Consider the following 108,682-nt stretch of genomic DNA (forward strand, 5'->3'; position numbering starts at 1 on the left):
CCTCAATCGCCTTGTCCTCGGGGATCGAGATCTCATACCCGTCCTCGCCGGTATAGCCCAGACGCGAGATGCGGCATTCGACACCGTTGATATCCGCCACGGTGGTTTCCATGAACTTGAGATCGCGCGCCGCGGGGCAGAGTTCCCCCACCACGTCTTCGGCTTTGGGGCCCTGTACGGCCACCAGCGCGCGGTCGAAGATCTCGGTCACTTCGACGCCGTCCAGGTGCTCACGCATATGCGGAATATCCTGATGGCGCAGCGCCGCGTTCACCACCACAAAGTAGTGATCCCCCGCATTCGACACGATCAGGTCGTCCATGATCCCGCCTTCGGCATTGGTGAAGAACCCGTACCGCGCCTTGCCTTCCTTCAGCGTCGCATAGGCCTGCGGGCACAGCGCCTCGAGCTTCGCGCCCACATTCTCACCTCGCAGGATCACCTGGCCCATATGGCTCACATCAAACAACGCCGCCTTCTCACGACACTGTTTATGCTCCCCCATAATCCCCATAGGATACTGAACAGGCATCTCCCAACCAGCAAAATCAACCAGCTTACCTCCCAACTCAACATGCAACGAATGCAAAGGTGTGCGCTTAATGTCGGTCATTTTCTCAACCTTTCAATCAGCGGGACTGGTCACGAACGACCATGACGGTGCAATGCGCGTTGCGCACGACACGGGCCAGGTTCGGGCCAATCTCGTAATTCGGAAAATCCCCTTTGGTCGATGCCATGACGATCAGATCAAAGCCGTCCTTGTAGGCCAGCTTCAGGATTTCGCGGTAGACGCTGCCTTCTTCGACATGCACAGGCACATCTGAGGCATTGCCGTGATCCAGAATGGCCTGAACCGCGTCGCGGACGTGCTCTTTGGCACCGGCACCATAATTGGCGGGCAGGTTCGGCAGCTGGATGATCTCGGGGATGACGGCAACCGCATGCAACTCGGCACCGTAGAATTGTGCCTGTTCCAGCGCGAGCGGCAGGGCGTTTTTCCACGAGCGGTCGTCAGTGTGATCAATGGGCAGCAGGATTTTCGTGGCCATCTCATCTCTCCTCGAGATATGGAATTCTGTTTCAAAGGCGGGGGGCCGGGTTGGCCCCCCGTTTTTTCAAAGGGCCGGATTATTCGGCTGGTGAGCCGCCCGGTTCCTCGGACTGACCTCCGCTGGCGAAGAACTCTTTCGTCAGTTTGAAGACGATCGGGCTCAGCAGGGCCAGGGCGATCAGGTTCGGAATGGCCATCATGGCGTTCAGCGTATCTGCCAGCAGCCAGATAAAGCCCAGATCCGCGGTTGCGCCGAAGTAGATCGCGATGATCCACAGCACGCGGTACGGCATCAGGGATTTGACGCCCAGCAGGAACTCGACGCATTTCTCGCCGTAGAACGACCAGCCAAGGATGGTGGTGAAGGCAAAGATCGACAGCGCGATTGCGATCAGGTGACCGCCGCCAGGAATGGAGTTCGCAAAGGCCAGAGAGGTCAATGCCGCCCCGGATTCACCCGAGGTCCATGCGCCGGACGAGATGATTGCCAGACCGGTGATCGAGCAGACGATGATGGTGTCGATGAACGTACCCAGCATCGCGATCAGGCCCTGGTTGACCGGACCTTTGGTCTCGGCCGCCGCGTGTGCGATTGGAGCTGAACCCAGACCGGCTTCGTTCGAGAACACACCACGTGCCACACCAAAGCGGATGGCGGCCCAGACGGCTGCACCAGCAAATCCACCTTCGGCGGCGGAGGGGGTGAAGGCGTAGGTGAAGACCAGCGACAGTGCGTGACCGATGTTGCCGATGTTGATCAGCAGAACCAACAGGCCCGCGATGATGTAGGCAATCGCCATGAACGGAACCAGCTTACCGGCAACCGCACCGATGCGGGTGATGCCACCCAGAATAACGGCTGCAGTCAGAACCATCAGGACGACGCCGGTGACCGAGGTGTTCACGCCGAAGTTCGATTCCAGAACCTGAGCAACACCGTTGGCCTGTACGCCGTTGCCGATGCCGAAGGCTGCGATTGCGCCGAACAGGGCAAATGCAACACCCAGCCAGGCCCATTTCGCGCCGAGGCCGTTCTTGATGTAATACATCGGGCCGCCGACATAGTTGCCCAGCTCGTCCTTTTCACGGTATTTCACCGCGCAGACAGCCTCGGCATATTTGGTGGCCATGCCCACCAGGGCGGTCATCCACATCCAGAACAAAGCACCCGGACCGCCCAGGAAGACAGCAGTGGCCACACCGGCGATGTTCCCCGTACCGATGGTCGCCGACAGCGAGGTCATCAGCGCGTTGAACGGGCTGATTTGCCCTTCGCCCTGACCCTCACGGCCTTTGAACAGCAGGCTGAAACCTGTGCCAATGCGCAGGATCGGCATGAATTTCAGCCCGACCTGCAGGAAGAAGCCGACGCCAAGAATGAGAACCAGCATCAGCGGCCCCCATACGACGCCATTTATGGCCCCTACGATTGAATTTAACGCTTCCATGGTTTCCCTCCCATTTGCGTTAGGTTTATGCCCCGTTGGAGATGGCCCGCTGGCGGGCCTGTTTGAGGGCAGCGAAATCTTCGTCCGCGTGGAACGACGAACGGGTCAGCGGCGTTGCCGACACGTGCAAGAACCCTTTGGACCGGGCGACCTGTTCCAGTTGGGCAAACTCTTCGGGTGACCAAAACCGGTCAATCGGGTGGTGCTTTGGTGTGGGCTGCAAATATTGGCCCACGGTAAGGAAATCGACATTCGCCGCACGCAGATCGTCCATGACCTGCCGCACGTCATTCAAACTTTCCCCCAAACCTACCATAAGTCCTGATTTCGTAAAGATATTTTGGTTTGCGCGCTTGGCATCATCCAACAGCCGCAGCGAGGCGTAATAGCGCGCTCCGGGGCGGACGGTCGGATACAGATGGGGCACAGTTTCCAGATTGTGATTGAACACGTCCGGGGCGGCATCGAACACCACATCCGCAGCATTACCCTTGCCCAGAAAATCTGGGGTCAGAACCTCGACCGTAGTGCCGGGGTTCTGATGGCGCACGGCGCGGATCGTCTGGGCGACATGTTCCGCCCCACCATCGGCCAGATCATCTCGGTCGACCGAGGTGATGACCACATGGCGCAGGCCCAATTTCTTCACCGCTGCCGCGACGCGACCCGGTTCGAACACGTCCAGCGCATCCGGTCGGCCGGTGGCCACGTTGCAGAAAGAACAGCCGCGGGTGCAGACCTCGCCCATGATCATCATGGTGGCGTGGCGCTTGGACCAGCATTCACCGATATTGGGGCAGGCGGCCTCTTCGCAGACCGTTGCCAGATTATGCTCGCGCATCAGGCGGCGGGTTGCGTAATACTCAGGCCCCTCGATTTTCTTCCGTCGAATCCATTTGGGTTTGCGCGGAATGACGCTGTCGGCTTTTTGGGCCTTTTCCGGGTGGCGGGGGCGAAGCTGGATGGTCATCTGGCTGCCCTTCCTTACGCGTGGATCGCGCGACCCATGGCGTCAAGGCAGGCTTCTTTGACCGCCTCGCCCATGGCCGGGTGTGCATGACAGGTGGAGGCGACCTCGGACACGGTTGCGCCTTTGGTCATGGCCAGAACCAGCTCGGCGATCAGGTCGCCGCCATGGGCGCCGCAGATATGAGCACCAAGGATCTTGCCGTCGGAATCCGCCAGCACCTTGACCGCACCATCGGTGTCACCAGTCGAGCGCGCGCGCGAGTTGGCCATGAAGGCAAACTTGCCGACAGCGTATTCGATACCGGCTTCTTTCAGGGCCTCTTCCGTCAAACCGACCGAGGCCACCTCGGGGTCCGTGTAGACCACGCCCGGCACGGTGCTGTAATCGACGTGACCAGCTTCACCGGCCAGCATCTCGACACAGGCAACGCCGTCTTCTTCGGCCTTATGGGCCAGCATCGGGCCCGGAACACAGTCACCGATGGCATAGATGCCGGGCACAGAAGTTTGGAATGTGCCATCGACTTCGATGAAACCACGCGGGTTCACGGCCACGCCCAGGTCTTCCAGCCCAAGCCCACGCGTTACCGGGCGGCGGCCTACGGCGATCAGAACCTTGTCGGCTTCGATTACTTCTTCCTTGTCCTTGCCGACACGGTCCACGGTCAGAGACAGGCCACCTTCGGTTTTCTCAACCGATTTGAGGGCGCGACCCAGCTGGAACTTCAATCCGCGTTTGGACAGCGCGCGCTGCGCGAGCTTGGCGATCTCGCCATCGATGCCGGGCAAAACGCGATCCAGATATTCGACCACAGTGACCTTGGCACCCAATCGTGCCCAGACCTGACCCAGCTCCAGTCCGATGACACCCGCACCGATCACAACCAGATGATCCGGCACGCGTTCCAACGCAATGGCACCGGTCGAGCTCAGGACATCCTGCTCGTCGATTTCGATCCCCGGCAGAGAGGTCGGCTCTGACCCGGTCGCGATCAGGATGTTCTTTGCCTCGTATACGTCATCACCGACCTTGACCTGACCGGCGGCGGGGATACTGGCCCAGCCTTCGATCAGATCAACGCCGTTCTTCTTGAACAGGAACCCAATGCCCTTTGTCAGATCTCCGACGATCTTGTCCTTGCGCTCCATCATCGCGCCAACGTCGATGCTGGCCCCCTCGACGGCAATGCCGTGGGAGGAGAGATGCGCAAGCTCGGCATATTTGGCCGAGGAGGTCAGCAACGCTTTGGAGGGGATGCACCCTACGTTCAGACAGGTGCCGCCAAGTGCGCCGCGCCCTTCGACGCAGGCCACTTTCATACCCAGCTGAGCCGCGCGGATCGCAGCGACATAGCCGCCCGGTCCGCCCCCGATAACGATGAGATCGTAGGTATTCATTTCGCGTACTTTCAGTAAATCGGGTGGCTTGCGCAGAGCGCGCGAACCTTTTCGCGGGTTTCCTGTTCGACGGCGGCGTCACCTTCCGGCGACTGTGCGAGCGCATCCAGAACATCGCCGATCAGATGACCGATCCGCTTGAACTCTTCCGGGCCAAAGCCACGGCTGCATCCGGCGGCGGTGCCCAGACGGATGCCGCTGGTGATTGTGGGCTTTTCCGGATCACCGGGAACGCTGTTCTTGTTGCAGGTGAAACCGGCACGCTCCAGCGCCGCTTCGGCATCCTTGCCGGTCACGCCGACGGGGCGTAGATCGACCAGCATCAGGTGGTTCTCGGTGCCGCCGGAAACGATGTCACATCCGCGCGCCATCATGACGTTCGCCAAAGCCGAAGCGCTGTCGACGACACGCTGCATGTATTCCTTGAACTCGGGTTTCAACGCCTCGCCAAAAGCAACCGCCTTGCCTGCGATCACGTGCATCAGCGGGCCACCCTGAAGGCCGGGGAAGACGGCCGAGTTGATCTTTTTCGCCAGCGCCTCGTCATTGGTCAGAATGATGCCACCGCGGGGACCGCGCAGGGTTTTGTGCGTGGTTGAGGTCACGATATGCGCATGCCCCATGGGCGAGGGGTGCAGGCCGGTCGCCACCAGCCCGGCGATGTGGGCCATGTCGGCCAGCAACCACGCGCCGACCTCATCCGCGATTTCGCGGAACTTGGCAAAGTCGATTTTCTGGGAATAGGCTGACGCCCCGGCGATGATCAGCTTGGGCTTTTCCGCCCGGGCCAATTCCGCGACCTGATCATAGTCGATCAGACCCGCATCGGTCAGGCCATACTGTACAGGCCGAAACCACTTGCCGGATTGGGCAGGCTTCGCGCCATGGGTCAGGTGGCCGCCCGCATCCAGCGACATACCGAGAATGGTGTCGCCCGGGCTCAGCAACGCCAGCTTGACCGCGCCATTGGCCTGGGCACCGGAATGAGGCTGAACGTTCGCAAAATTACAGCCGAACAGTTTCTTGAGCCGTTCGATGGCCTCAACTTCGACCTCATCGACGTATTCACACCCACCGTAGTAACGGCGCCCCGGATAACCTTCGGCATACTTATTGGTCAGCACCGAACCCTGAGCTTCGATCACTGCTTTCGAGACAATGTTTTCGGAAGCGATCAATTCGATCTGTTCCGCCTGACGCGTTCCCTCGCGTGAGATCGACGCAGCGATTACCGGATCTGCTTCAACTAGCGACGTTTTGAACATTGTCTCCTCCTCTCGTTCCGAATCCCAAGTACGAAACTTTGTTTCCAATAGTGGAAAATGGGAACAAAAAGCAACAAAAATCTCTCATTCAGGAAGTTGCGACTGTGTGAAGAAACCTGTACCCTTTGATAAAACAAGGAGAATTCGATGGGCGAGGAAGGCCGAAGTGATGTTTCCGGACAGGAACCTTTGGACGAAGGCGAGGCGCTGGGGCGTTCCATCCGCGACGCGCGGCGTGCAAAAGGATGGACTTTGGAGGAAGCGGGCCGTGCTGCGGGAATCGGTCGGTCCACGCTGTCGAAGATCGAAAACAACCAGACACGGCCAAGTTTTGACATTGTACGGCGCCTGACTCAGGCGCTGGATATGAGCACACCGCAGCTGTTTCTGCAGTCGGGTCAGTCAGGCCCGTCGGGAATTTCCGGACGACGTGATTTCACTCCGAAAGGCGAGGGGGAAATCAAATCCACGCCCACATACATGCACGAACTGCTGTGTCCGGAACTGACCAGCAAACGCATGTTGCCTTACATTGCAACAATCAAAGCCCGCGATCTTTCAGAGTTCGAGACCTGGATTCGACATTCTGGCGAAGAATTCATGTATGTGCTCAGCGGTGAACTGATCTTCGTATCCGAACACTACCGCCCCTTGCCGATGAAGGCTGGCGACTCGCTTTATTACGACAGCGGCATGGGCCATGGCTGCATCTCGACCAGCGAGGAGGACGCCAAAGTATTGTGGGTTTCTCTGGAATGACCTGCACGGCATGACTGAAGAAGCGCGCTGTCGCTGTCTGCACCGTCAATGCTCGGAAAAGGTCCCGTTCCGGAACGCCGTCGGTGTCTGACCGAATTCGGCCTTGAACGCGCGCGTCATCGCGCTGGCGTTTTCATATCCACAACGCCCGGCAATCTCGGTGATGGATTGCTCGGTGTCTTCTGCCAGATTGCGCGCCAGATTCAGGCGCAGGCGGCGATACAGCGCCTGCGGCGTGGTTTTGAGTTCCGCCTGAACACGCGTTTCGATCCGTTTCTGCGAGCACCCGATTTTCCGGGCCACCTCCCGGATGGACAGCGGTGTCTCAATATTCGCTTGCATGACGACCAATGCCCGGTTGACCAGAGTGTCTTCGGATTTCAGGGGCAGGGCATAATTGTCCCGCCCATTCCGGCCCATCAGCAGATGTCCAACCTCCATGGACAACAGCGGGCCGTGATCTCTGCGAATAAGGGCCGAGGCCAGATCGTACGCAGCCATGGCACCGGTACAGGTCAGGCGGTTGCGGTCGATCACAAAGCGTTCCTGAACCACATCGACGGCCGGAAATCTCTCTTCGAACCGCGACAACTCATCCCAGTGAATGGTCGCCCGGTGTTCATCCAGCAATCCGGCACGGGCCAGCAGCCAGCTTCCGGTATCCAGACCTGCGACCTGCCGATGTTTCCGTGCCGCCGCCAGCACGGCACGCGTGGTCGAACGCGAATCCAGCTTTAGATAGCCATATGAAGGCATAACAACCAGAACGTCGCCGTGCTGATCGGAGATTGCACCATTCGGAGTGACAACAAGACCGCTGGAGCTTTGCACCGGCGCGCCGTCGACGGAGCAGAATTTCCACGCATACAAAACCTGCCTGGACAGGTTATTCGCCGCCCTGAGCGGTTCAACCATGTTTGCAAGGCAGTGGTTCGAGAACCCGTTGAAGAGCAGGATATTGTATTGTTGCGTTAAAATTTTCGAATTTGGCATGATATGGTATCAATTCTGCATATCGTGACCATGATTGATGACGTTTGTTGGGTCAACCACCGATTCAGGGAACACGCGCCATGCAGTTTGGTCTGACAGAAGAACAGGACATGATCGTCTCGACGGTCCGCAGCTTTGTTGAAAACGAAATCTACCCGCATGAAGACGCGGTCGAACGCAGCGGTACCGTCCCGAAAGAATTGGGCAATGAGATCAAGCAGAAATGTATCGATCTGGGCTTTTACGCCTGTAATTTCCCCGAGGAAGTCGGCGGTGCCGGCCTCTCGCATCTGGATTTTACTCTGGTCGAACGGGAACTTGGCCGTGGTTCGATGGCGCTGACGCATTTCTTTGGCCGTCCGCAGAACATCCTGATGGCTTGCAATGACGAGCAGCGCGAACGCTATCTGCTGCCCGCCGTGCGGGGCGACAGGATGGATGCCCTCGCGATGACCGAACCGGATGCCGGGTCGGACGTGCGCGGCATGAAATGCCAGGCGGTGCGTGATGGTGGCGACTGGGTTGTCAACGGGTCGAAACACTTCATCTCAGGCGCGGAACACGCGGATTTCTTCATTGTCTTCATCGCAACGGGCGTGGACGAAACCCCGAAAGGCCCTAAAAAGCGCATCACTACCTTTCTGGTGGATCGCGGTACTCCGGGGTTCGAAGTGCGCGAGGGCTATAACTCGGTCAGCCACAAGGGCTACAAGAACTACATCCTGTATTTCGACAATTGCCGTCTGCCCGACGCGCAGGTTCTGGGCGAGGTCGATGGCGGCTTTGCCGTGATGAACGAATGGCTTTATGCAACCCGCCTGACGGTGGCGGCGTTCTCGGTCGGTCGCGCGCGCCGCTGCTTTGACTATGCGCTGAACTACGCTGCCGAGCGCAAGCAATTCGGCCAGCCCATCGGCAAGTTTCAGGGCATCGGCTTTCAGATCGCAGATATGATCACCGAGATCGACGCCGCCGACTGGCTGACCCTTGCTGCCGCGTGGCGTCTGGATCAAAACCTGCCGTCAAATCGCGAGATTGCCTCGGCCAAGCTCTATGCTTCGGAAACGCTGGCGCGGGTGACGGATGCAACTCTGCAAGTCTATGGTGGTATGGGTTTGATGGATGACTTCCCGATCGAACGGTTCTGGCGCGATGCACGGGTCGAGCGCATCTGGGACGGCACCAGTGAAATTCAGCGCCACATCATCAGCCGTGATCTTCTGCGTCCGCTGGGCGCCTGACCATGAACAAAGATCTTACCCGGCTATTGCGTCCGAAAACCATCGCGGTCATTGGCGGCGGTGCCTGGTGCCAGCAGGTTATTCTGCAATCCGAACGCATGGGCTATGCCGGTCAAATCTGGCCGGTACACCCCAAAGCCTCGGAGATTGCTGGCCATAAGGTCTTCGGCCACATCGAAGACTTGCCCGAAGCCCCGGACGCTGTGTTCATCGGCATCAACCGCCACGCCACGATTGAGGCGGTTCACATCCTGTCCAGCATGGGCGCGGGCGGGGCGGTGTGCTTCGCCTCGGGCTTTTCCGAGGCCGTCGCCGAAGATGACACCGGCGGAGACCTGCAAGACCAGCTAATCGCTGCAGCCGGTGACATGCCCATTCTTGGCCCGAACTGTTATGGCTATATCAACGCGCTGGACGGGGCCCTGCTGTGGCCGGATCAGCACGGGGCGACGCCTGTGGACAAGGGCGTGGCGATCCTGACGCAAAGTTCGAACATCTCGATCAACCTGACCATGCAGAAACGCGGGTTGCCGATTGCCTACATGTTGGCCTGCGGAAACATGGCCCAGACCAGTCAGGCCGAGATCGCCTCGGGTCTGATCGACGATCCGCGCGTAACAGCCGTGGGCCTGCATATCGAAGGTTTCAAGGACATCCGGGAATGGGAGGCGCTGGCCGCCAAGGCCCATGCAAAGGGCATCCCGCTGGTCGCCCTCAAAGTCGGCGCGTCGGAACAGGCACAGGCCGCAACCGTCTCTCATACCGCGTCTCTGGCGGGCAGCGACGCAGGCGCACAGGCGCTGCTGGACCGGTTGGGCATCCCGCGTCTTTCGACGTTGCCGGATTTCCTAGAAACGCTGAAACTGCTGCACTGCTACGGGCCGCTCCCCGGCGGTAACATCGCGTCGATCAGCTGTTCGGGGGGTGAGGCGAGCCTGATCGCAGACATGGCCGTCGGCACCGGCCTGACCTTCCCGCAGCTGAGCGATGATAAAAAAGCCTGCCTGCGCGACGCGCTTGGTCCGATGGTGGCGCTGAACAACCCGCTGGATTACCACACCTATATCTGGCGTGACGAACAGGCGATGGCGCAGGCATGGTCCGGCATGACGGGCGAGGATATCGACCTGACGTTCTCAATCGTCGACTACCCGACCACTGACCCAACCGACTGGAGCTGTGCAACCCGCGCAGCGTTAAAAGTGCGCAAGGACACCGGCGCTCGGTTTGCAATCGTTGCGACACTGCCTGAACTGCTGCCGGAGGACGTCGCCCAAGACCTGATGGCGGGTGGCGTTGTACCATTCATGGGACTGCGCGAAGCGTTGGCTGCCACGCGCGCAGCAGGAAAGGTCTCGACCCCATCCGGTCATCCTGTCTGGTTGCCGGGCACGGTTGAGGCGACCCAAACCTTGACCGAAGGTCAATCGAAACAGGAACTGGCCGAATGCGGCCTGCGCATCCCCCAAAACCGCACGGTTCGCGGGCCAGAGGAAGCCCATGCGGCAGCGCAGGACATGCAGGCCCCATTTGCCGTCAAAGGCGTTGGGTTGGCCCACAAGTCCGAACACGCCGCTGTTCGGCTGGGTATCATGTCCGAGGATGTGGCCTGTGTTGCAGCCGATATTGGCACCAATGAAATCCTGATCGAAGAGATGATCATCGGAACCGTCGCTGAACTGCTGGTCGGTGTTGTTCGTGACCCCGCGCATGGGTTTGTCCTGACATTGGGGGCAGGGGGCGTGCTGACCGAAGTCCTGCGCGACACAGTGTCGACGCTGGTACCCAGCCCGCCCGAGGACATCCGCACCGCGCTTGGCCAATTGAAAATCGCCCCCTTGCTGGCGGGCTATCGCGGCCAACCGGCGGCTGATATGGAAGCGATTGTTGCCGCGGTCGAGGCTGTTCAGGCCTATGTGATGCAAAATGCCGACACGCTTGGCGAGGTCGAGATTAACCCCCTCCTGTGCACGCCGGACAAGGCGGTTGCCGTGGATGCCCTGATAAGAAAGGCCTGAGATATGGACCCGATTAAAACCCGCCGCGACGGAACAATCCTTGAGGTGACATTGGACCGCCCCAAGGCCAATGCCATCGATCTGGCCACCAGCCGCAGAATGGGCGAGGTCTTTACCGAATTTCGCGACGACCCTGAGTTGCGCGTGGCCATCCTGACCGGTGCGGGTGAGAAGTTCTTTTGCCCCGGCTGGGACCTGAAAGCCGCAGCCGAAGGTGATGCGGTAGACGGGGATTACGGTGTCGGCGGGTTCGGAGGTCTGCAAGAGTTGCGCGACCTGAACAAACCGGTGATCGCAGCCGTCAACGGCATCGCCTGTGGTGGCGGGCTGGAACTGGCCTTGTCGGCGGACATGATCCTTGCCGCCGATCACGCCACATTCGCCTTGCCGGAAATCCGCTCAGGAACAGTCGCGGATGCGGCCAGCGTCAAACTGCCCAAGCGTATTCCCTATCACATCGCGATGGAGCTGCTGCTTACGGGCCGGTGGTTCGACGCCGAAGAGGCCAATCGATGGGGTCTGGTGAACGAGATCGTCGCCGCCGATCAATTGCTGGATCGCGCATGGGAACTGGCCCGCCTTCTGGCCTCGGGGCCGCCGCTGGTATATGCCGCGATCAAGGAAATCGTACGCGATGCCGAAGACGCCAAGTTTCAGGATGCCATGAACCGCATCACTAAGCGCCAGTTGCGCACTGTGGATGTCCTTTATGCCAGCGAAGACCAATTGGAAGGCGCGCGCGCATTTGCCGAGAAACGAGATCCGGTCTGGAAAGGGAAATAGCCGAAACGGCGTTTTCTTTGGCTGTGGCAGGTAGATTTGCCATTTACTGATCCGCGCTGCACGTGCACAGTTAAGCATGCCTTATTTCGAGCGAAAACCATACGTTAGTGCGCCTCGTGCGGTCAGCCCCATTGCGCCGCAGCTGGACGCGCAACCGATTTCCGATGTCGCGCGCCGCGTGCTGGATGCAGAGCGTGGCGCGCACAAACGTCTTGAAGGCCCGTTCAGGTGCCGCAAGACCTGCCACCCCGGCAGCACCGCCACCATTTTGCTGTCCTTTGCAGCTCCGGAAGGCACGGAACCGGTTGAGATGCAGTTCGAACCGGGCGATCTGACCAATCCCAACGGCGAGATTCTGCCCGCAAACCGGGTCAATGTGATCCCACCTCAAATCCGGCTTAATCCGGGCGAGGCTACGGATGTCGCCGTCGCTGTTACCGTGCCTGATCTTACAGAGCCCGGTGAATATCACGGCCGGATCGCCTGCACCGGAACGGATCAGACCTCGCTTGTCGTGGTGTTTGATATTGCGGGCGCTCAGACCTGACGGGTCACGAGATAATCCATGAATTGCCCCAGAAACGCACGCGGCGCTTCTTCCGCGTTGGCAAACACCTGAGCAAATTCGCGACGCGCCGATGACAACAGGTCATTCGCCGCGTCCTGCGCATAGCGGATACATCCGTAGTGGTTCATGCGATCCAGAACCCAGCCGACGTCCTGTGTTGAACGGCTGTCGCGCGGGTTTGACAGCATATCCGCCAGCCGCGCCTGTTCCGCTTCCTCAGCCTGCAAACTAAGCTGGCCCAGCATCAGTGTGCGCTTACCTTCGTAAATGTCGCCGCCGATCTCTTTCCCGTATTTGTCTTGCGAGCCGACAAGGTTCAGCACGTCGTCCTGAATCTGAAAGGCTGCGCCCAGAAAGAACCCGAAGGCATTGAAATCATCCAGGTTAAGCGCGCCGGACGCGACATCCTGTGGCCGGGCAATCAGCGCCCCGATACGCATGGGGTGAATGAAACTGTACCAGCATGTCTTTTTCAGACACATCCTCAGATAGTCTGACGCATCGACGTTCAGTCTGTTGTCACGAATCCAGCCAAGCTCCAGCGCCTGACCTTCGATGGATTGCTGTAACAGATGGTCGAACTCATCAACCACACGCATCCCAGTTTCCAAACCCAACGGCCCAAGGTTCTGACGCAGCAGGCGCAGGGCAAGCGATTGCATCCCGTCGCCGGTGTTGATCGCCAAAGGAACCCCAAGCCGTTTGTGCATACATTCACGCCCACGCCTGAAATCGCTTTGATCTTCGATGTCATCGTGGATCAGAAAGGCATTGTGCAGCAACTCAAGAACAGCGGCCGACACCCTCGCATTCTCGCTGTTGCCGCCGAAGGCTTCGCATGTGGCCAGCAACAGCGCGGGCCGCAACCCCTTGCCCGAGGTTTCGATGTAATCCCGCATCGGACCATACAAATAGGCCTGAGGCTCTCCGGTCGGCAAAAGACCCAAAAGCGTGTCGCGCGCCCGATCCCCGTAAGAGGTCAGCGTTTTCAGAAAGTCCTGCTGTGCCGCAGGATCCAAATGCGCGGTTCCGGATTTCACAGGCTCAGCCCTTTTGGGTGATGATCACGCGGCTTCTGTTTTCCCGCCCGCCGGACGGGCCAGCGTCGTTGCCGAGAGAGGAAAACGGAGTATCTGTCATCGGTAAAGCTCTGGACAAGACATCCGACTGACCACTGTCCCGACCCAGATCGTATGCGACATCTTCGGCCAACTCGTCCCCGGGGATCGGCAGATCAGCAGTGGGTTCGTAGTTGGCAATGAGATCGAACAGCTCTTTGGGCGGGCAGATCATGCGCAGCGCTTCTGCAATCGCAGGGTCTTCGGTAATGCCGCCGGGTTTTGAGTATTCCGCCGCCGGTTCACCGATCACGGCAAGAGGGCCATCTCCGCCACGATCTATTCCTGCCGTGTCTTGACCCATTTTCAGCGCCGCTTCCACCGCCATCGCGAAGCGGTTGTCCCACGGCAAGCCGGCCTGGTAGCGGGCATAATCGTAGGCACGCAGCGGTTTCAGGATGTCCGGCTCATGCAGATCCCAGATTTGGCAGGGCTCCGCATCCGATCCGCTGCGCTGTAGGATTGCGTTGACAGCCCGGCGCGCCGCTTCGTTCGCGCCCTCCATGGTGGCAAGATCGGTAAACGTGCGCACGTAATCCGATGCCAGAAAGAAATTCGGGATCAAGGTGGCTGCGTCCGGGCGCAATCGCCAGCTGTTGATGCGATTAACTAGCAGAGGTTCGACATTGCTTTGACGCTTCGGATCGTTCGGGTCCTGAACAATGTCGGGATCGAGGAACCAGTAATGCATATCCTCATCGCGCAGAACGGTTTCCCCATCCACGTTGATGCTGCGCTTGAGCTGCTCCCAGACCTCGCTGGCAATCTCTTCCCGGCTGCAATCGCGCGCTGTCTTGCCGTTCAGACCCGGCTTGTCCCATTCGGAAATGTCGATCGACAACAGGCCCTTGGTCTTGCCTTCCGCCCAGTTTTCGAAATTGATGCCCGGCCAGAACTGTTTTTGCGACACGGCCGTCAAAGCCCATGGGCTGTCGATGAAGATAACGTGGCCATGGGTCAGTTCGACCTCCTTGGTCAGATAGAACTGAATGCCGTTCATCCATTGCACGTCATCGGCCAGCAATGGCAATTTCGCCAGCGCCGGATCAACCGCCATCATTTCCGGGGTCACAAGCGGAGCGATGCGCTCAATCGGCATCGCACTGATGAACCAATCCCCGGTGACCTGCTTTTCTTCTCCATCCTGTTCGACCGTCGCGCCAACGATCCGGCCATTCCGGCACTCGATACCGGTGACTTTCGAGTCGAAATTGTAAACGACCCCATTGCTTGTCAGGTAATCCAGCCAGGGCTGTATCCAGACAAGATTGGTGGGCCCGTTCAGCAACCTGTTGCAATGCGGCTCGGGCGTCGCGATACCCAACTGAAGCTGAACCGCAATGTCCCCGACGGTCTTGGTGCTGGCGGTTGTCGCCTTGGCAGCCACCAATGACCGGGTCAGGCCGATGGCAAGAAATTTCTGATAGGCTTCCGAGCGATCTTCGGCGCCGATGAAATCCCACCAGCCAATGCGTTCATATTCGTCGAACCGACGCTCCTTGCAGGAGGTCGCGATCCGCCACATACAGGCGACAAAATGTTCGACATCCTCATAGGCGATCTGGTCGCGCGGAGAGAGCGCGAAGGCAATGGTCTTGAATGTATCCGCCACATCCTTGAGCGTACGAGGAAACCGTTCCGGGACAATGATACCCGGTTTGTCGAACTGGCTGACCAGAACCTGAGTGGTCGGGACCAGATTGTCGAAACAGGTGCCTTTGTCATAATAGGGCGTGCGGGCCATCGTGTCCGTGATATGTCGATAAAAGTTCGGGAAAAACCGGAACCCATGCTCACCGGGCAGCCAAGGACGTTTCACGCCGGGCGGATATTTGGCGCCGTCCATCTCGGCCCATTTTTCCAGCGCCTTGATGTGTTTCGCCTTCGAGCCGTGATCCCCTTCGCCCTTCATAACGGGGATGCTGCGGGCTTTGCCGCCGGGGATCAGTTGGCGCTCGTGGATCTCTACCTCGAAACCGCGTTCAATCAGTTCATGCGCGGCGCTCATGCCGGCCACGCCACCGCCTAGAATGACAACCTTTTCAGGCATCGGAAGTTCCTTTCGCGGAATAGACGTCAAAGCGCAGGGTGATGTCCGACAGGCTGGCTTCGCCAATGCCAAATCCCTGCAACCTGTTCATCCAGGCGTAATGCGGGTTCGAAGTCACATAGCGCGGGGCAAGCCGCACCGGGGCCGAATCGGGCAGGTTGCCCTTGGACAACGCCGCATAGCCATTGGGGCCGAAATCACACACGCCTGTATCTTCAAACAGGATCGGCGCGCCCCCGCCAGAAGGCTTGATGAGCGCCTTGGCATGAAGAAGACCCACACCGTCCGACCGCACGCGCATCCAGTCGCCGCCAACCGGTTCGATCGTCCCACTTACATTCGCGCCTTCGACGGTGCCGCCCTGTTTTATCCGGAAATGCAACCAAATCCCGTCCGGTGTCTCGCCCGAAGGGTGAAAATTGCCGTCGAATGGCACGATGAACTTGGCGACATGTTCCAGAACCGGCGATTGCGCAGCAGGTTTTTTGGGATCTTGCTGGGCGGCTTCAGGTGCTTTTTCCGGCCCCGGGTCATACTCGCGCCCACCCGAAGTCAGCACTGGTCGCCAGGACAAAGATTTTTCCTGCGCCACCGAGGGCAGGAGGGCAGCAAATTGCTGAAACCCGGTTTGCGGATCACGCGACACAGGCCACCCACGAACGGCGCGTTCGGGACCACCGTTTTCCGAACAGATCAGGCGGACCGTGTCATGGGATGACACGGCGGGGCCTGCTTCGATCAGAACCCGATTGAGGCCGTTTGCGTTGATCGCCTCGGACCAACGCAGGGTTACGCCCCGGTCTGTGAACTCGCGCACGACCCGATCTCCGGTCAGCACGTGATGGTGCAGATGGCCCGAGCTTCCTTGATCCTGAGGTGGAATTTCTGCTGCACGCGAAAGACATGCTCACCCTCGGCAGAGGTTTGCAGATACTTCACGGCGATGTCCGAGGGCACGACGATTTCAACCGGAGCCCCCTGCAGGGACACCAGCGCCGCCTTGTTTGCGGGCAGGGTGCCCGAACGCAGCAATGGCCCGTCCAGGAACGGAAGAATGCTGTCGCGCGGCAGCACCATCGAATTGGGCAACGGGGTCGTAACGGCCTGGAACAGACCATTGCCCATTACACAGGCGTAGGGGCCCAGATAACCGTGCGATTCCAGCTTGTTGATGCCTGCAACGACGGCTTCAAAAACCTCGGGGCCGGTATAGGATTTTTTCTTTGCAGAGGTGGAAGAGTCCTCGCCAGCCTCAAGCAATCCCGGATACTTACCGCCGCCGCTGACTGTATAGATCGGCGGCAACGCGGCGGGCGCACCACCTGCGTGTTTGGGGGCCTCTCCGACACCGGGCTGACCGTTGAAAATGATGTCATCTTCTACTCGCGCTACCACGGCGGCGGCGCGGCGGAACATGATCAAAGCCGCAGCCAGTTCAGGATCAGCCACCTGGGCGCCCTTCAGATACACGTTCACCGAAACGGTTGTAAGACGCAGGGTATCATAGTCGTTCACGTCCAGGCGCTTGGATGCACCGGATGAGCTGTCGACCAGATCCAGCTTGTTCAGAGGAACAGATTGCGTGTCCGCAGGCAGCGGCCCGTACAGAGGCAGAAAGCTTGCGGCCACCCGCGCACGAAGCGCCTCATCATGGACGGCCTTGTTTACGGCACTCCACTGTTCTTCTGTCCAACTCAACGCTTCGGTCATTTCAAATCCCTCTCGGTGTTGCTGCCCACTTCGGCGGGGCAGTCAATCTCGTTCATTTTGTTTCGTTCAATCTGCCCAGCAGATCGTTTGCCCGCTGCTCCAGAACAACACCACCACATCGGAGGGCGAGCTCAAGAGCCTGTTTCGCTTCGGAAATAGCAGCGTCCAAATCCCCCTTTGCCGCAAACGCCTTGGCCCGTACACGGTGATATTCTGGCTTGTTCAGCGTCTCTCCTCGTTCCCAGCCGGGCGTACAAACGGTTTCGAGCCGGTCCAAAGCCTGATCAATGTCACCCTGATCTATCATTAGCTCAGACAAAACAATCTGATTCTGCGGAAAAGTAAAGTTTCCGCCAGACTTGGAAATCAGATTCATGCAGGCTTCGATGCGCTCTGGAACATCTGCGATGTCGCCTTTTCCCGCCCGTGCAAGACCCATATAGATGTCCTGCATGGCGTGAAGGTATAGAAACCCTTCCTCGTCCGCGATTTTCCGGGCTTCCTTCATTGTCACGTCCAGCCGGTCCCATTCGCCCGCATAGGGCAGGAACATGCAGCAGGCCCCCATGATATAGACAAGGTTAGGTGCATGGTTCAGCGCCTTGCTGACTTCAATGGATTCCAGACGCGCGGCTTCGGCTTTTTCGAATTTCCCTTGCTGCCATAGCAGGCATCCCTGAATGGCCAGCAAGGATGCGGTCGTTGAAGACTGGGTCATAGGCATCATGGCCATGTCCAGTTCCGGCGAAATCAGGGCAAATGCGCGCTCTAGCTGCTGCTCGCATTCCGCAAACTCTCCGCGGAAGTAATGGGTAAAGCTCAGGGCACGCGCCGCAAGGACATTGGGCACTGGGTCAGGGGACATGCCCGCCATCATTTCCAGGGCTTGCCCCATTTCCATCGCCCGGTTCATCTGACCGCCAACAAAGAAGTTGGTCCAGCGGCAGAAGGTTGCGGCAAACAGGGTCTCTCCGTCGCCCAAGGATTGGGCCAGTTCCATCGCCCGTGCAGCCGTTTCGCCGACCTGATCCGCCGACCATCCGTAAATCGCCATGTAGGCAGGCAGGATGTTCATCTGAACCCGAAGCTCGAAACCGTCCCGTTCCGCATTGTCCTCCATGGTTCCGATGTTGCGAAGCGCGGCCCGGAAGGCTGAAATCGCGGGCAGGTTTGCCAGTCGGGACAAGGCCAGCTCACCTGCTGTGACCCAATTGGCCACCGCCTCATCCTTCAAGCCGCCAAGATCGCAGTGATGCGCGACCGTATCAGGGGCCGGACTGCTAAACGCGTTGTGACCGGTCAGCAAAGCTTGGGCGATTTTCAGATGCACCTTCTGTCGGTCTTCCCGCAGCAACGAGTTGTAGGCCGTGTCCTGAACCAGCGCGTGGTTGAACGTATAGGTTGCCAATCCTGAATCGTTGGTAATCAGCACAACACCCGCAGCCATAAGCTGCATCAGGGCGCTGTCCACGTCCATGTCGTCCTGCGCCACCGCATGGATCATCTGAGACGTGAAACTCCGCCCGATCACGGACCCGAGCTGGGCAATTGGTTTGGCGTTTTCCATCCGGTCAAGACGCGACATCAGCGAGTCCTGAAGGGTCGCCGGCACGCTCAGCGTATCCAGCACCTTGGCATTGATCGGTGCGTCCTGGGGCAGCTGGTCCAAAACCGCCTTTGTCATTTCCTCGATGAAAAGCGGCACACCATCCGCCTTTTCGACAATCTGCCTGATCAGGAAGACGGGCAAGCTGTAGGGCTCGGCCACGCGCCGGACCAGTTCGGACGCTTCTGCACTGCCAAGCGGAGTCAGTTCGATACGCGCCGCTTGGCTCTCGTAATGGTCTGGCGGTTCATATTCGGGTCGATGCGACAGAACGACGAGTATCGGAAAATCACTCAGAGCCGAGGCCAAGGCATCCAAGACGTCCAACGTGGTTGCATCTGCCCAATGAACGTCTTCCACCACCAACAACAATGTGCCACGCCGGTCGCATATGCTTCTGAGGCTGCGCAACAACACGTCCAGCGAATTGCGAGCTTTCTTCAACGGGTCCGACTCTGCCGGAGTTCCAGCCTCAACACCGGCGAGATCAAGAAGAACCGGCAAATCCGCTTCACTCAGGCGCGAAGCCGTTTGCACAAAGCCGGAGATGGCAGCCCTGATGCTGTCGTCCGATTTATCCCCTGAAACGCGCCTCAACTCTCCAACAACCGGGTGCAGAGGCAGGCTGCTCAGGTGCGGGATACACTGCAAAGTAAAAGGTTTGACGTCAATCGCTTCGGACAGGGATTTGATCAGTCTCGACTTGCCGATACCCGCAGCGCCACTGACCAGTGCCAGCCTGCCTGAACCCTTTTGCACGTCTTCCCAAAGCCGGGTCAGGGTCGAAAGATTATCGTGTCGCGAGACAAGATCGACCGCGGAACGGCCCACCCGCGCATCAAACCGGCTGGTGGATATGATTTCCGACACCACTCGGTACACTGTGCGCTGATTGTCAAAACCTTTCAGGTCACGGCTACCGCGGGGTTCAAATTTGAACGCACCTTTAGTCAGTTGCCAGGTCTCGGATGAAATGATCACCTCACCCGGTTCGGCCAGCCCCTGAAGACGAGACGCAAGGTTGGCGGTTTCACCAACCAGAAATTCCTCGGACCCGAGGCTTTGTGAAGAAACAACGCCAACAACAACCATGCCAGTTGCGATTCCCGCCCGCAGGTCAAGCTTTTCCCCGAACTCGTTCTCAAGATTCTGGACCGCTTCAATGGTTTCCAGAACCGCCCGCACGGCGCGTTCGGCATCATCTTCCATCGCCTTCGGGTAGCCGAAATACATCATGAGGCCGTCGCCCTGACGATAGGCCAGATGGCATCCGTGCTGTTTCAGGGTGCCGATCGCCGTATCCAGATACAGGTTCATGATCTGCATCAGATCTTCCGGATCGTACCGCTGCGCCAGCTGTGTCGATCCGACAAGATCGCAGAAAACCAGGGTAAGCTGCCGACGCTCGGCCTTCGAGCGGACTTCGTACCGAGGCGAAGCCTCTTGTGATTTCAGTTTGGCCTGCGCTTTGCGAAATTTTTTTCTCTCGCCGACCGTCAATCCCAGATCGCGCAGTTCCGGGTCCGTCAACTCGTCCAGAATATCGTCGTCCACACCCTCTTGCTGAAACAAGGTGGCATGGTCTTCCAGTTCGGCCAGTTGAAGGACTTTTGATACGCGTGATGAAGTTTCCAGGACTCGCGTCATTGTTCTGCGACTCCGCCCATATCTGTCCCCCAGTTTTTCCCCTTAGTACATACTGTATATGTTTAATCCAAATGTTGAGAGGATTTTATGTCGAATCCGCACAACGATTGTTCGGTATAGTTAACTTGTTACATATATTGACGGAAATACGTCAGAATTGTCGCGCCGACACGTTTTTTCCCAGCCAGATCATTGGCTTCCGAATTCGATTTGTTTTCCCGCGCAAAGCGGATTCGGGTTCGAAATCTCGATACGAGCGTTGTAATCCTGACGCAACGTCAGGTTGAAGAGGGTCCTGCAAATACTGAATCAGACAAAACTCCCCTTGGAGATCTGCCAAACCAAGGGGAGCATTCATGTCGTCGCGTTCCCACGACAAAACCGTAATGACCTGCACGCCGAACGTGACAGATGGCAAAGCGTTTGCGTCCGTCTGGCAATGCGCCCCGCGCCAACCACCCCGCGTTTCCGCGTGAAGATATGGTCAACCGGACGATGCGCTCAAAACGGCTGTGAAACGGATTGCGGAAGGATAAACGGAACCTGAGAACCCGGAAGCGTATTGATCGGCAACCGGATGCCATAGACCTGTTGCATCGTGTCGTCGTTCAGGATCGCAGAGGGCGGCCCTGCGCCCCAAACACGCCCCTGCGACAGGACATAGACCTGATCGGCGAACATCGCAGTCAGGTTCAGATCATGCATCACGACGATGACGCCCCCACCTCGTGCGGCGAAATCGCGGGCGATTCCCAGAACCGTGAACTGATGTGCTATGTCCAGGCTCGCCACCGGTTCATCCAGCAACAACCATTTCGGCTGATCGCTGTTCGTGGCCTCCCACACCTGAGTCAGAACACGGGCCAGTTGCACCCTTTGCTGCTCGCCCCCTGACAGATTCTGATAGGGCCGGTTCTCAAACCCCGCCAGATCAACATATTCAAGGGCCTGTGTCGGCAAGCGATCATCCGCAGCGGCCAGCCCTCCAGAAAGACCCAGCCGAACGATCTCGAGCACACGGAAGGGGAATGCGACAGTCGAAGACTGGGGCAAAACCCCGCGCATCGCAGCCAGTTCCCAGGGTCGCAAATCCGCGATATTCTGGCCATTGAGCGACACCGTTCCTGTTGTCCCGAATTCGCCAGCCATCGCTTTCAACAGGGTCGATTTGCCCGACCCGTTGGGGCCGATGATTGCCGTGACCTGCCCGGGTTCGGCCTGAAAATCAATACCGTGCAGGATCTGTTTGCCGCCCAGGCTAACGCAAATATTCTGACCATTCATAACTTACATTCCCATAGTTCCGTGGCGGCGCAGCAGAATCCACAAAAAGACCGGTGCACCCAGAATTGCGGTGACGATGCCGATGGGCAACTCGGCAGGCGCCACGACGACGCGGGCAATCATGTCCGCACACAAAAGCAGAATGCCCCCAAGCAAAGCGGCATTGATCAGCAACCGGTGATGATCCGGCCCGGTGGCCAATCGCAACAGATGCGGCACCACGATGCCGATGAAACCGATTCCTCCAGATACCGCCACGGCGGCCCCCGTTGCTCCGGCGACAGCCAGAATGGCAATGTTCTTGCTGCGTTGCACGGGTATCCCCATGTGATGCGCCACGGCTTCGCCCATCGCCAGACCATTCAGCGACCGGGCCAGAAACAGCGCGGCGGTCAGGGCGATCAGGATGACAGGCGCTGCACTGGAAACCTTGATCCAGGTTGCACCCGCCAAAGATCCCATGCCCCAAAAGGTCAGATCCCGCAATTGCTGGTCATCTGCCATGTAGACCAGCACACCTGATACAGCGCCGGACAAAGCCCCCAGCGCAATCCCGGCCAGCAACATCGTGGCGACCGATGTCTGCCCTTGTCGGGTCGACACGCGGTACAGGATCAGGACCGACGCCCAGCCACCCAGAAATGCCGCAATCGCAACCAGCCCGCTTCCGGTCCAAACCAGAAGAGAGGCGGGCAGGTAACTGCCCAGCACGATGGCGACAATGGCACCAAGCCCTGCGCCCGCGCTGACGCCCACTATGCCCGGATCGGCCAGTGGATTGCGAAACAGCCCCTGCATGACCACTCCCGAAACCGCCAGCGCCGCGCCGACAAGAACACCCATCGCCAGCCGGGGCAGGCGAATGTCCCACAGAACGATGCGATTCAGCCCGGACATTTCCTGCCCGGTGAACAGATCATACAGCGCCACGGTCAGCGAGGCCTGCGACGCTCCGATGGATACACTGACCACACTGGTCACGCCGAGCAGAACAAGCAGAGCCATTGTGACACGTCGGGCCGCAGCCCGGCGCTCCCGAGGGCCATGTTTCAGGCCGTCATACTCCAGGGTAAGTGTCACGAGCCATCGGCCTGTAGCGCAAGGGAAAGATCAGAAATGGCGCTGGCCGTGCGTGGCCCAAACCCCAGCAGATAGGAACCTGACATCCGGATCAGCCGCTTGTTCCGGCCCGCAGGCGTCAACCTGATCGATGGCAACGCAAACAAATCCTCATCGGTGATGACGTGATCACCCCGCCTGTCCATCATCAGAATCACATCCGGTGCGGTTGTGACCAAGGCTTCGGGCGTTATCGGTTTGAACCCCGCAACATCCTCTGCGGCGTTCACAGCGCCGGCCAGACGAATGATACTGTCTGCTTGCGTTTCGGCCCCTCCGACAATGATCTGACCGTCTTGCACCGAAAGTACGAACAAGACCCGTGCCGGGTCCGCCCCGGCGGCGTCAATCGCGGCTTCCCGAGCTTGCTCCAGTTGAAGCTTTGTCTGTTCCGCAAGGTCTTCTGCCTTTTCCGGAACGCCCAGTGCTTCTCCGACAGCCCGGATTTTCTCAAGTATCCCGCCCTCCGAGAACTCATCCGGGACAGCAATGTACGCCACACCCGCTTGCTTCAGAACGGCAATGGCGTCCGGCGGGCCGGACCCTTCCAACGCCAGAATCAGGTCCGGTTCAACAGACAGGACACCTTCGGGCGACAGGGCGCGGCGATACCCGATATCGGGCAACGCCGCCGCCTCTGACGGATAGGTGGAGGTCCTGTCACGACCGACCAGCCGGTCCTGTTGTCCCAGAGCATAGACAATCTCGGTCAGCGAACTGCCGATCGAGATGACGCGCTGCGGGTCTGCCATCGCAGCCGTTCCCAGAAACAGCGCACTGCAAGCAATCAGAAGCGATCTCATCACACCACCTCGGCGTGCGAGAGGCTTGCCAGACCGGCCACCAGCTTGTCCCAGGCCGGGCGGTGGTCCGTTTCACCCACGCGTCGACCAAAGATCTGGAAGATCAGCGCGCCCTCGACGTCGAAGGCCTCGACTGAAACTGCGGGACCACGTTGCGTAGGTTTGTTCACCGCCCAGACTTCGGCGATATGATCGGTCCGCAGGTGCAGGTTGAAACGCGGGTCCAGCACATTGAACCACGGCCCCATTTGCTTGAGCACACGCACCGACCCCCCGTGGATTTCGATGCACCCCCGGTTACCGACAAAGACCATAACCTCCAGCCCTTGATCGCGCACCTGCTCGAACATCCCCGGCACCACGTCCGGCCGCAAAGCACGAACTAGGGGTTCACCCGCGATGCGATAGGCCCCAAGCCGGTTCATCTTGAGCTTTGAGGTGAGGCGCAAAAACTGATGCGTATCCGTCATCTTGGCCCACTCGGCGCGAAGGATATCGGCCTTTTCGGGGTTGGCCTTGGGGGTTTCTACCGGTTTGCGCGGCTCGACTTCCAGAACTTGCGACTGATCTTCCGACGCCAGTTCCCGCACCAGTTCACGCCAATACGACAGGTCAGAGTTCTCGCGCAGAAAAATCTTGTGTACCGCATCCCCGGCCGCATCGAATACTTGAAGGGATCGCCGTGTTCCCGTGTCTGTCTCACGCTCAACGGCAAAGATATGCGTCCAGTGGCTTGGGAACATGCGAAGATCGATGTCCTCGGTCAGCACCATCGCGGCGTGCGCGCCGGAATGATAATTGTCATACTGACCGACCTTTTCAATTACGCAGGACGGGTTGCGCGTCAGGGCCATGACCTCGCCCAGCCCGGCAAGCCGCGTAAACAGCTGATCCATATCAGTTGCCAGCCGCGTCACGTTCATGCCCGAAAAGGCCGCAACAAGCTGACCTTCCGTCAGGCCCAGCGATTCTGCGAGATCGCGATCTCGCTTGCCCGGGTTCTGGGCATAAGATGCACGAATGTCTGCGGGGGCCGTAAGCACCTGTTCCATCATCGGTTTTTCCGTCTTCGAGTGGTTTTCTGGAGGCGCTGGCCCGGTCTCTGACACAGTCGTCAACCTGCTGGCTGTGATCGTTTTGACGATCGTTAAAATATGTTGACTGTTTTAGTAAGCTTTATTAACGAGCACAAGTCGCTGAAATCGGCGATTCCAAAAAACAACAAACAAAGACAGACCACCGCCAGCAGCGCGCAAGCATTTCCGGTCCTCAAAACCGTATCAAAGGGACAGAAATGCGGACGCGAATTCAAAAGATTGCGCTGTTGGGCACGGCTTCATGCCTGAGCCTGATCGCCTCGGGTGCTTCGGCGCAGGAACAGCAAGACGGCTTTCTCGGCACACTTGAACTGGGTGAAAGCAAGCGAGAGATCCAAACCGGAACCGCCGTTCCAATCACCAATATCGATCAGGAAGAGATTAACGACAGGCAGGCCAATACTGTGGCCGAGCTGATCGACACGGTGCCCGGCGTGACACTGGTCAACGGTTCGACACCGCAAGGGTCGGGCATCAACATCCGGGGTTTCGGGGCCAATGGTACCTACGGAACCGACCAGAAGGTCCTGATCCTGATTGACGGCGCCACAACCGGCGCGGAAGAACTGTATCGTATCGGCAACCAGCTTTTCACCGACCCCCAGCTTTACAAAAGCGTCTCGGTCCTTCGTGGCACGGTCGGATCGTTCGAATACGGCTCGGGTGTTGTCGGCGGCGTGGTCCGGCTGGAAACCAAGGACGCGTCGGACTTCACCGGCGGCGAGCCGGGCTTCCGGTTCCGCCAGACGCTGGAAGGTTATTCCAACGGAAACGGGTTTGCCTCATCCTCGATCCTGGCGTGGCAGCCGAACGAGCAAACCGAGTTTCTGTTCAACTACACCTATCGCGATCAGGACGATCAGAAAGACGGTGCCGGCGCGACCATCGGCAACAGCGCCTTTACCCTGCCTTCGCTTTTGGCCAAGGGAAAATACAGCTTCGGTCAAAATCTGGAACATTCGATCACCGCGTCGTGGAACCAGTCCACTTCAGAAGAACGCGATGTGCCCTATGACTCCTTCGGTACCACTGCAAATTCCTTCGGCAATGTCGACCGCGACGTCGACACACGGATTGCCGTCCTGCGATACCAATACCGTCCAGCCGGCAACGATCTGGTCGATCTGGATGTCAACCTGAGCTATTCGGAACAATCCATCAAAAGCAGTTACGTCCCCGGCTCGTCGCGCCTTGAAGGTTCGCGTTTCTTCCCCCGTATCAGGGCGCTGGCGGACGCCACGCACAATTATGAAACAACCAAACTGACGATAAAGAACACGTCTTACTTCCAGACCGGCGTTGCCTCGCACGATCTTCGAACCGGGATCGAGTTTATCAATCGCGACCGGCTGGACGCCCCGTCTGCCCCGGGTGGTACGGATAAGCGGATCGCCTTGTTCGCGGTCGACGACATTCAGATCGGCGACGGTCTGACACTGACGCCAGCGATCCGGTTTGAAACACAGGATCTCAAAGGCGACAGCAATGCACCGGCTCCGCGCAACGCAAGTTATGACAACAACGCGCTGATGGGCGGTCTGTCTGCCCGCTATGAATTCTCCAACGGATTTGCTGTGTTTGGCAGCGGCGCGTACACCGAGAACCTTCCGATCATTGACGATCTGGGTACGCCGGCCTTCCAGACCCAACCCGAGAAAGCGCGCACATGGGAAGCGGGCTTCTCGTATAACCGGGGTGACGTGTTTGCCAACGGCGATGTCATTCGGGCCAAGGTCAACTTGTACAATACCGACCTGTGGGACGTCACCTCCTACGGTTCGGGTCGCCCGTCCCGACCCTTGGCAAAAGTGGAAACACGCGGTGTCGAGCTTGAAGCGTCTTATGCAAGCGCCTCGGGTTTCTACGTCGACTTCAACGCCAACGCCGTCAGCGCCACCGAAACCAATTCCAGAGGTGTAGAATCGCCTTGGCGTAACGAACCGACGGACTCGGCCCGTGTGACGGTTGGTAAGCGCTTTGGCCAGACACTGGATGTCAGTTGGGAACTGTTCGGTGCCAGATCCGGCACAGACTCGCGCGGCAATCATGTTGGTGGCTACGGCGTGAACAACCTGCGCGCGACCTATCTGCCGCAAGAGGGCGCCTTCCAGGGCTTCGAGGTCCGCGCAGGTATCGAGAACATCTTTGACAAAGCCTATCTGCCGAACCTTTCGACCCGAAACTCTCCGGGCCGGAACTTCAAGCTGACACTGGCCAAAACCTTCTGATCCAAGGAAAGGACCCGCTATGCAAAAACAAACAAAAACGGTCGGCGCGGTCCTGCTGTCCCTGCTCTCAATTCCGGGAGCAGGGGCGGCCCAGGCGCAAGACGGTGCCGTATCCATCGAACTGAGTGCTGCGCAATCGGACGGCCAAAGTTGCTTGCTGAGTTTCGTGATCGAAAATGCGCATCCAAACGACATCAGCGCCGCCGTTTATGAAACAGTTTTGTTCGATGCAGACGGCGGCGTTGCCCTGCTGACCTTACTGGACTTTCAAGACCTGCCATCAGGCCGTCCACGGGTGCGGCAGTTTCAGTTCGCTGACATGGCCTGCGACCAGATCAGCGGCGTTCTGATCAATGGGGCGCAAACCTGCTCGATTCAGGAAGGTCCGGCCGATGCCTGCACTTCGGGCCTTCGTCTGAAATCCCGATTGAAAATCGAATTGATTGGATAAAGCGATGGACCAGATACAACAGAAACTGATGGCGCTTGTAGAGCTTGGCGGCCCGGTTGTCGCCATTCTGATCCTGACCTCTGTCGCGACCCTCTCGCTGGTTCTCTACAAGCTCTGGCAATACAAGGCCGCGGGCGTTGGCCGTCATGTCGAGCTTTCCAACGCCGTCGAAGCCTGGGACCGACGAGACATCCCGGCAACCCAGGCCTACTTGGGTAAAAGTCGCAGCTATCTGGCTCCGGTCATTGCCATGGCGATGGCAGGGCAGGACGGCACATTATCCGACCGCACTGACGCCGAGGCCGAAGCCCGTTTTGCGCAACTGGAACGGGGATTGAATGTCCTCGACATTGTGTCTCAGATCGCACCGTTGCTGGGCTTGTTCGGGACGGTTCTGGGCATGATCGACGCCTTTCAGACACTTCAGAACGCCGAAGGATCTGTTGATCCGTCTTTGCTGGCCGGAGGTATCTGGGTGGCGCTGATGACAACGGCAGCGGGGCTGGCCGTGGCCATGCCGACCTCGCTGATCCTGACGTGGTTCGAGGCCCGAATGACGCGCGAGCGGATCTTTACCAACCGGGCTCTACGTACAATGTTCGCACCGGGCCATGCGGCAGACACCGCGTCTGGTACTTTGCCCGCCGCTGCCTGAGATCATGCCAGTTGAAACCCGCAACAAGCGACGCCGCCGACTGTCGATGACCTCTCTGATCGACGTGATCTTTCTGCTGTTACTGTTTTTCATGCTCACCTCGACCTTCTCAAAATTCGGCGAGATCGAACTCGCCACAGCGGCCGCTGGCGGAAGTTCAAACTCGGATCAGACGATCCGGTTTGTGAAACTCGAACGGGATCGTCTGCTGATCGACGGGGCACCCGTTTCCTTGGACGACGTAGCGCCCTTGTTCGAAGGAAAGTCGGAAGAAACCGCATTGATCAGCCTTGGCCCGAATGCCTCGTCACAGCAACTCATCGACCTGCTCATCATCCTGCATGCGGTTGAGCGGCTAAACACGCAGGTCATCGGATGATTTCACTGCGCCCAAAATCCAGAACCACCCGCGAGCCGACGATCGCGCTGATCAACGTTGTGTTTCTGATGCTGGTTTTCTTCATGATCGCCGGAACCCTGGCCCCACCGCTCAGCGACGCCGTGAAACTGGTCGAAACTCGGGATCTTGACGGGCGCGAACCCCCGGACGCGCTAGTCATCCTTGCAGACGGCACATTGGAATATCGCGGCGTCGAGTTGACCAGCGCCGAAGCCTATGTGGAACGCGCCTCAATCGACCTGCCGATCGATACGGTGCGGATCGTTCCCGACCGATCAACCCCCGCGCTCCGGCTGAAACAGGTCAGCGACGCGTTGCGCGAGCTGGGTGCAAAAAGCGTCTTTGTCGTCACCGAAAGGGGTCTGCAATGATCCCCCGATCCCCTTTGGCCGCCGCAATGGCCATTCTGTTGGCGGCCTCGGCGCACGGGCTGGCGCTTTACGAGACCCCGACCGCAAACACGATCAGCATTGAAGGGGGCGGAGAAGCAAAGACAGCCGCGCTTGGGTCGTCGTTCAAGGATTATGTGGCCGGAAGCAAAGCAGCTGTTGCGGCATCCGAACGACAACGGGCCGTGCCGCCAACCCCGGTCAGCGCCAGCACGGCTCCAAATCCGCAGACGCAATCTGCGGTCCGACCTGCGCAAACCCAGAACCAGTCCAAAGCTCTACCCTCGGCGCAGACCAGTCCATCGCACGAGGTCCAGAAACCGAACACCCAACCGTCTTCCGCGTTGCGCCCGGAAGACACCGCCAAAACCGACACCAAAGACGGGCGGCAAAAGAATAACCAAGCGCCTTCAAAGGCCGGTAACGCGCAGAAAACGGTGAAGAAAGGCTCGACGGACGGCACGAAGTCCGACGGAGCAACTGGAGCCAAGAAATCCACACGATCCACCAAAGGGCAGGGAAGCGCCGCTGCCAGCAACTATGCCGGGCTGGTCAAACGAAAGATCGCCCGTGCGCGCCGCAAGAGCGTCAACATTCGCGGAAAATCTCTAATTTCCCTGCGTATCGGGGATCAGGGAGAACTGGTAGCGCTCCGCGTAGCACGCAGTTCCGGGTCAAAGCGGTTGGATCAGGTGGCCTTGGCCCAAGTCAGAACAGCCGCCCCCTTTCCCCCGCCTCCCGCAGCGGCACGGAGGGATTACACAATCGAAATCGTTGGCAAATAGCGCTGGCCTCTGCGGCGCGGGTGCCTAAGATAAAACGTTAAAAGCGTACATCGCCATAGCAGTAGACAGGGCATGGCATCAGCAAAGGCCAGCAACGCCACGTCTCTCAAATGTACCGCGAAAAAAGGGCCCGTATCCGGGCCCCTTATCGTTCTTACCCATTGATGACTAAGCTTGAAAGCCGCCAGCCGGTTTTCAGGCTGTTGCACCCTTAAGGCGGATGGCCGTGCCCAGACTGCCCGCACAAACGCCGACCACAATGGCGATCATCAGCTCAAGCGGTTCCACATGCGCGAACCGGAAGCCAGCAAAAACCAGCGTCTCAAAAACCCCGACAGCACCGCCCAGAGCCGCGCCCAGCCACAGTTTGCGGGTCATCATGCCAAGGGCCAGCCCAAGTATGCCGGGCAGGCTCAGGATGTTGCCGCCAATGGTTCCGAGTATCTCTAGCATTTCCGTCCCCTCATCAATTCGAGCTGTTGTTCAGGAAGTCACGGATATCATCCCCCGCAGCGGACGCGTGTTCCTGCAGAACCTCACCTTCCAGTCCCGCAGTCACCTTCTCGTATTCTTCCAGATAGTTCGGCGGCAGGCTGTGCGCGATGCCCTGATGGCAGTCGATGCAGGTCATACCGGTGTCGATGGCGCGCTGGTGTTCCGACGCGGCGCGGGTTTCCTGAATGGTGAAGTCCATGTAGTCGAAGTTGTGACAGTTGCGGCATTCGCGGCTGTCAGACGCTTTCATCTTTTTCCACACGGCAGAGGCCATCGCCAGACGGTGGTCCTCGTATTTCTCGGGCGTGCTGATGGTGCCCGCCAGCTCGTGGTACACATCCTTGACGGCCATGATCTTGGCTTTGATCTTGTGGTTCCACTCATCCGGGACGTGACAGTCAGAACAGATTGCGCGGACACCGGAGTGGTTGTTGTAGTGGATCGTCTCACGATACTCGCCCAGATTGGTTTCCATCGTGTGGCACGAGACGCAAAACTCTTCGGTGTTGGTCAGTTCCAGGGTCCAGTGAAATCCACCCCAGAACAGGATACCGGCCAGAAAGCCGGCAAGGATCAGAAAACCCGAACTGAACATCACCGCCGGTGTCCAGATCGCGTTCCACAGGCGACCCAGAAAGCCGCGTTTTTCGGGGGAGTCTGCCATGTCGCTGCTCCTTTCAGTCTTGTGTTGGATCAGTTGCCGGTGGAGGGCTGGAACACGTTGTCGACCAGCGGCGGTGCATCCGCCTGCGGAACGTGGCATTGGTTGCAGAAATACCGGGTCCCGGCAATGCGATCCAATTCACGGCCTTCGCGATCCAGATAGTGGGTCATCGACAGGGTCGGCGCGTTCCGCTCACCAGCCTTGGACCAGTCATGGCAGGACAGGCACTGATTGGTGCGCACATCGATCTGGTATTGCTCGATCGAATGCGGGATCAGCGGCGGCTGTTGGCGATAATTGCGCTGCATTCGTCCTTCGACATTCTTGTGTATCTGATCCAGCGGGATCAACTCGTCTACGTCAGCGCCCCGCAGGGTTTCGACCTGAGCAGACTGGGCAAGGGCCCATCCGCTCAGCAACACTACGGGTAGAAGGGCAATTCCGCCTGTAACGATTGTTTTTTTCATCTTGGCACTCCCCTAGATAGGTCTGGCAGCGCGCGGCTCAGGCGCGGCAACTGGATCGGAAGGTTGGACGACATGGTCGTCAAACCGGTGAGTAAAGTTAAAGACGTCGACCGCGCAGACATCGATGCAGCGCCCGCAATTCGTGCAGTCGGGTGACAGGATCAGTGGTGTGTTTCCCGGCTTGCCTTTCAGCGCCGGTGAGATCACCTGATTTTCCGGGCAGACCGCATAGCAATCCATGCAGTCGTCACAGGCGGCGCGATTGGTGGCGCTGACCCGCAGCAGGCTTTTAGACCCGATCAGGCCATAGAACGCTCCGACCGGGCACAGATGGCCACACCACCCGTGGCGCGAGACGAAAACGTCAAAGACGAAGATTGCCGCGATCATGGTCCAGACAAAGCCCATACCGAAGATCAGCCCGCGATGCAGCATGGTGATCGGATTGATCAGCTCCCACGCGATTACACCGCTCAGGCCCGAGACCAGCAGGACAGTTGCCAGAATCCACAGGCGCGTGCTGCGCTTGGGTTGCCATCCTTTTGGCAAGTCCAGCTTGCGGTGCAGCCAGTTGGCCGCATCCGTCACCGGGTTGATTGGACAAACCCACGAGCAATAGACCCGCCCGCCGATCAGCGCATAGACCACCAAAACGATCACCCCACCAATAAGCGCTGTCATTTCGGGCCAATGGCCTGCGACAAAGCTCTGAAACAGGATAAACGGGTCAGTCAAAGGCAATACGCCCAGCGTTAGCGACCCCGCCAGAGTGCCCTCGACAATCCAGATGCCGAACCAAGGGCCCAGCAGAAACAGCACCAGAAAGAACACCTGACTGGACCGGCGCAACAGCAGATAGCGATGGGCGCCAAACCAGCCCTTGTTATCAACGGCTTCCTGACCCACAGGCATATGAGTACGGGCGCTCATTGACCGACCCCCGGCAGATCATATCCAGGCGCAAACCCGCCCGGAGCGACCAGATTGTCGGTGCCGGGTCCGGGCAGGCGGTCAGGCAGATCAATGATCCCCTCGACCACAGGCGCGCCCTTGGCAGCCTTTTCTTCCCAGCCTTTTCGGTAATGTTCCGCAGAACTGCCGCGCGCCAGCCGGGTCGGCAGGACCTTGATGGCCGCCTCGGGCAGAACACAGCTTTTCTCGCACACGCCGCAACCGGTGCAGCGATCGGCGTGGACGGTCGGAAGGAACAACGCGTGATGGCCCGACCGGGTGTTATGCGCGGTCTCCAGCGTGATCGCCTCGTCAATGACGGGGCAGACGCGGTAACAGACATCGCAGCGCAGGCCGAGGAAGTTCAGGCAGTTCTCCTGATCCACCAAGACCGCGACACCCATCTCGGCATCGTCGATATTGTCCAGCCCCGGGTCCAATGCCCCGGTCGGACATGCAGCGACACAAGGAATGTCGTCGCACATTTCACAAGGAACATCCCGCGCGGTGAAATAGGGCGTTCCCGTTGCCACCGCGTCCGAGCCAAGCTCGGCCAGTTTCAAGGTATCGTAGGGGCAGTCCCGCACGCATAAACCACAGCGGATGCAGGCCGACAGAAACTCCTTTTCCGGCAATGCGCCGGGCGGGCGCAAAGCCTCGGCGGGCAGGGCGCGGGCGTCGCGGGCCAACCAGGCCAGAAACGATCCGGCGACCACGCAACCGCCCGCCGCCCGCGCCGAGTCCTGCAGGAACCGGCGCCGCTGCGGCGAAAGGGGTTTGTCGACAAGGGACAACATGGGGACTACCTTTGCGATCCTTGCCGGTTACGCGCGCTCGACCTTGCAGGCGCATTTCTTGTAATCGGTCTCTTTCGACAGCGGACAGGTTGCATCCAGCGTCAGCTTGTTGGTCAGCTGATGCTCGTCGAACCAGGGCATGAAGACCAGACCGCGCGGCACCTTGTTCCGCCCGCGGGTTTCGACACGGCTGGTGACTTCGCCGCGACGGGTGGACAGCACGATCTCCTGCCCGCGCCGCAAACCGCGATCTTTGGCATCTTGCGGGTGCATGTAAACGACGGCCGACGGGAACGCACGATGCAGTTCCGGCACCCGGCGGGTCATCGAACCCGAATGCCAGTGCTCCAGCACGCGACCGGTCGACAGCCACAGATCGTATTCTTCATCCGGCTCTTCTGCGGCGGGTTCATAAGGCGCAAAGATGATCTTGGCCTTGCCGTCCTTGTGACCGTAGAACTTCACATCCGCGCCTTCGGGCACATAGGGATCATAGCCTTCGCGGAAACGATAGAGCGTTTCCTTGCCATCCACGACCGGCCAACGCATGCCGCGCGCCTGATGGTACATGTCGAACGGTGCAAGGTCATGCGCGTGGCCGCGCCCGAACTCGGCATATTCCTCGAACAGACCTTTCTGCACGTAGTAACCGAAATGCTCGGCATCGTCGTTGTGGAACCCTTCGGCGGTTTCGGACAGCGGAAACTGGTCTACCTTGCCGTTGGCGTAAAGCACATCATACATGGTCTTGCCGCGATGCTCGGGCATCTTGGCCAGCAGCTCTTCTCCCCAGACCTCTTCGACTGTGAAGCGTTTCGAGAATTCCATCAGTTGCCACAGGTCGGATTTCGCCTCGCCCGGTGCCTGAACCTGCTGACGCCAGAATTGGGTGCGGCGTTCGGCGTTACCATAGGCGCCTTCCTTTTCGACCCACATTGCGGTGGGCAGGATCAGGTCGGCAGACACGGCAGTTACCGTCGGATAGGGATCGGACACCGTGATAAAGTTTTCCGGATTGCGATAGCCGGGATAGCCTTCCTCGTTGATGTTGGGCGCGGCCTGCATGTTGTTGTTGCACTGCACCCAATAGGCGTTCAGTTCGCCATCCTTAAGCTTGCGGTGCTGCAGCACGGCGTGGAAACCGGGCTTGGGCGGGATGGTCCCTTCCGGGATGTTCCACGCGGTCTCGCAAATCTTCCGGTGCTCGTCATTCGCGACGACCATGTCGGCAGGCAGGCGGTGGGCAAAGGTGCCAACCTCACGCGCGGTGCCACAGGCCGACGGCTGACCGGTCAGCGAGAAGGGCGAGTTACCGGGTTCCGAGATCTTACCCACCAGCAGGTGCACGTTGTACATCAGTGAGTTCACCCAGGATCCGCGGGTGTGCTGGTTGAAGCCCATGGTCCACAGGCTCATGACCTTGCGTGTCGGGTCTGCATATTGCTGCGCCAGTTTCTCCAGCTTGTCGGCGGGAACACCGGACAGCTCGGAAGTGTACTCCAGCGTGTAGGGCGCGACCGCCTCTGCGTATTCCTCGAAACTGATGGATTCCAGCTTACCCGAGTTGGGGTTTGCGGCTTCCTGCTGCAACGCGTTGGTTTCGCGCAGGCCATAACCGATATCCGTTGCGGTTTTGGTGATATTGACGTGGTTTCGCACGAAGTATTCGTTCACCGCGCCGTTCTGGATGATGTAATTGGCGATATAGTTCAGGATCGCCAGATCGGTTTGCGGCGCGAACACGATACCGTTGTCCGCCAGTTCGAATGATCGATGTTCGAAAGTGGACAGCACATGAACCTCGCAGCCCGGTTTGGTCAGGCGCGTATCCGTCAGGCGCGACCACAGGATCGGGTGCATCTCGGCCATGTTCGAACCCCACAGCACGAAGGTATCCGCGTGCTCCAGATCGTCATAGCAGCCCATCGGTTCATCGATGCCGAAGGTGCGCATGAAACCCACAACGGCCGAGGCCATGCAGTGCCGCGCGTTGGGGTCGATATTGTTCGACCGGAAACCCGCCTTCATCAGCTTTGACGCCGCATAGCCTTCCCAGACGGTCCATTGGCCCGAACCGAACATGCCCACGCTGGTCGGGCCTTTCTTGGCCAGGGCCTCTTTCCACTTGGCCGCCATGACGTCGAAGGCTTCGTCCCAGCTGACCGGCTCGAACTCACCGTTCTTGTCGTATTCGCCATTGGTCTTACGCAGCAGGGGTGTGGTTAGACGGTCCTTGCCATACATGATCTTGGACAGGAAATAGCCCTTGATGCAGTTCAGGCCCCGGTTCACCGGCGCGTCCGGGTCGCCCTGTGTGGCCACGACGCGGCCATCTTTGGTGCCGACCAGAACGGAACAGCCTGTACCGCAGAACCGGCAGGCGGCCTTATCCCAGCGGATATCGGGCGCATCGGTCTGCGCATTGGCCTGACCTGCGGCCATGGGAATGCCCGCAGCCGAGGCAGTGGCTGCCGCTGCGGACGCTTTCAGGAATGTACGACGGGATTCAGAGATGGTCATTGCATGGGCCTCCTGCTGGACGGTTGGCTTGGAGCATCAGGACGCGGAGAAGCCTCCGCGGGATCTTCGAAATGGTGATAAGTCAGTGACAGTGAGATCACGCCGGGGATCTGGTGCAGATCCATGATGGTTTCCGAGGCCAGCCGGTCGGCGGTATCCTCGACAACCACCACAAACCGGCCATCCTCGGCTTCGGCATGAAGCTCGACGCCTTGGGTGCCGGCCATCGCCGCACGCGCGGCGTCGGTGTGATCGGGGGCGATGTGGACGAGACAGCCACAGATATTCATTGGGTCACCTCCGGGTGTTGTGGGGTGGGGCGGTGCATCGCGATGGCCCCGGCGGGGCAGGCAGCAGAACAACTGCCGCATCCGATGCAGGTTTCAGTTTCAAGCGCAGGTTCTGCCCGCCCGCCCAGTTGCAGGCGGAAACGGATGGCATCCTGCTCGCAATTGTCCTGACACAGGCGGCAGCTCACCCCGTTCATCGACAGGCAGCTTGCAGCATCGATGCGGGCGCGCCACGGCCAATCCTCTACGCGCTCGGGCAGCAACGCCGGAGTTGGACAGGCTTCCGCACAGTCGCCACACATTGTGCAACCGCCTGCGGAAAGGTCCAAAACGGGAAAACCGCTGTCGTCGAATGTGACGATTTCTTCGGGGCAGGCGCTGGCGCAATCCTCGCACCGGGTGCACAGATCTGCAAAGCCCGACACGGCTGCGCCAGGCGGTCGGATCGCATCACGATCTTCCCGCAGGATACGCGCGCTCAGAAAAGCGCGTCTGCTCGTCATCTGGCTCATTGCTGGCGACTCGGATTTAGATTGATAGGTTCGCGTCCTTCCTTCCTAGCGGTCCGGAACAGTGCACAATTTGACCTATATCATGTTTTTGAGAATTTTTGTTGATCAGCTCTGGAATTGTGATCCTGCGCTAGACGCTCACCTCGATCCGAGCCTCAGGAAAATGTCGCGCGATGTCATCGGATGTATCGGCGGGTGCAGCGCAAAGCGCTGTAGACAACCCATCGGCCACTGCCGCTTCCGGGGCAGAAACAGAAACCGTTCTGGCCTGGCTTGCAGGCCCGTCCGGGGTCATGATGTGCCCAAAGCCATGGCCCACCTGAGTACCAAACGAAGACGAAGTCGCAACGGCCCGGTCGCTTAGCGCGACGCGCTTCAGAACACTCTGATCCGGCAACGCTAACCCAACCTTCCAAGGCGTGCCATCGCCCCGCGCACCCAAAGCGGCGATCTCTCCCATATCGACCAGAACATCCCGCAGTCCAAAGCCGCGCAGCAACGCGGCGATCCGATCGGTGATCGCACCCTGCGCAATACCGTTCAACGTCAGCGCCGACCGGCCGGGCAGCGGCAGACACACAGTAGAAGTGTCAAAAGACACGTGTTGCCAGCCTATTACCTGCCGAACTTCAACCAATTCTTCAGGACGTGCCCCTGTCGCCAGCGCGGACCACAAGGGTTGAATGCTCGGATCAAACGCACCGTCCGAGGCCTGGTGCAGAGCCGAACACAGGCTCAAGACGGACAACAATTCCGGGGCCGGAGCTGCCAGAACACCGTCGCGATTCAATCGGCTGAGCTGCGACTGAGGGCGGTACAGGCTGAAAATGTCCTCCAGCCGCGTAACCTCTGCCTCAACGGCCGCGATGATCGGTGCCGCGTCGGCATCTGTCAGCCCGACCAGCCTCAGGCTTGCGGCGGCCCCCAGTGCCGTGCCGTGCCACCGCGCGTCAGAGGCAGATGCCGGGACAGCCGCAGCGCAAGCGGCTGAGATGATCAAAAATCTGCGGCGGGACAGGGCGGTCATACGGGGGTCTCCAACTGCAGATCAAGATCGACGGGGCCAAGTACTTCGGTATCCGGGATGTCCGGCAAACTCAGCGCGGCCCCGCCGTAGATATCAATGAACGTCTGGGCGGCGGCGGGGTCCGCAAAGGGTACGACTTCGCGCGCGCCCATACCTCCGGCCACATTAGCCCCAACGACAAAGGTCGCGCCCTCAGCCGCGATCCAGTTCGAAATCCCCGGCTGTCGCCAGCTTGGCGCAATACCCATATCGCTGACATAAACGGCAGTGATATCCGCATCGCGCTCCGGGCTTTTGAGGTATGCCACCATGTCGCGCACCTGGGCAAAGAACAGCGGCGCGGGATAACCCTCAAGATGGATCTGGCCCTTTGGCCCGCCATGTTCGGCGATGTTCATCTGGCAGAAATAGCTCAGCGCATCGGGAGTCAAATCGACCGGGTCGGGGGCCTCGGCCACCTCTTCCTTGCAGGCCGCCAGCGCGACCAAGGCGATCAGAGCAAGGTGTTTCATGGTTCAACCCTCCGGAAAGCGAGGCGGGCGAGGGCGAAAGCCAGCAAGGGCCAGATCAGCAGCGATGCAGGCGCGGCCCAGACGGGCAGGGCCTGCGCCGCCCCGGTCATGCCGGACGCCATCGCAACGCCTTCGGTTGCGGCGATGTTCCACAGTCGGAATGCGTCGGCCGGGTTGGCCACCATCACCCATGGAAAGACGGATTGGGTGAAGCTGCCGCCCTTGTCCATGACGACGGCCCCCAACAGGCCCAGATCATAGAGGACGACAAAAACCAGCCAGAGCCCGGCCGACAGACCCGCCGCCGCCGTAGCCCCCTTTGCCAGGGCGGACAGCAGGTATCCCAGCGCCAGAAAGACAGCGCCCAGCAGGATGGATGTGAGGATAAGGCGCGTCAGCGCCATCAGGCTGTCCGGCCCCGCGCCGCCAAAGAACGCTGCCACTGCGCCTGCGATACCGAAACCGACGGTCATAGCGAAGGCCAAAGCGGCCAGATGGGCGGTGAATTTGCCCAGCAGGATTTCACCGCGCCCCGCCGGGTAAGACAGCAGCAGTGACAGGCTACCGCGATCCACATCGCCTGCAATGGCGTCAAAGGCAATCATCAGCGCCAGCAGGGGCGCAAGATAGACCGACAGCGTGGTCATCGAGGCCACCGAAACGGTCAGCATATCGACCCCCAGCGTGCCGGTTGGCGTACTGCCTGCAAAGGTCAGCGCCAGAGCGAACAGCACCATGATCAGCGTCGCGACCAGCAGCCATCGGTTGCGGCGCAGGATCAGCATTTCGGTGCGGGTGATGACGAGGAAGCGGGTCATTGCATCTCCTCCTGAGCATAGTGGCGATAAAGGTCTTCCAGCTTGGGTGGCGTCATCTCCACATCCGCCACCGCGTCGCCCATGCCAGCGATCCGGCGCAGGGCCTCCATCTTGTCTTCAGGGGTGCAGAGCAGCTCGACCGACGCCCCGTTGATCCGGCTGCCACCCAGTTCGGCGGCCAAGGCGTCAGCGTTGGCACTGGCGCGCACTTTCAGGCGGATCGGCAGACCGGCCAGCGCCGACAGGTTGGTCAGCGTGTCATCAGCCACCATCCGACCCTTGCGCATGATGGCAATGCGGTCGGTGCGGGCCTCGACCTCGGTCAAGGCATGAGACGCGATCAGAACGGCGGTACCCTGAGCGGCAAGCTCGTCAATGATGGCATAGAGATCCTGCCGCGAAATCGGATCCAACCCGCTTGTCGGTTCGTCCAACAGCGCCACTTTCGGCTGACCCAGCAGCACCTGCGCCAGACCCAGACGTTGCCGCATCCCTTTGGAATAGGTGCCGATCCGACGGTCCAAAGCGTCGCTCAAGCCGACCCGCTCCAACAGGCCGGGCACGTCGGCCTTTGCGCCCGAAAGCTGCGCAAACAGGGTCAGTTGCTCGCGCCCGGTCAACGCGGGATGGAAGGACACCGCTTCGGGCAGATAAGCCGTTTCCCGCCGCGCTTGCGCGCTGCCGGGGGTGGCGTCCCCGATCCGAATGGCGCCGCCATGGATCGGCGTCAGGCCGAGGATGGATTTGATCAGGGTCGACTTGCCCGCGCCGTTATGGCCCAGCAGCGCGACGCGCTGTCCGGGGGCAAGGGATAGGGTGATATCGTCAAGAACGCAGGTTTTCCCTCGGTCCTTGCAGACATTGTCGATAGACAGGGCCTTATCCGTCATGAGGCACCTTTTTCATTGCTGGGGGTTCAGGGGCTTGCATCAATGGGTTGCTGTCCATCACGCCCCCCGGCAACAGCGCCGGGAAGGCCGATTGCGACCAGCGCACCAGCTGCACGGCAGGAGAGCCGAGCAGCAATTTGGCTGCGGGTTGGGTCCACAGCACGTGGTCCATCGAGTCGTTGGGGCGATAGGGGGCATCGGCGATGCCGTTGCCATCCACATCAAAGGCGGCAAAGTCGGACCAGTAATTGCCGCGCCCGTCTTCTGACCACTCGACCCATTTGGTCGAGACATATTTCACCTGGGTCCGGTTGCCGACAAAGGCGTTGCCGACGATCCGGTTGCGCTCGGACCCGGCGGTAAAGTGGATGCCGATGCCGCATCCCTGGAACCAGTTGTCGGTGAATTCGTTCTTGTTCGAGTTATAGAGAAAGGTGCATTTTTCCTTGGCACCTTTCACCACGTTGCCGGTGATGGTGCTTTTGTTGGCATAGTTCAGCATCACGCCATGTTCGCGATCACTGATCGAGACATTGTTGGCCACGGTCACATTCGTCGTGAACATCACTGCATAGCCCAGATCGTTGCCGATTGAGACATTGTCGCTGACGACCGAGTCATCTGCATACATGTAATGCACCGCAAAGCGCAGATCGCGGAACAAGTTACCGGTGAAGGTGTTCTTTTTCGACGAGTTCACAAAAATCCCGTCGCGTCCGAACCTTATGTCATTGTCTTCAACCACCGCACCCGGCGCGTTCCAGACATAGACACCATTGCCGCGTGCGTTCATGTGGCGGTCCTGACGCCCTTCGATCCGGTTGCGGCGTACGATGCTGTCTTTGGCCCCGTGGATGTCGATACCGTAGAGATTGCCCAGCAGCACGTTATCCACGACCACCGGCGCGTGCGCCGTCTTGGTCAGCTGGATGCCGCTGTCGATCCCGTCATGGCTGGAACCCGAGCCAATCACCGTCAACCCGCGCACTGTCACGCCCGGCCCGGTCACCGTGATGACGCTGCCTTGGCCTTGTCCGTCGATGGTGGCCCGTCCCAGCCCGTCGAGGGTAACGGGCCGGTCCAGAACCAGCGTTTCAAAGTAAACGCCGGGGCTCAGGCGGAGGGTGTCTCCATCCGCCGCCTGCGCCAGTATTTCATTGATGGCCCCCGCCCGGTTGGGCACATCCCAGTCCGCCGCCCAAAGGGGCGAGCCGAGCAGGAGCGATATGAGCAGGGGCCAACGCATTTTACGCGCTCCGCGGCTCAACAAACATCCGGCCGCGCATTTCCATGTGCAGCGCGTGGCAGAACCACTGGCAATAGAACCAGTGCACGCCCGGACGGTCGGCGATGAAAGTGACCGAGGCAGTGGCCTGCGGTGCAACCTCCATCGCAACGCCGAAGTTTGACAGGCAGAAGCCGTGGGTCACGTCATCCACATCATCCAGGTTGGTGACATAGACAGTGACTTCATCGCCTTGTTTGACGGTGAACTTCTCCATGCTGAACACAGGCGCGACCGAGGTCATGTAGACCCGCACTTTGTTGCCATCCCGGATCGGCTCATCCGCCCCATAGTCCAGATCGACACCGTCGGCCTCTGCCTGCTTGCGGGCATCTTCCCACATCGGGTCATTGCGATCCCAGACATTGACCGGGTTCACCTTGGACCGGTGCACAAGGATCGAGTCGTGCGGCTCCGCAAAGGTCGGGCCGTCGTGAACCACCTTCATCTTGTCGCCCGAGATGTCGATCAGCTGCTCGTTTTCGGGCTTCAGCGGACCAACGTTCAGGAAGCGGTCTTTCGAGAACTTGTTCATCGAAATCAGCCACTTGCCGTCAGCCTCGGCGGTCTCGCCCATCGAGGTCGAGTTGTGGCCCGGCTGATACTGAACGTCCACCTTGTCAAGGATCGGATCAACGTCGGCACCACCATAAGCCTCAATCGCTTTGGTGATGTCCCATTTCACTACCTGGCTGTCCAGGAACAGCGTGGTGTAGGCATTGCCTTTACCATCGAACGCTGTGTGAAGCGGGCCAAGACCCAGCTGCGGTTCCGCCACGATGGCCGAGCGTGGATCAGCGTTGTCGGCAAACAGCGCATCGACCTTCTCGACATCGATCACAGACACGGTCGGAGACAGCTTGCCGTTGATCATGATGTGCTTCTTGTCGGGCGCGGCGTTCACACCGTGCGGCGAGTTCGGGATCGGGATATAGCGGGTCAGGTTGCCACCGGCCTCTTTGCGCCCGTCCACGACTTTGACGCCGTTCAGTTCCTGATAGTTGCCCGCAGCAATCGCGTCCTCAATGCCTTTCAGGTTGAACACGACCACATGGTCCAGTTCGTTCTCGGTCATCTCGGCCAGGTTCATACCCATTTCCGAGTTGTACGAGGTCGAGAATGCGTATTTGCCCTGATAGTCACAGTCGGTGTTGTCGAGGTTGCCCGAGACCATCACCTGCCACGCGATCTCCATCGTGTCACCGTCGATGGCGGTGAAGATGTTCACGTATTGCGACGGATCGTCGAGGATCTCACCATCATTGACCAGCGGTGCCTCGTGTTCGCCATTGGCGAAGATATAGCCGGTGCGCGGGTATTTCTGCGGACGCAGGCCGTGGATGTCATGCGCGTTCGGGATCTCGATGATCTTGTCGCATTTCATCACGTCACAGCGCACACGGGCCACGCGGGTGTTGGCCTTGTCGTTCATGAACAGAAAGCGACCGTCATAGGTGCCATCGGTGAAGGACATATGCGGGTGGTGCAGGTCGCCATTGTCATAGGTGACCTTGCCATTTGCGGCCAGGAACTCTTTGGTTTCAGGCAGCAGGCCTTCGGTCAGAATCTTCAGCGACTCGTTGGTCTGGCCCCAACCGGTGGCCGAGCAACGGTTGAACACAGGCACGCGCATGAGCTCGCGCATCGAAGGCACACCCAGAATGCGCAGTTCACCGGTCTGACCCGAAGACCAGAAGCCGTAATATTCGTCCAATTCGCCGGGCTCCAGATGCGCGTTTGCGGCAGCGCTGGCCTCGCGGGCGGTCATCAGGGTCGAGCCAAGCCCGGTCCCGGCAATCACCGCACCGGTGGCGGTGGCCCCCAACATCCCACGGCGCGTGATGTTCAGTTTCTTGTCATGTTCCGACATGATCGTTCCTCCTTTTTAGGAAACGGATTGCGGTTTGGCGTTCGGATGGTTCGCCGGTGGTTGCCCGAGGGGGGTCTTGAGGTTGACCGCCCCTGTCTTGGCCCGCCGTTTCAACTGGCGGATAACGACGGGACATTTGTCCTCGGACTGGTAAAGCACCTGACAATGCAGGCAGGTGACGCACTCGTTCGGATTGATCTCACCGGTTGGGTGGATCGCCTGAACGGGGCATTCGTTGGCGCAGGTCTGACAGGGGCTGCCGCAATCGGGGTAGCGGCGCAGCCAGTCGAACATGCGAATACGGGCGGGGATCGCCAGCGCTCCGCCCAACGGGCAAAGGTAGCGGCAATAAAAGCGTTCAATGAACAGCCCGATCCCCAGCAAGGCCAGCGCAAATACCACAAACGGCCAGTCGCGCATGAATTTCAGAATGATCGCGGTCTTGAACGGCTCGATCTCGGCATATTTCTCGGCCAGCGGGATCGACACAAAGCTGATCCCGAACAGCACGAGGAAAATCATGTATTTCGCGGGCCAAAGCCGCTCGTTCAGACCCCAGGGCAGGGTCCATTGCGGCACCTTCAGCGCGCGTGCGATCTTGTTGGTCAGCTCTTGCAGCGCGCCGAACGGGCAGAGCCAGCCGCAATAGGCCCCACGGCCCCAGAACAGCAGGGCGGCGGCGACGGCAAACCATTGGATAAAGACCAGCGGGTCAAGAAGGAAGGCATCCCACGAAAAGCCGGTCCGCAGGCTGCCCGCCAAAGCCATCAGGTTCACCACGCTCAGCTGCGCATTTGCATACCAGCCGATGAAGAACAGCGTCATGGTCAGGAACCCGATGCGGAACCAATAGAAGACCCGTGCGTTCATGGTGGCGTGGAACTGGAAGAAGAAAGTGGCCGTCAGCACCAGCAGCATGATGCCGAGGACGCCTATTTCGACGGTGCGATCTTTCCAGATGCGCTGCCACAGCGCGGCCTTGGCCGCGGCTTCGCTGGTGGCGTCATCCACGACTGCCGGGGCGACGACCGGCAGCAGGTAATGTTCCGGCAGTTTGTAACCCAGATCGAAGGTTAGAAAGGTTTTCTCAACCGCACCAACGGCGCGCTGCACAAGCAGTTGCAGGCGGAAGGGCTCGGCCGGGTCGAACTCGGCATCGGCCGGGATTTTGAAGATGTCCAGCTCTGTGAAACTGGGCGCGTCCGGCGCGGCAACCGTGCCCAAACGGCGCTGTTGCTTGTCAAAGAACCGCACGGAACTGTCGCCCTGGATCAGCTGAATCCGGTCGAAAATGCCACCCCGGACATAGCCCGAGCCTTTGAAGCTGTAGGCCCCGCGCCCCAGCACCAGAATGGCCTGCTCGCCTTCGTCCAGCCAATCCACCAGATTCTGATATTCGGCCTCACCCAGCAGCGATTTGCCGATCGAGGGGACCGAAACCAGCGCCATGTGCATGTCGATAAAGGTGTCATCCGGCTCACCCGGCTCAGGGCGCTTGGTGGCGCGCTGATCGCCGGTGGCTTCGAACGCCGCGTTGACCTGACCGATATCCAGTGTCAGCCGCCGCACCGATCCATCGCCAGACAATGTGGTCCAGTCATAAACCGCGTCCTGCGCCATATCGACGTCGCGCTTCGGCCCATCGGCCTGTACCGGAGACAGCCCGCCCAGCCCCAGCGCCCGCGCCACCTTGATGCCGCCGCGAACAAGGCTGTCATCGATCACCATGATCGTCACCGTCGCACCCGAGATGATGTCGAGGTCATGCCCCTCACCGCCGGTTTCGGCCTCGCGTTTCAGATCCAGCCCGGCATAGCCCTCAGTCAGCTCGACCATGCGCGAATTGGGGATGCCGATCAGAACGATAGGTTCCGAGTGTTTGACCAGTTGCACACCGGTCAGCACCGCATCGTCATCAATCGCAGCAACCACATGGATGGGTTTACCGGAATAGCCTGTGGTCCCGACAAAATCAGAGGTCAGAAAAGCCCAAGCAACGGTTTCGCTACCGTTGAGGACGGGTGCAACAGGGACGTCATCGCGGACCGGTCCAAAGGCATCGGCGCCGGGGGCCAGATCCGAGGGTTCGATTTCAGGCAGGAAGCTGGCGAGGCTGTCAGCATGGGCACTGATCGCCATCAGGCAGGACAGGGCAAGGGCCAGCAGAGAATGGATTGCGCGACTTACGACCACGGCGCACCTCCGATACTTGGGATGGACGCCACGGACGCGCGCAGGGCGCGTTCAGATTTTTCTTGGGTCGCGAACGGGGGGCCTCGGGTTTCGGGCCACAGTTGCTTCGAGTTGTACAAAATGCACAGGTCGCTGATTGCTGCGGGTACAAACTGTACATTTCCGGTTTGTGTCAGCAATGGCAGGTCGGGCAGCGGGGCTGCAGTTGTCACCGCGCAAAGCACGCAATCGGCACATTCCGGGCAGGGCACGGTTGGATCGGTGTTTTCCTCCTCAAAGTCCACCTCAACCCATACCGCGCCTGCCTCCGAGCAGATCTCCACCCACATGCTTTGTCCAGGACTCGCCAGCACCGGACCAAGCAGTTGCAACAACAAAAGGAATATGCCCGCCAATCCACATGCCGCACGCAAGGCGCGGTCAGGAAGGATGTGGCGAAAGTGATAGGCGGACATGGAGAATCCAACTCGGTAGTCTTTACGGAACCGTATGGGATTCTCTCTTTCCGATACTTGACTTTGGTCAGGCAGGCCGGTTTTTCGTTCAGCCGTCTGCCTCGTCCATCAATCCACGCACCCAGCGCCCTGCCAGCCATGTCGCCGGAATGCCCAATGGGATGGACCACAGAAGTGCGGGAACAGGTTCAATCGCTCCGAACCCAATACTGTGCGAAATTAAACCCAGTAAAAACAGGTTGATGGCCACGGTCAGTGCCGCGGCCGGATAGAGCAGAATGGCCAGCTTCCAAACCGGCCATTTGCCGTCAGTGGCTGGTGCCTTCCGAGAAGGTGATTTTGTTCCAGACATTGTATTTCCCCGAAGGTTTGCGCATCGGCAGGCGGCGGACCTCTTCCAGAGTCTGCGCGTCATAGACGATCACCGCGCCGTCATCTTCCCAGATCGAAACCAACGCATGGCTACCATCCTTGGTGAACTCCACATGTGCCACGGTTTTACCCGGCGCAGGGCGCAAAGTCTCTACAATTTCAAGGCTTTGCTTGTCGATCACATGCATCGCGTCCTTGTTGGGACCAAAGAAAACATCGGCCCAGACATAAGGCGAGTTTTCATGGCTGCGCATGAAGAAACCGGGTCCTTCGGTCTTGATCCGCTTGACCGTTTCCCATGTTTCCATATCGATCACCGACACTGTACCATCGGTCAAATGGGGCGTGGCCATCACGGTGGTATCGTCATACCGCCACGTGATGCCCGACCCCAGATGCGGCATACCCGGCAGGTCCAGATCGGCCACTTTGTGGCCAATCACAAGGTCGATCACTTGACCGCCCTTACCATCGCGGGACGCGCCCATGACGTATTCATAGCTCTGGTCGAAAAAGAAATCGTCCAGGTAGTCGGGCGTGGTGATCTTGCGTACGGGGAAAGGGTCAGGGTTCTTGAACTGCCCCTCGATGCGGAAATCGTGCCCCAACCCGAATTGCGGCGGATTGGCACCATAGAAGACTTCCCAAATCTCGGGCACGTCTTTCAGCGCCAGAACAAAGCTTTCACGCGGAGGTGCCTGATACACAGCGGAAACGCGGCTTGGCTTTCCCTTCTTGCTCTTGATGTCGATGACCTTGGCCACGGACAGGTCTTCGGTCGACAGCAGGGTCAGGCTGTTGGGCAGGTAATTCGCCACCGCCACCAACTTGCCATCACCCGACATGGCGATGTTGCGGCTGTTGAGGCCGGCCCGCACACGGCCCACCTGTTTCAACGCCCATATGTCGTATTTTTGGACCCATCCATCGCGGGACATGATGAAGACATAGCGGCCATCAGGGCTGAATTTCGGTCCGCCGTGGACGGCAAATGGGGTTTCGAACCGGTCCAGAACCTCGAACGTGTCACCATCCAGAACGCTGACATGGTGGTCACCGGTCTCAACCACCAGCGTGATGTTCATCGGATCGCTGTCCCAAACAGGAGCGTCAACCGCGACATACTCCGCGTCGAGAGTACGACTGGCCGTGATATCGGACTCGCCCCATTCGGGATCACTTTCCAACGGAGATTTCAGCCAACCCGCCAGTTCCTCGATCTGCAAAGTGTCTAGTTCATGTGAAAAAGCAGGCATTTGCGTAGCCGCGCGCCCCTCGGCAATCACGGCGGCCACACGCGGCCCGCGCATGCGTTTTAACGTCTCGGGGATCAGAGCCGGCCCCACGCCGCCCAGACGGTTCTCTCCGTGGCACGAGGCGCAATGTTCAGCATAGTCCGAAGGCGCATCCGCCCAAGCAGCGCCTACGGTCAGAATGCAGGCAAGCCCACCGATCTTCATCTTTTTCAAAATACTCCCGCCGGAGGCTCCCGCAGGCACCGCCCGCGCGTCGGTAGAAGGGTCTGAGTGAACAGTGTCAAAAGAACTGATGTGCCGGATCATGACGTTTCCCTCGGAACGGCGTGACTTGCAGACGTTCGCCCGCATCCTCGACACCTATTTCTTGGTTTGACAGATAACAGGCCGGATCTTCGGCCCAGGGATCGCCGGTCAGCTGCAAGGCCCTGATACGAGTGTTGCCACCGCAGACATCATTCAACTGACACGCACCGCAGCGCCCCTTCAACGGGCGTGGGCGGGTGCGCAACATGGCCAGCATCGGATCATCGCTGGTCCACAGGTCCGAGAACGCCTGGGTTTTCACATTGCCGACCGTGTAATCGGACCAATAGGTGTCGGGATGCACCCGGCCCAGATTGTCGATATTGGCCACACCCAACCCGCTGGAGTTGCCGCCCCATGCGGCCAGATGTTCCCGCACATGGGCCACTTTAGCCTCATCGAAATGCGCTCGCACCCAATTGAGGAAGTATCCAGCATCAGCATCGTTGTTGCCAGTTACGATATCCAGCGGACGCCCCCCCGACGCAGCTTCCCATGCGCGCTCCAGCAGCAGGTCTAGGCCTTTGCGCGTCCGCAGGTGTTCAGCGTCCTCGCCCCGGTTCTTATCGCCGCGTCCGGCATAAACGAGGTGAGACAGGTAGAACTTGTCGACGCCCTCATCATCACACAGTTTCAGCAGGTCGGGCAGGTGATGCTGCGTGCCTTCGGTCAGACAGAACCGCAAACCCACCTTAATGCCGCGTTTCTTACATTCGCGCACGCCGCGCAAAGCGTCGGCAAAAGCGCCCTCAACCCCGCGGAACCAGTCATTGGTGGCTCCGATCCCGTCCAGCGAGATGCCGACATAGTTAAATCCTATATCGGCAATCTTGTCGGCGGTTTCGTCGTAAATCCGCGTACCATTGGTCGACAGCGCCAGCATCGGCACCAACGCACGCGCGCGTTTGGCGATGTCAAAGAAATCGAATCGGTCCAGCGGCTCCCCACCCGAGAGGATCAAGGCCGGGACGCGAAACTGGCCAAGATCCTCAAGGGTTACCATGGCTTGCTCATGACTGAGCTCGCCCGGGAACGCCACATCCGCCGAGACGGTGTAACAATGGCGGCATTTCAGATTGCAGCGCCGGGTCAGGTTCCAGATTACCACTGGTTTCACCGGTCCCGGGCGGCGTTTGCGCACCGGGGTCGGTTTGACCAGTTGATGCATGTATTCGGTCAGGCGGAACATTGTCTCAGCCTTTCTGTTTCAGGCGCAGGCCTGTCTTTTTCAGGATGCGCGTTGAATAGAGGATGTCGTTGGCCCGGCAGGCATCGCCCAGAATGGCGGCAATTTCGGCGCGCTTCTCTTCGACCTCGGCCCGGTCTGCGCCATGAACCATTGCAAACAGGTTATAGGGCCAACCGGGCAGGGCGCGGGGGCGTTCATAGCAATGGGTGACAAACGGCAACTGGCCTATCTGAGTACCCATTTCGGTAATCAGGCTGTCCTCTACATCCCAGACGGTCATCCCGTTCGAGGTCATGCCCAGCTTGTAGTGGTTGGGTGCGGCGGCGACGCGACGGATCACACCCCGTGATTTCATCTCGGCCAGCCGGTACAACAGCGCGTCTTCGTCGATGCCGAGGCTGTTCGCTACCTGTGCATAAGGTTCGGGCACAAGCGGCAGGCCACATTGCAATGCCTCGATAATCTCTCTGTCTTTCGCGTCGATCATGCCGCCACCCGGAAGCCGATAAAGAATTCCTGCAGTTTGGGGAAACGGAGAACCGCTATCCCCGTTTCCCGTTCGATCGCATCGGCGGCGGCCTCGATCCCCTCGGGCGTTTCGGTGGCCAGCACGAACCACATGTTCAGCCGGTGCGTGCGTTCATAATTATGGGCCACCTCGCGGTGTGCATTGACTTTGGTCAGGACGGTCTCGAATTTTTCGGGGGAAACGGCCATGGCGCAAAGGCAAAACGCGCCGCCCATTGCCGCCGCATCGAAAAACGGGCCGAAGCGCGTGAGGACGCGATCTTCCTTCATGCGCGCCAGGCGCGCCAGTAAATCGGCTTCGGGCAAGCCCAGTTCTTCGGCCACAACGGCATAGGGGCGCGAAGACAGCGGCAGATCGTCCTGTATCCGGTTCAGAATTGCCCGGTCAATTGCGTCAAGCGTCATGCCGCGGCCTCCTTTGTCTGGATCAGCGCGCCGGTTTGTTTGAAGCAGCGGGTCGAGAACAGGACCTTGTGCTGGGCTCCAAACAGTTCTGGCAAGGCGCGAGCGCGGGCCAAAACCTCAAGCGCTTCGCTGCGCGAGCGGGCATGGATCATGGAATAGAGGCGGTACGGCCAGACATCAGGAACAGGATTGCGCTCGTAACACAGGGTCACTCCGGGATAGGCGGCCAAAGCGGGACCGGCAGTGTCGATCTGTGCCGCAGGCATGTCCCAGACCACCATCGCATTGGCCGACCAACCAAGCGCCCGGTGACGCACGATGACGCCAAGCCGCGAGATGATCCCCGCGGCGTGCAAATCAACGACCCGCGCCATCACGTCATCCACGTTCCTGTTCAGCGAACGGGCCAAGGCCGCGAAGGGCTCCGTGACCAGAGACAATCCCGAGCTCAGTGTCTGAAGCAGGCACCGATCACCATCTCGCATGGCCGAAGCGTCAATTTTTCGAGCGTTGGGAACGTTTTTTGCCCCTGCTGTCATGCGAAACCCAAGGTCCACGTTGAACGGCCGCACCAGTCGCAAATCCAAGACCCGCAATCCGGTCGATCGGCTGATCCGTGCGAGGGTGTCGTTGACATGCGCCCGGTCCGGCCCAGTGGCGACAAACCAAAGGTTCCAGGCATCTTCGCGCTGATAATTGTGGTTCACGCCAGGTTCGGCATCGATCAGCGCTGCGACCTCTTCCAGCCGATCTTCTTGAACGGACACGGCAGCCAGGGTGCTGGCCGTCACCGCACCGGGCGTGATTGTAGCGCCAACCCGTGTGATGCGGCCGGTGGCACGCATTCGGGACAGGCGTTGAATAACCTCGGCCTCGTCCAGACCAAGTGCTTCGCCCAACACCTGAAACGGGCGTTCAGTGACGGGAAAATCGCGCTGGAACTCGTCCAACAGACGGCGGTCAATCGGGTCCGTAACATGTTGCATCTGTCACAGCCCCGTTCTGTGCGCGCGGGCGGTGAAGAAGATGCCGGACGGGCTATCTGCATCAATCTCGCGCAGTTTTTCGAGGCTGTGCGTGTCGTAGACCATGACCTTGTTGGCGTCGCGCACGCTGATCCAAACCTCATGCCCGCGCGGCGTGAATTCCATATGCAGCACCGCTGGGCCCGGTTTGAACTCGTGGATGATCTCTTTGCTGACGCTGTCGATCACTTGAATCGTATCGTTCAGCGGGTGGGCGAAGTTCACCCAAACCTGCCTCCCGTCGGGCCGCGCCATGGCAAAGACGGGCTGGCCATGGGTTTTGGTGCGCCCGGTTTCGGTCAATGTATCGGCGTCGATCCAAAGCACCTCATGATGGCCAACGGCGGGCAGAACAAACTCGCGCCCGGTCAGTGCCCAGCCTTCCAGATGGGGCATCTTGTAAACGGGCATCTCCTCCTGACCGCGCCCGTAGTTGGGCAGCACGCGGATGGGTTCGGGTGTCTCGGCCCAGAGGTCCAGTGCGGTCAGGCCATCTTCGCCAAACAGGCCGGTGATATAGGTGCGGCCATTGGCTGTGATCAGCGCGTCATAGGGGTTTTTTCCCATGTCGGGGATCTTGGTGATCTCGGGGTCGCCCTTTGAAAAATCGGCGATCCATGTTTCGCCCGTATCCCACATGGTGAACACGAACCGGCGACCGGGTGCATCGACCAGACCGATGGTTTTGCTGTCGGTAGGAATATCCGCGACCATTTCCAGCGTATCCGCATCAAACACGCGCACCCCGCCGGGTTCGTAGTTCGAAACAGCCACCAGCTCGCCGTCATCCGAGATCGCACCGCCAATGGCGTTCCCTGCCTGCACGACACGATTCACGATCTGGCGGGTGACAATATCGACTTTGGTCAGCCCTCCGTCGCGTCCGAAAACAAAGGCAAAGCGTTCATCCGGCGAATAGACCAGCGAGGCATGAGACAGATCGCCCAACCCCTCGATACGTGCAAGAGCAGCACGATCAGATTGATCGACCAACAACACCGATCCCTTGGCACGTTCGATTACGAGGCCGAGGTCTCCGGTTGCCGTGGGTTCCGCCTGCGCTGTCGTCAACATCAACGTGGCTGCAAGGCCTAAAATGAGGTGTTTCATTGTGCCTCCTGTTCCAGCAGGTAACGGGCAATCCATTCGGCCTCTTCTTCACTGATCAAAGGCCGCCACGGGGGCATCGCTGTGTCAGGGATGCCGTCAAGAATGACGCTGGTCAAAACATCCGTGTCGTAGTGTTCAAGTGTCTCACTGCGCAGATCGGGACCAAGACCGCCCTTCAGGGACAACCCGTGGCACGAGCCGCAATCCTGATGAACAAGTCGTTTCAGAACATCGGGGTCAATGACATCAGCCGCAAAGGCGGACGTGGCAGCGAGGACCGCAGTTGTCAGCAAGGTCCGCGCAACCCAACCTGAGCGCCCGCGCAATCCGTTGGAACGGGCTGAACCCGTTCTCCGTTTTCCACTTCCAAGCTTAGCCATGGGCTTGCTCCAGAAGTTCGGAAACTGAGGCCTCGGCGTAGAGAGACACAACTTTGCCAATGATAAACAGTGTCGGCGCTTTTAACTCGGCTGTGCGCACATCTGTGGCCAGTTGATCCAACCGTGATACAAGACGACGTTCATCGGGCGTGGTCGCCTTGCCAACGGCCAGAACCGGTGTCGATCCTGGCAGGTTTTCGGTCATCAGGCCCATGGCGATCTGACCGATATTGGCGACGCCCATATAGATCACCAGTGTCGAATCCGGATCGGCCAGTCGTTTCCAGTCCAGATCAAGAACTTTGTCCGCCTGCCTATGCCCGGTGACGTATTGCACTGAGGTCGCCAACCCACGATGGGTCAATGGTACGCCCGTGGAACAGGACGCCCCTTGCGCCGCAGTTATTCCAGGGGCGTATTCGACGGCGACGCCATGGGCCATCAGATAGGCAGCTTCCTCTGACCCGCGCCCAAAGATCATGGGGTCGCCACCTTTCAGTCGGGCAACCGTGTGACCTGCGCTGGCTTCTTCAAGAAGGATTTCGTTGATCCGGTCCTGCGGGACGGTGTGGCATTTGGGGGCTTTGCCCACAGGGATCAGCCGCGCGCCTTCTGTGTGCAGAGCCAGAATGTCGGCGGACACCAGCCGGTCATATACCACCACATCCGCTTCTTGCAGCATCCGCAATGCGCGCAAGGTCATGAGTTCGGGATCGCCGGGACCGGCACCAATCAGAAAAACCTTACCGCTCATGTGCAAACTCGCTTGGTCTGAATGTCTTCGAGACCCGGATTTCCCTGGCGCATTCGAGACGTCGCTGGGTGAGCCGGGCGTGTCATGAGGGCAGGTTGGCGCAATAACCGTGCGGCTTCCTTGACTAAAGTTAAGGAGCGCAGGATTTACATCTGCGCTCCTTTCAACTTGCCTGCACTGGCCTCAGATCACTGTTCGACTGTGATCATTCCGATCATGTTCTGCGTCTCCCAATGTGGACCGCAGAGGTAATCCTGCGGGCCGGGTGTCAGGAAGGTCAGTTCAACTGCTTCCTCAGGGAACAAACGGTCGCTTTCCGGTTCGCTGCCGTCCTTCAAAAGAACCGAGTGGCTGGTGCGTTTGTCGACATTCACCCAGCGGACGGTTGTACCTGCTTTCACCGTCAACTCGAAGGGGCAGAAGTTGTATTTGTACATAAGCACAACTTCGGCATCCTCGACGGAGGAAGAGGGCTGGCCGTACAGCTCGACAAAGCGCTCTTCCGCCTCGGCGCAGATCTCCGAGGCTTCATCCGCCCAGGCAGGCGCGGCCAGAAGCAGCAGCGCGGGAAGAAGGCGTTGGGGTTTCATATTCCATGTCTCCTTTCCAGAAATGGAGGGGGCCGGATGACCCGGCCCCGGTCCGTTATTGCTTGACCACGTTGATGGCTGCGCCGTCGTCATCCAGAGCAAGGCTGGTGTTCAACGTCACATGGTGGAACCGGGCGGCACTGAAGTCGTCGTGGATCGCAAAGCCGACGGTATAGGTCTGGCCTGCTTCCAGCGGCACATCACCGGGCGCGCCAGAGTTCAGCGGGCGGGTAAAGACCACCGTCCACATCCCACCGGACAGGTCGGCCGATGCGGCGATTTCACCGTCGTTGACCACGCGCTGTTCCAACAGATAGCCGTTGGTGGCGCTGCCATCTGCATAGACGCGCATCAGGTCAAGATAGGTGCCATCGGCCAGGTACTGCTCGATCTGTTCCGCAGCCTGCAGCTTATCCCAACCGCCCAGTGCCTTGCCACGGCGGCCTTTGATTTCAACATCCGTGCGGCTTTCGCTGATGTATTTTGTCACCGTGTCCTGTGCGCTCAGACGACCAGAGACATCCCCATTAGCGGCAATTGCCTCAGCCCCCGGGTCAAACGGCATGTAAGAGTTATCCGCGTGACAAGAAGCCCAGCAGCCGACCTGATCGCCCATTTCGATGCCGGTACCCGTGATCATCATCGCGACCTTGATCTGGTTGTCGGGGTCCATCTTGCCACCGTCGATAAACGGGGCAGGGTTGTGACCCGCGTCCGGCCATTGCAGGCGGATGTACAGGTTATCGTCGTCATGCGCCGCCTGAACGGTTGCGTCGATCACGCCGCGCTTGCCAGGGATCGGAGTCGGCTCCAGATCACCACCCGCAACAATCTTGTTGCCGATCGCGTCCAGCTCCTTGGCGTGACAGGTTGTACATTGATCGCCCCCTTTGGTCAGGGGCCGCGCCCCACCGTGGAACTTGCCGTTCTGGACCCATTCAAACGAAGCCTGACCGGGGTAGAACAGTTTCAGATCCGCGCTGGCCACTGCGTTCCAGTCGATGTTGGTCGCAACGTCGCTTCCACCGCCTGCAGGTGCTGCGGCTTCGTCACCAGAGGCTTTGGCGCGTTCTTCCGCGACAGCTGCGTCAACGGCAGCTGCAATCTGGGCCTGAACAGCTTCTTGCTGGGCTTTCTTGGCGGCTTTTTCCGCTTCTGCTTCGGCAGCTTCCTGAGCTTCGATCTTCTCGAGGCTTGCCAGATATTCGGCAGGGATTTCACGAATGAACGCCGGGTTCGGGGCTTCAAGATTTTCCAGATACTCTTCATCAGCCCGGTCGCGGGCGTCTGAATGCGCAATCCCCTTATGACAGTCGATGCAGGTTTGACCGACCGTCATCGCGTTCAGGTGCTGCTGGCGCGCGCGCGGTTTTTGGAACTCGGGCATCATCGACTCAAAATCATGACAGTTGCGGCATTCGCGCGAGTCGGTGGCTTTCATCCGCTCCCATTCGTTCATGGCCAAATGCACACGTTTGGCTTCGAATTTCTCGCGGGTATTGATGGTACCGACCACCTTGCCATAAAGCTCTTTGGACGCCTTGACCTTGCGGATCATCTTGTGCGTCCAGTCTTTCGGTACGTGGCAGTCGGAGCAGACCGCACCCACACCGGACCGGTTCACGTCGTGGATCGTACCCGTGTATTCTTCGTACACAAAATCACGCATCTCATGGCACGAGACGCAGAATTCCTTGGTGTTGGTGGCTTCCATTGCGGTGTTGAAACCGCCCCAGAAGATGATACCGCCGGCAAAGGCTGCGGCAATTCCGGCCACGGGCATCCCCCACAGGAAATACCGGCGCCAGATCGGTGGTTTTTTATCAGGTTCGGAGGTCATATCCGGGCTCCGTGTTGGCTGTGTTGACTGGCCCGGCGCGTCAGGCCGGCGCGTTTAGCTGATGGGGAAACGAAGAAAGGGCGGGCGAGGGGCCCGCCCTTTCCGGAAGTTGTTGCGACACCGTCAGGTGACGTGGTTCGACCGGTTGTAAACGTTGAACTTACCAGTCGGCGCAAACAGACCCTTCACGCGGCCGATCTCTTCCAGTGTCTTGGCGTCGAAGATCACGATCTCACCATTGGCCTCTTTCGAGGTCGAGCGGTTCCACTTGGACACCCAAACTTCGGACCCATCCTGGTTGAACTCGAAGTGGACGGCCACGTTGCCTTCCTCTTCGGTGATCTGGATCGTTTTCACGATCTCACCGGTTGCCTTGTCGATGACCTGCACCGATTGCTGGATCTCAGGCTCGGGGTGCTTGGTCTGGTCGGCCCAGATGTAATCCGATTCCGGGTGCGTCCGGATGAACAGACCGGGTCCGTCGGTTTCGACCTCGTAGCAGACCTTCCAGGCATCGTCTGGGCGACCTTCGGGATCGTTGCCCCAAACCGTGACCGTTCCTTCACCCAGGTGGGTTGTCCCAGCAACAGGACCGCAATTCGGGTCATCCCAGTTGGCGCCCGGGCCGGGGTGCGGCAGCGGCGCGGTGTCGATCAGAGCTTCCAGCTTGTGGGTCTCGGTATCGACCACGACCATCTTGTTCGACGCGTTTGCGGCGATCTGGAAGTAACGACCGGTTGGATCAAAGAACCCGTCATGCAGGAACTTGGCACTGTCGATCTTGTCGATCCGCAGATTGTCCAAGTCAGAGTAATCGACCTGCCAGAGCTGACCCAGCTCTTTGACGGCGACGATCCATGTGGGCTCGTTCGGGGTGGTGTAGATAGCGGCCACGCGGGCTTCTTCCACATAGTCCCCGTCCACGTTGTAGCCGCGGGTCGAGACAACCTTTTTTGGTTCCATGGTTTCGGCGTCAACGATGGCGAAATGCGGCGGCCAATAGGCCCCACCGATCACGTATTTACCATCACCAGAAACGGCCACGTCGCGGGCGTCATAGCCTATGGTCACTTCGGCCACCAGCATGTTCTCGGGGTTCTGCCACAGGTCGATCTTGGTCATCTTGCCGTCGCGACCCATCGTGTACCAGAAGCGTCCCGGGTTTTCTGGCTCTTCCAGTTTATGGTGCTCGGACGCTTTCAGAACGTGTACGGCGTAACCGGTCGGGATGTGCGCCAGCACCTCCTTGGTGTCGCCGTCGATCACGGCCACTTTGCCCACATCGCGTTCGATGACCACGAAGAAGTTTTCCCAGTTGCGGCCATGCAGCGGCTCGGTCGGGTAATCTGCGGGTTCGACGTATACTTTGCGGGTCGCCATCATCTGCTCAAGCGACATTTCCGGCGGCTTGGGCGGCTCCATCTGAATATAGGTCGCCATGTCGCGGATTTCGTCTTCGGACATCACGTCCGAGAAGTTGTTCATCCCGCCTTCAGTACCCCAGGCGATGATCTTTTCAAGCCGCTCCTGGCCCAGTTTCAAAGTGCCGGATTCGGTCACGGTGCCGTCGGCATTTTTGGTCTCCACCAAGGGCTCAAGGCTTTTACCCGTCGCCCCCTTACGCAGCACGCCGTGACACCCGGCGCAGCGTTCAAAGTACAATTGCTTGGACGATTCAAAGGCTTCCTTGCTCAAAGTTGGCTCTTCGGCGAAGGTCGGAGCAGCGACGCTGCCCAACAACATTGCCAATCCGACCCCCAAGGCGCGGCCGGTTTTGTTGTAGCTGATTCCAAGTGACATGATCACTCTCCATTTGCTGGTGAGGCAGCTCCTAGGGTGAGACATCGCCGCCGGCATCTCCTTGACGAAAGTCAACGCCGGGTGTGCAATTCAGCGATCAAACCGGAAAAAAGGTGCAAAATTCTTGCGAAAAATCTGCGTTTTAGACGCATGTTTTCGTGGTTTTGATTTTGGTTAAGTCATCGAAATACCCGCACTGTTACGCCTTGGAAAACCGCTAAGGAGAGCAGTTATGCCCGCATTCATCACCCGCGTTCTCGGTGAAGGGTTTCGTGTTTTCTTTCTGTCCGCCGGTCTTTACGGCCTTTTTGTCGGATTGGTCTGGGGGCTGTGGTTGGCTGTGCCTTACATGGCACCGGATTACGGCATGACGCCGCCAATGTGGCACGCGCACGAGATGATCTTTGGCTATGCCACCGCAGCGTTGGGCGGGTTCTTTTTGACCGCCGTTCCGAACTGGACCGGTGCGCCCGAGGCACGCGCCCGTTTTATCATGCTGGCCGCCGGGCTGTGGCTGGCCGGCCGGATGGCAATGTGGTTTTCGGGAATGCTGCCACCGGCTTTCGTTGCGGTGGTTGACCTGGCTTTTGTTCCCGTTCTGGCGGCTAAAATCCTGACGCAGCTGATCCGCCGCCCGAAACCGCAGAACTTGGTTTTCCTGCTGTTGCTGAGCTTCATTTGGGTTGCCGACCTGATGACTCATTTGGAATGGATGGGGTTTACGGCGGACACACTGCAAACCGGGTTGCGCGCAGGGCTACTGTCGCTGTGCGCTATGATCGCCATTCTGGGCGGGCGGATTACGCCAGCCTTTACCCGCAATGCGATGAAGCGCGCCGGTGTGACGGAAGCGTATTGGCCCGTCTCGGTTCCTGCTTTGGACAAGGCGAGCATGGTGCTTGCCCTGCTTCTGCCGCTGGTCGCTCTTACGCTGGGCACGGGGCCGGTCGCCGTTGTCGGTGCGCTGGCTCTGGGTGTAGTGCAAGTTTTGCGCATGATCCGCTGGCGCGCACTCTGGTCTGCGCGGCAACCGATCCTGCTGGCGTTGCACCTGGGTCTGGCGATGCTGGCGCTGGGGTTGATCCTGTGGGGGCTGGCAGTGCTAGGCGTAGGCAATGAAGTCGCCGCATTGCATGTTCTGGGCATCGGTTGCGTTGGCGGCATGACCCTTGCTGTCATGAGCCGCGCCGCCCTGGGCCATAGTGGGCGCGACCTGATTGCACCGGGACCCATGGTAGTGGCCTATGGGCTGATGGCCGTGGCCGCGTTGTCGCGCTGGGTCGGGGCCGAGCTGAGCGCAGGATACATGGTGGCAATGTTGCTGTCGGATGGTCTGTGGGTCTGTGCCTTTGCACTATATTTGATCGCCATGTGGCCCGCGTTGACAGGCCCCCGCGCGACCAGGGCAGGGTGAAACTCATTTCCTTTCAGCGGTCTTGACTTTCGTTAAGGAGCCACCGGCGCACAGCCGCCATGCTGATCACACTAGCTAATCTGCGCAAAGGAGAGCGCAATGCGAGAAGTCATGACCAAGAGCATGGCGCGCAACATATTCTATGGCGGGTCACTGTTCTTTATCCTTATCTTTCTGGCCCTGTCGGCCCATTCCCACTGGTATATCGTCAACTCCGAAAACTCGGCGAAACTCGATGACAGCGTGGTCCGGGGTAAACACGTCTGGGAAGAACACGCTTGTATCAACTGTCACACGATCATGGGTGAAGGTGCATACTATGCGCCTGAAGTTGCGAATGTGATGACCCGCTGGGGTGTGCTGGACGACCCGGAATCAGCCTTTGAGGCGCTCAAGGGCTGGATGGAGGCGCAGCCGACCGGCATTCCCGGTCGTCGACAGATGCCTAATTTCAACCTCAGCGACGAAGAGATCCGTGATCTGACCAACTTCCTGATCTGGACGGACAATATCGACGCTCAGGGCTGGCCGCCCAACGAGGCAGGCTAAGAAAGGGAACGGAGCAATGAAATACGAATCCCAAAAAATCGCCTATGCCTACTTTGCCGTGGCAATGGCCCTGTTCGCGATACAGGTGATCGGTGGCCTTCTGGCCGGTTTTATCTATGTCTTCCCGAACTTCCTGAGTGAGCTTCTGCCGTTCAACATCGTGCGGATGCTGCACACCAACTCTCTGATCGTCTGGCTGCTGCTGGGCTTTTTCGGTGCGGCCTACTTCCTGATCCCCGAAGAAACCGAGCGCGAGATCCACTCACCCACGCTGGCCTATCTGCAGCTGATCATTCTTGTGGTCGGTACGCTGGGCGTGGTCGTGACCTATGTCTTCAACCTGTTCGAAGGCAACTGGCTGCTGGGCAAAGAGGGGCGCGAGTTCCTTGAGCAACCCAAATGGGTCAAGGCGGGTATCGTCGTCGCCGCGCTGATGTTCCTGTACAACATCTCAATGACGGTGCTTAAGGGTAAGAAAACCGCGATCAGCAACATCCTGCTTCTGGGCCTCTGGGGTCTGGCGCTGTTGTTCCTGTTCGCCTTCTACAACCCCGGCAACCTGTCCTTGGACAAGCAATACTGGTGGTATGTCGTCCACCTGTGGGTTGAAGGTGTGTGGGAGCTGATCATGGCCTCGATCCTGGCTTACCTGATGCTCAAGCTGACCGGCGTGGACCGTGAAGTGGTCGAGAAATGGCTTTATGTCATCGTCGCGGCTGCGCTGTTCTCGGGCATCCTTGGCACAGGGCACCACTACTACTGGATCGGTACGCCTGCTTACTGGCAGTGGATCGGGTCGATCTTCTCGAGCCTCGAAGTGATCCCGTTCTTCGCGATGATGGCCTTTGCCTTTGTCATGGTCTGGAAGGGCCGTCGAGACCACCCCAACAAGGCCGCGCTGCTGTGGTCACTTGGCTGCGCGACGCTCGCCTTCTTTGGAGCCGGTGTCTGGGGCTTCCTGCATACTCTGCACGGGGTGAACTACTATACCCACGGCACGCAGATCACCGCTGCACACGGTCACCTGGCCTTCTACGGTGCCTATGTCTGCCTCAACCTGGCGATCTTCACCTATGCGATGCCGATCCTGAAGAACCGTGATCCCTATAATCAGGTTCTGAACATGGGCTCGTTCTGGCTGATGACCAGCGGCATGGTCTTCATGACCTTCGTCCTGACATTCGGTGGAACCGTTCAAACGCACATGCAACGTGTGGTCGGAGACTACTTCATGGACGTGCAGGACCAGATCGCAGTCTTCTACTGGATGCGTCTTGGCTCTGGTGTGGTCGTGGTCCTTGGCGCGCTGCTGTTCATCTACTCGATCTGGGTTCCCCGGAAAGAGGTCATTGAACCCGGCGCGGCCGAAACCCCAGCGGAGTGATGGATATGGACGGCTCCATGAAACTGAACGAGGGGGCGGCAAACGCCCCCTTCTACCTCGCCCAGGGCGATGAATGCGATGTGTTCATCGCCGCTTACAACAATGACCTGCCGGTTCTTTTGAAAGGACCGACAGGCTGCGGCAAGACCCGCTTTGTGGCCCATATGGCCGCCAGCCTTGGCCGCCCTCTTTATACCGTGGCCTGCCACGACGATCTGGCTGCCGCCGATCTGATCGGGCGCTACCTGCTGAAAGGCGGCGAAACCGTCTGGGTCGATGGCCCCTTGACCCGCGCGGTGCGTGAAGGCGCGATCTGTTACCTCGACGAGGTGGTCGAGGCCCGCAAGGACGTGACCGTTGTGCTGCATCCGCTGACCGACGATCGGCGCATCCTGCCGATCGACCGCACCGGCGAAGAGCTTGAGGCCGCGCCCGGCTTCATGCTGGTCGCATCCTATAACCCCGGATACCAGAATATCCTGAAAACCCTGAAACCCTCGACCCGACAGCGTTTCATCTCGCTGGAATTCGACTTTCCGTCACCTCAGATGGAGGCCGAAGTCGTCGCGCAGGAAAGCGGACTGCCGCTGGAACGCTGCAAACCGCTGGTGCGCCTCGCAGGTAAGCTGCGTGGGCTCAAGGGTCAGGACCTTGAGGAAGGCGTCTCCACCCGTCTGGTCGTCTATGCTGCGACGCTGATCGCGCAAGGCATGTCCACCGACCGCGCCATCCTTGCCGCTATGATCGAACCTCTGACGGATGATGAGGATATCAAACGCGGGCTCCTCGATCTTGTCACGGCTGTCTTTGGGTGAGGCCGGCCGATGGTCAAGATCGAATTCGAGCCATGGGAACCCGAAGAAACGATCGGGAAACTGTGGCACACCCTTGCCAGCCGCCTCGATGCACCCCAGGTGCACGATGGAGCCGCGGTCGACCTCTCCGAGGTCGCGGGGCGGCTGGCTGTCCTCTTTCGGGGACTTGGGGGTAGTCCGGGCGTTGAATTGCGCCCGGTCTCACCCGAGATTTCGCGCCACCGTCTGGGGTGGCGTCGCCGTCTGGCTACCGAGGTCGAACTGATGCCGCGCGCCTCGTTCGATGGCGAGGTTCTGCGCCTGCCCGACCGGTTGGCAGTGTTTCCCGCGCGCGAGGCCAATGGCGCGCTCTTTGTCTGGCTGGCCGCCGCTGCCGCCCATGCCGGAACCCGGATTGACGAAGATGACCCGCTGCGCGCTGATCTGCGTGCCCTGACCGCCGCGCAGGACATGGTCGAGGCGACATTGGAAGACGCACCTGGTTTGCGACCGCTCTACACAGAGCTCTGCAAAGGGGTGCTGCATCAGCGCGACGTGCCCGACTTGCCACCCATCGAAGCTGCGGTCGAGGAACTAGCCCGCCACATGCTGGGCGATTCCGTACCACTTTCGACCAGGGCCGAGGACTTGTTGACGCTGGAGGATGACCTGACCGCCCCGCGCGGATACCAGCGTTTTCGCCCGATCGCCCTGTGGCCGGAATTGCGCGCCGTTGGCTTTTCCGAACATAACGAGGTCGAAAACCCCGACACCGAAGGCCCACCCGAGGAATCGGGCGAGAAAACACACCGTGCCCGCCGCCGCAAATCGGATCAGGCGTCGCGCAGCGACAGTTTCATCTTGCATAAGTTCGAGGCGATCCTCAGCTGGGCCGAGTTCTTGAACATCAACCGTCGTATCGATGACGACGATCCAGACAACGCCAAGAAGGCTGCTGACGATCAGGAAGAAATTGGGCTTGGACAGATCTCCAAGGCGCCCCCGACCCGGTTGAAACTGCATCTGGACCTCGCCCCCGAGGATGTAAATCGCGAACGGCTGTCGGGCCGGGTTCTGTATCCCGAATGGGATGTGCGCACGGGGAAATACCTACCAGATCACGTGAATGTTCTGCTGTCGGACGCCGAATCTCGCGAAGATGCCGCCGAATTCGGCAAAGACCCCGCCACCGCCCGGCGCATTCGTGCCGTCAAACGTCAGTTCGAGGCGCTGCGCCCCGGTCGGGTGATGACACGTGGCCATCTGGACGGTGACCAGTTGGATATCGAAGCGGCCGTACGTTCTCAGGTCGATCGGTGCGCCAACGGCGAAGGCACCGAACGCATCTGGCTGCAGTCCCGCCCCGAGGCGCGCGATCTGGCGGTCTCGATCCTGCTCGACGTCAGCCGCTCGACCGAAAGCGCTGTCACCGGCCGCGCGGTGATCGACATCGAACGCGAAGCGCTGGCTGCACTTGCCTGGGGCCTGAATGCCTGCGGCGACGATTTCGCGATTCACGCCTTTAGTTCGCTGAAACGCCAACGCGTCTATGTGCAACGCTGCAAACGGTTCGATGAACCGATGGGCGCAAAGGTCGAACAACGCATCGCCTCGCTGCGCCCCGGCCACTATACAAGGTTGGGAGCCGCGATCCGCCATTGTTCCGCCGATCTGGCGGGGCAATCTCGCAAACGCCGGTTGTTACTGGTGATCACCGACGGAAAACCCAACGATCTGGATCATTACGAAGGTCGCCACGGCATCGAAGACACCTGTATGGCCATTCGAGAGGCCCGCCGGGCCGGGCAGTCGGTCTTTGGCGTTACCATCGACAAAACCGGCAAAAGCTGGTTCCCGCGCATGTTCGGGCAGGGGGGCTTTGCCGTCATCCCGGATCCGCACCGCCTGACGATGGCCTTGCCACAGATCTACCGCCAATTGGTCGGCGCATGAGCGACGCATCCCTAATCGATGAGCTTCCGGGTGAGTTGCTGATGTGGGTTCTGATCATCTCGGAGTTGCTGGTCTTCGGTGCCGGAATGATCGCTTTCATGGGGGTTCGTCTGACCGACCCGGTCGGTTTTGCCGAGGCGCAATCTCATCTACACCGCACAGGGGCGGCGTTGAACACTGCGGTTCTGTTGACATCGGGTTATCTGGCCGCACAGGCGTTAAGTTGGCGGCGCAACATGCAACGTGCTCCGGCCCGCCTGGCATTGATCTGTGCTGCTCTGCTAGGGGTGGTTTTCCTGATCATCAAAGGCACGGAATATGCAGACAAAGCATTGCAGGGGATCGGCTATGACACGCACCCTTTCTTCTTGTTCTACTATCTACTGACCGGCTTTCACGCGGCCCATGTTTTGGCCGGGGTTGGAATTCTGTTGCTGGTTGCCTGGCGCGATGATCCCAGCAACATCGAAGCTGGCGCACAGTTTTGGCACATGGTTGACCTGGTCTGGATCTTGCTGTTCCCAGTGATCTACCTGTTGGGTTAAATCAGATGCCCCAATCTTCATCTTTTGCCAAATACTCCCGCCGGAGGCGGTTAAACCCTCTCATCAGCGCGTGGTTAGGGCTCCTTGCGCTCAGCGTCGGATCTGCGTTGTTGACCCTGATCAGCGTACCGAGTGCGGCCGTGGGAGGCGGTATTTTGTTGCTGGCCTTGATCAAAGCCCGCATGATCCTGAAACACTATCTGGATTTGGCGAGCAGCCCAAGCTGGCTGCGTGGTTTCACTATTGTGCTGACAGGGTTTTCCGCTGTGATCTTTGCGCTCTATCTGAATTGACTCGGAAAAAGGCCGCCCCGAAAGGCGGCAGTTTTCCAAGCAAAGGGGCGCTTAGGTTATTGAGCAGCCTGTGGTATCCGCGCGATCTGACAGCGTTGCCAAAGTGCCGACAAGGCACCAACCAGGTGATCGATATCCTCGTCAGTGTGGACTGGAGACGGTGTGATCCGCAGACGCTCGGTTCCTTTGGGAACGGTGGGATAGTTAATTGGCTGGATGTAAATTCCGAACTCCTCAAGCAGAGTGTCCGAAATGAACTTGCACTTCACCGGATCTCCCACCATCACCGGGATGATATGGCTGGGATTGGGCAGATGTGGAATTCCTTCCGCGTCCAGACGGGCACGCACCCGAGCCACATGGTCCTTTTGCAGATCACGCTCTGCACTCGATTGCTTCAAATGCCGGATCGATGCGGTGGCACCGGCTGCGATGGAAGGGGGCAGGGCGGTGGTAAAGATGAAACCGCTGGCAAAGCTGCGCACGAAATCGCACAACGCAGCTGAGGCCGCGATGTACCCGCCGACCACGCCAAACGCCTTACCCAAAGTGCCTTCGATTACTGTCAGGCGATGCATCAGGCCTTCGCGCTCGGCGATGCCGCCTCCACGCGGACCGTAAAGGCCAACAGCATGAACCTCGTCCAGATAGGTCATCGCGCCGTACTTGTCGGCCAGGTCGCAAATCTCTTTGATCGGAGCGATGTCGCCATCCATGGAATAGACCGACTCAAAGGCGATCATCTTGGGCGCGTCGGGATCGGCAGCGGCCAGTTTCGCCTCCAGATCCTCTAGATCGTTATGTTTCCAGATGACCTTTTGCGCGCGCGAATGACGGATGCCTTCGATCATCGAAGCATGGTTCAACGCATCAGAGAAAACGATCAAACCCGGGATTTTGGCGGCCAGCGTCCCCAACGCAGCCCAATTGGACACATAGCCCGAAGTGAACAGCAACGCAGCTTCTTTCCCGTGCAGATCAGCCAGCTCGGCCTCGAGCAGAACGTGGTCGTGTGTAGTGCCCGAGATATTGCGCGTCCCCCCTGCGCCAGCGCCGCAGCGATCCAGAGCGTTGTGCATGGCCGCGATCACTTTCGGATGCTGCCCCATGCCCAGATAGTCATTGGAACACCAGATCCTCACATCCCGCTGCACCGGGCCATCGGTCTGGCGCGCATTCGGGAAGGCGCCGCAGCGCCGTTGTAGGTCGATAAATACCCGATAGTTTCCTTCATCCTTCAAAGCAGCGAGGCTCTGGTCGAAAAATCGCTCGAAATCCATCTGAAATACTCCCCGGATGACTGGCTATGAAGGTGAATTTAAGTCAGTGGTGCGGGCCGTGACATGACTATTGTCAAGTTCAGGTACAAGAAAAAGGGTGGTAGCCCAGCGCCGGCTTTGGCATAGCATGAAGCAGGGGAGAATCCCGGAACGGACAAGTAAGGGGATGCCTTCATGCCACACGAAGTGCAAAAGGCGATTGCACGCCAGTCACTGCTTCTGCGCAGTTTGCCAGAACAGCATGTGGATACATTGCTGCGGCAGGCGATCTGGCGGCAGTATGACCGGGGTGAGACGATCTTTCTACAGGAGGAAGAAGCCAAGGCCGTTCATGTCGTGCTGGCGGGTTGGGTCAAGCTGTTCCGGGTTTCTGCGACCGGGGCCGAAGCAGTGGTGAGCGTTTTTACCCGCGGCGAAAGCTTTGGTGAGGCTGTCGCTTTGCGCAACGTTCCTTATCCCGTGTCAGCCGAAGCCGTATCGCCGTGTGAAGTGATGCACATCCCCAGCCCGGTACTCTTGTCGCTGATGAAGGAAGACCCGGAAATCGGCGTGTCGATTCTGGCCTCCACCTTTACGCATTTGCATTCTCTGGTGGCGCAGCTTGAGCAACTGAAGGCACAGACAGGCGCGCAGAGGGTTGCGGAATTCCTGCTGAACCTGTGCGATTGCGACTCGGGTCAGTGCGAGGTGGAATTGCCTTATGACAAGATGCTGATCGCAGGGCGTTTGGGCATGAAACCTGAAAGCCTTAGCCGCGCGTTTTCCCGGTTGAAACCCATCGGCGTCAAGATCAACAGAAATCACGCGGATATCGCGGATATGGACGTTTTGCGCAGCTACGCAGAAAGCGATCCTAGCGAGAAATAAGCCCGCCTGGATCTTTTAGGCTCAGCCACGCCCGCGATACGGCGGGACGCCTTGATCGGGGATCCAGACACCCTCGGGCAGGGGGCCGGTTTGCCAGAAGACGTCGATCGGAATGCCTCCACGCGGGTACCAATAGCCGCCGATGCGCAACCAGCGCGGGTCCAGAAACTCCTGCAAACGGCGGGCGATGGAAATGGTGCAGTCTTCGTGAAACGCGCCGTGATTGCGGAAGGACCCCAGGAACAGTTTCAAGGATTTGCTTTCCACCAGCCAGTCGGCCGGCACATAATCGATGACCAGATGCGCAAAATCCGGCTGCCCGGTCATCGGGCAAAGCGAGGTGAACTCGGGCGCAGTGAACCGCACGTTATAGTCCACATCCGCTTGCGGGTTCTGGACGCGTTCCAGAACGGCTTCATCAGGGTTGGTGGGCAGAACGGTGTCGCCGCCGAGTTGGGTGAGATTGCTGTAGATGTCGCTCATGTCTGTCTCCTTCTGGTCAGACGCCGCGTTTGTTGCCCCAGATCAGCACATGCAGCTGGGGCAGGATACGAGGGGTGAACCACCCGGTGCTTAGGGTTTTGTCGATCAGCCATTCCAGCCGCCCGGTGGCCTGATGCAGATCGACGGGCAGGTCGGGGTCGGTCTCGGGATTGCCGGGTTGCAGGTAAAGCGGCAGGTCTGGATAGCGCGCGGACACTTCCTGCGCCCAATGAAAATCAGTGTCATCAAAGATCACGATTTTCAGTGCTGTCAGCGCGGGTCGAACTGCAAGGCACGCGTCGAAGGCGTCCCAATCCATTGTTTCATCACTGCTAGGCGGTTTAGGGCTGAGCACAAGCATCGACAGATCGGCAAACCATGGCTTCGCCAAAGACCCCTGAGTTTCACAGGCAAAGCTGTATCCCGCCTGTGTGCCAAGTCGGATCAATGGGGCAAAGTCCTGTATTGCGGGGTTGCCCCCAGACAGCGACACTGTCAGGGGCCGGCCGCCTGACAAACGTTGCACCTCGGTCCAGACAGCTTCGGTGTCCATCGCTTTCCAGTCGTGGCGATAGGTGCTGTCGACCGCATGCAGACTGTCACACCACGCGCAGCGAAAATCGCACCCGCCAGTGCGCACAAAGACGGTGGGTTGGCCGATTAGCGCACCTTCGCCCTGAACGGTGGGGCCGAATATCTCGGCGATGCGTAGGGTCATGGCCGGTACTCGGCCCATGTCTTGGGCGTTTCGGACACTTTGACCGCAGCCGTTTCGGGCCAGCGCGCTGCACACCAATCATAGAAATGGCGCGCCATGTTCTCGGCGGTCGACACGCAATTCAGCACGTCATTGAGATGCCGATGGTCGAACGTGTCGTCTATATAGGTCTTGAGCGGTTTCAGCTCGTGATAATCCCGCACAAACCCGTCATCGTTCAGGTCGGCCGAGGCCAGTTCGACCACGACAACATAGTTGTGACCGTGCAGCCGAGCACATTGGTGATTGTCGGGCAAGTGGGTCAGCTGGTGTGAGGCCGAGAAGTGGAATTCCTTGGTGATACGGTACATCAGGCCAGCTTCCTCTCCACAGCCTGACGCCAGAATTCAGGATCTTCGTAAGTGGTCGGGTCCTCGACCCCGGCCAGATCAAATGCCTCACGCCGTTCGACACAGGTGCCGCAGCGCCCGCAATGCAGCTCGCCGCCCTTGTAGCAGGACCATGTGTCGGCAAAGGGTGTATTCACCCGCGCCCCTTCGGCAACGATGTCAGCCTTGGATCGGTGCACAAAGGGAACATGCAGGGACACATTCGCGTATCCGTCCAGCGCCGCGCGCTGCATGGCGTCGAAGGCATCAGTGAAGCTCGGGCGGCAATCGGGGTAGATGAAGTGGTCCCCCCCATGCACGGCCGCCGCGACCGCGTCGTCGCCCTTTGCCGCCGCAATCCCGTAAGCGATGGTCAGCATGATTGCGTTGCGGTTGGGGACAACGGTGACTTTCATGGTCTCTTCTTCGTAGTGCCCATCCGGCACGTCCAGATCGTCGGTCAAAGCAGACCCGCTTAGCGACGCACCCACAGATCGCAGGTCAATCACGTGATGCGCGACCTTCAACCGTTCGGCGCATTTGGCTGCAAAGTCCAATTCTTTAGTGTGACGCTGACCGTAATCGAATGAGATCAATCGCGACAGGTTGCCTTCGGCCGCCAATACATGGGCCAAAGACACGGAATCCAGTCCGCCGGAGCAGACCAAAGCAGTATTCATAATGTCAGTCCTTGTTTTGTTAGCCGGGTAGGCTGCGACCGGCGGGGCGCACCGATAGGCGCGTTTGTCGCCAAACGCAACGCCCTTCCACCCGGAAAGTAGTAAATTGCGCGCGACGAGCCTTTGGGCATGATCAGTGGTCTTCCGCGTAGACTGTATCCTCTCTATCCTCGCCGGTAGTGCCAATCTTCGGCACAAGCCACGAGCGTGAAGGTGAGGGCACAAGGATGAGGATTGATGAAGCGCTTTCTGGTTTTCCCCGCGCAAAGCTGATGACATCCGTCACACCGGTTGAACGGCTTGAGCGCCTGTCCGATCAACTGGGGCTGGATCTATGGATCAAGAGGGATGATCTGACCGGGCTCAGCTTTGGCGGAAACAAGACCCGGCAACTGGAATTCTACATGGGTGAGGCCTTGCAGCAGAAGGCGGACACCATCCTGATCACGGGTGCGGTGCAATCGAATTTCGTGCGGACCGCAGCGGCGGCAGCGGCAAAACTGGGTATGACGTCCGTGCTTCAACTAGAAGAGCGCGTCGCCGGTATGGGAGAATACTACCATCGGTCTGGCAATGTATTACTGGCGCAGATTTTGGGCGCTGAACACATGAGCTATCCCGAGGGTGAAGACGAGGCGGGGGCCGATAACGCTCTTCACGAACGCGCCGACCAACTGGTTGCTGAGGGCCGAATCCCTTATGTGATCCATCTGGGCATTGATCATCCTCCGCTGGGGGCATTGGGTTATGTGGCGGGTGCAGCAGAACTTCATGCGCAACTCGGCGAGTTTGACGCAGCGGTGGTGCCATCCGGCAGCGGATCGACCCATGGCGGGTTCCTGACCGGGTTACGTCTGGCCGGGCAATCTGCACCCGTTTACGGCATTTGTGTTCGCCGCGATCAGGAACAGCAGCTGGCGCGTTTGCAAAAGGTCTTGGGGCGGCTGGCAAATATGTTGGGCTTCGACCCTGCCTTGGTCATGAAAGACATCCTCACCTGGGACGGCGCCCTGGCACCCGGATATGGGCGGATCGGCCGTTCAACCCGCGAGGCCCTGACTTTGATGGCGCGCGCCGAAGGCATCTTTCTAGACCCTGTCTATTCCGCCAAAACCTTTGCCGGGCTTCTGGGGTTGCTTGACGAACGTGTGCTTCGCAAAGGACAGAAAGTTGTTTTGCTGCATACCGGCGGGCAACCTGCATTGTTCGGATATCAGGACGAGCTTCAACCGAATTGAAACAGCGAGACTTTGTACATCCGTTCAACCGAAGAGAATGGATGGGCAGTGTTCGCTGAATTTTCGGGACCGGCAGCAAAGGGATCTAGGATACCTTTGTTTGATTAAGCAAAGACACTGCTTTCGCGATATCGGGCGTCTCTTCGCCACCCGCAATTGCATCCAGAATACCCTCAAGATCCGGGGATGAAGATGGAGTACATCCAAGCCGGTCGCAGGTCTGCAGATAATATACGGCAGTTCGCAGTTCGAACATCCTAGCTTGCTGCCCGCGTGCAGTTTGCAGCGCAAGTGCGAACAGATCGTCGGCGGGTGTGCCAATGGATCTCACTAACGCCTGTACCCGGTCAGTTTCCGCCTGCGTCCACCCTTCATTGGTCAAATCCTGCTGCGCACGTGCTTCGCCCAAAAGATTCTGTGCTTCCTCTGGCTCGTTCGCGTTCAGCGACGCTTCGGCAAGGACCGTCAGGAACAACGGTTTGTAGTTTCCTGCCCCGCTGGCCCACCAGGATTCCGAAGCATCTCGCATCGCGCGGATTGTCTCGGCATCAGGTTTGATCAGCGTATCTGCCCAGCAACGCCAGACATTCGCCGTCAGTTTCATAAACGGGAAGGCATGTTTGGTCGCAAGTTCCTCTAGGCGCGCGACAACGTCATAAACCAGTTCTGGTTCACGCCGTAACAGGTGAAGCATGCACAGATATGTCAGGGTCTGGGCCAGGCTATGCGCGTGATCCAGTTCCTGCGCCGCCTTGATTGCCTGTTTCTGAATTTCAAGCGCGCGGTCCGGTTCCCCGCGCAACCAGACCGTCATGCTGAGAAAGCATGAGGTAATGGCTGCGTGATCCGTTCCATAGACATAGGCAAGGCGGGCGTGCTGCTGAGGATCATATAGAGTCAGCGCTTGCCGCAAATGATCATAGGCGGTGTCCTGATGCCCGATATGCAACAAGACCGCACCCATGGCCCGGTGGGCAATCATGGAATGATGTGTTTCTTCAGTCAGCCTAGCCAGTTCCAGTAACTGCGCTGCGACATCCTTGGCCAGGTCATATTCCCCACGCACCAGATGGTAGGCGTAAAGACCATTCAGCACCGGGAACAATTGCTCGGTTTCGCCCAGCCGATTGCACAAATCGCGAATTCGGGCATAAACCGCCCCCGTTTCGTCGGCCGCGATACCAGCGGTCGAGCGCAGGACACCAGCCCGCAAAGTTTGGATTTTGGTTTCCATGCGATCCCGGTCAACGGATTCATCCTGCTGTTCCAACAACGCGATCGCACGGCCCAACTGAGTGGCCGCTTCGATCCCGGCCGAGCGTTCAACAGCACGCTGACCCGCCCGATACCATTGTTCAATCGCCTCATCCGGCATGTCCGCCATCGTGTAGTGATGGGCCAGAATCTCTGGGCCAGCAGAATTGTCGTGAGGTGACGATTTGTTCAAAGCCTCGACCACACGTGCGTGCAGCGTTCGCCTCTCGCGTTTCAGCAGGCTGTTATAGGCAGTGTCCCGAATAAGTGCATGACGGTAACTGAAGGTTTCCTCGGGCTCGGTTTCCGAGACATTCACGATCCCCGCATCCACCAGCAAATCCAGGCCGGACCGTAACGCGCGTTCGTCAAAACGGGACACGCTTGCAATAAGCGGATACGAGAATTGCGGGCCGATAACCGCGCCAATCTGTGCCACTTCCTTGGCCGAGCTCAATCGGTCGAGTCGAGCCATCAGCGCATCGTGTAATGTTTTTGGTATCGAAGACGATGGCGTCGTCCGATCCAACGTATAGGCACCGGCGCGTTCCGTCAGAAGATCGGATTCCAACAGATCCTTCGTCACTTCTTCTACGTAAAGCGGAACTCCATTGGATCTGGCGGCGATCAGATGATGAACTTGGTCCGGGACAGTCTTCCCTTTGGCAACATCGTTAACGATCTGCTTAACCTGCGCGAAGTCCAGTTGTTGGAGAGTGATCTGGCTAAGGTTCGATGCGTATTCCCAACCCGGATCAAATCCCGTCCGAAAACTCATCACCATCAAAAGGGGCACATCCCCAATTCGATCAACGATCCGATCGAGAAACGACTTTGTCGTCGGGTCGATCCAATGCGCGTCTTCAAACAGCAAGAGGATCGGATTTTCCTGTGCCGATGCAACCAGATGACTGACCAGCATTTCAAGCGTCTGCTCCATGATCTGTTCAGACGTCAGATCCAGTGGGCCGAGCTTGTCCTCAAACGGGATCGACAAAAGCATCGCTGTCAGTTTCAAAGAAAGCTCAGAGGGGTTGCCAAGGACGCCGCAAAGCTTATCCAGTTTCTCGTCAGTACTGTCGTTGGCCCGCAGTTCGGCTGCGGTTTCAAGCTGACGAATAACCGGGTACAAGGCGCTTGCATCGTGGAAAGGCGAACACTGAAACCGAAGTTGTTGATGCTTGGCGTCCGGAATCGTGCGGCGAAGTTCTTCGATCAGCCTGGATTTCCCAATGCCCGCTTCACCCGAGACCAGCGCAACCTGACCATGGCCCTGGCAAGCCAGTGTCCACTTGCTTTGAAGGGTTTCGTGTTCTTGCGACCGACCGACCAGTGAGTTCATCATGGCATCATCAGCTGCCAGAAAGCGGCTGAACGTCTCGCGTGTGCCGGTGACCTGCCAGGCTTCGACCTCTTTGGCGAACCCTTTCAATTGAAACGTCCCGCGGCGCACGTATTCGAACGCATCACCGGCCAGTTTCTGAGTTGTCGGCGCCACGATCATCGTGCCCGGATCGGCCATGGATTGAAGCCGGGCGGCAAGGTTCGGTGTCTCACCCATGGCTGTGCCGTCTTCGAACATCTTCTCTCCGCGAAGGTCGCCGACCACAACCAGACCGGTTGCAATTCCAATGCGGACTTCAAGATTTGCATGCGTGCGGATTTCGGGAATTTCGCGAACAATTCGAAGGCCCGCATGAATGGCGCGTTCCGGGTCGTCCTCATGCGCGTGTGGAAAGCCGAAAAACACCATGATACCGTCGCCATAGTAACTGGCGATATGACCGTCAAAGGCGGCAACCGCAGCGGCGCAGGTTTCCTTGAACTGCCTCAGAACCTCGGCCAGATCTTCGGGGTCGAGCTTTTGCGATATGGCCGTCGACCCGACAAGGTCGATGAACATGACCGTCAATTGCCTGCGCTCGGCGACAATGTTGGGTTCCTGAATTGCGCGTTGCGATCCTGCTTGCCCTCCGGTTTCCTCCCGCATGGCTTTGAGAAATCGACGCCTGGGTCCAAGCGGCAGGCCGATTGTGATGAGGTCATCGTCACTCAGTTCCGACAGATCGCCCAGTTCGATCTCGTGCCGGGAAAAAGCGTCGACATATTTGGACAAGCCATGCCTGACCAGCCATTCCTTAACATCGCTCATTTGACCGCCATGCATGTCGGCGGTGAAGCGACATCATGCATTCCCCATATCCTTTTGATCAAAAAGAACTACCCGGGATTAACCCGGAAAACTTGATCCTATCAAGGACGACCCCGTAGCCCCGGTCAAGCCTTCAAACGGTGGACAAATAGGTTTCCCCGCCTGAAACGGTTTCAAAGTGCCTTGTTCTTATCCGTCAGCCGGAAAATCGATGTGGATGTGATTGCCGTCCGGATCCCAGACATTCAACTGAACGACACTAAACGACGTCAAATCCACACGACGATAGGAAACGTCCATTCTCTTGAGATGCGCTTCGAACTCTTCCAACCCGTTTGCTGAAAAGGCGAAATGTTCGAGCTTCAGTTCGGTCTCCGATCCTGTAGCCTCAGCCTCGACACCAACAAGATGAACGTAGGCGCGGTCACCGACATAAAGCCAGGCTCCGGGAAAAGTGAAAGGCGGGCGTGGGCCGACCTGCATCCCCAGCACATCGCCATACCATCTTGTCATCTCGTCCAGACGTGTGGTGCGCAGATTGACGTGGTCAAGCGAAACGAGCCCCATGACCTAGCCTCGTGTCCATTTGATCGAACATCCCATGGATGGAATCTGGTCCTGGGGCCCTTGTCCGGTCTTGGCAATGTGCAGCATCGCACTGACCAGTTCGGGTTTACGTTCGCCTGTCTGGCCTAGGCCCAGATTGTCCAGACGACCCCGGTATTGCAACTTGCCTTCCGCGTTCAATCCGAAGAAATCCGGTGTGCAAACGGCGCCATAGGATTTGCCCACGGATTGATCTTCGTCCACCAGATAGGGAAAGTTGAAGCCGTTATTCTTTGCAAATTCCAGCATCTTCGGCGGCGTATCTTCAGCATAGTCACGATAGTCATTGGACATGATGGCCAGTACTCCGACCCCTTTCGACATCAGCAGATCACTGTCCTGCGCCAACCTGTCTGTCATCGTTTTGACATAGGGGCAGTGATTGCAGATGAAGACGATCAGCAATCCATTTTGCAGGTGATCGGACATAGTAAAGGAATGACCGTTCGGGTCTTTGAGCGTGAAATCCGGGGCCTTCCAGCCGAAATCGCAGATTGGAGTGTCGAGCAGCATGAATAACCTTTGCTTGGCCTGTTGGGCAGCGACGTTTTCGACAGCTTAGCGGACAATCACTGGCAAGTTGAGCGTGATTTACACCCGTGCACCCTCGACGCAATACGCGATCTACTCAGATTAACAGCGTCGAGAGGCTCGGGAAATAGCTGAGCAGAAGCAAGACCAAGGTTACTGCAATCAGAAACGGCCAAAGCGATTTCAGGATCGATCCGGGTGTCGTGCCGCTCATCGATGAGGCGATGTACAATCCGATCCCCACCGGGGGCGTCAGCAACCCAAGGACCAGATTCAGACAGGCAACAATGCCGAACTGATAGGGGCTGATATCGTATGATCCGGTTGCGATGGGCAGCAGGATCGGAGTGATCAGGATAATCGCGGCGATGCCATCGATCACCATTCCGACCAGCAACAACGCAAGGTTCACGATCAATAGGAACACGAACGGGTCCGAAGTGACGGACGTGATCAACCCAGCCAGTTGCTGCGGTATTTCCTCATAGATGATGACCCAGCCAAACACGCTGGCGGCAGCGATCATGAACAGGATCATCGAGGCATTGGCCGCCGTGCGTTTGAACATCTCAGCCAGGTTGCCCGGCTTCAGGTCCCCGTAGACCAGCCAGCCCACCAGAAATGCGATCAGGGACGCAATCGCGGCGGACTCGGTCGGTGTGGCGATTCCGAACAGGATACCGCCGATGATCGACATCGGGATCAACAGGGCAGGGGCCGCGCTGATCAGGGCCTGCACGGCTTCACCACATGTCATCCATTGCCCTTTCGGAAACTGCTGCTGCCAACCGAGCAGGGTGATGACCAGTGCGAAAGCTCCGGCAAGGATCAAGCCGGGCAGGATTCCGGCAATGAACATGTCGCCAATAGGAATCTGAGCCAGAACACCGAAGATCACGAACATCATTGAAGGTGGGATCACCGGTGCCAGAAGCCCGCCTGCGGCGGTTGTGGCCGCCGCGAAGCCTTTGTCATAGCCTTCCTCTTCCATTGCGGGGACCATGGCGCGCGACATGACCGCGATTTGCGCCGTTGCAGAACCGATGATCGCCGCCATGAACATGTTGGCCAGCAGGTTGATGTAGGCCAGCCCGCCCCGAAACCCGCCAACAAATACCCGCGCCAGCGCGACGAGGCGACGGGTCATGCCGCCTTCGTTCATCAACTCTCCAGTCAACATGAACAGCGGGATGGCCAGAAGGCCATAGTTCTCAAGACCGCCGAACATTTTCTGTGCGAAGCTGTCGTAAAGAACCGTGTTACCGCTTTCCCAGATGTACCAGATGGCCGTGATTGCCAGCACGATTGCCACGGGCACAGACAGAAGCAGGGTGGCCAGAAAGACGACGGGGCTCATGGCTGCGATCCCTGAGCCTGGGCGCTTAGCAGATGCATAGTGGAATGCAGTGTCGCGCCAAGGGCGAAAAGCCACATCACCAACCAAAACAGATACTTAGGCATACCAAGGGTTAATGTCGGCTCTGCATAGATGAAATTGAACGTCTGACCCTGAAAGGCAACAGTGTCAAAGCCGCTGCTGGCGATGTCCAGCGGCAGGAACCAGCGCCAGCAGAACCACAGCATCGCGAGGGAAAAGGCAAACACCACCACATCCACAAGCTTGCGGATCACTCGTTTCGCGCGGTCCGGCACGTTATCCGAAACAATGGAGATCGACACCGAACTACGATGATGCAACGCGGCAGACGCGCCCAGAAAGGTCATCCAGACCATGGCATAAATCGCCAGTTCATCGACCCAGAATAGGGCGTTGCCCGCCGTACGTGTCACGACATTCAGCAAAATCAATACCGTTATGCAGACCGCCAGAAAGGCGGCGCACCACAATTCGACCCGCGCCAAGCCAGCCGACAGCCGATACAACATCGCTGTTCTCCCGTGAGAAAGGGCGCAGGATCGACCTGCGCCCTTTCCGTCATGCCGTTTTCGTTATTTCGTTTCTGCCGCAGTCTGACGCAAAGCGTCAAGGGAGGAGGTTTTCTCGGACCAGATCCCGTTCCACTCTTCAATCGCGTCGCCAAAGAACGCGGCATCGACCTTCTTGTAGGCCTTGCCCGTACCCTCGATCTGCTCCAGCCATTTGGCATCGTTTTCGACATAGGCGTCGATGGTGCTGTCGACATGTTTGGCCATCAGTTCCGCGATCAGCGCCCGATCTTCGTCAGACAATCCGGCCCAGACCTTGGCCGAAACCAGACCGACCATCGGGAACATCATGTGATCCGACTGAACGATCGTGTCAGCGTGTTCATAATACTTCAGCACCCAGATCAGCTCGGCATCCATGTCGATGGCGTCGACCTGACCGTTGGCCAGCGCATCATAGACCGCAGGCAATGGCATTGGGGTCGGCGCCGCCCCAACCGCGTTGTAGAAATCGAGGATCGGCGTGAAGGGCGTGATCCGAAGCTTCAGGCCCGAAAGGTCTTCGGCGGATGAGACCTCGCCCCGGCTGACGATCTGGCGCAGTCCAGCCATCCCATAGCCCAGACCAACAACGCCGACCTGCCCCGGCAGCGGCTCTAGCATGGATTTTGCTGTGTCAGACCGCAGAATGCGTCCTGCGTGACCAATGTCATCTGCCAGATAGGGTGCATAAAACGCCCCCAACTCAGGCGCGCGGTTCGACACTTCGGCAACCGTCATGAAGGCCATGTCCAAAGCGCCGGTCTGCAATTGCTGGAGCATTTCAGCTTCGTTCCCCAATTGGCGCGCCGGGAAAACCGATACCGAATGCGCGCTATCGCTGGCCTCGCTCAGTTCAGCGCCAAATGCCTCGGCGGCCTTGGTCCAGATATGCGGTGGTGGCGTGATCAGACCCAGCCGGAATTCTTCCGCCTGAGCGGTAACAGACGTGATGGCCAGCACTGCCGCAGAGGCGGCGATTTTTGCAATATGTTTCATAACTTCCCCTGTTCGATCTTTTTTACAACGTGACCCAGCCCTCGGGCGGTTCCTTACCCGGGTGCACCGCCTGACAGTTGGGACAGGTGCGGTCTTCTTCCGAGGCATAAAACTTCTGATAAACCGGAGGCAGGTCATCAACGATGGACTTTAGCTGCATTTCCGCACGATGCACCAGTGATCCGCATTCAAAACAATACCATTCAATAGCATCCAACTCGCCCGTCTGGCGCTTTGGTTCGATCACAAGCCCGATAGAGCCTTCCTGCGGGCGCTGCGGAGAATGGCGCACATGCGGCGGCAGCAGGAACACCTCACCTTCGCGGATCGGAACGTCATAGAACTCCTCTCCGTCGAAGATCTTCAGCACCATGTCGCCTTCAAGCTGATAGAAGAACTCTTCCACAGGGTCGTCATGATAATCCGTGCGCTTATTCGGCCCTCCAACAACCGTGACCATCAGATCGGCATCTTCCCATACCTGACGATTTCCCACTGGCGGTTTGAGCAGATGGCGGTGTTCGTCGATCCAGGCCTTGAAGTTGAATGCTTTCAGTTTTGACATGTCCCACTCCCTATCCCCGAAAGTTTGGCGTGTTTTTCCATAACGGCAAAGAAATTATCAGCATCTTGCTATCAGAATTTTTTATATTGCCGGGGGCACAACCGCCTCAGACCCGCAGCCCGCATTCCTCGAACGCCTTGCGAATGATCGTTTTTTCGGCCTCGGTCAGCTCCAGCATCGGCGGGCGCACGCGGCCACCGACCTGTCCCAGCAACTCCTGCCAGTATTTTCCAAAGGCCGTGGGTTTACCTGCCGGGCGCGACCGTTTCATTGCATCACGAACGGGGTTGAGGCTGTCAAACACACGTCGCGCCTCATCCGCCTTTCCGGCAAAAGCCAGGCGGGTGTATTCGTTCATTCGCTGATCGGCCTTGCTTTGCAACTGATAGGGCGGGGAGGAGCAGAGATAGAGCTTCCAATCGAGTTCAAGGATATTGTCCAGCCACTCATGCTCGGCCGAGGTCGAGACATGAATCTTGTCGCCCACCATATGGGTCAGTTTCACATACATCTCGCGGGGGACGGAATACTTGATGGCCACGATATTCGGCAAATCAGCAATGCGCGCGCATTCTTCGGGTTGCATCAGATAGCCACTGTCTGGGTGGCTCCACATGGCAATGCCGATATCAAGTTCGTCGCAGAAGCGCTTGTAATATTGATATAAAACCTCACCGCGATCCTGTACAAAACTCAGAACCGGAGCGTGCAGTACGATGTAATCCGCACCGCAATTCTGGGCGTGATGCGCCAGTTCCAACGCCGTATTCATGTTCTGATCCGAGACCGAGACGATTACACCGGCTTTGCCTGCACATTCGTCAACGGCAATTTCGAAGTTTCGTTTGCGTTCTTCAAGGCTCATCGAAAAGAACTCGCCTTGTTTTCCAGCAACGAACAGGCCCTGAATGTCCAGATCGTCGATCCAATGCCGGATGTTGGCGCGCAGCCCGGCCTCATCCAGCGACAGATCGTCATTGAACGGGTTTAACGCTGCGGCCCAGATCCCCGTCATGTTCTCGCGAGCGTAGGCTTTTGCGTCGTGTTTTGAGTATTTCATTTTCGCACGGTCCCAGTGGCTTTGACCCCATGAAAAGCACACTCAGACAATCGATCCAGAGCAATTTCAGGGAAATGGCTATCCGAAAAAATTATATCATGAACTTACCAATTCAGGTTTTTTCAATGCTGGTCTAGAGTTCAGGCATGAAAATCGCAGTCATCGGAACCGGCGCAATCGCGCAATACGTGCAGCACGCCTTGCCGGAACATGGGCATGAATTGACGGCCATTCTTGTCAGGCCGCACCGCGTCGATTCAAAAACACCCCTAACGGTCGGTTCGGTTGAGGATCTGCCCGACGGCACCGAAATGGTTCTGGACTGCGCAGGGCATGAGGCATTGGCAGGTTTGGGCCCGGACATATTGGTGAAAGGAATCGACATCATCAGCGTTTCTGTCGGCGCGCTGGCCGATCCGCGAGTTGCGGATCAGTTGGAAGACGCAGCACGGCAGGGCGGGGGGCGCCTGCATCTGGCAAGCGGTGCCATCGGCGGGCTGGATTGCCTCAGCGCTGCTGCGGTCGGCCCTCTCAAATCAGTTACCTATGTGGGGCGCAAACCTCCGGCAGGGTGGAAGGGATCACTTGCTGAGCAAGCTCTTGATTTGGGTAGAATCAGCAAAGCCGAAACGCATTTTCAGGGTTCTGCACGAGAGGCTGCGCTGGCTTACCCCAAGAATGCCAACGTCGCGGCCGCCGTTGCCTTGGCGGGCGTGGGATTCGATGAAACGCGGGTTCGTCTGATCGCTGATCCGTCGATTCAAAAGAACATTCACGAGGTTGAAGCCGAGGGCGATTTTGGCACCTTCCAGTTTCGGATCAGCGGCACCGCGCTGCCCGACAATCCGCGAAGTTCGGCGCTTGCGGCCATGAGCGTGCTGTCCAAGTTGGACCAGCTTTGCAAACCGATTGTGCTCTAGCCATGGTCGCGCGTCACTCTCGCATCGTGGATCGGGCTTTGACCCGTTTGAAGCTGCGGCAATTGCGTCTTCTGGTTGCCGTAGGTGCGCATGGCAACATCCAGAACGCGGCGCGGGAGTTGGGTATCTCTCAACCTGCGGCGACCAAGATGATCCAAGATCTTGAACTGGACTTCGAGGTTAAACTGTTCACGCGCACCAATCGCGGTGTGGTGCCGACGGTTTTTGGCGAAACGCTCATACGTCACGGGAAACTGATCTTTGCGCAAGTATCGAATGCCGCGCAGGAATTGGATGATCTAAACGAAGGCAATTCGGGCCGCGTCGTGGTGGGCACGTTGCTCGCGGCGTCAACCAGCCTTTTGCCTGCTGCTATCGAGCTGCTGCTCGAAGACCGCCCGAATGTGGCGGTCAAGATCAGCGAAGGCACCAACGAGGTGCTGATGCCGCGTCTGCTGTCGGGCGAGATCGACATGGTTGTAGGCCGTTTGCCATCGCACCGGCATCGCGACAAGATCCGGCAGGAAAAGCTGTTCGAGGATCGGATATTGGCCATTGTCGGCCCTCGGCATCCGTTGGCAGGTCGGGACGCTGTGACGTTTGCGCAGACTAAACCTTTCGGCTGGGTTCTCCCTCCGCAAGAGACGACGTTGCGGCGTCAGGTCGACCATTTCTTTGTCGGCCAGCAGCTATATGTGCCACCGGTCATGATCGAATCCGTATCCTACCTGACGAACCGCGCGCTGCTGCAATCGCGTGACCTGATCGGCCTTATGCCCGCCGAGGTCGTCGCGCAGGATATCGAAAACGGACACCTTGCCCAGCTTTCTTGGGAGGTTCCATTCGGACAGGGGCCGATCGGAGTTTCGTTCCGCGCGAATGACGATCTGTCGCCTGCTGGGCGGGCCTTTAAGACAGCGCTGCATCGGGCAGCGCAAAACAAACAGGCCAGCTATTCCCCAATATGATACCCGTATTTGCTCAATTGCCTTGAAGTTATACGAGGCATCGCGCGATCTGAAAACAAGGCAAGTGGAGGCACCGGTTTCATGTATCCAGAGCTCAAACTGTTCATCGACGGCACCTGGCGTAAAACCGACCGGGATATCCCGGTTCTCAATCCGGCAACCGAAGAGGAAATCGGACGATTGCCTTGCGCCGCGGTGAAAGATCTGGACGACGCGCTTGAGGCTGCCGTCAAAGGTTTCCGCATATGGAGCCGCACGTCCCCGCGTGATCGCGCAGATACGATCCTGCGGGCAGCGGCGCTGATGCGTGAGCGTCAGGATGAGATTGCGCACTCTATGACGCTGGAACATGGCAAACCTTTGAAACAGGCCCGGCTCGAGGTCATACGCGGGGCCGAGTTCTTTGAGTGGGATGCGGGCGAGGCCATGCGGACCTATGGGCGGATCATCCCGGCCGCTCAGGGGCACAAATTCTCGGTACATCACCAACCCATCGGTGTTGTCGCCGCGTTTTCGCCGTGGAACTTCCCGATGAGCCAACCCGCCCGGAAAATCGCGGGCGCATTGGCCTCGGGCTGTTCGGTGATCCTGAAGGCGGCGGAAGAAACACCGGCCGGGGCTTTGCATATTGCAAAAGCATTTGAAGATGCCGGGTTGCCTCCGGGGGTTTTGAATTTGGTCTTCGGAGAACCGTCTGAGATTTCCGGCCACCTGATCCCGCAGGACCCTGTGCGTTTGGTGGCCTTTACAGGCTCGACAAGTGTTGGGCGGCATTTGACCACTTTGGCGGCCCAACATGACACCCGGGTGTTGATGGAACTGGGCGGCCACGCGCCGGTCATTGTTTGCGAAGACACGGATGTACAATCAGCAGCCGTTTCCGGTGCAGTGCGCAAGATGCGCAACGCCGGTCAGGTCTGCACGTCACCAACGCGCTTTTTTGCGCATGAGAGCATCTTTGACACTTATGCAGCTGGCTTTGTTGCTAGGGCTAAAGCCACCATTGTCGGCAACGGGCTGGAGGTGGCTGTTGAAATGGGCCCAACCGCGAATGATCGACGTGTGCCCGCGTTGACCGAATTGGTTGAAGACGCCGTCGCACAGGGCGCAACGCTGGCCGTCGGAGGGTCGCGCCTTGGCAACAAGGGGTATTTCTTCGAACCTACCGTGCTTTTGAATGTGCCTGAAACGGCGCGGATCATGCAGGAGGAACCGTTTGGACCCGTTGCCGTGATCAACTCGGTCGCTTCTTTGGACGACGCGATTGTGCAGGCAAATTCCGTTCCCTACGGGCTGGCCGGATATGCCTTTACGAACAGGGCTGACTATATTGACCGTCTCATCGACGAGGTCGAGGTGGGCAATCTGTCAATCAACACGCTCGAAGCCTCGATGCCGGAAACACCGTTTGGTGGGGTGAAATCCAGCGGTACAGGCCGGGAAGGCGGAACCGAAGGTCTTGAAAATTACATGACCGTCAAGAATGTCTGGCATTCAGCTGGGATCGTTTGAAGAAGCCCACTAATTCTGGATACGGCAGATACGTCCGCTGTTCCCTTCCTCCCGGCCAATTCTCGAAAACGGATCGTGACCTATGTCAAGGACGATACCCCGCCGGTGATGTCTAGTGAGCGCGAATAAATGGTCAGGCTGCGAGGCGAGAACTGCCGCGCGCTAGCTGCCATTGAATAGCGTGCTGGCTGACCTTTGGGTGAAATCCTTTCGGGCAGCCTGAACCCGGAGGGACAGATGACGATTTCGCTGAAACCTGGCAGGGCGGTTCCAGCGGGCACAATTGCTTTTGCCCCAGTTGCACAGGCCAAATCCTGTTCACCCAAGTGCGGAGAGGCAGCGCGAACCGGATTCCAAAAACTCTTTGCACTTTTGGAGGCTCAAAATGGCTGATGGATGCGCCTGCGACCGCCACGCCCATATGTATCTGACCGTGGACGACGCCCTCAAGCGCGGTCTGTCTGTCGCCGATCCGCTCACAGAAACTGAGACCTTGCGACTGGCAGAGGCGATTGGCCGGGTACTCGCCGAAGATTGCGCCAGCAAGGTCGACATGCCAGCCTTCGATAACTCGGCGATGGATGGGTATGCCCTTCGTAGCCGGGATCTGGGCGAGGGGCCCGCTTTCGAATTGCCTGTCGCCGGGCGCGTGGCGGCTGGTGACAGCGGTGCGCTTGATGCGCCGGACGGCAGTGCGCTGCGGATCTTTACCGGCGCTCCGGTCCCGCCGGGTTTCGACGCGGTCGTGATGCAGGAAGATTGCGAAGTGCTTCCGGGCCATATTCGGTTCACCCGCCGCCCCAAACCGGGCCAGCATATCCGACGCGCAGGTGAAGACCTTTGCGCCGGTGGTCCGATCCTGCGGCGCGGCTGTGAGATTGGGCCGCGCGAGGTGGCAGCGCTGGCCTCGGCCGGATATGAGTACGTCGTGGTTTGCCGAAAGCTGAAGGTCACGATCTTTTCTACGGGCAGTGAGTTGCGCCAACCCGGTGAACCTCTTGGGCCGGGACAAATCTACAACTCGAACCGCTACATGCTGCTAGCCTTGCTGCAAAAGCCCTGGATCGACCTGAACGACCAGGGGCAGGTCGCAGACGATCCGGCATGTCTGGAAACGGTTCTGCGCGAAGCCTGCCAGACTTCGGACCTGATCATTACGACCGGAGGTGTGTCCGTCGGTGATGAAGACCACATGCCACGGCTTTTCAAGGAAATTGGTGGTGAAACGGATGTGATGAAGGTGGCGATGAAGCCGGGAAAACCCGTCATGTTCGGCAGGCGTGGCGACGCGCTTTACATTGGGCTGCCTGGCAATCCAGTATCAGCCTTCGTCACATGGCAGATCATCGGATCGCAGATGATGGCGCGCCGCGCGGGTTTGCAAAATACACCTCGGACCCCTGTTCACGCCGTTCTGGCCGAACCCCTTCGGCGTCAAGCGGGTCGGCGGGAATACCGCCCGGTTCAAATCGACGGCATGGCACAGGATGGCCGCTCAAGATTACGTTTGATGGCGCCGTCCTACAGTGGTCGCGTGGCGTTGCTTGCACAGGCGGACGGGTTGGCGATTATCCCAGCAGAGGTCGAAGACTTGCCAGAGGGACACGCAATCGAGTTTTTAGAATTTTGAGAGCGCCTCATTCATCAAGGCCGTGATTGCCGAAGTTTACCGTATTCTGAAGCCCGGCGGCATTTTCGCAGTATGCGATGGCGAGCATGAGACGGCTACAGCGCCAATCGCCGATTTTGACTCTCTGGATCAGCTCGTTCGGGTCATGATCAATCAGAGTCTCACCAATCTTTGGATCATGCGTCAAATCGGTGGCCTTTTGGCCGGTTCCGGGTTCGAACTGGGCCCCGCCGAGGCCACACAGCCTTTCTGCGTTTGTGCTTGCATGCGCAGGTTAACATCTTCGCCTGCAGCTTTGGTAAAGCCGCAGGCGAAGGCACTGCGCTCGATCAGAACAAAACACAGTATTGCATTATGCCGCGTCCTTCTTGAGGTGGGCATAACTGGCCGCAAAGCGTCCAAACTTGTGCGCGCCACAGGTGACACTGTCATAGCGGCGCGGGTTTTCATCCGAGACGCACGAGTCAAGCGGAGCGAAAACGGCATCATAATCAGCGTCAATGAAGAACGGGATCGAGTAGCGCTCGCGGCCCGAAGTGTTAATCACTCGGTGCATGTTGGCCAGATAGACATCGTTCGTTAGGCGCTGGATCAGGTCCCCAATGTTGATCACGAAGGTTCCGGGAATTGGCGAACCTTCAACCCAATCACCTTCACGGTTCATAACCTGCAAACCGCCGACATCATCCTGCGCCAGAATCGTCAGGTTGCCGTAATCGGTATGTGCGCCGATGCCGATGATCTTTTCATCCACCACACCGTTCTGCGGTGGGTAATGCAGCAGACGTTGAATGCTGATCGGATCTTGCATCAGGCTTTCGAAATGAGTTTCCAGCAGGTCCAGGCTCAGCGCGATGCCGCCCAGCAATTGCTTGGACAGAGTGACCATCTTCTCGTGATAGCCATAAACCAGCTCCTGAAACTCTGGCAGGGCAGTGGTCCATTGGTTCGGACCAAAGAATGGCCCTTCCAGAGCGTCACGCTCTGGCCCGATGTCAAAGCACTCTTTCAGGTCTTTAGTCTTGGTTGGATCGGTGTTTTCGCCAAAAGGCTCGATATAGCCGCGCAGTGCCACGTCCGAGTTGCTGACATGCAGCTTCATCTTTTCATCCAGGGGAAGGTCGAAAAAACGGCGGGTGACGTCAAACACCTGATCGACGAAGTCCTGCGCGATTCCGTGGTTCTTTACATACATGAACCCGGCGTTTGACAGGGCCCAACGAATTTCTTTCGCCACTTTCTGCTTGTCGCTGCCGTCCACCAGCGGAGCGATGTCGATCACCGGCAACCTGTCAAATGTTTCGCGCTTTGCGCGCAGCTTGTCATCCAGTTGAGCGACGAGATCTCGTGCCATTTCGGGTTTCCTCCTCAGTGCTGAGAGTGGCTTAGATGCTGAGGCGCAAACTGACAGCGATCCGTGTATTTTCAACAGCTCAAAAATTCGAATACGCTTGAGCTAATTTAACCTGAAGAACGGCAAGGATACTAGCGCTCTGTGGAGTAATTGCTGAATACTTATGTTTTATTGAGGGTTAAATTTGAGGCTCAGAACGTTCCGGCAATGTACGCCTTAGTACACAACACCTGTAAAGGGCCGAAAATGAAAAGAGCCAGCCGATCCGGCTGGCTCCAATCAAATGGGGGATAGCGCAAGTTCAACCCCGCAACACCGCACCCGCCGCATCAAAGGGAGGTTCGTGCAGGATCGTGGCCTTGTGCGGGCGTCCCAGCACCATCACCTCGACCTCATCACCCGGCTGGGCGTACTTGACGTAGCCCAAGGCCAGCGACATGCCGACGGTGTAGCCGTAAGTACCGGACGTCACCCGCCCGATGCCTTCGCCGTCCTTGAAGATGGGCTCACCCCCGGTGGCATCCGCGTTGGAGGCTGTGACGTCAGCCTCGTCCAGATGCAGCAGAACCAGCTGTTCACGGGCTGGATTCTCAAGCACCTTCTGCGCGGCCTCTTTGTTGAGGAAGTCCTTCTCGAACTTGCACAGACGCTCCAGACCCACTTCATGCGGCCAATACTCGGGGCTGTATTCACGGCTCCACGATCCATAGCCTTTTTCGACACGCATCGACATCAGGGCACGGCTACCAACGGGGCCTGCGCCAAACTCTTTGCCGGCCTCAAGCAGGGCATCGTAGAGACGCGCCTGATCTTCGGTCTTGCAGTGCAGTTCCCAGCCCAGATCACCGGTGAAGGAAACACGCAGGGCCAGAAGTTCAACGCCAGCCAGCTCGATCTTGGCCGAGCGCATAAAGGGGAAATCTTCGGTTGCCAGCGATGTGTTGGTCAGGCGTTGCAGAATCTCGCGCGAATTCGGACCGGCCACGTTGAACCCGCACATCGCTTCGGTGTGACTTTCGAATGTCGTGCCTTCAGGCAGAGGAACCTGCTTGAAGAACCGTTTGTGATAGCGCTCGACCATGCCCGAGCCGATGATCCAGAACTCGTCCTCGGCGACACGGGTGACGGTGAAGTCGCCCGCGATACCGCCGCGTTTCGAGATCAACGGGGTCAAGCAGGATCGACCTACAGCCTTGGGCATGTTGTTGGCAAAGACGGCGTTCAACCAGTCCGCCGCGCCGGGGCCCTTGCAGACATATTTGGCGAAGTTAGAGATATCGATGATACCCGCGCGGTCGCGCAACATCTTGCATTCTTCGCCTACGGGTCCCCACCAGTTCTGGCGGGTAAAGCCGTTGGTATCCACCGTGCCCGGTTCATCGGCAAACCACAGCGGATGTTCCCAGCCGACGTTCAGGCCAAACACCGCGCCCATGGCTTTCTGGGTCTCATAGATCGGTCGCACACGGGCAGGGCGGCCTGCGCTGCGTTCTTCGTTCGGGAAGTGGATGGCGAAACGGTGCGCGTATTGATCCTGCACCTTGGCTTTGGTGAATTCCTTTGTAACCCAGGTGTCAAAGCGGGCCATGTCCCATGCGAACATGTCGTATTCGGTTTCCCCTTCGATGATCCACTGTGCCGCCATCAGGCCCATGCCGCCCGATTGCGAAAATCCGGGGATGATGCCGTTGCAGCAGAAATAGCCATCCACCTCGGGCACCGGCCCCATCAACACATTGGCATCCGGCGACCAGATCATCGGACCGTTGATGACGCGCTTGATCCCGGCCTCGCCCATGGCGGGCAGGCGTTCAATGGCGTTCATCATGTTCTCTTCGATCCGCTCCAGATCGTCGGGGAACAGGTCATGGGCGAAATCCAGCGGTGTGCCTTCTTCGGCCCAGAACTTCATGTCTTTCTCATAAGCACCCACCAGAAGGCCATTGCCTTCCTGACGCAGGTAGTATTCGCCATCGCGGTCCGAGACCGAGGGCAGCCGCGTGCCATGCGCCTGAACGTCCGACATAGCCTCGGTCACGAAATACTGGTGCTCGGTCGGTTGCAGCGGCAGGTCGATCCCGGCCAGTTTCGCGACTTCACGGCCCCAAAGACCCGCCGCGTTCACAACCCATGGCGTTTTGATGTCGCCCTTTGGCGTCTTGACGATCCAGCTGCCGTCTTCCTGCTGCTCGGTCGCGGTGACGGGGGTAAAGCGATGAATTTCGGCCCCGCGCTGACGCGCGCCGACGGCATATGCGTTGGTCACGCCCGAGGGATCGACATTGCCGCCATCGGGTTCGAACATCACGCAGCGAATGCCTTCGTAATTGACCAGCGGGTTCAGTTTTTGCGCCTCTTCGATGCTGATCTCATAGAAGTTCATGCCATAAAGCTTGGCCTTGGCCGCTTGCAGCCTGAGCTGATGCTCGCGCTCTTCGGTTTGCGCCAGATAGAGCGAGCCGGGCTGGAATACGCCGCAGCTTTGTCCTGTTTCCTGTTCCAGCGAATTATACAGGTTCATCGTGTAGTGCTGGATACGGCTGATATTGGTGCTGTCATGCAGCCCGTGAATATTGGCGGCTGCGTGCCAGGTAGAGCCCGAAGTCAGTTCGTCCCGTTCCAGCAGAACGACGTCTGACCATCCCAGTTTCGCCAAGTGGTACAGGATCGAGCACCCGATCACACCGCCGCCGATGACGACGGCCTGAGCTTCTGTTCGCATTTTGCTATCTCGTGCGTTATTCAATCGCGCAGTTTGTTTCACGAACGCGGCCTAATCGACAATGTCGACAAAATTCGAGATCGAATGAAGTCAGCTAAACTCAAATCTGAAAATTGTCGCAACTGATAAATTGCGTGACGGATTATGTCGTGACTGCGGCCTTTCAGGTGTCTCAAGATGCCCCGACGCACAAAGGGTTAAGGACTCATCCATATGCGGTATTCGGCACTCGCGATTATGCGGCAGGTTTTGAACGGGCACAGGGGCTGGACGCCCGCGTGGCGCGATCCCGAGCCGCAGTCAAGTTATGATTTCATTGTGATCGGTGGCGGTGGCCACGGTCTGGCGACAGCATATTATCTGGCAGAGGAACATAAAGCTGCCAGAGTGGCCGTTCTGGAGAAAGGCTGGATTGGTGGCGGTAATGTCGGACGGAACACGACGATTATCCGTGCCAATTACCTGCTGGACGGCAACCAGCCTTTCTATGAGCTGTCGCTGAAATTGTGGGAAAACCTTGAACAGGACCTGAACTACAACGCGATGGTCAGCCAGCGCGGCATTCTGAACCTCTGCCACACGGACGCGCAGCGAGACGCGTATCGCCGCCGCGGTAACGCGATGATGTTTACCGGGTCCGGTGCCGAGCTGCTGGATACAGAAGGCGTTCGCGCGATGTATCCGTTCCTTAACTTCGACGATGCACGCTTTCCGATCAAAGGCGGTCTGCTGCATCGCCGGGGAGGCACGGCACGCCATGACGGTGTCGCCTGGGGTTATGCCCGCGCCGCCGACCAGCGTGGCGTCGACATCATTCAGAACTGCGAAGTCACGGGCTTCCGCATCGAAAACGGCAAGGTTCTGGGCGTTGAAACCACGCGTGGCTATATCGGAGCCAAAAAGGTGGGTGTCGCGGTTGCCGGTTCGTCCGGTCGCGTGATGGCTCAGGCGGGAATGCGTCTGCCGATTGAAAGCCACGTGCTGCAGGCCTTCGTATCCGAAGGGCTGAAACCTGTGCTCGATGGTGTGATCACCTTTGGCGCCGGGCATTTCTATGTCAGCCAGTCCGACAAGGGCGGCCTCGTCTTTGGCGGCGATATCGACGGCTATAACACCTATGCGCAACGCGGCAATCTGCCGGTGGTCGAGGACGTGGTCGAAGGAGGTATGGCCCTGATGCCGATGATCGGTCGTGCCCGCCTGTTGCGGATGTGGGGAGGGGTCATGGACATGTCGATGGACGGCTCGCCCTTCATCGATCACACCGGGATCGAAGGGCTCTATTTCAACGGCGGTTGGTGTTATGGGGGCTTCAAGGCGACCCCCGCCTCGGGCTTTTGTTTTGCGCATCTGATGGCCACCGACCGACCGCATGACGTTGCAACTGCCTATCGTCTGGACCGGTTCAAAACCGGGCGGATGATCGACGAAAAAGGTGTGGGCGCGCAGCCCAACCTGCACTGAGGAGGCCCGGAAATGATCATCAATCACCCGCTGCTTGGCCCTCGTGACGCGTCCGAATTCACCTATCTCGGCGACGCGAGCCTGATCAACCGGCCCGACTGGCAATCCGACACGGCCCCGGATGAGTTTCACGACTATCTCTACCTGCGCGACAACCCGGCTGGCACCCATCGCGAGCTATGGTTTCACGAGCAGGGCGACCGCTCGTGGCTGGTTGTGACGCGTAACACGCTGACCCACGAAATTCTGGAAACGGAACTGGCGCGGGATGTTGCCCGCAAGACGGGACGGGGAAAATGACCCAGAACAATCGTTTGCAAGGCGGTCTGATCGACCGTTCTAAGAAACTGCGCTTTACCTTCGATGGTAAATCCTACGAAGGCTATCAGGGCGACACCCTGGCCTCGGCGCTGCTGGCCAACGACGTGCGGCTGGTTGGCCGTTCGTTCAAGTACCACCGTCCGCGTGGTGTGCTGGCCTCGGGATCAGAAGAACCCAACGCGCTGGTCGAACTGCGCTCGGGCAACCGGCAGGAGCCCAACACCCGCGCAACCACGATCGAGCTGTTCGATGGCCTCGAGGCGGTATCGCAAAACCGCTGGCCCTCGCTGGCTTTTGACGCGCTGTCGATCAACGACCGGATTTCGCCGTTTCTGACCGCGGGTTTCTACTACAAGACCTTCATGTGGCCCAAGGCGTTCTGGGAAAAGCTATATGAGCCGATGATCCGCAAGGCCGCCGGTTTGGGCAGCCTAACGCGAGAAGCTGATCCGGATGTCTATGACAAAGGCTATCTGCATTGTGACGTTCTGGTCATCGGTGCAGGCCCTTCGGGACTGATCGCAGCGCTGACAGCGGCACGATCAGGGGCGCGGGTTATTCTGGCCGATGAAGACAGTCAGATGGGCGGCCGCTTGCTGTCCGACAGCGACCGGTTCGAGGGGGTTTCGAACGCCGATTGGGTCGCGCAGACGTTGGGTGAGCTGGCGTCGATGGACAATGTGCGCTTGCTGACGCGCACCACGGTGTTCGGGGCCTTTGACCACGGTATTCACGGTGCGCTCGAACGGGTTTCGGATCACCTGGCCGTGCCGGAAGCGGGCAAGCCGCGTCAGATTCTGTGGCGCATTTACGCGAAACGCTCAGTACTGTGTGCCGGGGCCACGGAACGCCCGATTGCTTTTGAAAACAACGACCGTCCGGGTATCATGATGGCGGGTGCGATGCGCGCCTATGCCAACCGTTGGGCAGTGACGCCGGGCAAACGCGTGGCGATTTTCGCCAACAATGACGAAGGTCACCGCGCCGCGCAGGATCTGATCAAGGCGGGTGTCAAAGTTGTCGCTGTGATCGACCCGCGTAGTGACGCGCCACGCATCGCCGAGTGCGAATTGCTGGCAGGCGCGCAAGTCACCGACGCGCAGGGGCGTTTGGGGCTGAAATCGATCACCGTGCAAATGGCCGATGGTCAGACTCGACCGATTGAGGTTTCTGGTCTGGGTGTTTCTGGAGGATGGAACCCAAATGTCCAACTGACCTGCCATCAGCGCGGTCGCCCGCAATGGTTCGAACCGCTCGCAGCCTTTATTCCGCCGGCAGAAATGCCGACAGGCATGGTCGCAGCCGGTGCCGCCGCTGGCAATCTGACCAGTTTCGGGGCAATCGCCTCGGGCACCAACGCAGCGCTTGCGGCGCTTGACGGATTGGGGATCAAGGCCTGTCCGGTTGACCTGCCGAAGGGCGAGGATGATGAGATCCGCATCACGCCGTTCTGGCATGTGTCTGGCAAAGGCCGAGCCTGGCTGGACTTTCAGAATGACGTAACTGTCAAGGACGTCAAACTGGCTGAACAGGAAGGCTTCCGCAGTGTCGAGCATCTGAAACGCTATACCACCCTTGGCATGGCGACTGATCAGGGCAAGACCGCAAACGTCGGCGCATTGGCCGTAATGGCCGAGATCACCGGCAAGAGCATTCCCGAAACCGGCACAACCATCTTCCGCCCTCCTTATTCGCCCGTTGCGATGGGAGCCTGGGCCGGGCGTTCGGTCGGGAAAGAGTTCAAACCCACCCGACTGACCCCCAGCCACCAATGGGCCGAAGAACAGGGCGCGGTGTTTGTCGAGGTTGGCCAGTGGCTGCGCGCACAGTGGTTCCCAAAGGCCGGTGAAACCCATTGGCGCCAATCGGTGGACCGTGAGACCCTGGCAGTACGCAGCGGTGTCGGCGTGTGCGACGTGACCACCTTGGGCAAGATCGACGTGCAGGGTGCGGATGCGGCAGAGTTCCTCAACAAAGTTTATTGCAACGGTTTTGCCAAACTGCCGGTGGGCAAGACCCGCTATGGCCTGATGTTGCGTGAAGACGGGATTGCCATGGATGACGGCACCGCCGCGCGTCTGGCCGAGGATCACTTTGTGGTCACCACCACAACCGCCAACGCGGTGGGTGTCTATCGCCACATGGAGTTTGTGCATCAGTGCCTGTTCCCGGACATGGATGTGCAGATGATCTCGACCACCGACGCTTGGGCGCAATTTGCCATAGCTGGTCCGAAATCACGCAAGCTGCTGCAAATGGTGGTGGACGACCGCTTTGACATCAGCAACGAGGGTTTCCCCTTCATGGCGTGCGGAGAGGTGACTATTGCGGGCGGCATACCGGCGCGACTGTTCCGTATCTCGTTCTCGGGCGAATTGGCATATGAACTGGCCGTGCCGACCCGCTACGGCGATGCGCTGATCCGTCATTTGATGGAGGTTGGCGAGCCTTTGGGCATTACCCCGTATGGCACCGAAGCGCTTGGCGTGTTGCGGATCGAAAAGGGCCACGCGACCGGCAATGAACTGAACGGCACCTCCAGCGCTCATAACCTGGGTATGGGGCGCATGGTTTCGGCCAAGAAGGACAGCATCGGCGCAACGCTCAGCGCCCGCGAAGCGCTGGTTGACCCGGATGGTTTGTCGCTGGTCGGCATTCAGCCGGTCAGCAATGCCGATACCGTGTTGGCAGGTGGCCATGTGTTTGACGAAGGTGCGGCGCACCTGCCGGAAAATGATCTGGGCTATGTCACCTCAGCAGCCTATTCGCCCCATCTGTCCAGCAGCATCGGCCTGGCCTTTGTGAAACGTGGGGCGCAGCGATTGGGCGAAACCGTACAGATCGTCAGCCCACTGGATAACTCCAACATCAAAGCGACGCTTGTCAGCGCGCATTTCGTTGACCCTGAAGGAGAACGGCTCCGTGCGTGATTTTGTTGCCAAGGCCGCCATTGGCGGCACAGACCCCAAGCAGGACGTGGTCGGAACACTGACCTTTCAGGAACGCGGCGATGTGGCGCTGGCCTCTGTCTCGGCCCGTCTGGGGCAAGAGGACGCGGTGAAGACCAAGCTTCAATCCCTGTGTGGGATCGCAGCGCCCGAAGCCGGGCATTGGGCAAAGGGCGAGACCAGCAGCCTGCACTGGCTGGGTCCGGATCAGTACCTGTGCGAAGAAGCCTATACCGGCCCGCTGGCGTTGGCCCGGCGGCTGGCGGAAGAGCTGACTGGCATCGCCTCCGTCACTGATCAGTCAGACGTGTTTACACGCATCGACCTGTCCGGTCAGGATGCCATCGGTCTGCTGCAACGTCTGACGGTTCTGGATGTTGAGCAGATGCAGTCCGGAGCCTTCAACCGTACCGCAATCCATCACGTGGGATGCCTGTTGCGTTGTAATGAGGCGGGGACAGATTTCTCGATCTACGCACCGCGCAGCTACGCAATTTCAGTTCACCACGCGCTGACTGAGGTGGCCAAGGCCCTGTGACGCAGAACGGCCAAAGGACAAAGCCGCGTGCCTGGCGCCGCGGCTTCTTTCCTTGCGCTCCTGCGTGGGCGGCAAACCGAATTCACGCCGGTAATTGCTTGAGAACGAACTGGCGCTGTCATACCCGACGGACATCGCGATTTCCTGCAGAGATTGGTCGGTGTACAGCAGCTTTTGCCGTGCCGCATCCAGTCGCAATCTTCGATAGTAGCTTCCGGGGCTGATCCCGGTTTCCTTTTTGAAATGCCGTTCCAGCTGCCGCATGGACATACCAACAAGGTTTGAGACTTCCTCAATCGAGACCTTGTTCTCGATATTGTTGGCAAACAACTCAATGGCCCGCCGGACCGGGCGGGGCAGACCATCGCGGGTCTGACCTTTGCTGTAGCCCGGAAGAACCTGCAATGTATCTGCATCGCGCAAGGTTGCGTATTGGAACCAGCAGGCCGTTTCAACGGCAACCGCATCGGAAACCTGATCTGAAATCACGCCCAGCATGAATTCGAAAACCGCCGAGGTTCCGGCAAAGGACATCCGGTTGCGATCAATCGTATAGAGCGTGTCGCACAGGGTGACCCGGTCGAATTGCTCTTTTAAAGCCGCAGTATAGCAGAAATGAGCACTACAGCTGTAGCCGTCAAAGAACTTCTCTTCTGCCAATGCAAAAAGTGAGCCGCTAACCGACCCGATCCGCGCCCCATGGGATAGAAGGCGCCGCAGAGCTCCGCCAGACGCCTTGCGATCCTGAAAGCGGGTTGCGGCCCCGGCAAAGACCAACAGCACATCCGTTTCTTCCACCTCGGACAGCGCTTTGTCAGGATTGATACTGAGGCGCGAGCTGGACATGACCGGTTGCCCGTCTTCAGAGACGACGGTCCACCCAAGACTGTTCATGCGGCTGATTTCGTTGGCTACGCGCAACGGATCGATGGCCATGGACAGGGCGGCAACCGGGAAGTCTTCGAGACACAGAAATGTGAAATGGGTCATGCTTTGTCCCTCTGCCAAGCAATAACCCAGTTACACTGGTTTTGTCAGAACACCAAACGATGCGCGCGGCCCCGTTGATAGAGTTTGAGGTTCAGCTCATCCGCTTCCGGTGCACCGTTTTCCAGCGCAAAAACAAACGCATGTGTGAGATAGAAACAGGCCGCTTCGTGATCCTGACGTTGCTCGGCCTGGTTTGCCGCCTCATGGTACAGTCGGATCAGCGCAGGTACATCGTTATCCGCATGGGCCTGCAGCAGTTGCTTATCGAGTTCTTGCAGATCCACCGTCACCCTTTCAACGAAATCGCGATGTTTTTGGTCCGTACGTAGTTATACAACGCTTCCAGTCCTTTTTCGCGCCCGAAACCGGATTTTCCGACACCACCGAAGGGGGTGGAGACACCACCAGCGAACCATTCATTGACAAAGACCTGACCGGCCCGCAGCTTGCGTGCGACCCGGTGCGCCCGCGCCAGATCGCGCGTGAAGATACCCGCAACCAGACCAAACTCGGTGCCGTTGGCCATGGCGATGGCTTCGGCCTCGGTTTCAAAAGGGGTAAAGCAGGTGACGGGGCCAAAGACCTCTTCCTGCGCCACACGGCATGAGGGGTCTACATCCGCCAGAATAGTCGGCGCCATGAAATACCCTTTGCGATCAAGACGTGCGCCACCCGCCGCAACGCGCGCGCCGTCCTGACGGGCAGTCGAGGTGATCTCCTCGACGCGCTGCAATTGCTGGCCGGAGATGACGGGCGTGTGTTCGGGATCATCGAGTCCATGCCCAATGCGCAGCCCATTTGCCAAGGTCGCCGCACGTTCAACCGCCTGATCGTAGATCGAGCGATGCACCAGCACTCGCGCCATGGCCGAACAGACTTGTCCGGCATTGTAGAAGATACCGCTTTGCAGGCTGGACATCAGGGTATCCAGATCGGCATCTTCAAAGGCCACTGCTGCCGACTTGCCTCCCAGCTCCATCAGTGACGGGATCACATTGTCGGCCGCTGACCGCAGGATGTGCTGACCGGTGGGCACCGAGCCGGTGAACACGATGTGATCGACCTGCGAGCTTGCCACCAGTTTTGCGCCCAGATCGGAACCGATACCATTAAGGATCGAAACCGCCCCTGCTGGCACCTCGGCGCGCTTGAGCGCCACGCCCAGCATAGCCAGCGCGATCGGATCCAGTTCAGGCGATTTGATGATGGTCGAATTACCAGCTGCCATGGACGGTGCCAGAGAACGGCCCGCAATGGAAACGGGGAAATTCCACGGAACGATCTGCGCCGAAACACCATAGGGTTCGAACATGGTATAATCCACGTAATCGGGACCCAGAGGGATCGACTTGCCTTCGATCTTGTCGGCGACACCACCGTAATATTCGAAGTACTGCGCTGCCTCGGTGAACTCGTCACGTGCGGCCTCAAGCGTTTTGCCGCTTTCGCGGCAGAGCAGGACCGCGCCATCATCTGCAATATTGCGGATTTCCTGAGCGATGCGGATCATCAGACGGCCACGCTCTGCCGGTTTCATATCCGCCAGATCACCTCGTTCAAACGACGAACGCGCGGCATCCAATGCCTTGGCCAGGCTATCTTCACCCGCCTGAGCGCAATCCCCAACATGGTCCTGATTGCCCGGATCCTCGACGGCGATGGCCGCGCCCTGGTCGCCATCAACCCACGATCCGGCCAGGTAGTTCCTGGCCAGACCGTCCTTCAGAAAGTCACTCATGCCTCGGCGCGGGCCTGTTCGATCTGCGTGGCCACCCAATGGTGGAAGCAGTGCGTTGGACCATCCATCGCGGGTGAGAACTTGCCGCCGTCGAACAGGATACCGTGGCGACCCTTTTGCATGCCTTCAACCACGAATATGTCTTCTTCGAACACAGTTTTCCACAGCGCTGCATTCTTGGCGCGCAGCGCTTCGTGCTCGGGCGCGTCTTCGGGTTTTTTGACATAGTAGAGCTCGATCCGCTCGTTGGACCGTTCGTGAGTGATCGGATCGATGATGAAGGCAAAGCCGTGGTCACGCTGAACACCCAGCAAGGTGTTCGGATAGACAACGATGTATTCCGCACCTTCGTTCCACTGTTCGCTCAGGTTCTGGAAGTCATCCAGCTTTTCGCCGTTCTCACCTTCGAACTGGCGATAAACATAGGTGCCCTGACCCGAATACTTGCCCAGCTCATTGATGTTGTAGTGGTCTTCCAGACGCGAATAACTGTTCAGGCCCGGGTGAACCCAGGGCAGGTGATAGCTTTCACAGAAGTTCTCGACTGCAAGTTTCCAGTTCGAGTCCAGCTCCAGCAGAAATGACGCGCCTTCACCGCCGTGATACATCGGCTGTTCGAAATCCTTCCAGCGTTCCATCAATTCGCCATGGACTTCTTCGAACTCGGGCGCGGTGCCGTCGATATTGACGAAGACAACGTCGCGCCAAACATACGAGCGGATGCGGATCAGACCCAGTTCCGCGAAATCCAGATCTTCATGGGTGTTCTGACCGGGGCCACCAACGTGCGGTGCAGTACGCAGCTCACCGTTCAGGCCATAGCACCAGCTGTGATAGGGGCAACGGATCGCGCCACGGATCTTTTGCGGCTTGTCGACCAGAATCATTCCACGATGACGACAGGTGTTCTGGAACACCCCGATCTGCCCGTCACGGTCGCGCACCATCAACAGCGGCATACCAAGGAAATCAACCGGATGCGCATCGCCCGCTTCGGGAATGTCCTTGCCGAACCCAATACCGGACCAGTTCGCAAACAGGACCGCATCCCGTTCTTCGGCGAAGACTGCGGGATCGATATAATGCTCGTTCGGCAGACCCTTGGCAGTGTTTACCGGGGTCAGAACAGACGAAAGCGGTGCATGCTTGTTCATCGGCTACTCCTGAGTAATTTGGAATGTGTTAAACGTTGAGTCCCATTGGCCGGTTGAGCCTGTTTCATTCAATATCAAAAAAAATAATGGCCAATTTAGGCAAACTAAACTGAACCTTCTGACAACTCATCCAGCAACCAATTCTTCAACGCAAGCGCCCCTTCCGTCAATTGGTCGTCCGGTCGCCCGACAAGGTAAAAATTGTTCGGGGCAGGGATGCTAAACTCTTCAAGCGCAACAAGTTTTCCAGAAGTCAGCATGGGTTGAATCAGGCGCTTCCACCCCAATGCAAGACCCGCCCCTTTCCGGGCGACCTGTAACGCCAGCGCATAGCTGTTCACCCGCGACTGTATTGGCACAACACCGGTATAGCCAAGGTCGTGAAACCACGAAGGCCATGTGGTCCAGGTGTTATCCTGCGTATCAAGGTGGATCAGGCGACGCTCAACAAGGTCTTCAAGGCTTGCGCCTTTCAATTCTTCGGCCACTTCAGGACTGCAAACCGGGGTCAGGATATCACGGTACAGTTTGGTGTGGCTCAACTGGGAATTCACGTCCCGGCCATAGCGGATGAAAAAGTCGACATCCGGCCGATCCGTGAACGCCTTGTCCTGCGCCATCTGGTTCACTTTTACGTGCGGATAATCCTGCCAGAACCGAATGACAGACGGAGACAGCCAAAGAGCAGCGACAGCGGTGGTTGATCCAACCGTCACCTGATTCTCGGAATCACCGCTGCGGATCTTGTCCAGAACTTTTGATATCTGCCGAAAGGATGAGCCGAGTGCTTCAAAAAGGTCCTCGCCATCTTCGGTCAGCTCCACACCCCTGTGCTTTCGGACAAACAGCGCTGCGCCCAATTCGCCCTCCAGCGCCTTTATCTGATGGCTGACGGCACCCGGCGTCACCGACAGCTCGCCCGCAGCGTCCTTGAAGCTAAGATGCCGTGCGGCGGCTTCAAAGGCCGATAATGTCGTAAGCGGTGGAAGATTATAATGGCGTCGTGACATGGCTGCTAAGTGGCTAGTGGGTCAGAGGTGAACCCAATTCATCCGAATGTGAGAAATTTTGCAATTGAAATATGAGTTTTTTCCTGTTGTTTGCCGCCAACTGCCCGACAAACGCCGAATGAGAACGAACAGGATATGTGATGGATACACAAGTTGCCCGCCTTGTGCGCAAAACACAGTTGAGCCCGGACACGTCCGATTTTTGCTTTGAAATCGAAAACGGCCGCTTCACAAGCCTCGAACCTGGTGCGCATGCCGATATCCATCTGGCCGACGATGTGGTGCGGCAGTATTCCCTGTGGAGTTGGAGCCAGGACGGCCGCTTGATCAATGTCGCCGTCAAACGTGAAGACGACGGGCGCGGCGGTTCAGTGGCCATGCACGCTTTGCAGGATGGGGCAGCGGTCGAAATCGGTGGACCGCGCAACCATTTCAAACTCGAAAGCCATGATCGGCATGTGACGCTGATTGCAGGCGGTATCGGGGCGACACCGTTGGTTGCAATGGCCCGAGAGTTGCTGAACAGGGGGCAGGATTTCCGGGTCTATTACCTTGTACGCTCCAAAGAGTATGCTGCAATGGACGCGCAATTCCGGGCGCTTGGGCTGGATGAATGGTATCATTTGCACTGCGATGACACGGACGGGCAGTTTGACCTGGCCTCCGTCATGCAGTCGATGCCCATGGGCGCGGATGTCTATACTTGCGGTCCTGAACCAATGCTGAATGCAGTGCTGGAAGCCGGTGCCTCTCTGCGCGGCGGCGCGATCCACTTTGAACGGTTTGCAGCCGCATCAGATATTGAGCATGCCCCTAACGCCGATTTTGAGATCGAAATTCAGTCCACCGGCGCAGTCTATCCGGTTGGCCGGGAAGAGACCATTCTCGAAGTTTTGCAGGCTAATGGCGTGCAGGTGGATTTCGGGTGTTCCGAAGGTCTGTGCGGGTCTTGCATCGTGGATGTCGTGTCCGGTGAGGTCGATCACCGTGACGGCATTCTTACGCCCCAGGAACAGGAAACTCATGAGTTCCTGTGTACCTGCGTATCGCGCGCCAAGTCCGAAAAGCTGGTTCTTAAACTGTGAAGGGAACCGGGTTCATCACCAATCGCTCCGTGGCCTTGTTCTCGCTAACATCTCAAAGGTGTGAATGTGTTGGTCGTTTCACGCAGCAGAAGTGTCGGATTCTCGAGTGAGAAACCTTCACCTGCGATATAGGTTCTTTTTGAATTGAAAGACGTAATCACCTCTTGCGATGATACGATCAAGCGCGACGTCAAACTGACTTGTCACAAGGCTTTGACGGGGCTGCAAGCGGTGAAAAACCGGGAGGAAATCAGTAGTAGGTAACAGCACAATAGTGCGCGTTCCTTCTACAAGCCCATATCTGGGCTGAACACAATTCACTCAAACTTTGGCGCGTCGTGCATGTTGCTTTATGAAGCGGCGTACGATGTGTCCCAACACCCATTTCTGACGAACAGAAAACGGCACACTCAAGGAGGAAATAGCACCCATGTCGATACCCGAACCCTTTACGGACGTTGAAATAGAAACGGCTGATTCCGGTTTCTATGAAAACTACAGCGTCCCGATCGCTCTGATCAGCAAGGCCGTCATGGTCGCGCTGGTTTTGTGGGCGCTTGTTTTCCCTGCAAACGCCACCAGCACGCTGGGCAGCTGGAACGGTAAGCTGCTGGAAAGCTTCAATGGCTTTTACATCATCATCGTTGGGCTGTTTTTCTTCTTTCTGGCCGTCGTCGCCATCCTGCCGAGCACTGGTAAGCGGATCATGGGCACCCCGGGTGAAAAGCCCGAGTTTTCGAACTTCTCATGGTTTTCGATGATGTTCGGTGCTGGTTTGGGTGTGGGCCTGATGGTCTTCGCCACCGCCGAACCGCTGGGCCTTTGGGGATCAAACCCCGAGGTCGTGTCGGGCGCGGTTGCCGGCAATGAGCCCGAAGCGCTGCAATCGGCCTACCGCTACACCTATCTGCATTATGGCTTCCACGCCTGGGCGATTTATGTGGTGACGGGTCTTTCGCTGGCCTATTACGCCTATACCCGCAACATGCCGCTGACCATCCGTTCGGCGCTGACACCGCTGTTCGGCAAGCTGATGAATGGCTTCCTGGGTCACCTGGTTGACGTGCTGGGCGTGGTTGCCACCATCCTGGGCGTCTCGGTCACCATCGGTTATGGCGTCAGCCAGTTCATCGACGGTGTCTACGCAATCACTGGCATGCAGTGGATCATGGACCTGAGCGGCGAAGTGCCAACCCCAAGCAAGGTGGGCCTGATTGCCGGTCTTATCGCGATCATGTGTATGTCGATCATCTCGGCTGTGTCGGGTGTTGGCCGGGGCGTTAAGTACCTGTCGAACCTGAACCTGGTCCTGTCGATCATCCTGCTGGGCACCTTCGTGGTCTTTGGCTCGTTCGTCTTCGCCATGACCACCTATGGCACGGCGATGGTTGACTACATCCTGCACTTCATCTCGCTCAGCTTCGGGTCCTACGGTCCGTTGTCGGCCGAGGCGTTCGCAGCGGCTCTGCCTGCGGAAGCACAGGCGCACGCCGATGCCCTGATGGGCGGCGCGACCAATGCCTGGGGCAGCTTTGACGGCTTCAAGAGCGGTTTGGAAGGCGCAGCCGCCGAGCTGGACGAGGCGACACTGGCTGCCGTTTACGCAGCGGGTGAGCAAGGCCGTCAGTTTGGTTGGCAGTCGGGCTGGACCACCTTCTACTGGGCCTGGTGGATCGCGTTCTCGCCGTTTGTGGGCCTGTTCCTGGCGCGCATCTCGAAAGGTCGCACCGTACGTGAGTTCATCCTGGGCTGCGTGTTCGCACCGGCGCTGGTGTGCTTTGCCTGGATGACCGTTCTGGGCGGCACCGCAATCGATCTGGAACTGGCCGGTGAAGCTGGTGGCGCCATCATCGGCGCATCGAACACCAACAAGCTGTTCGTGACCCTGTCCTACATGATCGACGGTGGCCTGCTGGCCATGCTGAACGTCATGTGCGTGATCCTGATCATGACCTTCCTGGTGACCTCGGCGGACTCGGGTATTCTGGTGATGAACACCATCATGTCCGGTGGCAGCCAGGAAACCGGCATCAAGCACCGCATCATCTGGGGTGTGATCCTGACTGCGGTGATCGGTGCTCTGATCCTTGCTGCGGGTGACAACAACCCGATGGACGCATTGCGTAACGCGATGATCATCGGCGCATTGCCATTCACCATGGTGATGGGTCTGATGTGCGTGTCGCTGGCCAAAGCGCTCTTCCGCGACGGTCAGCGTGACAAACAGGACGCCAGCAGCGCGCAAGCCGCTGAGTAAAGCACAGGCTAAAACAGAGAATTGGTCAGGCCGTCCAGATTGGGCGGCCTGCTCTTTTTTGACTAATTGCCAACCCCGAACAGAGCACTCGAACCGACAGGGGCCAGATTGTCAAAGGGGTTAGAACGAACGGTAGACCAGGTTCTGATCCTCATCCAACAGTGCTTCGTTCAGAACTTTTGCCACCATTTCGTGATTTGGTGACTTTTTGCAGATCGGGTCTGTGACAGCAGCATCGCCCGCAAGGGCCAGCGCCTGGCAGCGGCATCCGCCGAAGTCTATTTCCTTGCGCTCGCAGCTTTGGCAAGGCTCCGGCAACCAGTCGATTCCACGATAAGAATTGAACGCTGAGCTATTCTGCCAAATGTCCAGCAGCGGCTTGCTGCGCACATTTTCGAAGGAAAGATGCGGGATGGTTTGTGCCGCATGACAGGGCAAGACAGTGCCATTCGGCGTCACGTTCAGGCCGGACGACCCCCAGCCTCCCATACAGGCCTTGGGATAATCGGCATAATAGTCCGGTGGTACGAAATCGAATGCCAACACGCCCTGTAATCGCTGCGCGGCCTCCGCAACCGCCTGTTTTACGGCCATTGTTTGTTCACGTGTCGGCAACAGAGCCGCCCGGTTGGACATGGCCCATCCGTGGAACTGTACACAGGCGACCTCAAGCCTGCGCGCACCCAGTTCGACGGCCATTTCAATTGTTCGATCCAGGTCGTCCAGATTTTGCCGATGCATGACCGCGTTCAAGGTCAGTGGTATACCTCGCGCGCTGATCTCTTTCGCAGTATCCATCTTGCGATCGAAGCCACCTCGATACCCTCCGATCCTGTCCGCTAACTCGGCATTGGTGCCTTGCAAAGACAGCTGCACATGATCCAGCCCCACCGCTTCAAGTCGATCCAAACGCTTGGGCGTCAATCCGATGCCTGAGGTAATCAGGTTGGTATAGAGCCCCATCCGCGCGGCGGCTTCTGTCAGATCTTCCAGATCCCGGCGTGACGCAGGCTCGCCACCGGACAAGTGAAGCTGCAACACACCCATTTCAAAAGCCTGACGAAACACATCTTTCCAAGTTTCGGTATCTAGCTCTGTCTCCTTGCGCTCCAGTTCCACCGGATTGCTGCAATATGGGCAGCTGAGCGGGCACCGATGGGTCAGTTCTGCCAACATCGCGATAGGGGGAGGGGCGGTCATTTCTGCACCATCAGGTAGAGTCGACCGCGCAGCGTTTGCAGAAACTGCTGAACGTCCCGCGCAATCATGTGGACAGGGGCGTTGTAGGTATTCGCAAGGTCCGCGACGATCTGATCAAACCGGGCCTTACCATCGATCCGCGACAGAATAGCGATACCGATGTCGTCAAGTTCGATTACCTTTTCAGGTGCCAACAGAACCGTTCGGTCGCGTACCTTATCACGCTGCATACGGACGCCACGCGGCAGATAAGGGCGGTCTTCGTTTCGAAGTTCCAGGGTCATTTCATGCCCTCCCCGGGCTTCCAAGCACCCGGTGGGATACGTCCGGGTTCGACATATGCCCCCCAAAGCGCGTCCAGCTGTGACCACAGGACGTTGGTTTTGAAAGTAAGCGCCGCGCAAGCCATGTCTTCTTTCTCAGGAGTGTTGGCATGATCCAGAACCCAGTTCAGACCAAAAGCCACGTCCTTGGGGGCTTCGGTCAGACGTTTGCGAAAATAGGACAGGCTTTCGGGATTGGCGAAATCGTAATGGGCCAAAAGCCCTTCGATCCGCTGCTCGTGTATTTTTGGGGCAAACAGCTCCGTCAAGGACGATGCGACCGCCTGTAGCAAGGGCTGTTCGCGCACATAATGCACATAAGCATCCACGGCGAACTGTGTGGAGGGCAGAACACCTTGGCCCGAGGCGACATAGTCGGGATCCAGCCCTACGGCCTCGGCCAGTTTCAACCACCGCCTAATGCCTCCGCCCTCATCGACACCGCCATCATGATCTACGATACGCGAACGCCACGCGCGCCGGATATCGGGGTCGAAGCATCGTGACATGAAGGCGGCGTCCTTCATCGGGATGGCCGCCTGATATGCCCAACGGTTAATCACCCAGGCCCGAACCTGATCCGCCGTGCACTGCCCACTGTGCAGCTTGTGATGAAACGGGTGCTTATCGTGATAACGTTCTTCACCGATCTGCCGCAGACGGGCTTCGAGAGTTTCCCGGCTCATATCGTTATCTCCTGCCCATCATAGGCGATGGTCCAGCCGGAAGTTTCCACAAAAGCCCGTTCCGGCCCGTCCGGTTGCAGCATCGGATTAGTGTTGTTGATATGGATAAAGGTCTTTGCCGCGCGAAGGCCTTTCAACTGCGCGATCGAGCCTTCGGGCCCGCTGACCGAGATATGCCCCATACGCTGCCCGGTTTTGATACCGGTTCCTGTCCGGATCATCTCTTCGTCGTCCCAAAGAGTGCCGTCAAAAAACAGTTGATCGGCATCTGATATCTGATCCAGCAAATCCTTGGTCACTTGCGCGCAACCGGGAATGTAATAGGCCACCTTTCCGCTGGTTGTCAGACGAACGCCGACAGTTTGTTCTCCGATCAGATCAGTCTGAACGGTGTCACCTTCCATGAACAAAGGCACTTTTCCGGGCACCGCGAACAACCGGGCTTTTAACCCGTTCTGCAAGGTAAAATCTTGGCCAAGGGCAATATCCTGTCGATCCACCTTCTCGCGATTTACCGCGTCGAATATTCGGTTTGCCGACAGAACATCCTGAATGTCTTTGGTGGCGAACAGTGAGAACGGGGTTTGCTCGCGCAGGCTGAGCAGGCCAGCGATATGGTCGATATCGCCATTGGTCAAAAGGACAGATGCGACAGGTGTGTCACGCAGCGCGCGAGGGTGAAGTTGTGGATTGTCCAGCATTTGCTGCCGGATATCGGGCGAGGCGTTCAGGATACTCCAGCGCTCACCGTCAGGAGAAACCGCCAGTGAAGACTGGCCGGACGGCGGGATAATCCCATTCCGGGCGTCCACGCAGTTACGACAGCTACAGTTCCATTGCGGCAGCCCACCGCCTGCAGAAGCCCCAAGAACCAGAAAATGCACTTTGGGCCTCCGCTGGGTTCAGGTGATCAGAACAGGTCGCGTTCGTTCTCGCGGCCTTCATCCTCGGACGGAGAGTACATGTTGATCTCCATACCGCAGTTCACTTCTTTCAGCTTTGGTGCGCTCCAGGTCATGGTGTCCTCCCAAGAATGACTGATGTTAGCCAGAACCCTACAACCGGAAGCCGTATCAAAAAATGCTGCTTTGGTCGTAGGATCACGGCCAATTGTCGATGTCGTGCGGGTTTGGGTCAACAGTCTTAGGGTCGTAGATGAGGTGGTTAGGACTTTCGTCGAATGTCGTCTTGACTGGGGGAAAGTTAGTCTTTCGACATGCGCGTGTTTCTGAGTTTGCTGATGCTGCTGTTCAACAGCCTGACGGCTTGGGCCGGGCCTTTGCCGCGTGAAAACATCGCTTCCTACATCCGTGCGCCATATTCATTGGGGGAGGTTTTGAACGAAAATGGCGTCTACAGCCTGCTGAACTCCGGCGGGGCGGACGCGGGATACGTCTTTGAATCTGAGCCCTTGGCACCATTGCCCGGCTTTTCTGGCGCTCCGATCAACATGCTAATTGTGCTGGATCTGGAGGGGCGTTTTCTCGACGTGCAATTGATTGAGCACAACGAACCGATATTTGTTTCAGGGTTGGGCGAGGCCCCGTTTCACAATTTTTTTGAGCAGTACGGGGGCCTCTCAATCTCGGATTCCATTGTTGTCGGAACACCTTACGGAGACGCAGCAAGCGGATCATCTCTGGTCTATCTGGACGGGGTTACCAAAGCGACAGCGAGTGTACGGATCGCGCATGAATCTGTCATGGGTGCCGCTTTGGCTGTCGCGCGTGAAAAAATGCAGGGTTTGGCAACCGCGCCGCCCGCATTTCCGAATCCCAATTATGAAGAGGATCTTAGCTGGCAGGACTTGGTTGACCAGGGCATCGCCACGCGGAAGGTCTATTCCAACGCAGAAGTTGATGCTCTGTTCAGTGACACCCTTTGGGAGGATGACGATCCCGAGGCGCAAGATTACCCTGATGAACCTTTCTTGGATCTCTGGGTTGTGGATCTGGGTCCAAAATCCATCGCCCGTGCTGCCCTATCCGAGGACAGCTATCAAGAGCTGCAAGGCTTCATAGAAATATCGGACAATGATGAACCGATCCTTGTGATCGAAACGGCGCGCCATGGTCTGGTCAGCGAAGATTTCGTGCGCAACACCGCGCCGGACTGGATTTCGGCCGAGCAGGGCGGATTGCCGGTCGCTCTGCGGGACGCCGATCTGCTGGTCGAGTTGGCGGATGACATGCCAGATGGCGTCGCCATGATCCTGCGTACCGATCGACGATTGGGCTTCGACCCTTCGCGGGACTGGGTGCTAAAGGTTCTGGCGGTTCGTGAACATGGCATGTTCCAGCCGGAAACAGGTTCGGTCACGCTGGAGGTTCCGCACGTAACTCCGGAACGGTTCTTTGATCGACACGAGCAGATCACACCGGCACCGCCCTGGCTTGAGGCGCTGCGAAATCGTCAATCTGATCTGATTGTTCTGGGTGTGTTTCTGACCGCTCTTTCTGCGGTATTGGCGCTGCGCATGAATGCCTTTGCGGCCCAACCTCTGTTCACCCCTTTGCGTCTTGGCGTTCTTGCCTTTGTTACGGTTTTCGTGGGGTGGTGGGGGCAAGGGCAACTGTCGATCGTGACGGCCTTGGGAGCCTTGCGTACCGCAGTGGACGGCGGCAGTTTTGCTTTCCTGCTCTATGACCCATTCTCATTGCTGATCTGGGCGGTAACGCTTGCCGGGCTTATTGCGTGGGGCAGGGGCTTGTTTTGTGGATGGCTCTGTCCCTTTGGTGCCCTTCAGGAATTTGCTCACCATCTCGGCAATGCCCTTCGCGTCCCTCAAATCGAACCGTCGTCAAAATGGGACAACCGTCTGAAATGGCTGAAATACGTGGTTCTGATGGCCTTGGTTGCCGTGGTTTTTGTAGCGCCTGATCAGGTGGATAAAGCTGCGGAAGTTGAGCCATTCAAAACAGCAATCACGACCTTCTTTGTCCGGGAATGGTACTACGTTGCCTACGCCGTTTTCTGGCTGTTGTTGGGCATGGTTTTATTCAAAGGCTTCTGCCGATACGTTTGCCCTTTGGGTGCGCTGCTTGCCATCGGCGGGTTGGTACGCGGCCGCGACTGGATCGACCGCCGCGCCGAGTGCGGTTCACCCTGTCAGCTGTGCAAGGTCAAATGTAAATACGGTGCCATAAAGCAGACTGGCCAAATCCAGTATGATGAATGTTTCCAGTGCCTCGATTGCGTTGCCATTCACGACGACCGCAACCGCTGCGTCCCTCTGATCGTCGCGGCCCGTCGCCAAACCCGAGAGGTCGCCGCCGAATGATGAACCGCCGCCGCTTTCTGGCCATTTCTGCCGCTGCACTGGCATCACCAACTCAAGCAGAACCAACACGTTGGCGAGGCTATGCCATGGGGGCCGAGGTCAGTCTGACATTGGATGCCCAGCCAGCTGCTGCCGAACCGGCAATCGATCGATTGCGAGCTATTCTGGAAGAATGCGAAGCTTTGTTCAGCTTGTACCGCCCAAACTCCGCCCTATCGGAACTCAACCGCGCCGGACATCTCAAAAACCCCGATCCATCCTTTGTGAATCTTTTGCAAGCGTGCAGCGCGGCTTATGAGCTCACAAACGGCCGCTTTGACCCGACTGTTCAGCCAGTTTGGACCGCTAATTCTATTTATGAGGTTCAACACGCACGCACGCTAATCGGATGGGATCGCGTTAGTCTATCCGACAAGCTTGTACAATTGGGTGATGGTCAAGCGCTTACCCTCAACGGGATCGCGCAAGGTTTCGCTACCGATCTGGTTACTCGTGCATTGCGAAATGCAGGCTGGGAAAAAGTACTGGTTAATATCGGGGAATTTTATGCAGGCGGCAAGCAATGGGTCCTAGGAATTTCTGATCCAGTACATGGGCTGATTGATACAGCGCGATTGAAGAACCGCGCTGTTGCAACATCCAGTCCCGGGGTCATGCGCCTGCGGTCAGGTGGCACTCACATTATCGACCCAGCGGGTAAAGACGCGCCGCAGTGGTCAACAATCAGCGTACAGGCACCAGTGGCAACAATGGCGGACGCACTTTCAACAGCATTCTGTCATGCGTCAGAGGCTGAGATTGCAGCGACCCTCGCTCAAGCTGCCGGCGATTACACCGCGATCTGCGTTCGTCCAAACGGGCAAGTGGTCACTCTACAAGGATAAAAAGCCCCGGTTGACACCGAGGCTTTTCAACGTGTTCCAGGAAACACCTACATGCAGGCTTCAACCGCCCGTTTGGTCATGACCGAGACAAGATGCGCGCGATATTCCTTACTGCCATGCAAATCAGCGATCATATTCGCCGGGTTCACGCGCAGGTCCATAAGAGCATCAGGGCGAAATTCCTTATTCAAGGCCTGTTCGGCTTCTGACCAGCGGAAAACGCCATCCTCGCTCGCGCCAGTTACCGCAACGCGAACGCCGTCCGCGAAGCGTGCCAGATAAACCCCAACCAACGCAAATCGCGACGCAGGCTGCAGGAATTTCTGATAACTCGCCGCCTGCGGCGCCGGGAAACGGATTGACGTGATGATCTCTCCTTCGTCCAACGACGTGGTGAACATACCCTGAAAGAAGTCATCTGCCGCGATCTGGCGTGTATTGGTCACAACAGTTGCCCCGGATCCCAGCACACCCGCCGGATAACATGCGGCAGGGTCATTGTTGGCAACCGAACCGCCAATGGTTCCCCGGTTGCGCACCGCCGGATCGCCAATCTGACCCGCCAGCGCTGCAAGCGCGGGATACGACCCCGCTGCTTCGCGCGCCACCGTAGCGTGCGACGTAGCGCCGCCAATCGAGACAGAACCATCATCTTCGACACACACACCCTTCATCTCGGGAATTCCGCTCATCGACACCAGTTTGGATGGTGCCGCCAATCTCTGCTTCAACGTTGGTATCAGTGTCTGTCCACCCCCCAACGCCTGCGCATCCTCAGCCGCCAAAGCCGCAACAGCATCTGCAATGGTCGAGGGTTTCTCAAATTCGAAACTGTACATTTCGCTTTTCCTTTCCGAAAGGCGCTCCCTGGCCCTTCATCTTTTTGGAAATACTCCGGGG

102 protein-coding genes are annotated in these 108,682 nt (G+C 58.4%); 32 read left to right on the plus strand and 70 right to left on the minus strand.

The genetic code is table 11. The annotated features are described in order from the left end of the window. From ACR0LF_RS16610 to glyA, 6 genes are all read right to left on the minus strand, one after another. On the minus strand, window positions 1-613 hold a 613-nt coding region (locus ACR0LF_RS16610; RefSeq protein ID WP_480577245.1), incomplete at its 3' end, for an aminomethyltransferase family protein. A 16-nt stretch (window positions 614-629) separates the two neighbouring features. Beyond that, a complete protein-coding gene (locus tag ACR0LF_RS16615) occupies window positions 630-1,052 on the minus strand; it encodes a universal stress protein (protein ID WP_480577242.1) in 423 nt (140 codons plus the stop codon). Window positions 1,053-1,131: 79 nt separating this feature from the next. Further along, window positions 1,132-2,502 (minus strand): alanine/glycine:cation symporter family protein, encoded by a 1,371-nt coding sequence (locus ACR0LF_RS16620; protein ID WP_480577239.1) that lies wholly within the window; start codon window positions 2,500-2,502, stop codon window positions 1,132-1,134. Between the two features lie 25 nt (window positions 2,503-2,527). Then, window positions 2,528-3,472: a lipoyl synthase gene (gene lipA / locus ACR0LF_RS16625; protein WP_480577236.1), complete on the minus strand. Its 945-nt coding sequence runs from the start codon at window positions 3,470-3,472 to the stop codon at window positions 2,528-2,530. Window positions 3,473-3,486: 14 nt separating this feature from the next. Beyond that, complete coding sequence (gene lpdA, locus ACR0LF_RS16630; RefSeq protein ID WP_480577233.1) at window positions 3,487-4,869, minus strand: dihydrolipoyl dehydrogenase; 1,383 nt, start codon at window positions 4,867-4,869, stop codon at window positions 3,487-3,489. 11 nt (window positions 4,870-4,880) lie between these two features. After that, window positions 4,881-6,134 (minus strand): serine hydroxymethyltransferase, encoded by a 1,254-nt coding sequence (gene glyA, locus ACR0LF_RS16635; protein ID WP_480577230.1) that lies wholly within the window; start codon window positions 6,132-6,134, stop codon window positions 4,881-4,883. A 147-nt stretch (window positions 6,135-6,281) separates the two neighbouring features. Here glyA and ACR0LF_RS16640 point away from each other — a divergent pair, with 147 nt between their 5' ends. Further along, window positions 6,282-6,893 (plus strand): helix-turn-helix domain-containing protein, encoded by a 612-nt coding sequence (locus ACR0LF_RS16640; RefSeq protein ID WP_480577227.1) that lies wholly within the window; start codon window positions 6,282-6,284, stop codon window positions 6,891-6,893. A 45-nt stretch (window positions 6,894-6,938) separates the two neighbouring features. Here ACR0LF_RS16640 and ACR0LF_RS16645 read toward each other — a convergent pair whose 3' ends face one another. Continuing rightward, complete coding sequence (locus tag ACR0LF_RS16645; RefSeq protein WP_480577224.1) at window positions 6,939-7,886, minus strand: GlxA family transcriptional regulator; 948 nt, start codon at window positions 7,884-7,886, stop codon at window positions 6,939-6,941. A gap of 80 nt (window positions 7,887-7,966) precedes the next feature. Between ACR0LF_RS16645 and ACR0LF_RS16650 the strand changes: the two genes are divergently transcribed. The 4 genes from ACR0LF_RS16650 to ACR0LF_RS16665 all read left to right on the plus strand — a co-directional run bounded on the left by ACR0LF_RS16650 (window position 7,967) and on the right by ACR0LF_RS16665 (window position 12,475). Next, a complete protein-coding gene (locus tag ACR0LF_RS16650) occupies window positions 7,967-9,127 on the plus strand; it encodes an acyl-CoA dehydrogenase family protein (protein ID WP_480577221.1) in 1,161 nt (386 codons plus the stop codon). Window positions 9,128-9,129: 2 nt separating this feature from the next. Continuing rightward, window positions 9,130-11,145 (plus strand): acetate--CoA ligase family protein, encoded by a 2,016-nt coding sequence (locus tag ACR0LF_RS16655; RefSeq protein ID WP_480577218.1) that lies wholly within the window; start codon window positions 9,130-9,132, stop codon window positions 11,143-11,145. A 3-nt stretch (window positions 11,146-11,148) separates the two neighbouring features. Continuing rightward, window positions 11,149-11,928, plus strand: a complete 780-nt coding sequence (locus ACR0LF_RS16660) for a carnitinyl-CoA dehydratase (RefSeq protein ID WP_480577215.1) — start codon at window positions 11,149-11,151, stop codon at window positions 11,926-11,928. A gap of 76 nt (window positions 11,929-12,004) precedes the next feature. After that, the gene (locus ACR0LF_RS16665; RefSeq protein WP_480577211.1) at window positions 12,005-12,475 is read left to right on the plus strand and encodes a hypothetical protein; all 471 of its coding nucleotides are present in this window, start codon (window positions 12,005-12,007) and stop codon (window positions 12,473-12,475) included. Here the strand turns inward: ACR0LF_RS16665 and ACR0LF_RS16670 are convergent. From ACR0LF_RS16670 to ACR0LF_RS16710, 9 genes are all read right to left on the minus strand, one after another. Continuing rightward, entirely contained in the window at window positions 12,466-13,536 is a 1,071-nt protein-coding gene (locus tag ACR0LF_RS16670; RefSeq protein WP_480577208.1) for a polyprenyl synthetase family protein, read from the minus strand. The two genes, ACR0LF_RS16665 and ACR0LF_RS16670, sit on opposite strands and share 10 nt — an antisense overlap. 4 nt (window positions 13,537-13,540) lie before the next feature. After that, window positions 13,541-15,664, minus strand: coding sequence for a hydroxysqualene dehydroxylase (locus ACR0LF_RS16675; RefSeq protein ID WP_480577205.1), 2,124 nt, complete (start codon window positions 15,662-15,664; stop codon window positions 13,541-13,543). Then, window positions 15,657-16,481, minus strand: a complete 825-nt coding sequence (locus tag ACR0LF_RS16680) for a DUF3237 domain-containing protein (RefSeq protein WP_480577202.1) — start codon at window positions 16,479-16,481, stop codon at window positions 15,657-15,659. The genes ACR0LF_RS16675 and ACR0LF_RS16680 overlap by 8 nt, the downstream gene beginning before the upstream one ends. Before the next feature lie 14 nt (window positions 16,482-16,495). Continuing rightward, window positions 16,496-17,374 carry an encapsulin gene (locus ACR0LF_RS16685; RefSeq protein WP_480627492.1) on the minus strand — a complete coding sequence of 293 codons (879 nt, stop codon included), beginning with the start codon at window positions 17,372-17,374 and terminating at the stop codon, window positions 16,496-16,498. Between the two features lie 52 nt (window positions 17,375-17,426). After that, window positions 17,427-20,627, minus strand: coding sequence for an adenylate/guanylate cyclase domain-containing protein (locus tag ACR0LF_RS16690; protein WP_480577196.1), 3,201 nt, complete (start codon window positions 20,625-20,627; stop codon window positions 17,427-17,429). A gap of 501 nt (window positions 20,628-21,128) precedes the next feature. Then, a complete protein-coding gene (locus tag ACR0LF_RS16695) occupies window positions 21,129-21,911 on the minus strand; it encodes a heme ABC transporter ATP-binding protein (RefSeq protein WP_480577193.1) in 783 nt (260 codons plus the stop codon). 3 nt (window positions 21,912-21,914) lie between these two features. Continuing rightward, a complete protein-coding gene (locus tag ACR0LF_RS16700) occupies window positions 21,915-22,991 on the minus strand; it encodes a FecCD family ABC transporter permease (RefSeq protein WP_480577190.1) in 1,077 nt (358 codons plus the stop codon). Further along, complete coding sequence (locus ACR0LF_RS16705; RefSeq protein WP_480577187.1) at window positions 22,988-23,833, minus strand: heme/hemin ABC transporter substrate-binding protein; 846 nt, start codon at window positions 23,831-23,833, stop codon at window positions 22,988-22,990. Before ACR0LF_RS16705 ends, ACR0LF_RS16700 begins: the two co-directional genes overlap by 4 nt. After that, window positions 23,833-24,888: a hemin-degrading factor gene (locus tag ACR0LF_RS16710; protein ID WP_480577184.1), complete on the minus strand. Its 1,056-nt coding sequence runs from the start codon at window positions 24,886-24,888 to the stop codon at window positions 23,833-23,835. The genes ACR0LF_RS16705 and ACR0LF_RS16710 overlap by 1 nt, the downstream gene beginning before the upstream one ends. Before the next feature lie 239 nt (window positions 24,889-25,127). Here ACR0LF_RS16710 and ACR0LF_RS16715 point away from each other — a divergent pair, with 239 nt between their 5' ends. The 6 genes from ACR0LF_RS16715 to ACR0LF_RS16740 are packed head-to-tail and all read left to right on the plus strand — an operon-like array spanning window position 25,128 to window position 29,838. Then, a complete protein-coding gene (locus ACR0LF_RS16715; RefSeq protein ID WP_480577181.1) occupies window positions 25,128-27,158 on the plus strand; it encodes a TonB-dependent receptor domain-containing protein in 2,031 nt (676 codons plus the stop codon). 19 nt (window positions 27,159-27,177) lie between these two features. Further along, the gene (locus ACR0LF_RS16720) at window positions 27,178-27,609 is read left to right on the plus strand and encodes a hypothetical protein (protein ID WP_480577178.1); all 432 of its coding nucleotides are present in this window, start codon (window positions 27,178-27,180) and stop codon (window positions 27,607-27,609) included. A 4-nt stretch (window positions 27,610-27,613) separates the two neighbouring features. Next, the gene (locus ACR0LF_RS16725) at window positions 27,614-28,264 is read left to right on the plus strand and encodes a MotA/TolQ/ExbB proton channel family protein (protein WP_480577175.1); all 651 of its coding nucleotides are present in this window, start codon (window positions 27,614-27,616) and stop codon (window positions 28,262-28,264) included. Beyond that, window positions 28,221-28,643, plus strand: coding sequence for a biopolymer transporter ExbD (locus tag ACR0LF_RS16730; RefSeq protein ID WP_480856436.1), 423 nt, complete (start codon window positions 28,221-28,223; stop codon window positions 28,641-28,643). The genes ACR0LF_RS16725 and ACR0LF_RS16730 overlap by 44 nt, the downstream gene beginning before the upstream one ends. Then, window positions 28,640-29,035 carry an ExbD/TolR family protein gene (locus ACR0LF_RS16735; protein WP_480577169.1) on the plus strand — a complete coding sequence of 132 codons (396 nt, stop codon included), beginning with the start codon at window positions 28,640-28,642 and terminating at the stop codon, window positions 29,033-29,035. Before ACR0LF_RS16730 ends, ACR0LF_RS16735 begins: the two co-directional genes overlap by 4 nt. After that, window positions 29,032-29,838, plus strand: coding sequence for an energy transducer TonB (locus ACR0LF_RS16740; RefSeq protein ID WP_480577165.1), 807 nt, complete (start codon window positions 29,032-29,034; stop codon window positions 29,836-29,838). The genes ACR0LF_RS16735 and ACR0LF_RS16740 overlap by 4 nt, the downstream gene beginning before the upstream one ends. A 195-nt stretch (window positions 29,839-30,033) precedes the next feature. Here the strand turns inward: ACR0LF_RS16740 and ACR0LF_RS16745 are convergent, their stop codons facing one another. The 28 genes from ACR0LF_RS16745 to ACR0LF_RS16880 all read right to left on the minus strand — a co-directional run bounded on the left by ACR0LF_RS16745 (window position 30,034) and on the right by ACR0LF_RS16880 (window position 57,139). Continuing rightward, entirely contained in the window at window positions 30,034-30,291 is a 258-nt protein-coding gene (locus tag ACR0LF_RS16745) for a hypothetical protein (RefSeq protein ID WP_480577162.1), read from the minus strand. Between the two features lie 13 nt (window positions 30,292-30,304). Further along, window positions 30,305-30,997 carry a NapC/NirT family cytochrome c gene (locus ACR0LF_RS16750; RefSeq protein ID WP_480577159.1) on the minus strand — a complete coding sequence of 231 codons (693 nt, stop codon included), beginning with the start codon at window positions 30,995-30,997 and terminating at the stop codon, window positions 30,305-30,307. 29 nt (window positions 30,998-31,026) lie between these two features. After that, on the minus strand, window positions 31,027-31,464 hold the full coding sequence (locus ACR0LF_RS16755) for a nitrate reductase cytochrome c-type subunit (protein WP_480577155.1): 438 nt from the start codon (window positions 31,462-31,464) through the stop codon (window positions 31,027-31,029). A 12-nt stretch (window positions 31,465-31,476) separates the two neighbouring features. Further along, the gene (napH, locus tag ACR0LF_RS16760; RefSeq protein ID WP_480577152.1) at window positions 31,477-32,394 is read right to left on the minus strand and encodes a quinol dehydrogenase ferredoxin subunit NapH; all 918 of its coding nucleotides are present in this window, start codon (window positions 32,392-32,394) and stop codon (window positions 31,477-31,479) included. After that, window positions 32,391-33,212 carry a ferredoxin-type protein NapG gene (napG, locus tag ACR0LF_RS16765; RefSeq protein WP_480577149.1) on the minus strand — a complete coding sequence of 274 codons (822 nt, stop codon included), beginning with the start codon at window positions 33,210-33,212 and terminating at the stop codon, window positions 32,391-32,393. Before napG ends, napH begins: the two co-directional genes overlap by 4 nt. A 27-nt stretch (window positions 33,213-33,239) precedes the next feature. Beyond that, window positions 33,240-35,732 carry a nitrate reductase catalytic subunit NapA gene (gene napA, locus ACR0LF_RS16770; RefSeq protein ID WP_480577147.1) on the minus strand — a complete coding sequence of 831 codons (2,493 nt, stop codon included), beginning with the start codon at window positions 35,730-35,732 and terminating at the stop codon, window positions 33,240-33,242. Beyond that, window positions 35,729-36,022 carry a chaperone NapD gene (locus tag ACR0LF_RS16775; protein WP_480577144.1) on the minus strand — a complete coding sequence of 98 codons (294 nt, stop codon included), beginning with the start codon at window positions 36,020-36,022 and terminating at the stop codon, window positions 35,729-35,731. The genes napA and ACR0LF_RS16775 overlap by 4 nt, the downstream gene beginning before the upstream one ends. Further along, window positions 36,019-36,525 (minus strand): ferredoxin-type protein NapF, encoded by a 507-nt coding sequence (gene napF / locus ACR0LF_RS16780; protein WP_480577141.1) that lies wholly within the window; start codon window positions 36,523-36,525, stop codon window positions 36,019-36,021. Before napF ends, ACR0LF_RS16775 begins: the two co-directional genes overlap by 4 nt. A gap of 139 nt (window positions 36,526-36,664) precedes the next feature. Further along, window positions 36,665-37,561: an FAD:protein FMN transferase gene (locus ACR0LF_RS16785; RefSeq protein WP_480577138.1), complete on the minus strand. Its 897-nt coding sequence runs from the start codon at window positions 37,559-37,561 to the stop codon at window positions 36,665-36,667. After that, on the minus strand, window positions 37,558-38,073 hold the full coding sequence (locus ACR0LF_RS16790; RefSeq protein WP_480577135.1) for a nitrous oxide reductase accessory protein NosL: 516 nt from the start codon (window positions 38,071-38,073) through the stop codon (window positions 37,558-37,560). Before ACR0LF_RS16790 ends, ACR0LF_RS16785 begins: the two co-directional genes overlap by 4 nt. Further along, window positions 38,070-38,891, minus strand: a complete 822-nt coding sequence (locus tag ACR0LF_RS16795) for an ABC transporter permease (protein ID WP_480577132.1) — start codon at window positions 38,889-38,891, stop codon at window positions 38,070-38,072. Before ACR0LF_RS16795 ends, ACR0LF_RS16790 begins: the two co-directional genes overlap by 4 nt. Then, window positions 38,888-39,781, minus strand: coding sequence for an ABC transporter ATP-binding protein (locus ACR0LF_RS16800; protein WP_480577129.1), 894 nt, complete (start codon window positions 39,779-39,781; stop codon window positions 38,888-38,890). Before ACR0LF_RS16800 ends, ACR0LF_RS16795 begins: the two co-directional genes overlap by 4 nt. After that, complete coding sequence (locus ACR0LF_RS16805; protein WP_480577126.1) at window positions 39,771-41,027, minus strand: nitrous oxide reductase family maturation protein NosD; 1,257 nt, start codon at window positions 41,025-41,027, stop codon at window positions 39,771-39,773. The genes ACR0LF_RS16800 and ACR0LF_RS16805 overlap by 11 nt, the downstream gene beginning before the upstream one ends. 1 nt (window position 41,028) lies before the next feature. Next, a complete protein-coding gene (gene nosZ / locus ACR0LF_RS16810; protein WP_480577123.1) occupies window positions 41,029-42,936 on the minus strand; it encodes a TAT-dependent nitrous-oxide reductase in 1,908 nt (635 codons plus the stop codon). Window positions 42,937-42,951: 15 nt separating this feature from the next. Continuing rightward, window positions 42,952-45,075, minus strand: coding sequence for a 4Fe-4S binding protein (locus ACR0LF_RS16815; protein WP_480577264.1), 2,124 nt, complete (start codon window positions 45,073-45,075; stop codon window positions 42,952-42,954). A gap of 44 nt (window positions 45,076-45,119) precedes the next feature. Further along, a complete protein-coding gene (locus tag ACR0LF_RS16820) occupies window positions 45,120-45,584 on the minus strand; it encodes a DUF2946 family protein (protein ID WP_480577120.1) in 465 nt (154 codons plus the stop codon). Window positions 45,585-45,672: 88 nt separating this feature from the next. Continuing rightward, the gene (locus ACR0LF_RS16825; RefSeq protein ID WP_480577116.1) at window positions 45,673-45,936 is read right to left on the minus strand and encodes a hypothetical protein; all 264 of its coding nucleotides are present in this window, start codon (window positions 45,934-45,936) and stop codon (window positions 45,673-45,675) included. Further along, window positions 45,893-47,416: a cytochrome D1 domain-containing protein gene (locus ACR0LF_RS16830; protein ID WP_480577113.1), complete on the minus strand. Its 1,524-nt coding sequence runs from the start codon at window positions 47,414-47,416 to the stop codon at window positions 45,893-45,895. Before ACR0LF_RS16830 ends, ACR0LF_RS16825 begins: the two co-directional genes overlap by 44 nt. Before the next feature lie 76 nt (window positions 47,417-47,492). Next, entirely contained in the window at window positions 47,493-48,707 is a 1,215-nt protein-coding gene (nirJ, locus tag ACR0LF_RS16835; protein ID WP_480577111.1) for a heme d1 biosynthesis radical SAM protein NirJ, read from the minus strand. Between the two features lie 4 nt (window positions 48,708-48,711). Next, window positions 48,712-49,194 (minus strand): siroheme decarboxylase subunit beta, encoded by a 483-nt coding sequence (ahbB, locus tag ACR0LF_RS16840; protein WP_480577108.1) that lies wholly within the window; start codon window positions 49,192-49,194, stop codon window positions 48,712-48,714. Then, window positions 49,191-49,640, minus strand: coding sequence for an Lrp/AsnC family transcriptional regulator (locus ACR0LF_RS16845; protein ID WP_480577105.1), 450 nt, complete (start codon window positions 49,638-49,640; stop codon window positions 49,191-49,193). The genes ahbB (ACR0LF_RS16840) and ACR0LF_RS16845 overlap by 4 nt, the downstream gene beginning before the upstream one ends. Continuing rightward, a complete protein-coding gene (gene ahbB, locus ACR0LF_RS16850; protein ID WP_480577103.1) occupies window positions 49,637-50,626 on the minus strand; it encodes a siroheme decarboxylase subunit beta in 990 nt (329 codons plus the stop codon). Before ahbB (ACR0LF_RS16850) ends, ACR0LF_RS16845 begins: the two co-directional genes overlap by 4 nt. A gap of 3 nt (window positions 50,627-50,629) precedes the next feature. After that, window positions 50,630-51,775: a cytochrome D1 domain-containing protein gene (locus ACR0LF_RS16855; protein WP_480577100.1), complete on the minus strand. Its 1,146-nt coding sequence runs from the start codon at window positions 51,773-51,775 to the stop codon at window positions 50,630-50,632. Next, entirely contained in the window at window positions 51,772-52,155 is a 384-nt protein-coding gene (locus ACR0LF_RS16860) for a c-type cytochrome (protein WP_480577097.1), read from the minus strand. Before ACR0LF_RS16860 ends, ACR0LF_RS16855 begins: the two co-directional genes overlap by 4 nt. After that, window positions 52,148-52,909: a uroporphyrinogen-III C-methyltransferase gene (gene cobA, locus ACR0LF_RS16865; RefSeq protein WP_480577094.1), complete on the minus strand. Its 762-nt coding sequence runs from the start codon at window positions 52,907-52,909 to the stop codon at window positions 52,148-52,150. Before cobA ends, ACR0LF_RS16860 begins: the two co-directional genes overlap by 8 nt. Before the next feature lie 188 nt (window positions 52,910-53,097). Next, window positions 53,098-53,499, minus strand: coding sequence for a cupredoxin domain-containing protein (locus ACR0LF_RS16870; protein WP_480577091.1), 402 nt, complete (start codon window positions 53,497-53,499; stop codon window positions 53,098-53,100). Window positions 53,500-53,554: 55 nt separating this feature from the next. Next, a complete protein-coding gene (locus ACR0LF_RS16875; protein ID WP_480577088.1) occupies window positions 53,555-55,339 on the minus strand; it encodes a NapC/NirT family cytochrome c in 1,785 nt (594 codons plus the stop codon). Window positions 55,340-55,462: 123 nt separating this feature from the next. Further along, window positions 55,463-57,139, minus strand: a complete 1,677-nt coding sequence (locus ACR0LF_RS16880) for a cytochrome D1 domain-containing protein (RefSeq protein WP_480577085.1) — start codon at window positions 57,137-57,139, stop codon at window positions 55,463-55,465. A gap of 232 nt (window positions 57,140-57,371) precedes the next feature. Here ACR0LF_RS16880 and ACR0LF_RS16885 point away from each other — a divergent pair, with 232 nt between their 5' ends. The 7 genes from ACR0LF_RS16885 to ACR0LF_RS16915 all read left to right on the plus strand — a co-directional run bounded on the left by ACR0LF_RS16885 (window position 57,372) and on the right by ACR0LF_RS16915 (window position 64,071). Continuing rightward, complete coding sequence (locus tag ACR0LF_RS16885; protein ID WP_480577082.1) at window positions 57,372-58,553, plus strand: NnrS family protein; 1,182 nt, start codon at window positions 57,372-57,374, stop codon at window positions 58,551-58,553. Window positions 58,554-58,652: 99 nt separating this feature from the next. Continuing rightward, window positions 58,653-59,102, plus strand: coding sequence for a c-type cytochrome (locus tag ACR0LF_RS16890; protein ID WP_480577079.1), 450 nt, complete (start codon window positions 58,653-58,655; stop codon window positions 59,100-59,102). Window positions 59,103-59,118: 16 nt separating this feature from the next. Further along, window positions 59,119-60,486 (plus strand): cbb3-type cytochrome c oxidase subunit I, encoded by a 1,368-nt coding sequence (locus ACR0LF_RS16895; protein WP_480577076.1) that lies wholly within the window; start codon window positions 59,119-59,121, stop codon window positions 60,484-60,486. Between the two features lie 5 nt (window positions 60,487-60,491). Continuing rightward, on the plus strand, window positions 60,492-61,301 hold the full coding sequence (locus tag ACR0LF_RS16900) for an AAA family ATPase (RefSeq protein WP_480577073.1): 810 nt from the start codon (window positions 60,492-60,494) through the stop codon (window positions 61,299-61,301). Window positions 61,302-61,310: 9 nt separating this feature from the next. Next, window positions 61,311-63,233 carry a nitric oxide reductase activation protein NorD gene (locus ACR0LF_RS16905; protein ID WP_480577069.1) on the plus strand — a complete coding sequence of 641 codons (1,923 nt, stop codon included), beginning with the start codon at window positions 61,311-61,313 and terminating at the stop codon, window positions 63,231-63,233. Beyond that, a complete protein-coding gene (locus ACR0LF_RS16910) occupies window positions 63,230-63,778 on the plus strand; it encodes a cytochrome c oxidase subunit 3 (RefSeq protein ID WP_480577066.1) in 549 nt (182 codons plus the stop codon). The genes ACR0LF_RS16905 and ACR0LF_RS16910 overlap by 4 nt, the downstream gene beginning before the upstream one ends. A 5-nt stretch (window positions 63,779-63,783) precedes the next feature. Beyond that, entirely contained in the window at window positions 63,784-64,071 is a 288-nt protein-coding gene (locus tag ACR0LF_RS16915; RefSeq protein ID WP_480577063.1) for a cytochrome C oxidase subunit IV family protein, read from the plus strand. Window positions 64,072-64,127: 56 nt separating this feature from the next. Here ACR0LF_RS16915 and hemA read toward each other — a convergent pair whose 3' ends face one another. After that, on the minus strand, window positions 64,128-65,351 hold the full coding sequence (hemA, locus tag ACR0LF_RS16920) for a 5-aminolevulinate synthase (protein ID WP_480577060.1): 1,224 nt from the start codon (window positions 65,349-65,351) through the stop codon (window positions 64,128-64,130). Between the two features lie 174 nt (window positions 65,352-65,525). On the opposite strand from hemA, the gene ACR0LF_RS16925 reads away from it, so the two are divergent. Beyond that, entirely contained in the window at window positions 65,526-66,218 is a 693-nt protein-coding gene (locus tag ACR0LF_RS16925; RefSeq protein WP_480577057.1) for a Crp/Fnr family transcriptional regulator, read from the plus strand. A 21-nt stretch (window positions 66,219-66,239) separates the two neighbouring features. Here the strand turns inward: ACR0LF_RS16925 and queF are convergent, their stop codons facing one another. Genes queF through queC form a run of 4 tightly spaced genes read right to left on the minus strand, consistent with a single transcriptional unit; the run spans window position 66,240 to window position 68,467 of the window. Beyond that, entirely contained in the window at window positions 66,240-66,701 is a 462-nt protein-coding gene (gene queF / locus ACR0LF_RS16930; RefSeq protein ID WP_480577055.1) for a preQ(1) synthase, read from the minus strand. A gap of 16 nt (window positions 66,702-66,717) precedes the next feature. Further along, the gene (gene queE / locus ACR0LF_RS16935; RefSeq protein WP_480577052.1) at window positions 66,718-67,419 is read right to left on the minus strand and encodes a 7-carboxy-7-deazaguanine synthase QueE; all 702 of its coding nucleotides are present in this window, start codon (window positions 67,417-67,419) and stop codon (window positions 66,718-66,720) included. Further along, window positions 67,416-67,769, minus strand: a complete 354-nt coding sequence (gene queD / locus ACR0LF_RS16940) for a 6-carboxytetrahydropterin synthase QueD (RefSeq protein ID WP_480577049.1) — start codon at window positions 67,767-67,769, stop codon at window positions 67,416-67,418. The genes queE and queD overlap by 4 nt, the downstream gene beginning before the upstream one ends. After that, window positions 67,769-68,467, minus strand: a complete 699-nt coding sequence (queC, locus tag ACR0LF_RS16945) for a 7-cyano-7-deazaguanine synthase QueC (RefSeq protein ID WP_480577046.1) — start codon at window positions 68,465-68,467, stop codon at window positions 67,769-67,771. The genes queD and queC overlap by 1 nt, the downstream gene beginning before the upstream one ends. 227 nt (window positions 68,468-68,694) lie before the next feature. On the opposite strand from queC, the gene ACR0LF_RS16950 reads away from it, so the two are divergent. Then, complete coding sequence (locus tag ACR0LF_RS16950) at window positions 68,695-69,705, plus strand: D-cysteine desulfhydrase family protein (protein WP_480577043.1); 1,011 nt, start codon at window positions 68,695-68,697, stop codon at window positions 69,703-69,705. A gap of 85 nt (window positions 69,706-69,790) precedes the next feature. On the opposite strand, the gene ACR0LF_RS16955 is transcribed toward ACR0LF_RS16950, so the two are convergent. The 8 genes from ACR0LF_RS16955 to ACR0LF_RS16990 form a co-directional block, all read right to left on the minus strand. After that, the gene (locus ACR0LF_RS16955) at window positions 69,791-73,111 is read right to left on the minus strand and encodes an ATP-binding protein (protein WP_480577040.1); all 3,321 of its coding nucleotides are present in this window, start codon (window positions 73,109-73,111) and stop codon (window positions 69,791-69,793) included. Window positions 73,112-73,300: 189 nt separating this feature from the next. Beyond that, window positions 73,301-73,678 (minus strand): VOC family protein, encoded by a 378-nt coding sequence (locus ACR0LF_RS16960; RefSeq protein WP_480577037.1) that lies wholly within the window; start codon window positions 73,676-73,678, stop codon window positions 73,301-73,303. A 3-nt stretch (window positions 73,679-73,681) separates the two neighbouring features. Continuing rightward, the gene (locus tag ACR0LF_RS16965; protein WP_480577034.1) at window positions 73,682-74,230 is read right to left on the minus strand and encodes a thioredoxin family protein; all 549 of its coding nucleotides are present in this window, start codon (window positions 74,228-74,230) and stop codon (window positions 73,682-73,684) included. 115 nt (window positions 74,231-74,345) lie between these two features. After that, a complete protein-coding gene (locus ACR0LF_RS16970) occupies window positions 74,346-75,605 on the minus strand; it encodes a TRAP transporter large permease (RefSeq protein WP_480577031.1) in 1,260 nt (419 codons plus the stop codon). After that, window positions 75,602-76,135, minus strand: a complete 534-nt coding sequence (locus tag ACR0LF_RS16975) for a TRAP transporter small permease (RefSeq protein ID WP_480577028.1) — start codon at window positions 76,133-76,135, stop codon at window positions 75,602-75,604. Before ACR0LF_RS16975 ends, ACR0LF_RS16970 begins: the two co-directional genes overlap by 4 nt. Window positions 76,136-76,198: 63 nt before the next feature. Further along, window positions 76,199-77,173: a TRAP transporter substrate-binding protein gene (locus ACR0LF_RS16980; protein WP_480577024.1), complete on the minus strand. Its 975-nt coding sequence runs from the start codon at window positions 77,171-77,173 to the stop codon at window positions 76,199-76,201. 22 nt (window positions 77,174-77,195) lie between these two features. Continuing rightward, window positions 77,196-77,738, minus strand: a complete 543-nt coding sequence (locus ACR0LF_RS16985; RefSeq protein WP_171185587.1) for a 3-hydroxyanthranilate 3,4-dioxygenase — start codon at window positions 77,736-77,738, stop codon at window positions 77,196-77,198. Window positions 77,739-77,844: 106 nt separating this feature from the next. Beyond that, complete coding sequence (locus tag ACR0LF_RS16990; protein WP_480577021.1) at window positions 77,845-78,798, minus strand: dihydrodipicolinate synthase family protein; 954 nt, start codon at window positions 78,796-78,798, stop codon at window positions 77,845-77,847. Between the two features lie 146 nt (window positions 78,799-78,944). Here ACR0LF_RS16990 and ACR0LF_RS16995 point away from each other — a divergent pair, with 146 nt between their 5' ends. The 4 genes from ACR0LF_RS16995 to ACR0LF_RS17010 all read left to right on the plus strand — a co-directional run bounded on the left by ACR0LF_RS16995 (window position 78,945) and on the right by ACR0LF_RS17010 (window position 83,828). After that, on the plus strand, window positions 78,945-79,718 hold the full coding sequence (locus ACR0LF_RS16995) for an aspartate dehydrogenase (protein ID WP_480577018.1): 774 nt from the start codon (window positions 78,945-78,947) through the stop codon (window positions 79,716-79,718). Between the two features lie 2 nt (window positions 79,719-79,720). After that, on the plus strand, window positions 79,721-80,686 hold the full coding sequence (locus ACR0LF_RS17000) for a LysR substrate-binding domain-containing protein (RefSeq protein WP_480577015.1): 966 nt from the start codon (window positions 79,721-79,723) through the stop codon (window positions 80,684-80,686). 81 nt (window positions 80,687-80,767) lie between these two features. After that, window positions 80,768-82,198, plus strand: a complete 1,431-nt coding sequence (locus tag ACR0LF_RS17005; RefSeq protein ID WP_480577013.1) for an NAD-dependent succinate-semialdehyde dehydrogenase — start codon at window positions 80,768-80,770, stop codon at window positions 82,196-82,198. A gap of 385 nt (window positions 82,199-82,583) precedes the next feature. Continuing rightward, window positions 82,584-83,828 carry a molybdopterin molybdotransferase MoeA gene (locus ACR0LF_RS17010; protein WP_480577010.1) on the plus strand — a complete coding sequence of 415 codons (1,245 nt, stop codon included), beginning with the start codon at window positions 82,584-82,586 and terminating at the stop codon, window positions 83,826-83,828. Window positions 83,829-84,180: 352 nt separating this feature from the next. Here the strand turns inward: ACR0LF_RS17010 and ACR0LF_RS17015 are convergent, their stop codons facing one another. Both ACR0LF_RS17015 and ACR0LF_RS17020 read right to left on the minus strand, forming a co-directional pair. Next, window positions 84,181-85,182, minus strand: a complete 1,002-nt coding sequence (locus ACR0LF_RS17015) for an isopenicillin N synthase family dioxygenase (protein ID WP_480577003.1) — start codon at window positions 85,180-85,182, stop codon at window positions 84,181-84,183. A 301-nt stretch (window positions 85,183-85,483) separates the two neighbouring features. After that, window positions 85,484-87,904 carry a GcvT family protein gene (locus tag ACR0LF_RS17020; protein WP_480577000.1) on the minus strand — a complete coding sequence of 807 codons (2,421 nt, stop codon included), beginning with the start codon at window positions 87,902-87,904 and terminating at the stop codon, window positions 85,484-85,486. Between the two features lie 213 nt (window positions 87,905-88,117). On the opposite strand from ACR0LF_RS17020, the gene ACR0LF_RS17025 reads away from it, so the two are divergent. From ACR0LF_RS17025 to ACR0LF_RS17040, 4 genes are read left to right on the plus strand one after another with little or no spacing between them, the layout of a single operon-like run. After that, window positions 88,118-89,368 carry a sarcosine oxidase subunit beta family protein gene (locus tag ACR0LF_RS17025; protein WP_480576996.1) on the plus strand — a complete coding sequence of 417 codons (1,251 nt, stop codon included), beginning with the start codon at window positions 88,118-88,120 and terminating at the stop codon, window positions 89,366-89,368. Window positions 89,369-89,380: 12 nt separating this feature from the next. Then, entirely contained in the window at window positions 89,381-89,668 is a 288-nt protein-coding gene (locus tag ACR0LF_RS17030) for a sarcosine oxidase subunit delta (RefSeq protein WP_480576993.1), read from the plus strand. After that, window positions 89,665-92,619 (plus strand): sarcosine oxidase subunit alpha family protein, encoded by a 2,955-nt coding sequence (locus tag ACR0LF_RS17035; protein ID WP_480576990.1) that lies wholly within the window; start codon window positions 89,665-89,667, stop codon window positions 92,617-92,619. The genes ACR0LF_RS17030 and ACR0LF_RS17035 overlap by 4 nt, the downstream gene beginning before the upstream one ends. Continuing rightward, the gene (locus ACR0LF_RS17040; protein WP_480576987.1) at window positions 92,612-93,175 is read left to right on the plus strand and encodes a sarcosine oxidase subunit gamma; all 564 of its coding nucleotides are present in this window, start codon (window positions 92,612-92,614) and stop codon (window positions 93,173-93,175) included. The genes ACR0LF_RS17035 and ACR0LF_RS17040 overlap by 8 nt, the downstream gene beginning before the upstream one ends. On the opposite strand, the gene ACR0LF_RS17045 is transcribed toward ACR0LF_RS17040, so the two are convergent. From ACR0LF_RS17045 to ACR0LF_RS17065, 5 genes are all read right to left on the minus strand, one after another. Beyond that, window positions 93,134-94,165, minus strand: coding sequence for a GlxA family transcriptional regulator (locus ACR0LF_RS17045; protein WP_480576984.1), 1,032 nt, complete (start codon window positions 94,163-94,165; stop codon window positions 93,134-93,136). The genes ACR0LF_RS17040 and ACR0LF_RS17045 overlap by 42 nt on opposite strands. A gap of 44 nt (window positions 94,166-94,209) precedes the next feature. Further along, a complete protein-coding gene (locus tag ACR0LF_RS17050) occupies window positions 94,210-94,449 on the minus strand; it encodes a hypothetical protein (protein ID WP_480576981.1) in 240 nt (79 codons plus the stop codon). A gap of 2 nt (window positions 94,450-94,451) precedes the next feature. Then, window positions 94,452-95,903, minus strand: a complete 1,452-nt coding sequence (locus tag ACR0LF_RS17055) for an aldehyde dehydrogenase family protein (protein WP_480576978.1) — start codon at window positions 95,901-95,903, stop codon at window positions 94,452-94,454. Then, the gene (locus ACR0LF_RS17060) at window positions 95,900-97,057 is read right to left on the minus strand and encodes an aromatic ring-hydroxylating oxygenase subunit alpha (protein WP_480576975.1); all 1,158 of its coding nucleotides are present in this window, start codon (window positions 97,055-97,057) and stop codon (window positions 95,900-95,902) included. The genes ACR0LF_RS17055 and ACR0LF_RS17060 overlap by 4 nt, the downstream gene beginning before the upstream one ends. A gap of 104 nt (window positions 97,058-97,161) precedes the next feature. Next, complete coding sequence (locus ACR0LF_RS17065) at window positions 97,162-98,067, minus strand: LysR substrate-binding domain-containing protein (RefSeq protein WP_480576972.1); 906 nt, start codon at window positions 98,065-98,067, stop codon at window positions 97,162-97,164. 140 nt (window positions 98,068-98,207) lie between these two features. Between ACR0LF_RS17065 and ACR0LF_RS17070 the strand changes: the two genes are divergently transcribed. Both ACR0LF_RS17070 and ACR0LF_RS17075 read left to right on the plus strand, forming a co-directional pair. Beyond that, entirely contained in the window at window positions 98,208-99,152 is a 945-nt protein-coding gene (locus ACR0LF_RS17070; RefSeq protein ID WP_480576970.1) for a PDR/VanB family oxidoreductase, read from the plus strand. Between the two features lie 430 nt (window positions 99,153-99,582). After that, complete coding sequence (locus ACR0LF_RS17075; RefSeq protein WP_480576967.1) at window positions 99,583-101,409, plus strand: BCCT family transporter; 1,827 nt, start codon at window positions 99,583-99,585, stop codon at window positions 101,407-101,409. 120 nt (window positions 101,410-101,529) lie between these two features. Here ACR0LF_RS17075 and pqqE read toward each other — a convergent pair whose 3' ends face one another. Genes pqqE through pqqA form a run of 5 tightly spaced genes read right to left on the minus strand, consistent with a single transcriptional unit; the run spans window position 101,530 to window position 104,636 of the window. Continuing rightward, complete coding sequence (pqqE, locus tag ACR0LF_RS17080; protein ID WP_480576965.1) at window positions 101,530-102,609, minus strand: pyrroloquinoline quinone biosynthesis protein PqqE; 1,080 nt, start codon at window positions 102,607-102,609, stop codon at window positions 101,530-101,532. After that, window positions 102,606-102,893, minus strand: a complete 288-nt coding sequence (gene pqqD / locus ACR0LF_RS17085) for a pyrroloquinoline quinone biosynthesis peptide chaperone PqqD (RefSeq protein WP_480576962.1) — start codon at window positions 102,891-102,893, stop codon at window positions 102,606-102,608. Before pqqD ends, pqqE begins: the two co-directional genes overlap by 4 nt. Continuing rightward, entirely contained in the window at window positions 102,890-103,618 is a 729-nt protein-coding gene (gene pqqC, locus ACR0LF_RS17090) for a pyrroloquinoline-quinone synthase PqqC (protein ID WP_480576959.1), read from the minus strand. Before pqqC ends, pqqD begins: the two co-directional genes overlap by 4 nt. Then, window positions 103,615-104,502: a pyrroloquinoline quinone biosynthesis protein PqqB gene (pqqB, locus tag ACR0LF_RS17095; RefSeq protein WP_480576957.1), complete on the minus strand. Its 888-nt coding sequence runs from the start codon at window positions 104,500-104,502 to the stop codon at window positions 103,615-103,617. The genes pqqC and pqqB overlap by 4 nt, the downstream gene beginning before the upstream one ends. Window positions 104,503-104,528: 26 nt before the next feature. Then, complete coding sequence (gene pqqA / locus ACR0LF_RS17100) at window positions 104,529-104,636, minus strand: pyrroloquinoline quinone precursor peptide PqqA (protein WP_480576954.1); 108 nt, start codon at window positions 104,634-104,636, stop codon at window positions 104,529-104,531. Between the two features lie 222 nt (window positions 104,637-104,858). Here pqqA and ACR0LF_RS17105 point away from each other — a divergent pair, with 222 nt between their 5' ends. Both ACR0LF_RS17105 and ACR0LF_RS17110 read left to right on the plus strand, forming a co-directional pair. After that, a complete protein-coding gene (locus ACR0LF_RS17105; RefSeq protein WP_480856437.1) occupies window positions 104,859-106,898 on the plus strand; it encodes a 4Fe-4S binding protein in 2,040 nt (679 codons plus the stop codon). Further along, window positions 106,895-107,782, plus strand: coding sequence for an FAD:protein FMN transferase (locus ACR0LF_RS17110; RefSeq protein WP_480856438.1), 888 nt, complete (start codon window positions 106,895-106,897; stop codon window positions 107,780-107,782). Before ACR0LF_RS17105 ends, ACR0LF_RS17110 begins: the two co-directional genes overlap by 4 nt. A 47-nt stretch (window positions 107,783-107,829) precedes the next feature. Here ACR0LF_RS17110 and ACR0LF_RS17115 read toward each other — a convergent pair whose 3' ends face one another. Beyond that, window positions 107,830-108,621 (minus strand): FAD binding domain-containing protein, encoded by a 792-nt coding sequence (locus ACR0LF_RS17115; RefSeq protein ID WP_480576945.1) that lies wholly within the window; start codon window positions 108,619-108,621, stop codon window positions 107,830-107,832. Window positions 108,622-108,682 lie beyond the last annotated feature (61 nt).

Source organism: Ruegeria sp. E8 (genome assembly GCF_056533985.1).

Coding starts and splice junctions, on each gene's coding strand:
- ACR0LF_RS16615 (WP_480577242.1), bottom strand. CDS start 1,052: ATGGCCACGAAAATCCTGCTGCCCATTGATCACACTGACGACCGCTCG.
- ACR0LF_RS16620 (WP_480577239.1), bottom strand. CDS start 2,502: ATGGAAGCGTTAAATTCAATCGTAGGGGCCATAAATGGCGTCGTATGG.
- lipA (WP_480577236.1), bottom strand. CDS start 3,472: ATGACCATCCAGCTTCGCCCCCGCCACCCGGAAAAGGCCCAAAAAGCC.
- lpdA (WP_480577233.1), bottom strand. CDS start 4,869: ATGAATACCTACGATCTCATCGTTATCGGGGGCGGACCGGGCGGCTAT.
- glyA (WP_480577230.1), bottom strand. CDS start 6,134: ATGTTCAAAACGTCGCTAGTTGAAGCAGATCCGGTAATCGCTGCGTCG.
- ACR0LF_RS16640 (WP_480577227.1), top strand. CDS start 6,282: ATGGGCGAGGAAGGCCGAAGTGATGTTTCCGGACAGGAACCTTTGGAC.
- ACR0LF_RS16645 (WP_480577224.1), bottom strand. CDS start 7,886: ATGCCAAATTCGAAAATTTTAACGCAACAATACAATATCCTGCTCTTC.
- ACR0LF_RS16650 (WP_480577221.1), top strand. CDS start 7,967: ATGCAGTTTGGTCTGACAGAAGAACAGGACATGATCGTCTCGACGGTC.
- ACR0LF_RS16655 (WP_480577218.1), top strand. CDS start 9,130: ATGAACAAAGATCTTACCCGGCTATTGCGTCCGAAAACCATCGCGGTC.
- ACR0LF_RS16660 (WP_480577215.1), top strand. CDS start 11,149: ATGGACCCGATTAAAACCCGCCGCGACGGAACAATCCTTGAGGTGACA.
- ACR0LF_RS16665 (WP_480577211.1), top strand. CDS start 12,005: ATGCCTTATTTCGAGCGAAAACCATACGTTAGTGCGCCTCGTGCGGTC.
- ACR0LF_RS16675 (WP_480577205.1), bottom strand. CDS start 15,664: ATGCCTGAAAAGGTTGTCATTCTAGGCGGTGGCGTGGCCGGCATGAGC.
- ACR0LF_RS16685 (WP_480627492.1), bottom strand. CDS start 17,374: ATGACCGAAGCGTTGAGTTGGACAGAAGAACAGTGGAGTGCCGTAAAC.
- ACR0LF_RS16690 (WP_480577196.1), bottom strand. CDS start 20,627: ATGACGCGAGTCCTGGAAACTTCATCACGCGTATCAAAAGTCCTTCAA.
- ACR0LF_RS16695 (WP_480577193.1), bottom strand. CDS start 21,911: ATGAATGGTCAGAATATTTGCGTTAGCCTGGGCGGCAAACAGATCCTG.
- ACR0LF_RS16705 (WP_480577187.1), bottom strand. CDS start 23,833: ATGAGATCGCTTCTGATTGCTTGCAGTGCGCTGTTTCTGGGAACGGCT.
- ACR0LF_RS16710 (WP_480577184.1), bottom strand. CDS start 24,888: ATGATGGAACAGGTGCTTACGGCCCCCGCAGACATTCGTGCATCTTAT.
- ACR0LF_RS16715 (WP_480577181.1), top strand. CDS start 25,128: ATGCGGACGCGAATTCAAAAGATTGCGCTGTTGGGCACGGCTTCATGC.
- ACR0LF_RS16720 (WP_480577178.1), top strand. CDS start 27,178: ATGCAAAAACAAACAAAAACGGTCGGCGCGGTCCTGCTGTCCCTGCTC.
- ACR0LF_RS16725 (WP_480577175.1), top strand. CDS start 27,614: ATGGACCAGATACAACAGAAACTGATGGCGCTTGTAGAGCTTGGCGGC.
- ACR0LF_RS16730 (WP_480856436.1), top strand. CDS start 28,221: ATGCGGCAGACACCGCGTCTGGTACTTTGCCCGCCGCTGCCTGAGATC.
- ACR0LF_RS16735 (WP_480577169.1), top strand. CDS start 28,640: ATGATTTCACTGCGCCCAAAATCCAGAACCACCCGCGAGCCGACGATC.
- ACR0LF_RS16740 (WP_480577165.1), top strand. CDS start 29,032: ATGATCCCCCGATCCCCTTTGGCCGCCGCAATGGCCATTCTGTTGGCG.
- ACR0LF_RS16745 (WP_480577162.1), bottom strand. CDS start 30,291: ATGCTAGAGATACTCGGAACCATTGGCGGCAACATCCTGAGCCTGCCC.
- ACR0LF_RS16750 (WP_480577159.1), bottom strand. CDS start 30,997: ATGGCAGACTCCCCCGAAAAACGCGGCTTTCTGGGTCGCCTGTGGAAC.
- ACR0LF_RS16755 (WP_480577155.1), bottom strand. CDS start 31,464: ATGAAAAAAACAATCGTTACAGGCGGAATTGCCCTTCTACCCGTAGTG.
- napH (WP_480577152.1), bottom strand. CDS start 32,394: ATGAGCGCCCGTACTCATATGCCTGTGGGTCAGGAAGCCGTTGATAAC.
- napG (WP_480577149.1), bottom strand. CDS start 33,212: ATGTTGTCCCTTGTCGACAAACCCCTTTCGCCGCAGCGGCGCCGGTTC.
- napA (WP_480577147.1), bottom strand. CDS start 35,732: ATGACCATCTCTGAATCCCGTCGTACATTCCTGAAAGCGTCCGCAGCG.
- ACR0LF_RS16775 (WP_480577144.1), bottom strand. CDS start 36,022: ATGAATATCTGTGGCTGTCTCGTCCACATCGCCCCCGATCACACCGAC.
- napF (WP_480577141.1), bottom strand. CDS start 36,525: ATGACGAGCAGACGCGCTTTTCTGAGCGCGCGTATCCTGCGGGAAGAT.
- ACR0LF_RS16785 (WP_480577138.1), bottom strand. CDS start 37,561: ATGACCGCCCTGTCCCGCCGCAGATTTTTGATCATCTCAGCCGCTTGC.
- ACR0LF_RS16790 (WP_480577135.1), bottom strand. CDS start 38,073: ATGAAACACCTTGCTCTGATCGCCTTGGTCGCGCTGGCGGCCTGCAAG.
- ACR0LF_RS16795 (WP_480577132.1), bottom strand. CDS start 38,891: ATGACCCGCTTCCTCGTCATCACCCGCACCGAAATGCTGATCCTGCGC.
- ACR0LF_RS16800 (WP_480577129.1), bottom strand. CDS start 39,781: ATGACGGATAAGGCCCTGTCTATCGACAATGTCTGCAAGGACCGAGGG.
- ACR0LF_RS16805 (WP_480577126.1), bottom strand. CDS start 41,027: ATGCGTTGGCCCCTGCTCATATCGCTCCTGCTCGGCTCGCCCCTTTGG.
- nosZ (WP_480577123.1), bottom strand. CDS start 42,936: ATGTCGGAACATGACAAGAAACTGAACATCACGCGCCGTGGGATGTTG.
- ACR0LF_RS16815 (WP_480577264.1), bottom strand. CDS start 45,075: ATGGCGATCAGTGCCCATGCTGACAGCCTCGCCAGCTTCCTGCCTGAA.
- ACR0LF_RS16820 (WP_480577120.1), bottom strand. CDS start 45,584: ATGTCCGCCTATCACTTTCGCCACATCCTTCCTGACCGCGCCTTGCGT.
- ACR0LF_RS16825 (WP_480577116.1), bottom strand. CDS start 45,936: ATGTCTGGAACAAAATCACCTTCTCGGAAGGCACCAGCCACTGACGGC.
- ACR0LF_RS16830 (WP_480577113.1), bottom strand. CDS start 47,416: ATGAAGATCGGTGGGCTTGCCTGCATTCTGACCGTAGGCGCTGCTTGG.
- nirJ (WP_480577111.1), bottom strand. CDS start 48,707: ATGTTCCGCCTGACCGAATACATGCATCAACTGGTCAAACCGACCCCG.
- ahbB (WP_480577108.1), bottom strand. CDS start 49,194: ATGATCGACGCGAAAGACAGAGAGATTATCGAGGCATTGCAATGTGGC.
- ACR0LF_RS16845 (WP_480577105.1), bottom strand. CDS start 49,640: ATGACGCTTGACGCAATTGACCGGGCAATTCTGAACCGGATACAGGAC.
- ahbB (WP_480577103.1), bottom strand. CDS start 50,626: ATGCAACATGTTACGGACCCGATTGACCGCCGTCTGTTGGACGAGTTC.
- ACR0LF_RS16855 (WP_480577100.1), bottom strand. CDS start 51,775: ATGAAACACCTCATTTTAGGCCTTGCAGCCACGTTGATGTTGACGACA.
- ACR0LF_RS16860 (WP_480577097.1), bottom strand. CDS start 52,155: ATGGCTAAGCTTGGAAGTGGAAAACGGAGAACGGGTTCAGCCCGTTCC.
- cobA (WP_480577094.1), bottom strand. CDS start 52,909: ATGAGCGGTAAGGTTTTTCTGATTGGTGCCGGTCCCGGCGATCCCGAA.
- ACR0LF_RS16870 (WP_480577091.1), bottom strand. CDS start 53,499: ATGAAACCCCAACGCCTTCTTCCCGCGCTGCTGCTTCTGGCCGCGCCT.
- ACR0LF_RS16875 (WP_480577088.1), bottom strand. CDS start 55,339: ATGACCTCCGAACCTGATAAAAAACCACCGATCTGGCGCCGGTATTTC.
- ACR0LF_RS16880 (WP_480577085.1), bottom strand. CDS start 57,139: ATGTCACTTGGAATCAGCTACAACAAAACCGGCCGCGCCTTGGGGGTC.
- ACR0LF_RS16885 (WP_480577082.1), top strand. CDS start 57,372: ATGCCCGCATTCATCACCCGCGTTCTCGGTGAAGGGTTTCGTGTTTTC.
- ACR0LF_RS16890 (WP_480577079.1), top strand. CDS start 58,653: ATGCGAGAAGTCATGACCAAGAGCATGGCGCGCAACATATTCTATGGC.
- ACR0LF_RS16895 (WP_480577076.1), top strand. CDS start 59,119: ATGAAATACGAATCCCAAAAAATCGCCTATGCCTACTTTGCCGTGGCA.
- ACR0LF_RS16900 (WP_480577073.1), top strand. CDS start 60,492: ATGGACGGCTCCATGAAACTGAACGAGGGGGCGGCAAACGCCCCCTTC.
- ACR0LF_RS16905 (WP_480577069.1), top strand. CDS start 61,311: ATGGTCAAGATCGAATTCGAGCCATGGGAACCCGAAGAAACGATCGGG.
- ACR0LF_RS16910 (WP_480577066.1), top strand. CDS start 63,230: ATGAGCGACGCATCCCTAATCGATGAGCTTCCGGGTGAGTTGCTGATG.
- ACR0LF_RS16915 (WP_480577063.1), top strand. CDS start 63,784: ATGCCCCAATCTTCATCTTTTGCCAAATACTCCCGCCGGAGGCGGTTA.
- hemA (WP_480577060.1), bottom strand. CDS start 65,351: ATGGATTTCGAGCGATTTTTCGACCAGAGCCTCGCTGCTTTGAAGGAT.
- ACR0LF_RS16925 (WP_480577057.1), top strand. CDS start 65,526: ATGCCACACGAAGTGCAAAAGGCGATTGCACGCCAGTCACTGCTTCTG.
- queF (WP_480577055.1), bottom strand. CDS start 66,701: ATGAGCGACATCTACAGCAATCTCACCCAACTCGGCGGCGACACCGTT.
- queE (WP_480577052.1), bottom strand. CDS start 67,419: ATGACCCTACGCATCGCCGAGATATTCGGCCCCACCGTTCAGGGCGAA.
- queD (WP_480577049.1), bottom strand. CDS start 67,769: ATGTACCGTATCACCAAGGAATTCCACTTCTCGGCCTCACACCAGCTG.
- queC (WP_480577046.1), bottom strand. CDS start 68,467: ATGAATACTGCTTTGGTCTGCTCCGGCGGACTGGATTCCGTGTCTTTG.
- ACR0LF_RS16950 (WP_480577043.1), top strand. CDS start 68,695: ATGAGGATTGATGAAGCGCTTTCTGGTTTTCCCCGCGCAAAGCTGATG.
- ACR0LF_RS16955 (WP_480577040.1), bottom strand. CDS start 73,111: ATGAGCGATGTTAAGGAATGGCTGGTCAGGCATGGCTTGTCCAAATAT.
- ACR0LF_RS16960 (WP_480577037.1), bottom strand. CDS start 73,678: ATGGGGCTCGTTTCGCTTGACCACGTCAATCTGCGCACCACACGTCTG.
- ACR0LF_RS16965 (WP_480577034.1), bottom strand. CDS start 74,230: ATGCTGCTCGACACTCCAATCTGCGATTTCGGCTGGAAGGCCCCGGAT.
- ACR0LF_RS16970 (WP_480577031.1), bottom strand. CDS start 75,605: ATGAGCCCCGTCGTCTTTCTGGCCACCCTGCTTCTGTCTGTGCCCGTG.
- ACR0LF_RS16975 (WP_480577028.1), bottom strand. CDS start 76,135: ATGTTGTATCGGCTGTCGGCTGGCTTGGCGCGGGTCGAATTGTGGTGC.
- ACR0LF_RS16980 (WP_480577024.1), bottom strand. CDS start 77,173: ATGAAACATATTGCAAAAATCGCCGCCTCTGCGGCAGTGCTGGCCATC.
- ACR0LF_RS16985 (WP_171185587.1), bottom strand. CDS start 77,738: ATGTCAAAACTGAAAGCATTCAACTTCAAGGCCTGGATCGACGAACAC.
- ACR0LF_RS16990 (WP_480577021.1), bottom strand. CDS start 78,798: ATGAAATACTCAAAACACGACGCAAAAGCCTACGCTCGCGAGAACATG.
- ACR0LF_RS16995 (WP_480577018.1), top strand. CDS start 78,945: ATGAAAATCGCAGTCATCGGAACCGGCGCAATCGCGCAATACGTGCAG.
- ACR0LF_RS17000 (WP_480577015.1), top strand. CDS start 79,721: ATGGTCGCGCGTCACTCTCGCATCGTGGATCGGGCTTTGACCCGTTTG.
- ACR0LF_RS17005 (WP_480577013.1), top strand. CDS start 80,768: ATGTATCCAGAGCTCAAACTGTTCATCGACGGCACCTGGCGTAAAACC.
- ACR0LF_RS17010 (WP_480577010.1), top strand. CDS start 82,584: ATGGCTGATGGATGCGCCTGCGACCGCCACGCCCATATGTATCTGACC.
- ACR0LF_RS17015 (WP_480577003.1), bottom strand. CDS start 85,182: ATGGCACGAGATCTCGTCGCTCAACTGGATGACAAGCTGCGCGCAAAG.
- ACR0LF_RS17020 (WP_480577000.1), bottom strand. CDS start 87,904: ATGCGAACAGAAGCTCAGGCCGTCGTCATCGGCGGCGGTGTGATCGGG.
- ACR0LF_RS17025 (WP_480576996.1), top strand. CDS start 88,118: ATGCGGTATTCGGCACTCGCGATTATGCGGCAGGTTTTGAACGGGCAC.
- ACR0LF_RS17030 (WP_480576993.1), top strand. CDS start 89,381: ATGATCATCAATCACCCGCTGCTTGGCCCTCGTGACGCGTCCGAATTC.
- ACR0LF_RS17035 (WP_480576990.1), top strand. CDS start 89,665: ATGACCCAGAACAATCGTTTGCAAGGCGGTCTGATCGACCGTTCTAAG.
- ACR0LF_RS17045 (WP_480576984.1), bottom strand. CDS start 94,165: ATGACCCATTTCACATTTCTGTGTCTCGAAGACTTCCCGGTTGCCGCC.
- ACR0LF_RS17055 (WP_480576978.1), bottom strand. CDS start 95,903: ATGAGTGACTTTCTGAAGGACGGTCTGGCCAGGAACTACCTGGCCGGA.
- ACR0LF_RS17060 (WP_480576975.1), bottom strand. CDS start 97,057: ATGAACAAGCATGCACCGCTTTCGTCTGTTCTGACCCCGGTAAACACT.
- ACR0LF_RS17065 (WP_480576972.1), bottom strand. CDS start 98,067: ATGTCACGACGCCATTATAATCTTCCACCGCTTACGACATTATCGGCC.
- ACR0LF_RS17070 (WP_480576970.1), top strand. CDS start 98,208: ATGGATACACAAGTTGCCCGCCTTGTGCGCAAAACACAGTTGAGCCCG.
- ACR0LF_RS17075 (WP_480576967.1), top strand. CDS start 99,583: ATGTCGATACCCGAACCCTTTACGGACGTTGAAATAGAAACGGCTGAT.
- pqqE (WP_480576965.1), bottom strand. CDS start 102,609: ATGACCGCCCCTCCCCCTATCGCGATGTTGGCAGAACTGACCCATCGG.
- pqqD (WP_480576962.1), bottom strand. CDS start 102,893: ATGACCCTGGAACTTCGAAACGAAGACCGCCCTTATCTGCCGCGTGGC.
- pqqC (WP_480576959.1), bottom strand. CDS start 103,618: ATGAGCCGGGAAACTCTCGAAGCCCGTCTGCGGCAGATCGGTGAAGAA.
- pqqA (WP_480576954.1), bottom strand. CDS start 104,636: ATGACCTGGAGCGCACCAAAGCTGAAAGAAGTGAACTGCGGTATGGAG.
- ACR0LF_RS17105 (WP_480856437.1), top strand. CDS start 104,859: ATGCTGCTGTTCAACAGCCTGACGGCTTGGGCCGGGCCTTTGCCGCGT.
- ACR0LF_RS17110 (WP_480856438.1), top strand. CDS start 106,895: ATGATGAACCGCCGCCGCTTTCTGGCCATTTCTGCCGCTGCACTGGCA.
- ACR0LF_RS17115 (WP_480576945.1), bottom strand. CDS start 108,621: ATGTACAGTTTCGAATTTGAGAAACCCTCGACCATTGCAGATGCTGTT.